This window comes from Magnetofaba australis IT-1, from assembly GCF_002109495.1.
Lineage (GTDB): Bacteria > Pseudomonadota > Magnetococcia > Magnetococcales > Magnetococcaceae > Magnetofaba > Magnetofaba australis.
Genome location: NZ_LVJN01000015.1, coordinates 571,135 through 658,789 on the forward strand (window position 1 = coordinate 571,135; position 87,655 = coordinate 658,789).

Here is an 87,655-nt window from a genome sequence, read left to right on the forward strand (position 1 = left end):
ATTGCGGCTCCAGAACCAGTAAATCCACCGACGCGCCGATGGCGTGGGCCATGCTCAGGGCGCGCCAAGTGGCGGGGACGATGGCGCCGTCGCGGCATTCGGCGACCAGCAGGGTGCGCAGTGGCGGCGTCATGGCAGCGCTCCCGCCTGGCGCAGGGCGGCGTCCAGTTCGGCGATGCTCTGCACAGCCACGCCTGTGGGACGTTGCGGCGGTTCGCGGGTCTCCATCACGCGCCAGGCGGCGTCCGGCGTCACCCCCAACTCCGCCAGGGGAATGCTCTGCAGGGGCTTGCGCTTGGCTTTGACGATATTGGGCAGACTGGCGTAGCGCGGCTCGTTGAGGCGTAGGTCGGTGGTTATGAGAGCGGGCAGGGGCAGGGTGAGGGTCTCAATGCCGCCATCGCACTCCCGCGCCACGCGCAGGCGGTCGTTCTCGTGTTCAATGCGCGAGGCGTAGGCGGCCTGGGGCCAGCCCAGCAGTTCGGCCAGCATCGGCCCCACCAGACCGGCGTCGCCATCCACCCCCTGCTTGCCGCAGATCACCAGATCGAACCCTTCGCGCCGCACCAACTCGGCCAGCGCGCGGGCGATCTCCAGGCTCTCCAGCGGCGCGGCGTCCGCTTCCGTTTCGATCAAACGCGCCTCATCCAACCCCATGGCCAGGGCGGTGCGCAGTGACTCGGCGCAGTCGGCCGCGCCCACGCTGGCGCCCACGCAGAGGCTCGCCAGCCCCGCTTCACGCAGTTGCAGCGCCGCCTCCACCGCGATCTCGTCGAAGGGGTTGACCACCGGCTTGACCCCCGCCAGCGCCATGCCGGAGCCATCCGGCGCGGGCCGCGCGATCACCGCCGGGTCGGGGACCTGTTTGATCAGAACCAGAATACGCATGAGTCGGCGGACTTACTTGTGCGCATCTTTTTGGATCAGCGCTTCGACGATGGCGAACAGTTTGTCAAAGTCGCCGCCAGCATTCTCGCCCGCAGTGAGGCGGTACTTGCCGTTGACCACCAGGGTGGGGGTGCCGCGCACGCCCATCTCTTTGGACTGCGCGCGCCCTTGGGAGATCTTGGCGGTGACGCCAAAGCTCTGCATGTTGCCCTCCAGGGTGGCGAAGTCCACCCCCGCTTCCCGGGCGATTTCGCGCATGTCGGACTCTTTTTCGATGTCCATATCCTGCTCGAAGTGGGCTTCGAAAATCGCCTGCTTCATGCGTTCGCCCTGGCCCATGAACTCCGCCGCATAGTAGGCGCGGGCCGGGTAGTCGGTCTGTTTGCCCCAGAACAGCGGGATCGAACGGGTCTCCACCGCATCGCCCATTTTGCGCGCCCAGGCCGCCATCTTCGGGTGCAACGCAAAGCAGTGCGGGCACTTGAAGTTGAATACCTCCGCCACCACCGGCTTGTTGCTGCCGGTGGGAACCGGCGGCTTGACGACGAAGTAGTGTTTGCCTTCAATCAGTTGGTCCGGCGTGATGGTCTCGGCCTGGGCCGCTTGCGGCAGCCACAGCGCCATCACGATCAGCCACGCCAAAGCGCGCAGTGCAAGGGACTTGTGCATGAATTCACTCCGCAGCGTCGGCGTCGATGATGCTGAAGCTGGTTTCGATCTTGGCGGTCTTGCCCAGCATGATGGAGGCCGAACAGTAGGTTTGCATGGAGAGTTCGATGGCGCGCGCCACCGCCTTTTCCGTCAGCTTGCGCCCGGTGATGGTGAACTCCAGTTTGATCTCGGTGAACACTTTGGGCTCGGTTTCAGCGCGCTTGGCGACCAGTTCGGCCACGCAGTCGGTGACGTCGTGACGCCCTTTGCGCAGGATGTTGAGCACGTCGATGGAGCTGCAGCCGCCCATGCCCATGAGCAGCAGCTCCATGGGACGCACGCCGATATCGCGCCCGCCCACCTCTTCGGCGGCGTCCATCACCACCGCGTGGCCAGAGCCCGATTCGCCGAGCATGGTGATCCCTTCAATCAATTTCACGCGCGCCATGGTGGCCATGGATTGCTCTCCTCATTCGTGCTTTGGACACGGTCTTTGTGGGCGCAACGGCGGCAATGGTTGCGCAACCGATGCGGGTTTGAACGCCACATGATGGGAAAACCGTCGCCATTTGGCAATGGCGGCAGGCAACTTCCGACGCTTTGGCGCGCATTGTGCGGTTGCTGTCCCCACCCTGGGAATTGTGGCATACTGCAACGATCCATTCTGCTCGGGGGGGCAAAGAGTGTGAAATCCAGACTGTTCATAACTGTCGTTATTCTGACCTGTATACTCATCGGCGCGGCGCGTCCCGCGTGCGCCGAGCAGGCCCATGTGCTGCTGCTCAACTCCTATCATCCGGGCCAGGTTTGGGGCGATGGCGAGATGCAGGGCATGCGCGAGGCGCTGTCGCAGAGCCCATTGGATGTCGTGCTGCACACCGAGTATATGGACACCAAGCGCATCGTCGATGACGCGCACTTTGACAACCTGTTGCGACTCTTCATCCACAAGTACGCCCAGCGCCCCATGGCTGCGGTGGTGGCCATGGACAACAACGCCTTTGACTTTATCCGCCGCCATCGGGACCAACTGTTCCCCGGCGCTCCGGTAATCTTTTGTGGGGTGAATTTTTTCCATCCGGGGCAGTTGGCGGGACTGTCCGGCTTCACTGGCGTGGCTGAAGCGTTTGATGGTCGCGGCGCCGTCGAGGCGATTCTGCGCATTCACCCCGACGCCAAGCGGTTGCAAGTCATTGCCGACGACACCAACACAGTTCGCGCAATCCTGGCCGACCTGACGCCGGTGCTGGAGGCGTATGCCGAGCGGATACCGTTCACGCTCCATAGGGGGGTGAGCTTTGATGAGCTGATGGCGCAGGCCGCCTCTTTCAAACCTGGAGATGTGGCGCTGTTGCTGCCCTTCTCCCGTGATCGTCTGGGACGACACATGCCCACCACCACAGTTGCCGAGCATGTTGCGCAAAGCGCATCGGTTCCGGTGTATGGTTCGTGGGACTTCCACTTGGGGCATGGCATCGTTGGCGGGCGCCTGACCAACGCCCAGGCGCAGGGACGCAAGGCGGGCGAGTTGCTGTTGCGGGTGCTCGCTGGCGAAGCGCCGGAGCGGATTCCCGTGGTGCGCACGCTGCCTGGGGCGTTCATGTTCGATGCGCGCCAGCTGGAGCGTTTTGATATCTCCTGGAGCGATCTGCCTGCGGGTAGCCAGATCCTCTATCAGAGCTGGTTGCAACTCAATCGCGGCAATCTGTTGGCGGCGGCGCTGTTTGGCGCGCTACTGCTGCTGGCTTTCTACGGCTGGGGCGCCAATCACAGTCAGAAACTGCTCAGTCAGGCTGCGCTGCGCGACAGTGAGGCGCGCTTTCGCACTCTGTTTGAACTCTCGCCGGACCCGGTGTGGATTTTGGCCGATCAGCGCTGCGTCGACTGCAACCAGGCGGCGGTGCAGATTCTCGGCGCCCCCAGCAAGGCGGCGGTGATGGGCTTGCATCCCGCCGATGTGTCGCCGCCATTGCAACCCAATGGCGAGGACTCCTACGCCATGGCCGATCGCCTGCTGAACAAGACTGTGGCGCAGGGCCCCAGCCATTTTGAGTGGACCCTGCAGCTCATGGATGGGGCGCAGATGGTCACTTCTGTGGCCATGCGCCCGTTCACCCTGGATGGGCGCGCGGTGGTCTACTGCACCGTGCGCGACATCACCGACGCCAAGGCTGCCGAGGAGGCGCTGCAAGCCTCCACCCACGCCGCCGAACTGGCGCGGGAGGAGGCGCAACAGGCCAACCGCGCCAAGAGCGAGTTTTTGGCCAATATGAGCCATGAGATTCGCACCCCCATGAACGTCATCGTCGGCATGGGGGAGATGCTGTTGGAGATGGAGGAGGATCCGCTCAAGCGCAGCTATATCGAATCGGCCCACAGCGCTGGGGAGTCGCTGTTGACGCTGATTGACGATATTCTGGATATCTCCAAGATTGAGTCGGCCAAGTTGGAATTGGCGCAGCGCCCGTTTGAACTGGCCCGCTTGATTGAGAGCATCGAACGAGTGTTTGCCCTCACGGCGCGCAATAAGGGGCTCACATTCTCGGCTCATGTGGATCCGCAACTGCCTGCGTGGTTGCTGGGGGATGAGCAGCGTTTGCGCCAGGTGTCGACCAATCTGTTGGGCAACGCCATCAAATTTACCGAAAGCGGTTGGGTCGCCCTGCGCGTGACAGCGGACCCCGCAGGCGTGCGCTTTACCGTAGCGGATTCCGGGATCGGTATCGCCAAAGAGAAGGTTGAGACCATCTTTCAGCCGTTTGCCCAGGCCGATGGGGGGGTTACGCGCCGCTTTGGCGGCACCGGATTGGGGCTCTCCATCAGTCAGCGCCTGGTGGAGGCTATGGGGGGGCGTATGGGCGTCGACTGTGACGTGGCGGAGGGCGCCCAGGTGTGGTTCTGTGCGCCGCTGACAGCGGCGCAGCCTGAAGCGGCGACGCAGCAACCCTTTCCCTACCGCATGACCCTGGACGGCGCCGCGCAGGAAATGGCGGCTATGCGCATTCTTATCGCCGAGGATTGCGATGAGAATATCAACCTGATGCAAGCCTACCTGCGCGATACCGCGCATCAGATCCACTTCGCCCGCGATGGCGAACAGGCGCTGGAGGCGTTTCGCGATGGCGCGTTTGATCTGGTGCTGATGGATGTGCAGATGCCGCGACTGGATGGCTACAGCGCCACTCGCGCCATGCGCCAGTGGGAGGCCGAGCAGGGCGCCGAGCCGACGCCGATCCATGCGCTCACCGCCCACGCATTCTCAGAAGCGCGGGATCAGAGCCATGCGGCGGGCTGTGATGGTTTTCTCACCAAACCCATTCGTAAACGGGATTTGCTGAGTTTTTTGCATGGCTTGAGCGATGCGCAGGAAGCGGACGCCGAGGCGGCGTCCACAGCAGGGAACAGTGCGTGACAGGGTGGATGATGACGGGAGCTTGGTGGAAGGCGCCGCCCAAGGCGATTGATCAGGGGATGCGGGAGGCGGCGTTTGCGCGCCAGGGGCAGTTGACCAAGCCGCCGGGATCGCTGGGACGGTTGGAGACGGCGGCGGTTGACTTGGCCGGTATGCAAGGCTGCGTCACGCCGGGCATTGAGCGACCCTGGATCGTCATTTTCGCCGCTGATCATGGTGTGGTTGCGGCGGGGGTGTCGGCGTTTCCGCAGTCGGTGACCGGCGAGATGATCCGCAACTTCTCACGCGGCGGCGCGGCCATCTGCGTGTTGGCGCGCGAGAGCGGCGCGCAGCTGGAGGTGGTGGATGTGGGCTCGGTGGAATCGCCTGGAGAGCTGCCAGGGGTGCGCGATGCGCGCATCGCCGCCGGCACGGCGGATCTGAGTCAAACGGCGGCCATGACGGCGGAGCAGTGCCAACAGGCGCTGGCGCAGGGGCGCGCGGCGGCGGCGCGGGCGTTGGACGCGGGCGCCGACCTGTTCATCGGCGGCGAGATGGGCATCGGCAATACCACGGCGGCGGCGGCGTTGATCTGCGCTTACACCGGCCTGGCGCCTGCGCTGGTGTGCGGGCCGGGCACGGGGTTGGACGCCGCAGGCGTATCACGCAAGGCGGCGGTGGTGGCGCAGGCGCTCAAGCGGCAGGGCGCGGCCACCGGCCCGGCGGTGTTGACGTTGGCGCAGTTGGGCGGGTTTGAGATCGCCGCGCTCTGCGGCGCCTACATTGCCTGCGCCCAGGCGGGATTGCCGGTGGTGGTGGATGGGTTTATCGCCAGCGCCGCCGCGCTGGCCGCCGAGCGCATGGCGCCGGGAACGCGGGCGTGGATGCTGTTTGGCCACGCCAGCGCCGAGCCCGGCCACGCCGCTGCGCTCAGTGCGTTGCAGGCGCAACCGTTGCTGGATCTGGGGTTGCGGCTGGGGGAGGGCAGCGGCGCCGCCGCCGCGCTGCCGCTGCTGCGGCTGGCGTGCGCGCTGCACCGCGACATGGCCACCTTCGCCGAGGCGGGAGTGTCGCAGGGGTGACGACAGTCAGTTGATTGCAAAATTGGACATTGGCGATTTTGGCGATAGAGTCGCTAGCATTCAAAAGTGAACAGATGGGCGCTGGAAGATATCGAGGGCTTTGCCCTCGAGCTCCCAACGACCAAAGCGTGATTCGGGCCATCCATGGCCCTCACCCTTCGGGCTCGCTGCGCGAGTCCGATTTGGCATTCCTGCCAAATCGTGGGGCGCCGCCCCACACCCCGCTGGGGTCGCGGACCCCAGACCCCGCCGCCGACCAGTCGGCGGCCAATAGTCAGCGCAAGCTCAGCCTGCGTCACGCAAACATTGGCCGCTCCGTACAGTTTTGGTTTTGACTCACTCTATTGCGTTGTTGCATCGACCGCCGCGCTGGCGGAGGAGAAGCGGAAGCGCGCCGCCGCCTCGCGCAGGGCGGCGGCGTCATCGCGCAGCAGGTGCGACAGGTCGCCCACCGCGCCGGACATCTGATCCAGACTCTCCATGCGCTCGATCATGCAGCCGCTGAGGGATTTGACCTGATCGGAGCTGGTGAAGAAGTCTTCGGTGCGCTCGCGCATCACGCCGGACTGTTCGCGCATGGCGGTGGCGTTTTCCGCCACGCCGTGGGCTTCGGACACCGCGCTCTGCGCCGTGCCGACGATCTCCTGCGCGCCCTCGTTGGCCTGTTGCGCGGAGTTGGCCAGGGTCTTGGCCGCCCCCTCCAACTCCTGCGCCGTCTGCGTCACGCTGTCGGTGGCGGTGTTAACCGCGCGCAGCGACTGCATAATCTGCTCGATGGCGTGTGCTTGAGTATTCATGGCGTCGGTGATGTCATGGTTGGCGGTGGCGACGTTGTCCATGCCGTCGCGCACCTGCGCCATGCTGCGCTCCACCTGGCGGGTCATGCCCTGCATGCGGTCGATGTTGTCGGCGATGGCGTCGGTGGCTTCGGCGGTCTGCCGCGCCAGCGCCTTGACCTCATTGGCCACTACCGCAAAGCCTTTTCCCGACTCCCCGGCGCCCGCCGCTTCAATGGAGGCGTTGAGGGCCAGCATGTTGGTCTGTTCGGCGATTTCGTTGATCAGGTGCACCACGTTGGTGATCTCGCCCGTCGCGCGGAGCAGCGAGCCAGTGGCGTCGGTGGCGCTGGCGACGTGGCTGCGCGCCGTGTCGCTCTCGCTGCTGGCGCGTTGGCACATGGCGCGCACCGATTGTTGCGATTGGTTGAGGTCGCCCACCGATTGCGAGACCTCGCGCATGGCGTGGTTGACCTGCGCCAGATTCGAATTGACGTTGAGCATGCTGTCGGGCATGGCGTTGGCGGCCTCCATCATGCCGCTGACGATGCCGCCAGCATGTTCGGAGGCGTCGGACATGGCGGTGATGATCTGCTGGAACGCCTGCGCGGCGCCCTCAGAGGCGACAGCCTGCTGCTGATTCTTCTCCACCAGTTGGAACACGGTGCGGGTGTTGGCGTCCACTTCGCTTAAGGTGTCGCCCACCTCACGCACCATCTGCGCGCCATCTTTGGCCGCTTGCGAGAGCCCCTGACGCAACTCGGCGATCTGACTGGCGGCCTTCTGGATGTGGCTGACCTTGTCGACGATCAAGGAGAGCAACGCCTCCAGATTGTCGGCCATGGCGTTGGCCCCCTGCATGATGCGACACAGCTCATTCTTGGAGTGGGGGCGGCGCGGAAAGCGGAAGTTCAGATCGCCCTCGGCCAGTTTGGAGAGTCCATCCAGGGTGGTGACCACCTGGCGATTGAACAGACGCTGGTAGAGCCACAAGAGAGAGACCGCCAGCACCACGCCAATGGCGGTCCACACCAGAGCGCTGTTCTGTGCGCTGTTGGCTTGGTTGCGCGCCGCTTCAGCGGCGGCGTCGGCCTGTTTGCTGGCCGATCGCACCCCGGCGCGCACCAATTGCGCAAACTCCGTGGCCTGCGTCTCCATGGCTTTGGAGTTTGTCTCCACGCGCTGGTGGTTGTCGATCAGCTTGGCGAAGGTGGCGCGATAGGTCGCTACGGCGGCGCGAAAATCCTTCTCCAACTCCTTGCCTGCGGCGTCGCGGTCGAATCGGTCGAGCATCACCCGCACCGAATCGGCGCTCTCCTCGTTGCCGTTCATCAAATAGGTCAACTCGGCGACCTGATACTCCCCCAGCGCCTCCTCCAGGTCGGGCGCCTCCAGGTCGTAGACGATCAACTCCACATTCTCGCGGTCGGTCACAAGTTGCGCCCGCGCGGTCAAGCCCGTGGCCATGGCTTGAGCCATGGCGGCGAAGGTGTCGCCGTAGCGGTTGACCGCTTCGCTCAGAGTGGCGCGGGTGGTGGCGGGCAGGCTGCGCAGTTGCTCGCGGATCTCCACCACCAGCGGCGCAATGGTTGCGGCGACTTTGGGGTCTTTGGTGAGCAGGAAGTTCTGCCGCGCCGCTTCGGCGCGGTTCATCGACAGGGCGATCTCATACCACGTCTCTTTGAGCGCCAGCGGCCCGCTATGCAGCTCGTCGTTCAATTGCTGCACGCCGCCAATGGCGCGGTAGTTGAACCCGATCACCACCAGGAAGATGAACAGCGACAGGCCCGAAACCAGCCCGATCAGCCAGCCGCTTTTCCACTTGATGAAGGTCTTTTGAATGATGCCGCTCATGGGCTGGCGCCACCTCAGGCAGAATCAGGCGAGAAAGGGGCGCGGACCGATCCCGGTCCGCGCCGACGTCGACCGATTTACGGCGTAACGAACGCCAGACCCGCATCGGCCCAATCCTGGCTGCCGCCGCGGAAGTAGTAGATCTTGCCTTCATAGCCAAACTCCACCAGCGCGCGAATGCCGGTGGGGCTTTGGCCGCACCACCAACCGTTGCAGAAGGCGATGAGATTCTTGCCTTTAAGCTTTTTGATCTTGGCTTTGGCTTTGGTCTTTTTGCCGGTCAGGTCGGTATAGGGCAGGCTGATGGCGCCGGGCAGGGTGCCTTTGGCGTACCACGCCGGGGTGCGCATATCCACGATGAGGGTTTTTCCCGAATTGATTTCGTCGGCCATTTTGGCGAAGTCATCCACCTCCACGGTGGTGGCGCCGTCAATGCTCTTGGGCTGGACGCAGAAGGGTTTGCACTTGCGGTTTTCCGGCGATTTGAAGGCGTCCAGCATGGCGCGCCCGCGATCCTGCGTCACCTCCACGCCGTTGAGGGTGAAGGGGGCCAGGGTCACGCTCTTGGCGTGTTTTTGTTGCTCACTGGCCACCGCTGCGCCCAGTGGCGCGCCGCCGCTGCCCGCCTCTTCGCTCATGGCTGGCGCCGCCCATCCCAGCGCCAGCGCCATAGCCGCCAGCATCACTCCTGATCGCATCTTTTTCATTACGCATATCCCCCCTGAGGACATTTGAATTGCACGGATAGTCATTAGCGCGTAACGCTATGTGACGGCACCGAGATATTTTGGAGATGAACTCATCATGTTGGAAAAATACGCCCTATGTCTACAGAATAATGTAATGGAGTGACAAAAAAACATCCTGCAAATGTACTAATATGACAAGCTACTGTATTTAAAGGGTGTTAATATTAGTAAAACAGGAGACTCTGATACTTATAGCTGCGATATGGCTATCTGCTTTGGGGAGAAAGAAGGGCGCTGTCGGATTAACCAATGCTGAGGCTAACTGTTAACAGAATGAGGAAAGTGGTCTCGCTTTGGGTTAGGAGCGCCCCAGCGATGTCGCCGGTAAACCCGCCAAAGCGACGCATGAGACGGCGGCGGAGAAGCCACAGAAGGGGCAGGAACAGGATCAGGGCGGCGGCGCTGCGCAGGCCGCCCAGGGCGCCGCAAGCCAGGAGGCCCAGCAGGATGGCCAGCCACACGGCGGCCTTGGGCGCGCGGCGCGCCTGCTCGGCGCCCATGCCGTCGGCGCGCAGATAGGGGGTGGTGACAAACAGCGCCGACAATGCGCAGCGACCGGCCACCGGGGCGCACACAAACAGCCAGGGGTCGCCCCACAGCAGCAGCACTTTGGCGCCGCCGGTCATCAGCAGCAGGGTGAGGACGATGGCGATCACCCCCATGGGGCCGACGTAGGGGTCTTTCATAATCGCCAGGGCGCGCTCCCGATCGCCCATGCCGCCCACGGCGGCGTCGGTGGCGTCGGCTAGCCCGTCCAGATGCAGGCCGCCGCTGAGCCACACCCACAGGGCGACCAACAGCGGCGCGGCCAGATCGTAATGCACGTGGGACAGCGCCATGGCCGCTGCGGCCAGAATCGCGCCGATCACCGCCCCCACCAGGGGGTAGAGCGCCACCGAGCGACCGAGATCGCGCGCATCGGGGGTGACGCTGCGCGGCATGGGCAGGCGGGTGAGCAGGCCAAAGGCGGCGACAAGGGGGGCAAGCATGGCGCGCACTCCAACGGCGGCGAGTTAACGGATGGTGAGAAAGGCGACGCCAAACGCCACCAGGACGCCGCCGCCCACACGACTGCCCCAATAGGAGGCGCCGCGCCAACGGCGCATGGCGGAGACGCTCAACGCCAAACTGCAATACCACAGCGCGGCGATCACGCCCGGCGTGGCGGCCAGAAGCGCCAAATCCTGGTTGGAGGCGTTGGCGGGCGCCAAAGTGCTAAACAGGGCGCCGTAGAACAGCAAGGATTTGGGGTTGGAGAGGTTGGTTAGAGCGCCGTCACGGAACGCCCGCCACAAACCAGTTCTGGTTACGGGATGTGTGGACGTCGCACTCTCGTGCGAAGGGCGCGCGCGCCACAGCGTCACGCCCAGCCACACCAGATAGAGCCCGCCGATCATCTGTGCGGCGCGCATTCCCACCGGGTGGGCGCGCAGCAACTCGCCCAATCCCAGTAGCGCGGCCAGCGCCCAGGTTGCGCTGATCAGCGCCACGCCCAATCCCATGGCCACGGCGGGGCGCGCCCCGCATGCAACGCGCGTTGGCTCACAGCGACAAAGTTGGGGCCGGGGGAGGCGATGGCGGCTGCGGTGATCAGCACCGTCATGCCCCACTCAGCAAGGCTGATCATACGGGGTCCCCGGCGGGATTAGTCCTTTTTGCGGCGCGCGCGCGGCTGGCGCGGCGCGGCGGCGGGCAGGTTGGGCGAGGCGTCCTGTTCAGCGTTGCGCGGCGCGCGCACCCCGTGATGGATCAGGCGGACATAGAATTTGCCATCCAACGGGTCGGCGCGCAGGCGCGTGCGGCAGGCGTAGGGCACCACGATTTTGGACAGATCCTTGGGTGACATGCCCAGCGCCATGGCCACCAGATTGCGCACCACGCCGCCATGGGTCACCACCAGCACATGGCTGTTCTCGTTCTCCAGCAGCAGTTGCGCCCAGGCCGCAGCCACGCGGTTTTGCAGATCGGCGATGCGCTCGCCCTCGGGCGGCGGATTGCTGTCGGGGTCGCGCCAGAACTGGCGCAGCCCTTCACCGTCGGCGGACTCCAGAATCTCGGTGGCGCTGCGCCCCTCCCAGCGGCCAAAACGCAGCTCATGAAAGCGCGGCTCCACCCGCAGCGGCGCGCCGGTGCGGCTCGACAGCTCCTCAGCGAACTGCCGACAGCGTTTGAGCGGCGAGGTGACGATCAGGCTCCACGGCTCCGGCGGTTCGCAGGCGGTGCGCATCTGCTCCCAACCCGCTGCGCTCAGCGGATCGTCAAGAGCGCCGCGAAAGCGCTCGCCGCCGTCCGGTTCGCCATGGCGCAGGAGGTCGATGAAAGTGCCGTGAGGGTCGTTTGGGTTGCGCAATGCCGTCTCCTGCATAATCAGGGCGTGGCGGCGTCAGGCGCACGATGCAATGATTGCCGCTACACGAAATATAAGAGGCATCATGCCGTGTTTTCCCCCCCGGCGTCCAGAGCTGATTCGCGTGTCGTCAGCTATGGACAAATTCAGCGCAACAGGCCAACATTTCCGGTTTGATCCACCCGCCCATAGGCGGATGTCCGCTCAGCAATGGCCCACGCGTCTGTTCGCGCGTCGGGCCGCGACAGTTATGAAGAGGTTCGCCCCATGCGGGACTCCCTGAAAGCCGCCATCGATCACGCCCTGACCGCCCTTGTCGCCCAAGGGGATCTGCCTGAAGGGACCGATTTCTCCAATGTGCGCGTGGAGCGCCCGCGGGAGAAGTCCCATGGCGACTTCTCCACCAATGCGGCCCTGGCGCTGTCCAAAGCGGCGCGCTGCAAGCCGCGCGATCTGGCCGAAAAGCTCATCGCCGCGCTGCCTGCTGACGGCGACGTGGAGAGCTGTGAGATCGCCGGGCCGGGCTTTATTAACTTCCGTATGAGCCCCAACCGCCTGCGCGCGGTGATCAGCGACGTATTCGCCGCCGGGGCCAACTATGGCCGCGGCGACTGGGGCGGCGGCGAGAAGGTTCTGCTTGAATATGTCTCCGCCAACCCCACCGGGCCCATGCATGTGGGCCATGGCCGCGGCGCGGTCACCGGCGATGCGCTGTCGCGTATTTTGGACGCTGCGGGCTACGATGTGACGCGGGAGTATTACATCAACGACGCTGGCGGCCAGATCTATGTGCTGGGCAAATCGGTTCTGTTGCGCTACGCCGAGCTGTTCGGCGACGCCATCACCATCCCCGATGGTTGTTACCCGTCGGAGTACGTCATCGACATCGCCCAGCGCATCCGTGACAAGGATGGCGACAAATGGTTGACGATCGCCCGTGAAAATCCCGACGCCGCGCCGCGCGAATTGCTGGTCCAGGCCATGGACGTGGTGCTGGGTTGGATCCGCCAAGACCTGGAGAAACTGGAGATTCGCTTCGACGAGTGGTTTTCGGAATACGCTTTGCATAGTGAGGGGGCAGTCGCGCACGCCATCGACGTATTAGCGTCTCGCGGATGCCTCTATGAAGGGGTGCTGGAGCCCCCCAAAGGCAAGCAGCCGGAAGATTGGGAGGCGCGTCCTCAGCGCTTGTTCAAAGCCACGGATTTTGGTGACGAAGTGGACCGGCCCATTCAGAAGTCGGATGGGTCCTATACCTATTTTGCCGCCGACATCGCCTATCATTTGAACAAGTTGGAGCGTGGTTACGGGCGTTTGATCAACGTTTGGGGCGCCGATCACGGCGGCTACGTCAAACGGGTGGAGGCGGCCATTGAAGCCCTCACCGGACGCAAGAACGTGTTGGATGTGCGTCTGGTGCAGATGGTCAATCTGACCCGCGGCGGCGAACCGGTAAAAATGTCCAAGCGGGCGGGTAATTTCGTCACCTTGCGTGAGGTGACCGACGAGACCGGCGCCGATGCGGTGCGGTTTTGGTTTTTGACCCGGGCCGGGACCAGTCAGCTCGATTTCGATCTCGATCTGGCGGTTTCCAAGAGCAATGAAAACCCGGTTTACTACGTGCAGTACGCCCATGCCCGGGTCTGTTCGCTGTGGCGGCAGGCTGCGGAAAAAGGGCTGGGAATGGATGAGAGCCGTATCGCCGAAGCCGACTTGTCGGCGCTGGGCGAAGCGGCGGAATTGGATTTGATCCGCTTGATGGATCTGTTCCCCGAGGTGGTGCAAGGCGCGGCGGAAAGTCATGAGCCGCATCGCATCCCCTACTATTTGTTGGAGTTGGCCGCCGCGCTGCACGCCTTCTATAATGGGCATCGCGTTCTCGGCGAAGATGTGGCCCTGCGTGATGCGCGCATGGCTTTGATGACGGCGGTTCGTCAGGTGATCGCCAACGGACTGCAACTGATCGGCGTACAGGCCACGGAGCAGATGTGAACGCCAAGTATCCCACATCAAACAGATATCGGCGCAGGCAGAAGCCCGCATGGCGACGTCCTCCCGTGGTGACGGTAGCGGCCGCTTTGTTGGGCGTGGCGCTGCTGTGGATGAGCCTCGGCGGCGATGATCCCCAGCACGAAGCCCAGGCCCAGGCCGATGGCGTGATGCAGGCTCAGCGCGAGCCTGGCGAAGCCCAGGCGTTGACCAGCCGTCAGGTGACCGTGCCGTTGGATATCGCCGCGCGCAGCGGCGGCGTCGCCAAGCCTGCCGAAGGCGGCCTGACCGCTGGCGTGTCGCGTCCCAATGTCGCCCCCAAGCATGTGCAGAAATCCGCGCCCCGCAGCGAAGCGTCATTGTCGCCGTCGCCCGATAGCGCGCCGTTGGACGGCGTGAGCCAGCGGGAGGAGGAGACGGTCGCGGATCTGCAGCCCGATGTGGAGATGCGCTTCTACACCGAACTGGCCAAGAAGCATGTGGTGATCCCGGTTGAAGCGGTCAATACCCCCTCCATGGGCGCCGCGGTCTCCCGCGTGAGCCATCGCGCCCGTTCGGTGGGCGATAAGCAGGCGGTCTCCTCGGTCTCCGTGGCGAAAGCGCCCAAGCGCGTGTTCCGCACCGATCTGGCCAAGGCCGCGCCCAAACCGGCCAACGCCGCCACCCCGGCCAGCGAGCGGGTGTGGAATCCAAAAAAGGAGCAGGTGGCCAAGCGCGCGCAAGTGGCGCACCGTCCCAATCTGGCCAATTGGAACCCATCGCAGGCCATTGATGCGCTGATGGCCAAGCGCGCCGCGCGGGATGATTCGTTCATTTTGCAGGTCGCCTCTTTAAGCAAGCAGCAGGAGGCCAACGCCCTGGCGTCGCGCCTGCAAGGTCGTGGCGCCCCCGCCCGCGTGGCGGTGGGCCAGATTGATGGTCGTCCCATCTATCGCGTGCGCATCGGTCCCTTCCCTAGTCGCGACGCGGCCATGGCCGCCGCCTCCCGCTATCGCGTCAATGGCGCGAAAGTCTTTGCCAATAAAGGCTAAAACCTCCCTCCCCAAAGCGAGTGGTTGACATTCGCGTCGATTTTGAGGATTAATCTCTCTTTCTGGCTCCATTAAACGAGCCTGCCGCATCGCCCTGGCTCCCATCTGGCCTGTGGGCGTTTCGCTGTTTGTCGCCGGGCGCTGTTTTGCTCTGTCGGTCAGCGGCGCAGCGGCGGCGTTCTTACGCTTGTCTCTTGCTCGGTCTGCGAATCTGTGGCGGTTCGTGGGCCGATTTCGTCATGACACTCATGACATCAAACGTCGCGCGCGGCCCTGCAGTTTGGTGCGGGCGCGCGGCGTGGGTTGTTCGCACAACCGACCCGCCGATTGGCGGCGTGGGCGCGGGCGCTCCATTCACTTTTCAGCCATTGGGAACTCCGAGTATGACGCATCCCGGTCTGCCCAATCAGCAGGGTCTGTACGATCCTCGCTTGGAACATGACGCTTGTGGCGTTGGCTTTGTCGCGCACATCAAAGGCCAGCCCTCCCATGAAGTGGTCTCCATGGGCCTGCAACTGCTTGAGAATCTGACCCACCGCGGCGCGGTGGGGGCGGACCCGCTCACCGGCGACGGCGCGGGCATCCTGATTCAGATGCCCGACACGGTGCTGCGCGACGCCTGCCGCGACCTGCGCATCGACCTGCCGCCGCTGGGCGAGTATGGCGTGGGCATGTTCTTCCTGCCCAAAGACGCCGGCATGCAGATCTCCATCCGCCGCATGGCCGAGCAGATCGTGGTGGAGGAGGGGCAGGTCGCCCTGGGCTGGCGCAAGGTTCCCATCAACCGCACCGCGCGCATCGGCTACGACGCCAAAGAGACCGAGCCGGTCATCGAACAGCTCATCGTCGGCGCCAACAACCGCCCCGATGACGCCGATGACATGTGGTTCGAGCGCCGTCTGTACGTGATCCGCCAGCGGGTGGAGAACGGCGTGCGCGGCTACGCCATGCAGGATCTGGCCTCGTTCGATCTGCCCAGCTTCTCGGCCCGCACCATCTGCTACAAAGGCATGTTCCTGGCCGAGCAGGTTGGCGCGTACTATGAGGACCTGCGCAACGAAGAGCTGGTCTCCTCCTTCGCCATGGTGCACCAGCGCTACTCCACCAACACCTTCCCCACCTGGGGACTGGCGCAGCCGTTCCGCATGATCTGCCACAACGGCGAGATCAACACCCTGCGCGGCAACGTCAACTGGATGCGCGCCCGCGAGCAGGCGCTCTCCTCGCCGCAGTGGGGCGAGGACATCAAAAAACTGTTCCCCATCGTGCCGGAAGGGCTGTCGGACTCCGCCTCCTTCGACCGCGCGCTGGAGTTCCTGGTGCTGTCGGGCCGCAGCCTGACCCAGGCGATGATGATGATGATCCCCGAAGCGTGGGAGAACCATCAGCAGATGGATCCCGATCGCCGCGCCTTCTACGAGTATCACGCCTCCATGATGGAGCCGTGGGACGGCCCGGCGGCGGTCTGCTTCACCGATGGCCGCTCCATCGGCGCCACCCTGGACCGCAACGGTCTGCGCCCGGCGCGCTATCAGGTCACCAAGGGCGACCTGGTGGTGATGGCTTCCGAGGCCGGCACCGTCACCTTCCCGCCGGAAGAGATCGTCTTCAATGGCCGTCTGCAGCCGGGGCGCATGTTCCTCATCGACATGGAGCAGGGCGCCATCATCGGCGATGAAGAGGTCAAGAGCGGCATCGTCGGCGAAAAGCCGTTCCGCACCTGGGTGGAGCAGGGCTTGATCGATCTGGCCGATCTGCCTGAAGCCGACGCCGCGCCCACCGAGGCCGAGCCTCTGAACGCGCTACAGCAAGCCTTCGGTTACACTGAAGAGGATCTGCAGCAGATGCTGCTACCCATGGCGCGCAGTGGCGGCGAGCCCATCAGCTCCATGGGCAACGACGCCGCTCTGGCGGTGCTGTCGGATCGTCCCAAGCTGCTCTATAACTACTTCAAACAGCTGTTCGCCCAGGTCACCAACCCGCCGGTGGATCCCATCCGCGAAGAGTTGGTGATGAGTCTCTACATGCAGTTGGGCCCGGTGGGCAATCTGCTGGATGAGACCCCCGAGCACGTCAATCGCATCCGTCTGCAGCAGCCCATTCTCAGCAGCGCCGAGCTGGCGCGGGTGATGGGGGTGGCGCAGAAGGGGCTCAAGGCCAAGCGCTTCTCCACCCTGATTCCGGCGGAGATCGATCCCAAGTCCATGGACGAGGCGATGACCGCGCTGTTCGACCAGGTCACCGACGCGGTGGACGAAGAGGGGATCAACCTCATCGTGTTGTCGGATCGCGGCGTGTGCGCCGACAAGGCGCCGATTCCGGCGCTGCTGGCCACGGCGGGGGTGCATCATCACCTGATCCGCGCCGGTCTGCGCGGCAAGGCCAGCATCATCGTTGAGTCCGGCGAACCGCGTGAAGTGTTCCACTTCGCCCTGCTGGTGGGCTACGGCGCCAACGCCGTCAACCCCTACATGGTGGAGAGCGTCATCGCCGATCTGGTGGATGGCGAGCATCTGCCTGCGGGTCTGGACGCCGCCGAAGGCTTCAAGAACTTTGTCAAAGCGGTGGACAAGGGGCTGCTCAAGATCTTCTCCAAAATGGGCATCTCCACCCTGCAGAGCTACTGCGGCGCGCAGATTTTCGAGGCCATCGGCCTCAATCGCGCGCTGGTCAAACGCTACTTCACCGGCACCGTGTCGCGCATTGAAGGGTGCGGCATCGATACCGTCACCAATGAGAGCCTGCGACGCCATCAGCGCGCCTATGGCGACAATGTGATCTATCTGAACCAGCTGGATGTGGGCGGCGAATACAAGTGGCGCGCCGATGGCGAACGCCACATGTGGACGCCGGAGACCATCTCCCTGGTGCAGCGCGCCACCCGGGAAAACAGCTACGATACGTACAAGCAGTTTTCGCGCAAAATTGACGAGCAATCCAAAGCCCTGTGCACCCTGCGCGGCATGTTCAAGTTCAAGCCGCCGGGCAAGCCGGTTCCCCTCGACGAGGTGGAGCCCGCCAAGGAGATCGTCAAGCGTTTCGTCACCGGCGCCATGTCTTACGGCTCCATCTCCAAGGAGGCCCACGAGACTCTGGCCATCGCCATGAACCGCATCGGCGGCAAGTCCAACACCGGCGAGGGCGGCGAAGATCCGGAGCGTTACAAGCCGCGCCCCAACGGCGACTTTGCGCGCAGCGCCATCAAGCAGGTGGCCTCGGGTCGCTTCGGCGTGACCAGCCACTATCTGGCCAACTCCGATGAGATGCAGATCAAGATCGCCCAGGGCGCCAAGCCCGGCGAAGGCGGTCAGCTGCCCGGCCACAAGGTCAACGACGTCATCGCCAAAACCCGCGGCACCACGCCGGGGGTGTCGCTGATCAGTCCGCCGCCGCACCATGACATCTACTCCATCGAGGATCTGGCGCAGCTGATCTTCGATCTGAAGAACGTCAATCCCGACGCCCGCGTGTCGGTCAAGCTGGTGGCTGAAGTGGGGGTGGGCACCATCGCCGCCGGGGTCTCCAAGGCCCATGCGGACATGATCCTCATCTCCGGCCACGACGGCGGCACCGGGGCCAGCCCAGTGAGCTCCATCAAGCATGCCGGCGCGCCGTGGGAGCTGGGTCTGGCGGAGACGCAACAGACCCTGGTGCTCAACGACCTGCGCGGCCGCGTGCGGCTGCAGACCGATGGCCAGTTGCGCACCGGTCGCGACGTGGTGATCGCCGCCCTGCTGGGGGCCGAAGAGTTCGGCTTCGCCACCACCCCGCTGGTGGTGGAAGGGTGCATCATGATGCGCAAATGCCACCTGGGCACCTGCCCGGTGGGCGTGGCCACCCAGGATCTGGAGCTGCGCAAGAAGTTCACCGGCAAGCCCGAACACGTCATCAACTACTTCTTCTACGTCGCCAACGAGGCGCGCGAAGTGATGGCGCAACTGGGCTTCCGCAGCATCGACGAGATGATCGGTCGCGTCGACTGCCTGGAGACCAACGAAGCCATCGAACACTGGAAGGCCAGTGGGCTGGATCTGTCGGCGATTCTGACCAAGCCCGACGTGCCGGCGCGCATCGCCACCCGTTGCACCCAGAGCCAGGACCACGGCATCGACGATGTGCTGGATCACAAACTGCTGGAGTTGGCGGAGATCGCCTTCGACACCCAGGAGCCGATCCAGATCCATCTGCCGATCCACAACACCGACCGCACCGTCGGCGCCATGCTCGGCGGCGAGATCTCCAAGCGCTTCGGCGCCAAGGGGCTGCCGCCGGACACCATCCGCTGCTGCTTTAACGGCGTGGCCGGGCAGAGCTTCGGCGCCTTCAACGTCGCCGGGGTCTCTTTGAACCTTACCGGCGCGGGCAATGACTACGTGTGTAAGGGGATGTCCGGCGGCCGGGTGGTAATTCGTCCCAACCCCAAATCGGACATCGTCGCCGAGGAGAATATCATCGCCGGCAACGTGCTGCTCTACGGCGCCACTGGCGGCGAAGCCTACTTCCGCGGCCTGGTTGGCGAACGCTTTGCGGTGCGCAACTCCGGCGCCCAGGCGGTTTGCGAAGGGGTGGGCGACCACGGCTGTGAGTACATGACCGGCGGTGTGGTGGTGGTGCTGGGGAGCACCGGCCGCAACTTCGCCGCAGGCATGAGCGGCGGCGTGGCCTATGTGCTGGATGAGAAAGGCCGCTTCGGCGATCTGTGCAACCGCGCCATGGTGGAGCTGGAGAGCGTCGAGAGCGACGAGGATATCCAGACTCTGCGTCGTCTGATTGAAAATCACGCCAAGCATACGGACAGCACGGTGGCCGCCCGTGTGCTGGATGATTGGAAATCCATGCTCGGCAAGTTCGTCAAAGTGATGCCCGCCGAGTACAAGCGCGTGCTGTTGGAGATGAAACGCAAGCAGCAGGAGAAGGCAGTCAATGGGTAAGATCACCGGCTTCATGGACTACGAGCGGGAGACGCCCGAGCAGCGCTCCGTCTCCGAACGTCTGCAGGACAGCAAGGAGCTCTATAAGCCCTTCCCGCCTGAAAAGCTGAAGCTTCAGGCGGCCCGCTGTATGGACTGCGGCATCCCCTTCTGTCACAGCGGATGCACCCTGTGCAATCTGATCCCGCAGTGGAACGATTGGGCCTACAAAGGGCGCTGGAAAGAGGCGTCCGATACGCTGCACCGCACCAACAACTTCCCTGAGTTCACCGGGCGCATCTGTCCGGCTCTGTGTGAAGCGTCGTGTGTGGTGGGCATTAACCGCGAAGCGGTGTCCATTCGCGAAATCGAAAAGAGCATCGCCGAAGAGGCCTTCGAGCGTGGTCTGTGTGAACCGCAGCCGCCCAAAACCAAAACCGGCAAGTCGGTGGCGGTGGTGGGCTCCGGCCCGGCGGGCATGGCGGCGGCGCAGCAGCTCACCCGCGCTGGGCATGACGTCACCCTGTTCGAAAAGAACGAGGCGGTGGGCGGTCTGTTGCGCTTCGGCATCCCCGACTTCAAGCTGGAGAAGACGGTCATCGATCGGCGTCTCAAGCAGATGACCGCCGAAGGGCTGACCATCAAAACCGGCGTGAAGGTGGGGACCGACATCACGGTGGCGGATCTGCGCAAGCAGTTCGACGCCGTGCTGCTCACCGGCGGCTCCGAACAGCCGCGCGATCTGCCGATTCCCGGGCGCGAACTCCAGGGCATTCACGTGGCCATGCAGTTCCTCACCCAGGAGAACCGCCGCGTGGCGGGGGCGACCTTCTCGGCGGAGGAGACCATCTCCGCCAAAGACAAGCATGTGGTGGTGATTGGCGGCGGCGACACCGGTTCCGACTGCGTGGGCACCTCCAACCGCCATGGCGCGGCCAGCGTGACTCAGCTGGAGCTGCTGCCCAAGCCGCCCAAGGAGCGCGCCGACAGCACGCCGTGGCCGCTGTGGCCGCAGATGCTGCGCACCTCCACCTCCCATGACGAGGGCTGCGAGCGCATGTGGAGCATCCTCACCAAGTCCTTTGAGGGCGAGGATGGTCAGGTTAAGCGCATCAATTGCGTGCGTCTGAAGTGGGTGGAGCGTGAAGATGGCGGCCGCCCGGAGATGGTGGAGATCCCCGGCAGCGAGTTCGTGCTGGAGGCGGATCTGGTGCTGTTGGCCATGGGCTTCCTGCACCCGGTGCACGACGCGTTGATCAAGGATCTGAATGTGGATCTGGACCCGCGCGGCAACGTGCAGGTGGGCGCGGACTTCATGACCAGCGAGGCGGGGGTGTTCGCCGCCGGCGACATGGCCACCGGTCAATCCCTGGTGCTCAAGGCCATTGACGGCGGGCGCAAAGCCGCCGCCAGCGTCGACGCGTGGTTGCGCGGCGGCGTTTCGGTGCTGACCAACTGACGCAAACCGTTCAGGTTTTTGTTTCTGCGCGCCCCGGCTGGGCTTCTGGCCGGGGCGCGCTTTATTTTGCTCCCCGTCGCGCGTGCTTGACGACGGCGACGGGCCACTTTACAATCAACTTAACAGCTAAGAAAAAAGCCGGGCGGGCCAAGGCGTTAGCTCATGAACGTCGATGCTTGCGCGCGCGGATCGCCGCATGATCGGGGAGGGGTTGTGAACCAGGAGTTCGGCGCCGAGGGCGCGTATAGTGACGAGCCTCAAGCTGATGCTTTCCGTCAGGAGGATCTCCCGGCGCAAGAGCAGGCCGAAGAGCCGGTGGTGATGCAAACCGAGGCTCCGCTTGAGGCCATGGGCGAAGCGGCTGATGACGGGTGGGATGACGACGCGTCTACAGACGAAGCCGGGGAGGCTGACGATGGAGCGGAGGTCGAGCCTGTTCAGGCTGAACCTGAGTTGGCTCCGGCGGCGCCGCAACCCGCTGATGCGGCGCCGGTGGCTGAGTCTGCCGTGTTGAGCGACCCCCTGCAGGCGCTGGAGCAGCGTTGGACGCAGGTGGCCGAACGGGTGGAGAAGTTGAAACAGGAGAATCGCGCGCTCAAGGCCTCAGTGGCCGAGCGCGAAGCGCAGTTGGCCAAGTTGGCCGAAGGCTATACGCGGGTGAAGGCGAAGGTGGAGGAGCTGCAGCAGGAGCGTGCGCAGACCCTCGGACGCCTGGAAAATTTGGTTACCCGCGTCAAAGGGTTGGATCGCGATTGAATTTCTGCTCGCCAGAGCGCAAAATGGCGAACAGACGGCGCCCAAGTGAATTGAGTAAGACGAAGTCGGTCGAAATCCTTGGCGCTGGATGGTCAGTGATAACGCACGGCGGTTTGTTTCGCGGCGTGCGATGAGTTGAGATGGTGGAGCGCCATCAAGCGGTTAACGTTGGGATGGAGTCGGCGTGGCGCCGACTCCGTCGCCGACGAGCAGGAGCATCATGTTCCCCTGCGGTGTGCGTCAGGAGCGCAGACTTCCTGAGCCGATACTTTTGAGCCCAAGGAGGGCCGCACTGGTCGTGGAGTGAAAGCCCCTTGTCGGGCTTACCAGAAGCGATCATCCGGTCGTCCGCACTTATGTGACGGGTTCAAGAAGTTGCCCTTCAACGGCATCTGCGGGGGATTAACGCGCAAGCGAGTTGGCACGATGGAGCAAGCCCGCGCCAAACAGCGCTTGCGCGCAACGTTGCGACAGAGCCGCCTGGCTTTGTCGGCGGAACAAAGGGAGGCGGGCAGTCGCGCCATAGCGGCGCATGCCCGCGCCCTGCCTGCCTACGCCTCAGCCCGCTCCGTGGCTCTGTACTGCGCCATTCATGGCGAAGTCGACCTCCTCAGTCTCATCGCTGAAAATGACGACCCTGCGCGGCGATTCTATCTGCCGTGGGTGCAGGCGGACGGTCAGTCCCTGGCGTTTGCGCCTTTTGCATGCGGCGACGCGCTGCGCGCGGGCGCGTTTGGCGTGTCTGAGCCTGTGGAGCGCGCCAATTCGCTCAGTGGCGCAGCGTTGACGCAATTTGACGTGTTGTTTTTGCCGCTCCTAGGGTTTGACGCTTTTGGGGGGCGGTTGGGTTACGGCGGCGGCTACTATGATCGTGCATTGTCGCATATTGTGCGACGCGATCAGGGCGGACCGCTGGTGATAGGCGTGGCGTTTGAACGCCAACGGGTCGAGCGTTTGCCGCTTGAACCGCACGACATCCGCTTGGATGGCGTGGTGACTGAGAGTGGAATCCACTGGGCATCCCCCGCGTCGATTCCGCATACATACTGATATCGTGCGCACGCGCGCGTTGCGAGAGAGACTCCATGGACATAATCAGCCTGATTGTTGGATTGGCCGCAGGGGGCGGCGTCGGCTACTTCCTGCTTGTGAACTATCGTAAACAGCAGGAACAAGCGGTTTGTGAGCGTCAGGCGCGCGCCGATATGGCGCTGAAAACCGCTGAAGAGAAGATGGAGGCCGCCGCGCGCGAAGCGGAGTTGCAGGCCAAGGCCGAGCGCATTCGTCTGCGCGAAGAGTTGGAGGCGCAGTTCCAGGAGCGCAAGGGCGAGTTGGATGATCAGAAGCGCCGCCTGGATAAGCGCGAAGATCAGTTGGATCGCAAATCCGCGCAGTTGGATGATCGCGAATCGCAGCAGGAGTCGCGTCGTCAGCAGGTGGAGCAACAGAGCGCCGAGGCGGCGGCCAGCAAGGAGCGTTTCGAGGCTCTGGCCAAAGAGCGTCAGGCGGAGTTGGAGCGGGTGGCGCAGCTGACCTCGGAAGAGGCGCGGGCGACGTTGATCCAGGAGTTGGAGGATGAAGCGCGGCGCGAAGCCGGGCGCATGCTCAAGTCCATCGAAGAGGACGCCAAGGGCAATGCGCAGAAGAAGGCGCAGGAGGTGATGGCGACGGCCATTCAGCGCTTTGCCGGGGAATTTGTCGCCGACCGCACGGTGTCGGTGGTGCAGATCCCCAATGACGACATCAAAGGGCGCATTATCGGTCGCGAGGGGCGCAACATTCGTGCGCTGGAAGCGGCCACCGGCTGTGATCTGATCATCGACGACACCCCCGAGGCGGTGGTGGTTTCCGGGTTCAATCCGGTGCGCAGGCAGATCGCCAAGCGCGCGTTGGAGGAGCTGGTGGGGGATGGTCGGATTCACCCGGCGCGCATTGAAGAGGTGGTGAAAAAGGCCAAGAAGGCGGTGAATCAGGAGATTAAGGAGGCGGGCGAGCAGGCGGTGATCGACGCCGGTTTGAATGCGCTGCACCCTGAGTTGATCAAGGTGTTGGGCGCGCTCAAATTCCGCACCTCCTACACGCAGAATGTGTTGGCCCACTCGGTGGAGGTGGCGCACTTCGCTGGGGCCATGGCCGACGAGATGGGGTTGGACTCCAAATTGGCGCGGCGTTGTGGTTTGCTGCACGACATCGGCAAGGCGGTGGACCATGACACTCCGGGCTCCCATGCGGTGCTGGGCGGCGAGTTGGCCAAGAAGTTCAAAGAGGATCCCATTGTGGTCAATGCGGTGTGGTCGCACCATTTCGACATTGAGCCCAACTCGGTGTATGGGCCGTTGACCAACGCTGCCGACGCCCTCTCCGCCGCCCGTCCGGGCGCGCGGCGTGAGAACGTAGAGACCTATGTGAAGCGTCTGGAGGATCTGGAGCGCATTGCGACGGGCTTCAAGGGCGTGGACAAGGCGTATGCGATTCAGGCGGGTCGTGAAGTGCGGGTGATGGTCTCGTATGACCGTTTGAACGATGAGGGGTCGTTGTTGTTGGCGCGGGATATCGCCAATGAGATTGAGAACGAGATGACCTATCCGGGGCAGATTAAGGTGACGGTGATTCGCGAGATGCGCGCCACGGAGATTGCGCACTAAGCAGCCTGTCCCCTCGCGAAGCAAAAGTGTTTGTGGGAAAGAGGCCGAGCCCACTGTATCTAATGGGCCGTCGGCTGGCCGACGGCGGGGTCTGGGGGCCGCTGCCCCCAGCGGGTGTGGGCGGCGCCCACGGTTTGGTTTTTGTCCGTAGTCTTTTGCCGTTTCCCCACAGAAGGAAATCCGAGCCAGCACGCAGCGTGAGAAGAAGCGCCGCGCGACGAGTCAGCACGGAGGAAAACGGGGAAACGGCAGTGAGCAGGCCCCGAAGGGGCCGTCGCCCGCAGGGCGGCGAATGCCTTAAGGCTAGCGGCTTGGGAAAGTTGGGGTGTAAAAGGCTTGCTTCCTCGGATGAGTATTTTCCAAACTCTCCTGCTTGTTAAACATCAGAGAAATAAATCGCCTGTCTGAAGTTCTATCATTCCCATAGAAAAAAATTCATTCTATTCTGTTAAAGCAGTCAATAACGTGGCTGTTGATATTTTGTTGTGTTGTCAACCTGAGCCTCTTTTGGGAAGGGGGGTATCCATGGGCGCCAATAACCAATTGTTAAGGTATGAGTTTGAGCAGGGGCGACTGAAGATAATATTGCCCAAAAAATTCAATTTTCAATATTATGGCGAGTTGCAGGAAATCATCAGAAATGAGGTGCGTTCTTGTACAGAATGCATGGTTGATCTTCAGGAGACGGTTTTTCTTGATAGTTCCGCTATTGGAATTCTTTTGATTCTTCATCAAGAGTGTAACGGGAAGCCCCTTGTTTTGGTGGCAAGTTCTGAAGCGTCAAAATATTTGTTCTCAGCAGGTCTTGATAAGATGCTTAAAATTGAGGTGTCCTAGCCCCAGGGAAGTAGACGGTGTTTGTGTGTCGGACGTTCTGTGTTGTCGTTGGGAGGGGCTCTAAAAAGAGCGGGGCGCTTGCGTTGAGCAGAACGCTTAAGCAGGAGGTCTGTCGCTATCGATAGCTGTGGATTTCAGGTGTCTTTGTTAGTGACTCGGCGGCTAAATAGTCAGTGTGAGCCCGAATAATTTCCCGCATACGCTTTTCGGCTTTCCCAAGCCGCAAGTCCCAAAGCATTCGCGATCGGCTACGCCGATTACGGCCCTGCGGGCCTGCTCACCGCCGTTTCCCGTTTTGCCTCCGTGCTGGCTCCCGGTTAGGCGCTTCGTAACACACTCTTGGCTGGCTCCGAGTCCGTGCTATGGGAAACGGCCAAGATAACGGCCACACCGTGGGCTCCGCCCACACCCGCTGGGGGCAGCGGCCCCCAGACCCCGCCGCCGACCAGTCGGCGGCCCATTAGATAACGCTAGCTCGACCTCTTTCCCGCACACACTTTTACCCTGTCGCTTGACCATCGCCCACGCTTGACCCACCATGTTGCGGCCATTTCTCCAGCCTCCATGGACGCCACATGACCGCCATCACCCTCATGGTCCAAGGGACCGCCTCCGACGTCGGCAAAAGCGTCCTCACCGCCGCCCTCTGTCGCGCGCTCAAACGCCGTGGCCTCACCGTCGCCCCGTTCAAACCACAAAACATGGCCCTCAATAGCGCCGTCACCCCCGAAGGCGGCGAAATCGGTCGCGCCCAAGCCACCCAAGCCCAAGCCGCCGGGATTCCCCCCCACGTGGATATGAATCCCATCCTGCTCAAACCCAACTCCGATATCGGCGCCCAGGTCATTGTGCATGGGAAATCCATCGGCAATCGCAACGCAGCGGACTATCACGACTACAAACGCGAAGCCATGGGCTATGTGCTGGAGTCCCACCAACGCTTGGCGTCGCGATATCAAACCATCGTGGTGGAGGGGGCGGGCAGCCCGGCGGAGATCAATCTGCGCGATCGCGATATCGCCAATATGGGCTTTGCCGAAGCGGTGGATTGCCCCGTTATCCTGGTGGCCGATATCGATCGGGGCGGCGTGTTCGCGCAGATCGTGGGGACGCTGGAGCTATTGAGCGAATCCGAACGCAATCGCGTCAAAGGATTCATTATCAATCGGTTCCGGGGCGATGTGGCGCTGTTGGAACCGGGGCTGAAATGGCTCGAAGCCCGCACCGGCAAGCCCGTGTTTGGCGTCATGCCCTATCTGGCCGATTGGCATATGGAGGCGGAGGATTCGTTCTTCGGCGCGCAGTCCGGCGGCGATGCAGAGGGTATGTTCCGCGTGGTCGCGCCCATCTTCCCGCGCATCAGCAACCACACCGATTTCGACCCTCTGCGTTTGCATCCGCAGATTGACTTACGCTTGGTCAAACCCGGCGAAGCGCCGCCGCCGGGCGATCTGGTGATCCTGCCCGGTAGCAAAAGCGTGCGCGCTGACTTGTTGTGGCTACGCCAGCAGGGGTGGGAGTCCTACCTCCAGCGCCATCTGCGCTACGGCGGCAAGATCATCGGCATCTGCGGCGGCTATCAGATGCTTGGACGCGCCATTCACGATCCAGATGGTTTGGAAGGGGAGCCCGGCGGCGTGCGCGGTTTGGGCCTGCTGGATGTGGAGACGCAGATGCAGCCGGAGAAACGCCTGGAAAACGCCGCCGGATGCCTCGCCTTCGACCCCGATGGCGATGTGGCCGGATATGAGATCCACATGGGCAAAACCAGCGGACCCGATCGCCAGCGCCCGGCAATCTGGTTGAAATCCGGTCCCGATGGCGCACTGTCCAAAGAGGGCAACGTGCTGGGCTGCTATCTGCACGGCTTGTTCGACGAGCCCAGTGCGCTGGCGGGGCTGATCACGTGGGCGGGCGGCGGCCAGGTGCAGAGCATCGATCATCGTCAGCGCGCCGAGCAGGATATCGACCGATTGGCCGACGCCCTGACCGCGCATGTCGATCTGGATGCGCTTTTCACCGCGTGTGGCGTTTAATTACACCTCGGCGCGCAATTTCCTCTCCGTTGTCTGTTTCCGCTCTGTTCAGGGCGTCCCCCCTCCAGGCCGGGCGCTTTGCTCAAGTGACGCGTCACCTTCACGTTTACATTACGCTTCAGGTGGCGGCTCCATTTCAAAATTGCCCGTTTAGACAGATTTTATTACTGAATTCCTGCATAAGAAATTGTGATGTGCGTCACAGAATGTTAATATTATCGCAATTTCATAATCAATTATCCTCCGCTGTATCGTCATGCTTTGGACTGGGATGGAGGATCTCCCCATGCTTGCTAATCTCTCGCTTCGGGCCCTGCTTCTGAGCGGATTCCTGGCTGTCGCGCTGTTGCTGGCCTTGCTTGGCTTGGAGAGCGTCAATGGCGTCAACCAAGTTGATCGTTCCGTAGATAAAGTGACGCGCGCTGCGCCCATGATCGACGCCGCCATGGAGATGAAACTCTCCGTGCGCCACGACATGCAGTTGATCATGGAGCTTCTGGCTGCTGGGGATAAGCAGGAGCTGGCGGAGGTGTGGAAAGAGCATGAGGCGGTGGTGGCGCAATATGACGCTTTCTCCAACGCCATTCTGAAAGGGGCCGTGACCGAGGAGGGCGAAATCTACGCCACCGATGATCCGGTCTTGCAGCGTGTGGTGCATGAGGCGGATGTCTTCCACAATGACGAGTTTCTGCCGCTGATAGGGGGCATCCACAAACTGATGCAGGAGTTGTTCGCGCTGCATGAAGCGCGCGAAATGACCATGCAGATGTTCGAGGAGAGTTTCGACAGCTTGGTTAAGCAGATCAAGGCGTTGGAGGAGGCGGTGAAGGAGCGCATTCCACGCCGCATCGCTGAACAGACGCCCATGGAGGAGATCTACAGCCATGAGGTGATGTGGGCGGATATGGTCTCGGAAATTCGCAATAATCTGACCGAATACCGCATCAGCATGGAGGAGATGGCGCAGCAACTCGATGAGGCGCAGATGCGTCGGGTGCGCGATGAGATGGCGCGTTGCGATGGCGAGATGATCGGTTGGTTCAATGCGCTGAAAAAAGGCGCGGCCACGGTGGAGGGCGATGTGGCGCCCATGACCGATCCGGCGCTGCTGGCGCTGCTTGAGCCGATTATGACCGACTATAAATCGGTGTATAAGGATCTGGCGGGGCGCTACGGCAAGCTGTTGCTGGAGGTCAATACCGCCAAAGGCAAAATGTCCGCTCTGGACGCCGACGCCGACGCCGTTGGCGAGAAGATGATGGAGACCTTGGGCGGGGTGGAGGATGGCGCGCGCGGGGTGATCGAGGCCGCCAAGCAGCAGGCGTCCGACACCGCCGGGGCGATCTTCTGGACTGTGCTGATCATGCTGGTGATCGGCGTGGCGCTGGCGGTGACTCTGGGCCAATTGATCACCCGCCGGGTGCTCAATCTGTTGGGCTGCGAACCGACGCAGATGCTACAGGTGGCCGAGCGCGTCGCCAATGGCGATCTGGCGGGCGCGGCGGCATCGGCCAATGGGCAGACGAAAGGCGCTTTCGCCGAGTTGATGCGCATGGTGGAGAATCTGCGCACGGGCTTCCAGACTCTGCGCGAGCATGCGCTCACCCTCTCTCAGGCCGCCTCCGCTTTGAGCAGCGCCTCCAGCCAGCTGGCCAACAGCTCCACCGAGATGAAACAGAGCGCGGTCTCCTCCGCTGCTGCGGTCAAGCAATCCACGGAGAATCTGCAGAGCATCTCCGGCGCGGTGGAGCATCTGAGCGCCAATATGCAGAACATTGCCGGATCGGTGGAGCAGATCAGCGCCAGTATGAATGGGGTCTCCTCCGCTTCCGAGGAGGCCAGCGTCAACTTGAGCAGCGTCTCCCACAGCAGCGCCGAGGTGACCAACAATATGCGCGTGGCGCGGGAGGCGGCGGAGCAGACCGAAACCAGCATCGGCTCGGTGGCGCAGGCGGTGGATGGCATCTCCCAGACCATTGTCGAGGTCAAAGGGCAATGCCAGCAGGCCAGTGATGAGTCTGCGCGCGCCAATCAAATTGCCGCAGGCAGCGTCAGCGTAATGCATGAGCTTTCGCACACCGCCAATGAGATCGGCAACGTCATCGCCGTGATCAGCAATATTGCCGAGCAGACCAATATGTTGGCGCTTAACGCCTCCATCGAGGCGGCGGGGGCGGGAGAGTCGGGCAAGGGGTTCGCGGTGGTGGCCAACGAGGTCAAGGCGCTGGCGTCACAAACCGGCGACGCGACCAAAATGATCGCTGACCAGGTGGAGGCCATTCGCTCCCAGACCCAGCAGGTGGGGGCGGCCAATGAGGAGGTGACTGACGCCATCGGGCGCTTGCGCGAGGCCAATGACGGCATTCTCATGGCCATGCAGGAGCAGACCCACACCATGGGCGGCGTGGCCCGCGAGATGGCCAACATCTCCGATCAGGCGGCGCAGATGAGCCAGCGCGTGCAGGAGTCCTTTGGCGGATTGGAGGAGGCCAATCGCAGCGTGGAGGAGATCAGCATCGGTATTGAGGATGTCTCCCGCAACGTCGCCGAGACCACCTCCGGCGTCACCGAGGTCTCCAGCAACGTCTCCGAGGCCAGCAGCGGCTCCCGCGAGATCTCCGGCAGCGTGACCGAAGCGGCGCAGGCGGCCAATGAGATCGCCAACGGCATGGATGAGTTGCGCGGACACGCCTCACAGGTCTCCGAGGTGAGTCACGACGTGCATGACCAGGCGCAATTGATGAGCCGGGTGGCGGGCGAACTCGACGAGATGTTGGCGCGCTACAAGGTTTGACGCTTTGCTGAAGAGGGCTTGCGGGGGCGCTGTCCGATTCAATCGGGCGCCGCGCCGTACTCGATTCAGTCGGGCAGGGCCAGAGAGCCGTCGGCGTTGACCGGGAAAAACGGATTCCAGGCCACCTCCCACAGGTGACCGTCTGGGTCGGCGAAGTAACCGGAGTATCCGCCCCAGAACACATCCTGAGCCGGGCGCACAATCGTTGCGCCCGCCGCCTTCGCCTGGGCCATGACGCGGTCCACCGCCTCTTTGCTCAGTTCATTGCGCGCCAAAGCCACACTGCGGTAAGGGATCGGTCCGCCCGGGTCGGTCGCATTGGCGTCTTCGGCCAATGCGCGGCGCCCGTAGAGTCCGATCACGCACGCTCCCGCCTGAAAAAACACGATATTCTCATTGCTTTGTCCTGATGCCTCCCAACCGAGACCTGTTTCATAAAAGGCGCGCGCGCGCGCCATATTCTCCACGCCCAGCGTCACCAGACTCAATTTGGCGTCCATACAGACGACTCCTGCCGAAAGGGCGGAAAACGATTCCGATTCCGTTGGTATATGCACAGGCCGGGCCGCGCGCAAGCGGAAATCGCGGTTTTTCATTGCCATTGGCGTCCTGGTCGGGAAAATAGGCGCGACTGGTTTCATTTAAGGAGGCGAAAGATGAGCAGGAAAATGGATCTCCAGCGCTATCGCTTGGAGGGGTTGCAGGAGCCAGTGCGGCTAGCCATGGGTGGGCATATCGAAGGCTCCATGCAGCCCATCATTTTCATCATGATGGGGATTATGAGCGTCGCCTTTGCCGGGGTGATGTGGAGCATGGCGGGGCCGATGATCGGCGTCGTGGGGCTGGTGGTGTTGCTGGCGTCGGATCTGTTCGCCTATCGGATGATTCAACGCAATACGGCCCACGGGCCATTGCGCAGCGTGTTGACGCTGGATCCGCAAAGAGGGCTGGTGTTTGGCAAGCCGCTGTCGGCCACCATTCCGTGGGCGAACGTGGGGCCGAGTTGGGTGCGCCAGAACGCTGATGGCGGTGAGCTGTTTCTGCTGGGATTGAACATGCAGGAGTGCCTGCCCGAGCCGGTGGCGGGGGGCAAGATTCCTCAGGAGTTGGATGGCATTCTGTTTCCGCTGCCGCCGGAGAGCCGAGAGGATGCGGTGAAAACCGCCATGGCCCCGGTGCAGGCGCTCAAACCGTTCCGTGGCGATGATGGGGTGATGGACAAAGTGGGGCTGGAGCAGGCTGCGCGGCGGGCGCCATATCCCATGGTGATCGCCATTCCCGAAGTGGCGGAGATGGCCACCGAGACGTTGATGGAGATCCTCAATCGCGAAACCTTGCGGCGTCGCGGCGGCGGCTCGGATCTGCCGCTATTCCCGCCCAGTGGAGGGGATGACGAGGCAGCGGAGAAGGAGCCTTCATGGCTGGATGATCTGGATAAACCGAGCGACGCCGATAAAGCGGCGCCGGTTTCCGCGCCTGAACCCGCAGCGCCTGAGCGGCCCAAGCCGCCGGTGCGGCCCAATAAGCCGCCTACCGTGACGTGATGGGTCGAGCTGGGAGCGTTAGCGCTCGCCCGTGTGGTCGACTTCGCTTTCGTGATCGGCGTCGCGGTCGCCGTGCACATTGAATTGAATGTATGCGCGGCGCTCCTGAGTCACCAATTGCGCGACAGCCGGAATAATGTGGCTGGCGCCCGGCGGTTCGTCGCCATAGATCCAGCTCTCCTGAGCGGTGTTGAAGGTGAATTTGTCGTAGGGGCCAGTATAAGGACCCTGCATGGGATCTTCGGGCCCCAGAGTATGGGCGAAGATGCGCACGAACTCATTTTTTGGGTGGTAGCCGACGATGATTTCACCCACCGGCAATGAGACTTTTTTGTAGCAGCGATCACGTACGCGGTCTTCAATGATGCGTTGCGTGGCGTTGTCAAACAGACTCAGCACATCCCGCGCCTCCATCTCATAGCGCAGGTGTCGGCACAATCTGTGAATGTCGTTTGCCGGGTAGAGGCCGCGAAACTGACGAAAGCGGCGGCAGGTGCAGGTGAGTTGCTTGATATTGACCTGGTAGGTGCGATTGGAGTCGCCGCGTTTGGAGCTGGTTTGAATCACTTCATCCAGGGCGTCGGGCAGCTCGGGCAACAGGTAGGGTTCACAGAATTCAATGCTGCGTCGGGCGCGTTGACGTTGTCGCCACGGCAGAATCACGAAGCTCAACAGAGCCATGATAATGATCAGACCGGCAACAAGAATGGCCAGGGTAATCCACATGAAAATAATGCTCCATTCCCGCGCGCGCCTCTCTTATGGGCGCCTGTTTTTTGGCGTTTTGCGACGCGCTGCGGAGTGCTTTGCGCTGTTCCAAAGTCCCCAGTATAGCCGCATCGCATTTGTGGACGCCAGGAGCGCATTGTTGCGGATTCTGTGGCTGGCGGTGTTGTTCGCTGGATTGGTTCAGCCTGGCGCGGCGCAAGCGCAGCAGCAAGACTTCGATGTGGATGTGGTGGATCTGCTCAAGCGCATCGACGCCAACCTGTTTCCCGCCTCCGGACAGCTGTTCATTCGCATCCATAATGAGACGCCGCGCGGACCCGGCGTGGAGACCTCGCTCTACGCCGCGCGCGATGGCGGCGAGCGTTGGGCGGCGCTGATCGCTGCGCCCGCCAGCCTCAAAGGGCGCACCCTGATGCGCCAGGGCGATGAGATGCGCGTGCGTCTGCCCGGTGAGTTGGGCTACCGCCACCAGGGCTGGGTCGACTCTTTCGTCGGCGGCAGCTTCGGTAATGTGGATCTGTTCCCTGAACCCTGGAGCGACGCCTTCGATGCGGTGGTTCAAGGGCGCGCCGGGCCGTTGGCCAATCTGGTGTTGACGCCCAAGGACGCCGGACGCTTCCCTTTCAAGCGTCTGACGGCGGTGGTGGACGTGAAACTGGCCGTGCCCATTGAGGTGCGTCAATTTGGTTCGGGCAACCGTTTGATCAAAATTCTGCACTACAAGGATCCTGTGCCGTTCCCTTATGGCCATACGCGTCCGCGCGTGGTGGAGGCGATCAATGGCTTGAACACCGGCTACTCCTCCATTATGGAGTACGGCGACATCGTCGACCGCGCGTTCACAGAGGCGGACTTGGCGTTTGAGAATCTGCCGCGGGTGGGGGTGCTGCTCAAATAGCGGTGGCGTGTTGTTGACTTCTGCGCAAGCGCAGCGCATAATCCCCGTTTTTGTATCCACGGCGCGTATTGCGTAAGCCATCCCTATCTGGAGCGGATCCTTGAGTAAGGAAGATGTCATTGAGATGGAGGGCAAGGTGTTGGAGAACCTGCCCAACGCCATGTTCAAAGTCGAATTGGAAAACGGTCACAGCCTGCTGTGCCATATCTCTGGCCGTATGCGCAAGAACTACATCCGCATTCTGCCCGGCGATAAAGTGACCGTGCAATTGACCCCCTACGATCTGACCAAAGGGCGCATCTCCTACCGCCATAAATGATGCGGCGGCCTGGTTGTTTCGACCCGACTCGGCGACGCTGGCGCGTCGCCGCCCCTGATCCGCGCTACCTCCCTGCGTTGCCATGAGCGACTACTCTGCATCCCATATTGAAGTGCTGGAAGGGCTGGAGGGCATTCGCAAGCGCCCCGGCATGTACATTGGCGGCACCGACTCGCGCGCGCTGCACCATCTGGCCGCCGAGGTGCTCGATAACGCCATGGACGAGGCGGTGGCGGGGTTTGCCGACCGTATCCACCTGACCCTGCATGAAGACGGCTCTCTGGGCATCCGCGATAATGGCCGCGGCGTGCCGGTGGACGAACATCCGCGCTACCCGGGCAAATCGGCGCTGGAGGTGGTGTTCACCATGCTGCACTCGGGCGGCAAGTTCAATAACGCCGTCTACGCCACCTCCGCCGGTCTGCACGGCGTGGGGGTGTGCGCGGTCACCGCGCTGTCGGTGTGGACCGAGGTGCAGGTGGAGCGCGACGGTTTTCGTCATCAGCAACGCTTTGAGCGCGGCAAAGTCGCCGCGCCGCTCACCCAGGGCGACGCCACCCGCCGCAAAGGCACGCAGGTGCGTTTCCTGCCCGATCCCGAAATCTTCCCCAATCCGCGCTTTACCTTCTCTCGCCTGCTGGAGATGTGTCGTTCCCGCGCCTATCTCAACCGTGGGGTGGAGATCCGCGCCCGCGAGGAGAGCAGCGGGACCGAAGAGACCTTCCACTTTCCCAACGGTCTGAAGGATTACATCCGCGCTATCACCGAGAAGAAGGAGTTGGTGATCCCCGAGCCTTTCGAAGGCAGCGCCGAGCGTCTGGGCGACGACGGCAAGGGGCGCATGGAGTGGGCGGTGGCGTGGACGCTGGATGATGACGGCGACGTGCGCTCCTACTGCAACACCGTGCCCACTCACAATGGCGGCGTGCATGAGGCGGGGCTGCGCAGCGCCCTGCTTAAAGGGGTGCGCGAGTTTGCCGAAACCCGCAATCTGCTGCCCAAAGGGCTGACCCTCACCGGCGAGGATGTGCTGGGCGGGGCCATCGTGGTGCTGTCGCTGTTCATCCCCGATCCGCAGTTCGCCGGGCAGACCAAGGATAAGCTCAATAACGCCGGCGTGGCGCGTCTGGTGGAGTCCACCCTCAAAGACAATATGGATCACTGGCTGCACCGTCAGCCGGAGGTGGCGTCCAAGCTGGTGGAGGAGGTGGTGGAGCGCGCGCAGGAGCGTCTGCGCCGTAAAAAAGCCGCCAATCGCGTCAAGCGCAAGACCCCCACCAGTCGCCTCACCCTGCCGGGCAAACTCACCGACTGCATCAGCAGCGATCTGAGCGACACCGAACTGTTTATCGTCGAGGGGGACTCGGCGGGCGGCTCCGCCAAACAGGCGCGCGACCGCCACACTCAGGCGGTGCTGCCGTTGCGCGGTAAAATCCTCAATGTGGAGCAGGCCAACAGCGAGAAGTTCGAAAAGAACGCCGAGGTGCAGAGTCTGGTCACCGCCATCGGCGCGGGCATTGGCAAGCACTACGACGGCGACGATCTGCGCTATGGCAAGATCATCATCATGACCGACGCCGACGTCGACGGCGCCCACATCGCCTCGCTGTTGCTCACCTTCTTCTTCCGCTTTATGCCGCAGCTCATCGCCGACGGCCGTCTCTATCTGGCGCAGCCGCCGCTGTATAAGGTCACCGTGGGCACGGAGAGCCGCTACGCCCTGGATGATCTCGAGCGCGAGCGGGTGGAGGCGGAGATGACCAAGCGCAAACCCAAGGCGAAGGTTGAGATCTCCCGTTTTAAAGGTCTGGGCGAGATGCCGCCCATGCAGCTGCGCGAGACCACCATGAGCGTCTCCTCCCGCCGCCTGCTCAAGGTGGTGGTGGATGATGACAAGCTCACCGAGAGCGCATTCTCTCGCCTGATGGGCAAACGCCCGGCCGAACGCTTCGCCTTTATCCAGGAGAAGGCGCGCTTCGCCCAGGACACCCTGGATATTTAAGGCCTCTTCCCATGTCGCGCCGCTTCGCCAAACCGCCGCCGCCCAAACCCTCCGCCGAGGCGCGGCGTGGGCGTCCAGTGGGGGGACTGAGTGCAGTGCACCGCATTCTGGCCGAGCAGCCCGCGTTTCGTCGCATCTGGGGGCCGCTGTTCTATAGCGGCTTTATCTGGGTCGGCTGGACCCTGTGCGACTTCTTCTACAATGCGCCTGCGGCCACACTGCCGGTGCTGTTGTTGGGGGCGCCCATGTTGCTGTTGGGCGTGTGGGGGTGGGGCATGCTGCTGTTGGGCGTGCTGTCTCCTCAACGCAACGCTCTATTCTCCTCTCCCGATGAACGCGAATTGGCCGCCAAGGCTGACGCCGTTCTGGCCCGTCGCGACGCCAAACGCAACCGTTCTGCCTAGCTCATGACTGCACGCGCGCGTCGCGCGCTTGCCGCGCCGCCCAGGCGATGATATAGAGAGCCATATCTTTTCAACCCGTCTGGAGTATGGCCCATGCCCACCTCTTCGTCCTCCCCGGCGCCCGTTGCGGCTTGGACTACCGAAGATTCCGCTTCCCTCTACAATCTGCCCGGCTGGGGCGTGGGCTATTTCGGCATCAATGATAAGGGTCACGTCACCGTGCGCGCAGGCGGTCCCGACTCGCCTGAGCTGGATATGCTCGATCTGATTGAAAAGGTCCGCGCCTTGGGGCTGGAGTTGCCGGTTCTGGTGCGCTTTTCCGATATCCTTCATGATCGCATTCAGCGCATCAATCGCTCCTTTGCCGAGGCGCGGGACAAATTCAACTATACCTCTGACTACGCTGGTCTCTACCCCATCAAGGTTAACCAGGACCGCAAGGTGGTGGAGGAGATTATCGAGTATGGCCGCCCCTTCCATATGGGGTTGGAGGCGGGCTCCAAACCGGAGCTGGCCATCGCCCTGGCTTACCTGCACGGCGGCAGCGGCGTGGTGGTGTGCAATGGCTATAAGGATGAACCCTATGTGCGGCTGGCGCTGCTGGCCATGGGCATGGGGCTGCCGGTCTATCTGGTGCTGGATCGCCCTGGCGAGCTGGACACCGTATTGCGCGTCGCCGATGCTCTGAAAGTGCGCCCCAATCTGGGCTTCCGCGTCAAGCTGGACGCCGCTGGCGCGGGGCCGTGGTCGGAGTCGGCGGGGGGGTTCTCCAAATTCGGTCTGACCGCCGGTGAAATCCTCGATGTGGTGGGCGCACTCAAGCGGCGCGGCATGCTCGATTGCGTCAAACTGATCCATGCTCACCAGGGCTCGCAAATCACCGCATTGCGCGCCATGGAGGAGAGCGTACGCGAGGCTGCGCGCTACTTTGTGGAGCTGCGCGCCATGGGCTGCGCGGTGGAGCGGGTGGACATGGGCGGGGGACTGGGCGTCGATTATGGCGGCGAGCGTAACGGCGAGGACGATTCGGTCGACTATTCGTTGAGCCAGTACGCCGAGACCTTTGTGAGCGTGATGGCGGAAGCGTGTGAAGAGGCGGACCTGCCGCACCCTATTTTGCACACCGAGAGCGGACGCGCGCTGACTGCGCACCATGCGGTGCTGGTGGTGGATGTGCTCGACGCCGACGTGCCGCGCGATGCGCCCAGTCTGCCGGAGTTTCAGCACGAAAAAGAGGCGGAGGACGCCGATGACGCCGACGAGATGGCCCCGGAGACCGCCTCGTTGATGGCGCTGGTTGACGAGGTGGACGAACACAACGCCGCCGACATCTGGCATGAAGCGTTGGCGCTCAAAGGGGCGTTCCAACGCGCCTTTTTGGCCGGGCGGGTGGGTGTGCGCGATCGCGCTGACGCCGAGAAACACTTGTGGCGCATCGCCGCGCGGGTGCGTGATGTGGCGCCGCAGAGCCTGTTTGCAGCGGAGTCCGAGGAGGAGGAGAATACGGTCAGCGACTATGTGGTGGATCGCTATCTGGCCAACTTCTCCATGTTCCAATCATTGCCCGACGCCTGGGCGGTGGGGCAGCGTTTCCCCATTTTGCCGTTGCAGCGCTTGGGCGAGCGTCCCAGTCGTCTGACCGCCATCAACGATCTGACCTGCGATTCCGATGGCTGCATCAATCAGTTCATCGTCAAGGACGGGCCCAAACCGGCGCTGCCGCTGCATCCGCTCAATGGGGGCGAGCCGTACCGGCTGGGCATCTTCCTGGTGGGCGCCTATCAGGAGATCCTGGGCGATCTGCACAATCTGTTCGGCGACACCCATGTGGCGCACGTGGGTCTGGGCGACAATGGCGAGTGGAGTTACCAGCAGGTTTTGCCGGGTCAGACCACCCGCCAGGTGTTGACTCAGGTATCCTACGATCCGCATCATCTGATGAATCGCGCCCTGGCGCTGACCCATAAAGGGGATCATAATCTGGGCGCGCTTTTTGCAAAAAGCTTCGGCGAAGCGTTGGATGATTATACCTATCTGACCCCCGAGATTTCATAACCGGCGCAATGTGATTGCGCATTCAACTGCAATATCGCGACCTTGCAGGAATCGTGGCGCGCCGGGCCCAAGCCGTAAGGATTCTGACATGTCCGTTTTTGCGCAGATTCGTCCCGCCCATTTGGCCCTGGCTGTCTTCAGTTTGACGCTGACCCCGCTGTGGTCGCCGGTCGCATTCGCCCAGGCCGCCGCCACTGACGCGGCCATGCAGGAGAGCATGGCCAGCGATCCGGCGCCCGAGAGCATGGCTCCCGCCGCCGAGCTGGACGGCAACGCCATGTTCCTGGAGGCGGCGCGTTTGGCCATGGCCAACAACCCGCAGATGCGCAACGCCGACTACACCCTGGAGTCCGCCCGCGAGGCGATCCCCACCGCCCGCGCCAGTCTGCTGCCCACCATTGAAGGTTCGGTGGCTTTTAGCCACAGCTACGCCAAGTATGGCGTCACGCGCACTCAGTCGGACCCCACCGCCCTGACCTTGAGCCTCACCCAGGCGCTGTTCAATCGGCAGGCGTGGATCAGCTATGACCAGTCCAAGCCCAATGTGGCCGCCTATGAGCACGATCACACCAATACCGAACAGGCGGTGATCATGCGGGTGGCGGAGGTCTATCTGGGCTATCTGGAAGCGCAGTCGGTGCGTGATCTGGCGCGCAGCAATCTGGCGGTGATCGAATCCAACCTCAAGGCCACCATCGCGCGCTTTGAGGCGGGCGAGTTGACCCGCACCGACGTCTCCCAGGCGCGGGCGCGTCTGGCCAGCGCCCAAGCCGATCTGGAAAAAGGCATCAACGGCGTTAACGTCAGCGCCGCCCTCTACCGGGAAGTGGTGGGGCAGGCGCCGCCCAAGGTGATGGCCGCGCCCACTATTGGTCACCAGATGGATGACGCCAATCTGGATCAACTGTTCGAAAAGGCCGATATCCGCCCCGACATGATGGCCCAAGGCGAGCGCGTGCACGTGGCCGAAAAGAGTGTGGATTTTGAAAAGGCCGGGCACTGGCCCACCGCCACGCTGTCGGGTTCGCTCAGTCGCACCCTGCACGCCGAGACCGGCGGCAACGATCTGGGCTCCTACGACAGCCACTCCCTCACCGTGACCGTGACCGCGCCCATCTATGAGGGCGGCGCCACCGAGTCCGGCGTGCGCGGCGCCCGCGCCGATCTGGAGGCGCAGCGCGCCACTTATGACCAGTTGAAGCTGCAGGCGCGCCGTGAGGTGGAGCAGGCGCTGCTGGATATGCGCAGCGCCGATGCGGTGGTGGCATCGTTGGAATCCGCCCTCAAAGCGGCCCGCGACGCCCTGGCCGGGGTGCGAGACGAGTTCAATGTGGGCGCGCGCACGGCGCTGGATCTGCTGGATGCGCAGAACGAAGCCTTCAGCGCCGAAACCAATCTGATTCAGGCGCGCTACAACGCCGAACTGGCGCGCTTCAGTCTACTCAGCGCCACCGGACAGCTCACCATGGCGGAACTTGAGGGGCGGTAATCGAGTCTCATATCTGTTAAGATGCGCCGATGTGCGAATCGCCCCGGGCGATGCGGCATCGACTCAAAGATGGATGACGGCGGCGGCGGCGGATTCTCACACCTGTGAGTTGAGCGGTCGTGGCGGTCGAAACTACCCCAAGGACATGATCATGCGTGACAAGGTTGAAGCGGTTTTGGCGGAGATTCGTCCCATGTTGCAGCGCGACGGCGGCGATGTGGAGCTGGTGGAGATCACCGAAGACAACGTGGTGAACGTGCGTTTGCGCGGCGCGTGCGGCTCCTGCCCCGGCGCCATGATGACCCTCAAGGGCGGCATTGAGCGCGCCATGAAAGAGCGGATCCCCGAAGTGCGCTCGGTGGAGAATGTGGGCTGAGCGGGATCGACTTTCGACAGCTTCTCTCCCCCCATTGCGACGAACGCCCCCCGCAGTGTGCGGTCGAGCTGGTGGTGGTGCACGCCATCAGCTTGCCGCCGGGGGCGTTCGGCGGTCCCTACGTCGATCAGCTCTTCACCGGCTCGTTGAATCCTGACGAGCACCCCTTCTTTGCGGAAATCGCTCCTCTGCGCGTGGCCGCGCACTTTCTGGTGAATCGCGCCGGTTTGGTGACGCAATACGTTGCGGTGAGCCGCCGCGCTTGGCACGCTGGCGTCAGCCAGTGGCGCGGACGCCAGCGCTGCAACGACTTCTCGGTTGGCGTCGAACTGGAAGGCGATGAGCGTACGCCGTTTGCACCCATCCAGTATGTGCGTCTGGCGCAGCTGTTCCGCACCCTGCAAACGGGCCTGCCGCAGTTGCGTGACGATGGCTTGGCCGGGCATGAACACATTGCGCCGGGTCGCAAGTGGGATCCTGGACCGATGTTCGATTGGACGCGGTTGCAGCAGGCGTTGTCCTGCGCTGAAACTCGAAATGATTGGCCGATTCTTTGGTGATTCGGCCTTTTTGTTATCGCGCGCTCTCTTACTGCATTGCGCTCGGCCGGGGGAGGCCGACCCTATGAAGCATCTGCATGTCATCGGAATCTGTGGAACCGCCATGGCCGGGCTGGCCGCGCTGGCTCAGGACGGCGGCTGGCGCGTGACCGGCTCTGACGCCGGCATCTATCCGCCCATGAGTGACTTTCTTGCCAAACGCGGCATTCCGGTGCGTGAAGGGTTCGACGCCGCCGCGCTCAACCCCACGCCGGATCTGGTGCTGGTGGGCAACGCCATCTCCCGCGGCAACGCCGAGTTGGAGGCGGTGCTGGACGCCGGGCTGCCCTATGTCTCCGGCGCCCAATGGCTGTATGAAAACGTATTGGCCAAGCGTCATCCGGTGGTGATTGCGGGCACTCACGGCAAAACCACCACCTCCAGCATGACCGCCGCTCTGTTCCGCTCCGTGGGCTGGAAGCCGGGTTTTCTGATTGGCGGCATTCCGCTGGATTTCGGCCATGGCGCGCAGTACCCCGGCGGCCAGTTCGTGGTGGTGGAGGGGGATGAGTACGACACCGCCTTCTTCGATAAGCGGCCCAAGTTCCTGCACTATCGCCCGCGCACGCTGATTCTCAACAATCTGGAGTTTGATCACGCCGATATCTACCCCGATCTGGAGGCGATTCGCGTGCAGTTCCGCTATCTGCTGCGCAGCGTGCCGCGTCGTGGGGTGATTCTGGCCAATGGCGACGATGCGGAGATTGAGGATCTGGTCGCCAACCACGCCTATGGGCCGGTGACGCGCTTTGGCATCGATGGCGACTACCCCTTCCGCGCGCGCCTGGAGAGCCCGGATGGCTCCTCCTGGACGCTGTTGCGCAATGGCGCGCCGCTGTTTACCGTGGAGTGGGCGCACCTGGGGCGGCATAATGTGAGTAACGGTTTGGCCGCCGCCGCTGCGGCGTTGATTCATGGCGCGGCGCCGGATGCGGTGAAAAAGGGGCTGGCGGCGTTCCAGGGGGTGGCGCGGCGACTGCAAGTGCGCGCCAATGCGGGCGGCATTACCTTGTATGACGACTTTGCCCACCACCCTACCGCCATCGCCACCACGTTGGCGGGGTTGCGCGCCAAGGTGGGCGAGAACGGGCGCATCTGGGCGGTTCTGGAGCCGCGCAGCAACACCATGCGTCGGCGCGTGCATCAGGCGCATTTGGCCGAATCGCTGGTTGACGCCGACGGCGTGATCATCGCCCAGCCCGCCGCACGCGGGTTGGCGGCGGACGATATGCTGGACGTGGCCGCGTTATTGCGTCAACTGCAGCAGGATGGCCGGGTGCGCCAAGCCCATGGCGTGGACGACGCCGACGGCGCGCTGGAGATTTTGCGCGCGCAGATGGCGCCGGGCGATCACATCGTGATCATGTCCAACGGCGGCTTTGGCGGCATTCATGCGCGCTTGGCTGAAGCCATCGAAGCGCGGGTTTAACGCGGGGCGTCCATGGGAGTCAATGCAATCAGAGGGAGGGCGAGTCATGGAGAGTGAAGAGTCCATCGTCGGACAGTTTCTTGTCGCTATGCCCACCTTGGAGGACACCAACTTCCACCACTCGGTGGTGTTCATCTGCGCCCACTCCAGCGAGGGGGCCATGGGGCTGGTGGTCAACCACCCCCACAGCGTGGGCATGACCGACGTGATGGAGCAGTTGGGTCTGAATTGGCGTCGACCGGAGAACAATATCGTCTATCAGGGCGGGCCGGTGTCGCCGGAGCGCGGTTTTGTGCTCTATGAGGAGGATTTTGGCGACTCCGGCGCGGTGGAGGTGCAGAGCCACCTCTTTATGGGCGGCAGCCCGGAGATTCTGGAGCGTCTCTCCGACGCCGGGGCGGCGGCGCGTTTTCTCTTTACGCTGGGCTATGCCGGTTGGGGCGATGGTCAGTTGGAAGAGGAGATTCGGCAGAACGCCTGGCTGGTGTGCCGTTTTGATCGCGAGCTGCTGTTCGCCACCCCCCATGAACGGCGCTGGGAGATGGCCATCCGCAGCATGGGCATCGACCCGGCTCTGTTGGTGGATGGGGGCGGCCAGGCCAATTGAGGCGGCTGAGTCCGGGGGATTTTCCGTCCATAGTGGAAAAAATGCATGGGGCGCGAAAAATCCGCTTGACCCAACGGCCCGGTAACGCTAATCTTCGCGTCTCGTCACGCACGAGACACATTGCCCAGGTGGCGGAATTGGTAGACGCGCTAGATTCAGGATCTAGTTCCCGCGAGGGAGTGGAAGTTCGAGTCTTCTCCTGGGCACCATCTGAAAGTTACGAAAAGGGTTGGGTCTTTATGACCTGACCCTTTTTTTATTGGCTGTTTTTTGACCGCGCGCAACGAGGAGAACGGTCGGCTATCATGCACAATAAGCCATTGAAGTTTCTTGTGAGCACCGGGCATAGCGGCACCACCTGGTTCGGCGGCGCGTTTCACGCCCCGGAGGCCGGGATGGTCTGTTTGGTGGATAAGGAGTTTATCCACACCGCGTTGGGCGAGATTACCGAGATGCGCCCCATGGGCGCGCCCGCCATGCGCTGGCGGGCGCTCAGTCTGATGCTGGATGGTTCGGATTATCTTCACATGAGCGCTTGGCGACGTTTTTGGCAAGCCGCCCGCAGTCTGCCCTACGCCGCCATCGGCGTGACCCACTTTTTCCCCCTGCAAATGGCCCGTATGGCCCCTGTTCTGGCGGATCTCAACGCTGAAGCGCTGATGATGCCCCGCAATGGCGTGCAGGTGGTGGACTCCTACTTCCACCACAACGACCGTTCCGACGTCTGGTATCACAACTTCATGACGCGCATGCTCGGCCCGGTCTATCAGCGTGAATTCCACGGCAAGAGCGAGCCGTTGGACCTGTTCTCGGCGCTGTGCCTGTTCTGGGCCTCGCAGCGCCCAGTGGCCGAAGCGGTGGCGGATAACCCCCGCTGTCGCGTGCAGACCTTCGAATCCCTCACCACCGACGTCGATGCGTTCCAACAGACTTGGCGCTGGATGGGCGCCGAGACGGAATTGACGCCTGAACAGGTCGCCGCCAAACAGGGCCGCGATATCAATCGAAAGAGTCGCGGCGACCGCTCTCCAGAGGCGATCTGGGGGCGTTGGAGTCCCGAGCAGCGGGAGATCTTCAATCGCTACTGCGGCGAGGCCATGGGCTATTTCGGTTATGGAGAGCTCGCATGAGCGGCCTTGAGCACGGTGCAGAGGATCTGTGGCAACGCAATCTGGCGGCGCTGCGGCGGGTGGACGCCGCGTTGGCGCAGCAGGTGAGTCAGGCGGGCGCCATAGAGCCTGAAGCGGCGTCGGTGACGCTGTTCCGCGCCCAGCGGCGACAGGATCTGTTTCTGTTGCAGGATTGCGCCGCCCAGCAGCAGGAGCTGCTATTGAGCCTGCTGACGTCGCAAGTGACCTATCATATTCAGCCCAGCGAGGCGCAACGGGCGGAGATCGCCGATGGCGCCAAGTGGTTGGTGGCGACCTCTCCCAATAGCCATATCGGCACATTGGAGCAGAGCGACGAGGGCGGCGGCGCCCTCGGCGTACTCCCATTCGTGTTTGTGCATGAGAGTCGCCCTGAGGGGCTGGCGGCGCTGCTCAAGCGCGTGGATCTGGCCGACTATCTGTTGGATGGCAAGCTCTTTCTTCAGTGCGGCGATGCGGGGTGGGCGCGTCTGGCGCAGTGGGCGGGGGGCTGTGCGCAGGAGTTCAACCACCTCTGTCCGGAGCAGGATGCGCAACCGCTGACGCAGCGCTTCGACGCCCATGGCGGATTGCCCGCGCCGGAGCTTCTGGACAATACGCCCCCCGACGATTGGCGCAGCGGCGCTCCCAGCGCGGCGCCCAAACTGTTTGCCGAGGGGCGCGGCGGGCGCTGGCTGTTCCTGCTGCGGCTGCCGTCGGCGTTCTCACTGTATCGCTACTATCTGGATCAGCGGGATATTCTGCAGCGCCAGGGGGTGGCGGTGGAGAGCATGATGATCCTGCCCGGGACCACCGACCGTGCGGTGGTGGCGCGCATTCGTGCGTCTGGGCCCGATGTTGTGTGCGATCTGTACAGTTGGGGTAAGTATCACGTCAGCGACGATCCCTTTGACGCCGAACTGATCGACTCCCAACGCATCACCCGCCACATTCCCAGCGACATTACCTGGATTTGATCGCTGTCTACGCGGAAGGCTCCACCGATGAGACGCGAGCCAGAGCCAAACAAGACCACTGCTCTGAGGCGGTTCACGAAGGTTCTGTTCCTTCTCTCAGTGACCGGCGGCGCTCTTCTCCTGATCGTTTGGTGGTTGCTGACCGGGGCTCAACGGTTCCGGGATTATCATACGGAGCCTTTGCCTTCCGTCATGATTCAGGAGTTGGTGAGCAATCACGGCAAATCTCTTCCTCTTCAAGGAATGACTCGCTTCGCCTGGGATCATGTCTGCCAAATGACGCCGTATAGTGATCCTCCCCCCATGCTGCGTGGGCTCTATCCGTCTCACTTGTTATCTGATTTGAAATTTCACGAGGGCGCGTTCTGGTGGTTCTTCCTACAGAATAACCACGTTGTTAAAGTCTACCATGGACGGATTGATCGCCCACTCAGACCCCTTACGCTCGAACGCTGTTTGACGCGAGACGAGGCCATTCTGACCTCCTTGCCCAATCTCTATGAATACAAGGGCTCCAAGCTTTGGCGCGTGAGCAGCGGGGAGAAATTAACCCGCCAGGAGTGTCGCCAGAGATATCCAAACGGCGACTTCTGCCCATAAGAACCCCGAATGATCACGCGGCGATTCCGATCACGCCCGCTATCTGCGTCATCTGTTCGGCGGTGAGTTCGAACTCGGTAAACGCCAGATCTTCCGCCATGTGCTGGGGTGAGGTGGTTCCCGTGAGCGGGACCGCGCCGCTCTGGTTGAGCCAGCGGAACAGAATCTGCGCCGGGGCGCAGCCCATCTCCTGGGCCAGGGCGACCACGCTCTTGTGCTGCAGAATGTGCGGGTTGGCGGTGAGGGTCCAGAAGCTCTGGTAGGTCACCCCATGCTCGCGGCAGAAGGCGCGCAACTCGACGTCATAGCCGCTCTTATCATAGAATCGATTCTGCAAAATCGCCGGTTTGACCTGGGCGTTGGCCCACAGCCATTTGAACACGTTCACATCATAGCAGTTGCTGATGCCCAACTGCCGCGCGCCGCCGTCGGCGTGAATCCCCTCCAGCGCCCGCCACACCTCGGTGAACTCCGTCTCGGTGGCCAACGGCGAGTGCAACACCAGCCCGTCCAGTTGCTCAACTCGCAGATTTTTCAATGAAACCGCGAACGACTGTGTGACCTGTTCGGTCAAAGGGGCGTTGGGGTCATAGGGGACGTTGGCCGGATCCTGACCGCGCAGCGGGGTGAATTTGCTCTGGATGTAGAGATCAGAACGCGCGCAGACTCCGGCTTGAATCGCTGCGGCGATGCCGTCGCCGACGCCGGACTCATAGTAGTGTTTGGGCTGGCAGGCGGTGTCGATGCCGCGAAATCCGGCCCGCAGCGCTTGCTCGACCAGGGCGGCGGTGCGCTCCTTTTTCCACGCTGTGCCGTAGACCATGGGCGGCAGGGCGACGTTGGCGTGGGTGGTTTTCCAGTGTGCGGGGGGCGTGGTCATGGCGAGGCTCCGGTGGTTGCTGTCGTGATGACATTACCGGGAAATTGCGCCGTCGTCATGTTGTTGCAGTGGAGGGCGTGCTATCGTGATTCGCCATGCCTTGATGCAATGGAAGGCAGGATTAAGCACAAGGTGGGATGCGCGAGAATAGAGTCGTTCCACTCGGAGCAAAACTCACGAGGGTCCAGGGAAATCATTTCCCTGGCGGGTCACGGGCAGAGCCCGTGCGGGTCCAGGGCGGCGCCCTGGTCGGGGTCTGGGGCGAAGCCCCAGTCTCTTTGATCATCTCATCCAGTGAGCGCCGCAGGAGATTTTTTTTACCCCATTAGGAGCCAGAAGATGAAAATCGGATTTGTCGGATTGGGCAAAATGGGCGGCAACATGGTGACCCGCTTGATGCAGGCGGGTCATGAGATGGTGGTGTTCGCCCATGAGGCCGAGGTGGTGGCGGAGTTCGCCAATAAAGGCGCAGTGGGGGCCGGTTCGCTGGCGGAGTTGGTGGCGAATCTGCCCAGCCCGAGCATCGTCTGGTTGATGGTGCCCTCGGGGGCGCCCACGCAGCAGAATCTGGACGACCTGTCCGGCCTGCTGGACGCGGGCGACATCATCATTGACGGCGGTAACTCCGATTGGCGCGAGACCCAGCAGCGCAGCGCCGCGTTGGCGGAAAAGGGGATCATCCTGCTGGACTGCGGCACCAGCGGCGGCGTGTGGGGGCTGGAGAACGGCTACTGCCTGATGACCGGCGGCGATGCGGCGGCCACCGAGACCCTGACGCCCATCTTCACCGATTTGGCCCCGCAGAACGGCTATCTGCACTGCGGCCCCAGCGGCGCCGGGCACTTTGTGAAGATGGTCCACAACGGCATCGAATACGGCATGATGCAGGCCTACGCCGAGGGCTTCCAGATTATGCAGCAGGCGCCGTTTGATATCGACCTGGCGGCGGTGAGCGGGGTGTGGCGCCACGGCAGCGTGGTACGCTCCTGGCTGCTGGATCTGGCCGAACTGGCGCTGCGAGAAGATCCCAATCTGGACAAGCTGGAGCCCTATGTCTCCGACAGCGGCGAGGGGCGTTGGACAGTGGAGACCGCCATCGACCTGGCTGTGCCCGCGCCGGTGATCACCGCCGCGCTGTTCGCCCGCTTCCAGTCGCGCGACCGGGAGGCGTTCGGGCATAAACTGTTGGCGGCGCTGCGCAATCAATTCGGCGGCCATGCGGTCAAGGCCAAGTCCTGAAGGGGGCGAGCATGAGACAGGCGCAACCGGCCATTCTGGCGCTGTTCGGCGCCACTGGGGATCTGGCCAAACGCAAATTGATCCCCGCGCTGTATGATCTGCATCGCAAAGGGGCGCTGCCGCGTCCGTTCCTGATCCTGGGGTTGGGGCGCAAGCCGGTCAGCGACGCCGATTTCGCCGCCCAGGCGGGGGCGGCGCTGGCGCGCTTTGGCGCAGGGGGCGAAGAGTTGCGCGATGTGGAGCCCTTCACCCGGCTGTTCCGCTATCAGCAACTTGACCCTGCCGATTCCCAAGCTTACGCGGCGCTGGCCGAGCGCATGGCGACCTTGTGGGAGGAGTCCCGCATGGAGACGCGCAATGCGCTGTTCTACCTGGCGCTGCCCCCAAGTCTCTATGCCCCCACGGCGGATGGTCTGCACGCCGTTGGGCTGGCCGACCAGAGCGACGGCTGGCGGCGCATGATCGTGGAGAAGCCGTTTGGCGAGGATCTCGCCTCCGGTGTGGCGCTCAACCGCAACCTGCTGGAGCGCTTTGAGGAGCGGCAGATCTATCGCATCGATCACTATCTGGGCAAGGAGACGGTGCAGAACATCCTCGCCCTGCGCTTTGCCAACGCCATTTTCGAGCCGGTGTGGAATCGCAGCCACATCAGCCATCTGGAGGTGACCGCCGCCGAGACCATCGGCGTGGAGGATCGCGGCGGCTACTTCGACGGCGCGGGCATCCTGCGCGATATGGTGCAGAACCATCTGTTGCAAGTATTGGCTACGGTCACCATGGAGCCGCCGGTGGCGTTTGACGCCGCCGCCGTGCGCAACGAGACCGCCAAGGTGTTGCAGTCGCTGCGTCCGATCACGGCGGAGAACATTCACGAGCATGTGGTGCGGGGGCAGTATCTCTCCGCCAATGTGCGTGGCGACGATCTGGCCGCCTATCGGGATGAGGGCGGCGTGGCCCCGGAGTCGCGCACCGAGACCTTTGTGGCGATCCGCGCCCATATCGACAACTGGCGCTGGGGCGGCATCCCCATCTACATCCGCTCGGGCAAGCGTCTGCCCACCCGCGTCACCGAGGTGGCGGTGCACTTCCGTCAGCCGCCGCACCAGTTCTTTCAACGCGCCGACGGCGCCGCCCCGGGGGCCAATCGGCTGATTATCCGCATCCAGCCTGACGAAGGCATTCTGGTGGAGTTCGGTCTCAAAACCCCGGCGGCGGGCTTCCAGATTCAGAACGTGGGGATGGATTTCCACTACAGCGATCTGGGCGAATCGCCCATCCCCAGCGCCTACGAGCGGCTGTTGCTGGATGGATTGCTGGGCGACGCCACCCTGTTTGCGCGCAGCGATGCGGTGGAGTGGGGCTGGCGCTTTGTGCAGCCGATTCTGGACGCCTGGGCCACTGACCCGGAGATCCCGCTGTATGGCTACCCGGCGGGCACATGGGGGCCGCCGGAAACCAAAACTCTGTTCAAGGAGGGCGGCGAGTTTCGCTATCCGTGCCGCAATCTCACCACCGACGGGGGCTACTGTGCCCTCTGAGGCCCCGAATATCCAAATTTGCGCCGATGCCGACGCCGCCGCTTTGGCGCTGGCGGAAGCGCTGCTGGCGGCGCTGACGGCGCACGATGCGTCCGAACCACTCTCTCTGGTGGTCTCGGGCGGCGGCACGCCGGAACGGCTGTTCCGTCTGCTGGGGGGCGCATGGCGCGCGCGCATTCCCTGGCGCAAGCTCGCCCTCTACTGGGTGGACGAACGTTGCGTCGCCCCGGACGATCCCCAGAGCAACCACGGCATGCTGTTGCGCGCTTTTGGCGGGGCGCTGCCCGCCGACTTAGCGGCGTATCAGCGCATGCGCGGCGAAGATCCCCCGCAGCAGGAGGCGGCGCGCTATGCCGCGCTGTTGCCGCCGCGTTTGGATTGGATCTGGCTGGGCATGGGCGATGACGGCCACACCGCCTCGCTGTTCCCCGGCGAAGCGGCGGGCGGCGGGCGTTGCCATGGGGCGCGCAATCCGCTCTCGGGACAGGCGCGCATCACCTTGAGCGAACAGGAGATCCTGCGCGCAGAGCGGGTGACGTTCCTGGTCACCGGCGCCAGCAAGAGCGCAACGCTGCAGACGGTCCTGTCCGACCTCCAGTGCGACCTGCCCGCCGCGCGCATAGCCCGGGCGCGCAGGGTGGGTTGGCTCCTCGACGCGGATTCCGCCCCGCCTTATCTGCAATAAATTAATCTAAATTCTTAAAAATTCGGCTAACTTCTCACCTGCGTTTACGCTTTCGCTTGGTGCTGTGGCGCTTTTTTTCTTACTCTGATAAATGCGCCAATCATCACCGTTTGGCGTTGACGAGACGATGCGAGCAAACCGATGGCGTGTGCGGCATCGAAACCCCCGTGCTGGAGAGGATATGCGTTCCGAGCAGAGCGAAACGGCCACGGCGAAATCTTTTGACGCGGATCGTTCCAGCCATGCAACTCTGCGCAACCGTGTTACCGCACGGTGGCGTTTGGCGCTCTCATTGGTGTTGGCGGCCGCGCTGTTTCTTGGGGTGGGCGGCTGGATGTGGCGGCAGTGGGACGCTCAGGGCTCCGAACATGTGATGCAGCGCGCGCAAGCCAGCGCGGCGGTGGGCAATGCGGTGTTCCAGTGGTTGCTGGAGCAGGAGGCGCGCGTGTTGGAGGAGGCGTTGCGCCCTCTTCTGATAAACCCAGACCTGCGCGCCGCTTTTGTCGCACGAGAGCGAGACAGGCTGCATGCTCTGGCGCAGCCGCTGTTTGTCAAACTGCGGGCGCGGCGGCGGGTGACGCACTTCTATTTTCACCTGCCCAGCGGGGTGAATTTTTTGCGCGTGCATCACCCCAAACGCTTCGGAGACCAAATCCAACGGGTCACCTTGGAGCAGGCGCGCGCCAGCGGCGAGATCGCCAGCGGCATTGAGTTGGGTCCTCTCGGCACCCTGGCCCTACGCGTGGTGTCGCCGGTGCGCCAGGATGGCCAGATTATCGGCTATCTGGAGCTGGGGGAGGAGATCAATCACGTTGCGCCCATGGTCAAACGCATCAGCGGCGGGGATCTGCTGGTGGGGGTGTTCAAATCCCTCCTTTCGCGCAAAACCTGGATTGAAGGTCAGGCTGCTCTGGGCAACGCGGATTCCGATTGGGATGAGTATCCCAATATGATCATCAGCGATCGCACGGCGCATCTGTGGGCCCCGGACCTGGATCTTCACATTATGACCCAGGGGCATGGGGGGGTGAGTTTTGTCTCCCGAGTGGGATCGCGAAAAATGGTGGTGACCCATTTTGTCTTGCGCGATGCAGGGAAACGGGAGATCGGCGCGCTGTTCTTCCTGCAGGAGTTGGCCGCCCTGAGCGCTGCTGGAGACGCGCAGCAGCAGCGCGTGATGTTTGGCCTGTTGATATTGGCTGCAGGGGTGTTGGCGATCCTGTTGATTTCGCATATGGGGCTGAGCTTGGTCTATGCGGCTGATGTGCGCCGAAGTCAGCGTTTGTTGCAGGAGAGTCTGGACGCACAGAGCGATCTGCAGCGTCAGCGCTTTACGCTGCAAGAGGCGCTGCAGACGCATCAGCGCGCATTGGCCGAAGAGCAGGCGCTCAATACCCTCAAGCGTCTGGCCCTCACGGCGCCGACACAGCAGGCCTTTTTGGAAGGGGCGCTGGACAGTCTGCTCAACGGCATGCCTTGGTTGGGGAGTCTGGAGGAGGGGTGCGTCTTCTTAACCGAAACCGACTCCGCTGGCGCGCAGCGCTTGCGCCTGACCGCCGCCCATCGTCTGTCGCCGAAGCTGCGCACACAATGCGCTGTACTGGAGTTTGGCCAGTGTTTGTGTGGCCGCGCCGCGCAGTCGCGTCAACCGGTGTTTGCGGAACATGTGGATGAGCGGCATGAGATTCTGTTCGATGGCATGGCGGCGCATGGGCACTTCATTTTGCCATTGATTCAGGATAATCAAATGCTGGGGGTGCTCAATCTCTATCTGCCTGATGGCGCGGAGCGCAGCGCCGGCGATGAGGCGTTTTTAACCCGCGCCGCGGAAGCCATGGCGTTGGGGCTGACCACGCGGTCGCTGCGTGGGCGCTCTTGGAAGGCCCATGTGAAAAAGGGGGAGTGAGCATGACTGGAATTCAATGGCGAAACGCCCTACGTTACTGCATGACGTCGCTGATGTTGAGCATTGTCGCCGTGGCGTTGAGCGGGTGTGAGAAGCCGCCGCAAGAGTTGCCGACTCTGCGCATCGCCCATGCCCCCCATGACCATCATGCGCCGCTCTATGTGGCGGCCATGAACCCGGACTATTTCAAACAACACGGCGGCGTTTGGCTGCGGGAGAAGCGATTTCGCCAAGCCTATCAGTTGATGGAGGGCGATCGCGCCATCGCCAATGTGGAGATCGGCTCGCACACTGGCGGTCAGGAGCTGATTCGCCGCCTGTCCGAAGAGCAGTATGACCTCTCCTTTGGCGGCGTGCCGGCGATTTTAAAATATATCGACAAGGGGCGCTCCATCCGCATGTTGGCGCCGGTCATGGCCGAAGGGGCGGGACTGGTGATGGGCGTGGACTCTCCGGCCCGCGATTGGGACTCCTTCCTGGAGCTGGCCAAAACGCGCAAAGAGCCGCTGCGAATCGGTTATAAATCCCAGTTTTCCGTACAGAATCTCATTTTTGAACACGCGTTGAGCGTGAGTAATGTTCCCTTCTCCAGCGATGCCGACGACGCCAAGGCGCGGATTCTCCTGATCAATCTGAACGGGCCGAAAAACCTCATTCCCGCGTTGAAGAATCAGTTGGTTGACGGATTCGTCATCATGCAGCCCTTTCTGGCCAAAGCCGAGGCCCAGGGCGTGGGCAAAACCGTGGCGATGCTGCATGAACTGCCGCCGCAAGGCAAATGGCGTGGCCACCCCTGCTGCGCCCTGGCTGCGCACAACAACTTCCTGGCCAAACATCCAGATTTGAGCCGCAAAATGACCGCGCTGATGTGGCGTGCGCGGGATCTGGTTCGAGAGAAGCCGCTGCAGAGCGCCAAACAGGTGGCCGCCTGGCTGAATGGCTCTGAGGATGTGGAGGCGCTTTCGCTGCCCACCATCGACTTCTCCGTGCAGTTGGATGAGAGCTGGCGACGCGGCGTGCACTACTGGATTGAAGCGATGCAGCATCGCGGCTCACTGGCTGGACAGGTGCGCGCGGCGCGTTCCCCCGCTGAACTGGATGCGCTGCTGTATGACCGCGCGCTCTACCAACAGGCGTGTCAGGAGGCTCCATGAGGAGCGTTACGCTCTCACGCAAGATTCTGCTGGTCTTCTCCTCCATCGCGATCGTGACGTTCCTGGTGGTTGGGGTGGTCTATTTTGGTTTTTATGCGCAGAGCGCCGCCAATGCTCGCATTGGGCAGTTTCACGCGCTCAACTCCCATGTGGAGTCGATGAGCGCCATCTCCCCGGACACCAAAGAGAATGTGAAAGATCGATTCCTGCAGGAGGTGAGCGCCATTCGCGCGCTGTTGCGTGAGATGTCGCTCAAGCCCGTTGCAGGCGCTGTGGATGCAGGCCGACATATCGATGAGTTGATTGTGGAGCTCTCCTATCATCAGAACGCTTGGTTGGAGCTGCAGGAGAAGTTCGCCGCCGATCGGCGCTTTACCGCACAGGCGACGGATCTGAAGTGGCGCGATCGTCCCAAACAGGCGCCCGCTCCAGAAGCGGCGATGCTGCTGCGTGGGCTGTTGGAGGAGTTTGAGAACTATCTGAATGATCGTAATATCGTGCGAATTGGGCAAATGAAACGCGCGCGCGATCAGATGCAGGGGCGCGTTGCGGCGGACTATCTGCATTGGGTGGATCGCATCATCGCCCTGGCCGAAGCGCGCCATGTGAACTGGCTGGCGATTCAGGAGCGCCAGGACTTTCTCAATGGCTCGCGGCGCCACTTCATGCGCAGCAGCGCCACCGTCACCGAGCAGATCTCCCAGTCCATCAAGCGCTTCAGTTGGCGGATGTTTTGGGTTCTCAATAGCCTGCTGTTTGTCTCAGCGAGTTTGACCATCGTGCTGTGGTTGGTTTCCCGGCGTTACTTCATGCGTTTCTTGGCGGCGCAAAACGCGGCAATCGAGTCCATTGAGCAAGGCGAGTATGACTACCCCGCAGCGGAATTGCCCAATGATGAATTGGGGCGGCTGACGCGCTTTACCAAACACATGGCCGACTCCATCAAGGAGAGTCGCGCGCTGTTTGTGGATACCCTCAATGATCTGCCGTTCTTCATCTTTGTGCTGGATCTGCAGGGACAGGTGGTGTTCGCCAATCGTTTTGCGCTGCAGCGCATCGGCGCCGAGTTGGAGGCGATTCGCGGCGCGCCGTTTCATGACTCCTTATGGATCACTCATGGTCAGGGCGGTCGTCACGCCATGGCCGAGCGCATCCGCCGTTGCGCGGAGGGCGAAAAGATCTCCACCCAACTGCAATGGAATGTGGCGGGGCGGTCGCAGATTTGGGTGGAGCTGTCGCTCTATCCCATTTTCGATGAGAGCAGCTGGGTGAAGAATCTGATCGCCGCAGCGGTGGATATCACCGCGCGGCGCAATAAGGAGGAGGAGTTGGCGCAATATCGCGTCAGCCTGGAGGATCAGGTCGCCACCCGCACCAAGGAGCTGCATGCAGCCTTGGAGGAGGCGCAGCGCAGCCAGACGGCGGCGGAGTTGGCCACCCAGGCCAAGAGCGAGTTTCTCGCCAATATGAGCCATGAAGTGCGCACGCCCATGAACGCCATCATCGGCATGACGCACCTGGCTTTGCAGACCAATCTGGATGAGCGGCAGCGCGGCTATATTCTCAAAGTCAACGGCGCCGCCAAATCCCTGCTGGGCATCATCAACGACATCCTGGACTTCTCCAAAATCGAGGCGGGCAAGCTGCGCATGGAGGAGACCCCCTTTTCGCTCAGCGAATCGCTGGACTCCCTGCTCACGCTCACCGCCGAACGGGCGCATGAAAAGCGTCTGGAATATATCCTCTATCAAGACCCAAACATCCCTGCTCTGTTGACGGGCGATCCCCTGCGCTTGGGGCAGGTGTTGTTGAATTTGGTGAGCAACGCCATCAAATTCACTGAGCAAGGCGAGGTGATCTTGCGCGCCGAGCTGGCGGAGCTGGTCGAAGAGCGCGCTCGGGTGCGTTTTTGCGTGCAGGATACCGGTATTGGCGTCAGTCCAGAGCAGAGGGAGAGCCTGTTCGAGTCGTTCAGTCAGGCGGACGCCTCCACTACGCGACGCTTTGGCGGCACCGGCTTGGGATTGGCCATCAGCCAGCAATTGGCGGGGTTGATGGGGGGGACGATTCAGGTGGAGAGCGAACTGGGCGAAGGCAGCCTCTTCACCTTTGAGTTGACTCTCTCCGTTGTTGAGAATCGGCCAGACCCCGGCTGTGCGCCGGATCCGGCCCAGAGCGGCGCGCGACTGCTGATTGTCGAGCCGCTCCACTCAACCCGAAAGATATTGGCGCAAGTGGCGCAGGATCTTGGCTATCAAGCCACCGAAGCGCTGGATGGGGCCGACGCCTGGTCGCATCTGCATCTGGCGCAAGAGCGCGGTGAGTCGTTTGATTTGGCGCTGTTGGCTTGGGGCGCGCCGGGCTTCTCCTGTCCCGAGCTGTTGGCGCGTTTGCGCAATCCGTCTGAATTACACGCCGTGCCTGCGGTGGCGATCATGGGCTTCATGGATGAAACCACCCATGACCATCTGCGCGCGCAGCCCCAAGTGATCACCATTTTGGATAAGCCTGTCGTTGCCTCGAGTCTGCGTTACGCCATGGGGCGGGCGCTGCAGCGCTCCGGACGCATTCCGTTGCCGACCTCAGAGGCCGACACGCAGCAGGGGCCGCCCAGCGATGTGGGATTGCAAGGCGCGCGCGTTCTGTTGGTGGAGGATAATGAACTCAACCAGCAAGTGGCGCTGAACCTGTTGCAGATGGCGGGCGTCGAGACGACCGTGGCCAAAGATGGTCTGATGGGCGTGCAGTTGGCCACGGAACAGAGCTTCGACGCCATTCTTATGGATCTGCAGATGCCGGTGATGGATGGCTACGCCGCCGCGCGTCTGATGCGGCAGACGCCCGCCTGCGCCGCCACGCCGATCATCGCGATGACCGCCAACGCCATGGCTACCGAACAGGAGCGCTGTCTGGTGGCGGGGATGGATGATTTTCTGGCCAAGCCCATCGAGCCGGAGGCGTTGATGGCCGTGCTGTTGCGCTGGATCAAGCGGCAGGAAAATCCGGCGTCGCTGGATGCGGTGATGCAGAGCATAGCCGGGCAGATGGACGAGTCGGCGCCGCCGCAGATTCCCGGTCTGGATGTGGAGATCGGTCTGCGCCGCGTGGGCGGTCGTGTGGAAGGGTATGTGGAGTCGCTCAAGAAGTTTGTCGCCAAGCAGAGCGACGCCATTGGCCAACTCCGCGCGGCGCTCAAGCTCCAGGATCTTGAGGGCGCGATGCGTCTTGCGCATACCCTCAAGGGCGTGGCGGGCTCCATTGGCGCCATGCAACTGGAAGAGGAGGCCCGCGCGCTCAGTCAAGCGCTGGCGCAGAATGATCTGCGCACCGATCAGATTATCTCCCGCGTGGAGCAGAGACTGGCGCAGGATATCAACGCTATTCGCGCCGCTTTGAAGGCGCGCACCAGCTCCTCCGTTACCGTGCAGGATAATCCGGACGATGATTTGCGCACGGTCAGTCAAAAGCTGGGGCGCGCGTTGGAGCTCTTGCAGGAGTACGACACCAGCGCAGAACTCCTGCTGCGTGATCTGCGCGCTACCGTGGGAGATGACAGTGCGCTTTCGGAGACGTTGGATGCGGTCTTGGCGCTGGTGGATGATTACGACTACGAGGCGGCTGCCGAACGTTTGGCCGCCTGTTGCGACAAACAGACGCGCAAGTCAGAGAATTGATCGCTTTGCAATTTGTCAAAAATTGGCGATGGTGATACTCTTCTGAGCGCATAGAAAACCATAATGTCAACATAAGCCGGTCACGCTTCGGGCGGGAGTGGGCTGGCGCCACTCTTCTGTATGGGGGGACGTGAGTATGCGAGCGCGTTATGAATCCTTTTTCCGGCGGTCCCTGGATGAGCGTGAGGCGTTTTGGCGCGAACAGGCGGAGCTGATCCACTGGGAAAAGCCCTTTGATCAGGTGTGTGACGACTCCAAACTGCCCTTTGCCAACTGGTTCGTCGGCGGGACCACCAATCTCTGCTACAACAGCGTCGATCGCCATCTGGCTGAACGCGCTGACCAACCTGCGATCATCTGGGTCTCCACCGAGCAGGAGCGCGAAGAGAAGATCACCTATCGCCAGCTCCACGAGCAGGTCAATGCGCTGGCGGCGGTGCTGCAAGAGCAGGGCGTGGTCAAGGGCGATCGGGTGTTGATCTATATGCCCATGATCCCCGAGGCGCTGGTGGCGATGCTGGCGTGCGTGCGCTTGGGCATCATCCACTCGGTGGTGTTTGGCGGTTTCGCCTCCCACGCGCTGGCCTCGCGCATCGACGACGCCAAACCCAAAATGGTGATCACCGCCGATGCCGGTCTGCGCGGAGGCAAGGCGGTCAACTACAAGCCGCTGCTCAAAAAAGGCATGAATGAAGCCATGGCCGATGCGCCCATGGTGCTGACGGTCAATCGCGGCGTGGCCACTGAGGCGGTGGAGATCCCCGGCGAATTGGACTACGCCACCGAGATGGCCAAGCACGCGGGCGCGGTGGTGGATCCGGTGTGGGTGGAGTCGAGCCACCCCTCCTATATTCTCTACACCTCCGGCACCACCGGCAAACCCAAGGGGGTGCAGCGCGACACCGGTGGCCATGCGGTGGCCATGCGCGCCTCGCTCAAACACATCTACGGGGTGGAGCCCGGCGAGACCATGTTCTCCGGCTCCGATATCGGTTGGGTGGTGGGCCACTCCTATATCGTCTATGCCCCGCTGCTTACTGGGGCGACCACCATCGTCTACGAAGGCTTGCCCATTCGTCCCGATCCAGGCATCTGGTGGCGCATTGTGCAGGACCACAAGGTGAACTGCCTGTTCACCTCGCCCACCGCCATTCGCTTGCTCAAGAAGTCCGGCGAGGAGTGGATTCACAAGTATGATCTGTCCAGCATGCGCTCCCTGTTCCTGGCTGGCGAACCGCTGGACAAGGAGACCCATCGCTGGGTGATGGATGCGCTTAAGTGCCCGGTGGTGGACAACTACTGGCAGACCGAAACCGGTTGGCCCATCCTCACCAACTTCATGGGGCTGGGGCTGATGGAGCTTAAGCACGGTTCGCCGTCGCTGCCCGCCTATGGCTATGACGTGATTCTGGTGGATGAGCAGACCGCCCAGCCGGTGGGGCCCAATCAAAAAGGTTCGTTGATGATTCGTCCGCCGCTGCCGCCGGGCTGCATGACCACCGTTTATGGTGATGACGAGCGTTTCGTCTCCACCTACTTCTCGCGCTTCAAGGAGCCGCTCTACGCCACCTTCGATTACGCCATGTATGACGAAGACGGCTACTACTTCATCATGGGCCGCGATGACGACGTCATCAACGTCGCCGGGCACCGCATGGGCACCCGCGAGGTGGAGGAGGCGCTATGTCTGCATCCGGCGGTGGCCGAGGCCGCTGCGGTGGGCATCAAGGATGAGATCAAGGGACAGGAGATCGAAGCCTTTGTGGTGCTGATGGCCAATGTGGAGCCGCCCACCACCGATGAGCTGCGTCAGTCGGTGGCCAGGGAGTTGGGGCCCATCGCCAAGCCCAAGTATCTGCACATCGTCACCTCTCTGCCCAAGACCCGTTCCGGCAAGGTGATTCGGCGCGCCATTCAGTCTCTGGCCGAGGGCGGCGATCCCGGCGATCTGCCCACCATCGAAGACGCCACGGTGTTGGATCAGATTCGCGGCGCGGTGAAAGATCGCTCGTAAGTTTTTGTGTTGAAATGGAAAAGGCCCGCCGGTTTTTGGCGGGCCTTTTTTTTGGGGAAATGGAAGATATCGAGGGCTTTGCCCTCGAGCTCCCTTAAGATCAAAAGACACACCGTGGGCGCTGCCCACACCCGCTTAAGGGTCACGGACCCTTAAGAATCCCGCCAAATTTTCTTCGAAAATTTGTCCCCTCGTCAGCGCTAGCTCGCGGTTGGTCACGCAAACACTTTTGCTTCGTCACTGGTTAAGCTTGTTCCAACTCAACCAGCACGCCGTTCATCTCCTTGGGGTGGAGAAAGATCACTGGCTTGCCGTGGGCGCCGATCTTCGGCTCGGCGCTGAGAACGCGCACCCCCTCACTCTGCATGCGCTTCATGGCGGCATGGATATCCTCCACCTCGTAGCAGACGTGGTGCATGCCGCCGCCGGGATTGCGCTGCAGGAATTTGGCGATGGGGGAGTTCTCCCCCAACGGATGCAGCAGCTCAATGGTGGTGTTGGGCAGGCGCACGAACACGGTGGTGACGCCGTGTTCGGGCAGGTCCAACGGTTCGCTGACGTCGGCGCCCATGAGATCGCGATACTGGGCGACGGCGGCGGGCAGATCGGCCACGGCGATGGCGACGTGATTCAGCTTTCCAATCATAATCCTCTTCCCAAAGCGCGGCCAACTCGCAAGCGGATGATCGCGCAAAACTCTAGCGAATCAAAACGAAAACTGCACAGAACGACCAATGTTTGCGTGACGCAGGTTAAGCGAGCGCTGACTATGGGCCGCCGACTGGTCGGCGGCGGGGTCTGGGGGCTGCGCCCCCAGCGGGTGTGGGCGGAGCCCACGGTTGGGCTTTTGAATTTGGGAGCTCGAGGGCGAAGCCCTCGATATCTTTCATTATCCCCTTATTTTTTACCAATTTACTCAAACCGCACCAGCACCGCATCGGCCTCCACGGTGTCGCCGGGCTTGACCGCCACCGACTCCACCACGGCGTCCTTCTCCGCCTTCATGATGTTCTCCATCTTCATCGCTTCCAGCACGCACAGGGCGTCGCCCGCAGCGACTTTTTTCCCAGGCTCGGCCATCACTTTCAGCACCAGGCCGGGCATGGGGGCCATGAGCAGTTTGGAGGTGTCGGGTGGAACTTTGACCGGCATCAGACGCGCCAACTCCTGCAGACGCGGGGTGCGCGCGGTGACGCTGACGCAGCGGCCGCCGTGGGTCAGGCGATAGCCGTCGGCCAGCCGGTCCACGCGCAGGGTGTGGGTGAGGCCGTCGACGCTGAAGTTGGCCAGACGCATGCCCGGGGCGTAGTGGGCGCTGACTTCCACTTCATGGCCCTCGGCGAACTGGAACAGATGCGCGCCTTCGCGACGGTTGAAATTGAGCAGAGTCTCCTCGCCATCCACCGTCGCCACCCAGGCTTGTACGTGGTCGGATTCGTAGAGCTGCTGCTCCCAGGAGTCCTCGATAATCACCGCCGCCATGGCGAACAGATTGCGGCTCGCCTCAGTGAGCGGCGCGCCGGAGAAGCCTTCCGGGTACTCCTCAGCCAGGAAGCCGGTGGTGAGATTGCCCGCCACAAAGCGCGGATGCTTGAGCACCGCATTGAGGAAGTCCATGTTGTGGCCGGGGCCGTCGATGAGGTAGTTGTCCAGCGCCGCGCCCATGGCGTCGATGGCGCTTTGGCGATCTTCGCCCCAGGTGATGAGCTTGGCGATCATGGGATCGTAGAACAGCGACACCTCGCCGCCAGCGTAGACGCCGTCATCCACGCGCACGTTCTGCGACGGCGCGGGCGGTTCATAGCGGGAGAGGCGCCCCACCGAGGGCAGAAAGCCGCGATAGGGATCCTCGGCGTAGACGCGGCATTCGATGGCCCAGCCGTTGAGCGGCACCGCGTCCTGAGTGAAGGCCAGTGGCTCGCCCCGCGCCACGCGGATCATCTGCTCCACCAGGTCCAGCCCGGTGGTCATCTCGGTGACCGGATGTTCAACCTGCAGACGAGTGTTCATCTCCAGGAAGTAGAAGCCCTTATCGGCCCCCATGACGAACTCCACCGTGCCCGCGCTCTGGTAGCCCACCGCTTTGGCCAGGGCCACCGCCTGATCGCCCATGGCGCGGCGGGTTTGCGGGTCGAGGAAGGGCGAGGGGGCCTCTTCGATCACCTTCTGGTTGCGGCGCTGAATGGAGCATTCGCGCTCATTGAGCCAGACGCCGTTGCCGTGGGCGTCGCACAGCACTTGGATCTCAATGTGGCGCGGGCTTTCGATGAACTTCTCAATGAACACGCGGCCATCGCCAAAATAGGAGACGCCCTCGTTGGTGGCCGACTGCCACCCCTCGGCGGCTTCGGAGTCGTTGTAGGCGATGCGCATGCCTTTGCCGCCGCCGCCCGCCGAAGCCTTGATCATCACTGGATAGCCGATCTGGCGCGCGGTCTCCACCGCCTGTTCGGCGGATTCGATCACCTCATCGCTGCCGGGGATGGTGTTGACGCCCGCCTTCTTGGCCAGGATTTTGGAGGAGATCTTGTCCCCCATGGCGCGCATGGCGTTGGCGTCGGGGCCGATGAAGGCGATGCCAGCAGCGTCCAGCGTTTCGCGGAAAACGGGGTTCTCGGAGAGGAAGCCGTAGCCCGGATGCACCGCATCGGCGCCGGTCTGTTTGATGGCGGTAAGGATATTGTCCATCACCAGATAGGACTGGTTGCTGGGCGCCGGGCCCACGCACACCGCTTCGTCGGCCATGCGCACGTGCTTGGCGGCGGCGTCGGCCTCGGAGTACACCGCCACCGTGGCGATGCCCATCTGGCGGGCGGTGCGAATGACGCGGCAGGCGATTTCACCGCGGTTGGCGATCAGAATCTTCTTCATGCTGGTCGTCCCCTTACAGCGGCATGTTGTCGTGCTTTTTCCACGGATTGCTGAGCTGCTTGTCGGCCATCAGCCGCAGCGCGCGGATGGCGCGCAGGCGCGTATTATGCGGCAGGATCACCTCGTCGATGAAGCCGCGTTGGGCCGCGATGAAGGGGTTGGCGAATTTTTCCGCGTACTGATCGGTCTTCTCCTTGAGCTTGGCTTCGGGATCCTCGGCGTTCTTGATCTCATGGCGGAAGATGATCTCCGAGGCGCCTTTGGGGCCCATCACCGCGATCTCGGCGTTGGGCCAGGCGAAGTTGACGTCGCCGCGCAGGTGCTTGGAGCTCATCACGTCATAGGCGCCGCCGTAGGCTTTGCGGGTGATGACGGTGATTTTGGGCACGGTGGCCTCGGCGTAGGCGTAGAGCAGCTTGGCCCCGTGTTTGATGATGCCGCCCAACTCCTGTTGCGAACCGGGCAGGAAGCCGGGCACGTCCACGAAGGTGAGCAGGGGGATGTTGAAGCAGTCGCAGAAGCGCACGAAGCGCGCCCCTTTGATGGCGCTGGAGATATCCAGGCAGCCCGCCAGCACCATGGGTTGGTTGGCGACGATGCCCACGGTCTGGCCATCCATGCGCGCAAAGCCGGTGATGATATTCTTGGCGTAGGAGGCTTGGGTCTCCAGGAAGTCGCCGTTGTCCACCACCTTCTCCACCAGCTCTTTCATGTCATAGGGCTTCTGGGCGTCGTCGGGCACCAGGAAGTCCAGCGACTCGTCGGGGCGGTCGTCTACGTCCAGGGTTTCGACGCGAGGCGCTTTCTCACGGTTGTTGCTGGGCAAAAAGCTCATCAGACGCCGTAGCTGTTTGAGCAGCTCCATGTCGTTTTCATAAGCGAAGTCGGCCACGCCGGACTTGGTGGCGTGGGTCACCGCGCCGCCTAACGCTTCGGCGGTGATGATCTCATGGGTCACCGTCTTGACCACGTCGGGGCCGGTGACGAACATGTAGGAGGTGTCCTTGACCATGGCGATGAAGTCGGTCAACGCCGGGCTGTAGACCGCGCCGCCTGCGCACGGACCCATGATGGCGGAGATCTGCGGAATCACCCCTGAGGCCAGCACGTTGCGTTGGAACACCTCGGCGTATCCGGCCAGGGAGGCGACCCCCTCCTGGATGCGCGCGCCGCCGGAGTCGTTGAGTCCGATCACCGGCGCTCCCACCTTCATGGCCATATCCATGATGGCGCAGATCTTCTCGGCGTTGGTCTCCGACAGCGAGCCGCCGAACACGGTGAAGTCCTGGGAGAAGACGAACACCGTGCGCCCATGGATGCGGCCATGGCCGGTGACGCAGCCATCGCCGGGCATCTGCTGTTCGGCCATGCCGAAGTCCACGCAGCGGTGGCCCACGTACATGCCCACCTCTTCGAAGCTGTCGGGGTCCAGCAGCGCCTCGATGCGTTCGCGCGCAGTCAGTTTGCCGCGCGCGTGTTGGGCGTCGATGCGGCGTTGACCGCCGCCCAAACGCGCTTCTTCACGGAGAGATTCCAGTTTTTCAACGATTTCCCGCATGATGCTGGGGCTCCTTTGAAGATCCTTGAAGTGGCGATCTGCAATGGTTGTATTTGTGAAGATGAAAGAGACTGGGGCGTTGCCCCAGACCCCATGAGGGCTCCGCCCTCAACCCGCCAGGGCGCCGCCCTGGACCCGCGCGGGCTCTGCCCGCGACCCGCCAGGAGGATGATCCTCCTGGACCTGCAATAGTTTTCGTCTTGTGCGGGTGGCGCGTTCAGCGTGTTCACTCGGGCTGATTGCGCCATTCCAGATCTATTCAGATTGTGATGAGAACGCATCCAGTAGCGTATCCGCCGCGCTCATGGGCGGCGTGGCTCCCGCCAGCACATCCGTCTCCAACTGGGTCAATTGCCCCGCCACCGCCGGATGCGCCCGCAAGCGCGCCTCCAACCCCGCGCGCACCTGCTCCCACATCCAGTTGAGCGCTTGTCCGCGCCGCTTCTCCGCCAGCGCGCCGCTCTGGCGCATCGACTCATGGCGCTGGGCAATCAGATCGCGCAGCTCGGCCACGCCACGCCCTTCGCGGGCGCTCACCGCACGCACATCCACCGCCTCCGCGTCATGGGTGGCGTGGCCATGCAGCAGTTGCAGCGCCGATTGAATCTGCGCGCAGGCGGCCTCGGCGGCGTGGCGCTGCTCGCCGTCGGCCTTGTTCACCGCCACGATCTCCGCCAGCTCCATCACCCCGCGCTTGATCCCCTGCAGCTCGTCCCCGGCGTTGGGCAGCGCCACCAGCAGGAACAGATCGCTCATGCCCGCCACAATGGTCTCGCTCTGCCCCACGCCCACGGTCTCGACGATGATCCACTCAAATCCCGCCGCCTCCAGCGCCAGCATCGCCTCGCGGGTGGCCCGCGCAACGCCGCCCAGGGTCCCCCCCGAGGGGCTGGGGCGGATGAAGGCGTTGGGGTGGGCGCTCAGTTGCGCCATGCGGGTTTTGTCCCCCAGAATGCTGCCGCCGGCGCCGACAGAGCTGGGGTCCACCGCCAATACGGCAAGCCGCGCGCCGCTCGCCACAATGGCCAGCCCCAGGGCCTCGATCAAGGTGCTTTTGCCCGCGCCGGGCGGCCCGCTGATGCCCACACGAATGGCGTTGCCGGTGTGGGGCATCAGCTGCGTGAGCGCGTCGCGGGCGATGCGCTGATGGTCGGCCCGGCGGCTTTCGAACAGGGTCAGGGTTTTGGCCAGCAGGCGCCGATCCGCGCGCAGGGTCCCCGCCACATACTCCGCCGCCGTCAATGCCGCCAAACCCTCTCTCCTTGTCTCAGTTTGTAGGGGGCTCAGCTATCCGGGTTGAGCAGATCCAGCACCGCCCCCGCCGCTTTGACGATGGAGGAGCCGGGGCCGAAGATCGCCGCTACGCCTGCTTCCTTGAGCGCGGCATGATCCTGCTCCGGCACCACGCCGCCCACCACCACCGCGATGTCGTCGGCGCCCGCCGCGCGCAGCGCCTGCACCAACTGCGGCGCCAGGGTCGAGTGCCCGCCCGCCAGGGTGGAGATCCCCACCACATGGACGTCGTTCTCAATGGCCTGGCGCGCCGCCTCTTCCGGGGTCTGGAACAGCGGTCCCAGATCGACGTCAAAGCCTGCATCGGCGAAGGCCGAGGCGATCACTTTGGCGCCGCGATCGTGACCATCCTGCCCCAACTTCACCACCAGCATGCGTGGACGCCGCCCCGCCTGCTCGGCGAAGGCGTCGGCGCGTCCTTGCAGCTGCTTCCAATCGTCGCTGTCGCTCCACACCTGGGCGTAGACTCCCTTAACGGTTTGCGCCTGATCCTGATGACGGCCATACACTGTCTCCAGGGCGTCGCTGATCTCGCCCACGGTGGCGCGGTTGACGCTGGCTTCAATGGAGAGCGCCAGCAGGTTGCCGCTCTCTTCCCGCGCGGCGGTGGTCAACGCCTCAAGACAGGCGGTCACTTTGGCGTTATCGCGCGTCGCGCGAATCTGTTTGAGACGCGCGATCTGCTTTTCGCGCACGGCGTGGTTGTCCACGATGAGCACGTCCACCGGCCCTTCGTCGGGCGCGGGGTATTTGTTGACGCCGACGATGACGTCCAGACCGCGATCGATGCGCGCCTGTTTGCGTGCGGCGGCCTCTTCAATGCGCCGTTGCGGCGTGCGCGCCTCAATGGCGCGGGTCATGCCGCCCGCCTGCTCGATCTCCTCAATCAGGGCCCAGGCGCGATCCGCCAGATCCTGCGTCAGCGACTCCATCATATACGAGCCGCCCCACGGGTCTACGGTTTTGGTGATCTGGGTTTCCTCTTGCAAAATCAACTGGGTGTTGCGGGCAATCCGAGCTGAGAAGTCACTCGGCAGGGCGATGGCCTCATCCAGCGCGTTGGTGTGCAGGGATTGGGTGCCGCCAAACACCGCCGCCATCGCCTCGATGGTGGTGCGGATGACATTGTTATAGGGATCCTGGCTGGTGAGCGACCAACCCGAGGTCTGGCAGTGGGTGCGCAGCATGCGCGAGCGGGGATCCTTGGGGTTGAACTGTCCCATGATGCGGTCCCACAGCAGACGCGCGGCGCGCAGCTTGGCCACCTCCATATAGAAGTTCATGCCGATGCCGAAGAAGAACGACAGGCGCGGCGCGAAGGCGTCCACATCCAGGCCGCGGCCAATGGCGGTGCGCACGTACTCCAGGCCGTCGGCCAGGGTATAGGCCAGCTCCAGCGCGGCGTCGGCCCCGGCCTCCTGAATGTGGTAGCCGGAGATGGAGATGGTGTTGAAGCGCGGCAGATGCTCGGAGGCGTAACCGATGATGTCGCCGATGATGCGCATGCTGGGCGCGGGAGGATAGATATAGGTGTTGCGGACCATGAACTCCTTGAGGATGTCGTTCTGAATGGTGCCGCTCAGTTGCGTCTCGCTCACCCCCTGTTCCCGTCCGGCGGCCACATAGCCCGCCAGAATCGGCAACACCGCGCCGTTCATGGTCATGGAGACCGAGACTTTATCCAGCGGGATCTGGTCGAAGAGGATCTTCATATCCTCCACGCTGTCCACCGCCACGCCGGCCTTGCCCACGTCGCCGGTGACGCGCGGATGATCGGAGTCATAGCCGCGATGGGTGGCCAGATCAAACGCCACCGACACCCCCTGACCGCCCGCCGCCAGAGCGCGGCGATAGAAGGCGTTGGACTCCTCGGCGGTGGAGAATCCGGCGTATTGACGGATGGTCCACGGGCGTCCGGCGTACATGGTGGGGTAGGGGCCGCGCAAAAACGGCGAGGCGCCGGGAATGGAGTCAGCGGGCCAGTTGGGATCCAGATCCTGCGGCCCGTAGAAGGGCTGCACATCGATCCCTTCGGGGCTGTTCCAGGTCAGGGTTTCGGGGTCGCGGCCCTTGAGGGCCTTACGAGCGGCGTCTTGCCATTGCGCGCGGTTGCTGCGCGGAGAGTCGGACATGGCCAAATCCCGTGTGGTTCGCAACAGAAGTGACGGCGCGGGTGGGGTCCGACTGGGCGTCCCCCCGGCGCCAGTAATGGATTACGCGGAATTATAGGCCAATAAACGTTGCGCGCGCCACCATGTCTGCGATTTTACGGAATTCAATTCCGAATAGGCGTCATTTCCTGTGTGAAGAACGGCTTGGGTGGCGCAGGCGATAGGCGTGTTCATCGCCATAGGGGGCAAAGCCCTCTGTATATTCATGTGCGTCGCGCGGTAGTTTGGCGTGGCGAATGGGGCACCAACGCTGTTCGGTGCGCGCGGCGATTTTGCGCACATAGGCTAGCACGCCGTTGCCATATTCGCAATAGAGGCAGTTGAGCTTCTCCAACCCGCTTAAATAGGGCAGGCGGTAGCGGTCGAGAACCACGTAGTCGCTGCGGCGGACGGGGGTGATCCCATAGATCGGAAAACAGAGGCGCTGATAGAGCGTGGCGGCGATATCCAGCAATGCCAGCGGGATGACCTGGGCGTAGATAATCGGCGCAGTGGCGGCCAGTTTGATCCAATCCCAATCGATCCGTTTGAGAAAGTCGCCGGGCGTTTCTTTTGAGGCCGCGCTCCACTCGACATGAAACCGTCCATGCCCGGGCAGTTCCCATTGTGGCGCGCGCAACTCCAGATGTCGCTGTATCATGCGCAGTCTGCGTCGGGCCTGGCTGCGCCAGCGTTTCCAGGTTTCGTTTACGGCAAACTCAAAGGCGCTCATGGCGTGGCGTCTCCTCTGCTGATTAAGCCAAAGGGCTGGCCCTAGGAGCCGGTTAGGGCCAGCCCATCCGGGCGCCGCTTAAACGGCGCCCGAGCCAAGCACAGCCAAAAGAGGTTAGTGCACTTTCACCTCGATGCTGCGCGGCTTGGCCTCCTCACGCTTGGGCAGTCGCACCTCCAGAACGCCGTTTACGTAACTGGCGTCAATATGCTCCATGTCGGTGACGCCGGGCAGTTGGAAGGTGCGGCTGAAGCGACCGTAGTAACGCTCCACACGGTGGTAGTTCTCTTTGTTTTCCGCATCCTCGAAACGCCGTTCGCCGGAGATGGTCAGGCGGCCATTGTCGACGCGCACATCGATCTGCTCCTGCTTCATGCCTGGCAGATCGGCGCGAATAACAATGGCGTCAGCGTCCTCGCGCACGTCCACCCGCATGGGCCACTGGGCGTGCAGGGCGTTTTCGTCATCCACGGTGCGATCGAACAGGCGGTTGATCTCTTGCTGCAGGGCGCCAAAACCGCGCAGCGGATCATAAGTGGCGAGCATGTTCATGATATCTCCTCCATCTGATGATGTGTTACGCGAGATGCGTGTCTATTTAGGGCGGTTTGCCGCCGTCTTGAGCATCAGATAGGCGCCGGTTTGGCGCTCTGCAAGAGGCAAAACAAAAAAAATCGCAGGGGGAGGCGTTGCGATTTTTGAGGGGAGATACATATAGAAAAGTAGGAGAAAACGCAGAAACCCCAAGCGTGGAGGCAAAGATGACTGTTTGGCGTCGCGCGCTGGATGCGCGCAAGATCGAAGCGGAGTCATGGCGCAATCGGATGCGCAGCGCTGGATTGATCCTGGCGCTGGCGGCGCCGGTGTGGGGACTGGGCTGGTTGTTGGGCGGGGAGTCGGGGGCGTGGTTGGCGCTGCTGACGACGGTGTGGGGCGCGGCGCTGCTGCCAGCGATCCCGGGACCGGTGGTGATGAGCGTGCAAAGAGGGCGTCGTTTGAGCCCCGCGCAGGCGCCGGGACTGCACGCCACGGTGCGGCATCTGAGCCAGCGGGCGGGGTTGGACTCCGTTCCACAGATATACTGGCTGCCGCAGACGGCGCCCAACGCCATGCTGGCGGGGCCGCCTCATGCGCAGGCGCTGGGGGTGACGGAAGGGTTGCTGCGTCTGCTCTCTGAGCGGGAACTGAGCGCTGTGCTGGCCCATGAGATCGGCCACGCACAGCGCCATGACGCACAGTGGATGGGGCTGGCGCATCTGTTCGAAGGGGCGACAACGGTGCTGGCTCTGTTGGGGTGGGGCGTGCTGGCGCTGAGTCTGCCGCTGATCGCCATGGGGGTGGTGGAGCCGCGTTGGGGCGTGCTGGCGCTGTTGGCGGTGGCCCCGTGGGGGGCGCGTCTGCTGGTGATGGCGCTGTCTCGATCCAGGGAGTTCGAGGCGGATTTGCGCGCGGCGGCGTTGACTGGGGATGCGCGCGGATTGGCCAGCGCATTGGTTAAACTGGAGGCGTGGCGGGCGCGGGTTGCGCGTTGGTCGCCTGTGGCGTTGACGGACCCTGGCGCGCCGTGGCTGCGCAGTCACCCGGATGCGCAGGAGCGCGTTTCCCGGCTGTTGGCGTTGGAGAGGGCGTCTGAATTCAGTCTGACCAGACCGCTTGAAATGCACTGTGGCGAGGCGTTGAGACGCCATGGACGCTGGTGGTCTCAGCCCCAGAGGCTGCGCCCATGGTGGGCGTGAACTCTATTGGTCAGAGTCCTCTGCTTCCAGCGCGTCATCATCGGGGAGCAGGTCGCCAGAGCCCAATAGCGGCGCCGCGTCAATATCCTCTGCGCCCATCATATCGGCGATGCGCAGCAAGGTGGTCAACATGGCGGTCTGTTCATAGTCGGGGAGTTGATCGAATTTGCGCACGAACGCCTGTTGCAGCAGCGGCGGCGCATTCTCCAGCAGAGTGCGCGCTTGCGGCGTGGCGGATAACCAAAAGCGCCGCCGATCAGTCTGACTGCGACGCCGCTCCACCAAACCTTTGCTCTCCAGGCGAGCCACGATGCCGCTGATGGTGCCTTTACTCAAATGGACTCGCTTGCCCAACTGCGCGCCGGTGATTTTTTCACAATTGAGAATTTCGCTCAAAATCACCGCTTGCGGCCCGGTGAGGCCATGGTTCGCCACCAGATAGCGGGAGTGCATATCAATGGCGCGGATAATTTTCCGTAGCGTCATCAACACATGGTTGCGCACCTGGTTACGCAGATCTGATTGGCTATCGCTATTGCTCATCAGAGAGTTCCTGAAAATTATACGCTAAGAACCAGGTGCAGATTATCAGGCAAAACTCGGGAATTTCAAAAGGAAAACACGGTTTCTGTCGAAACCATTTGACAGCTTCGGGCAGGACGCATAGGTTGAACGACAACCTGTTGTTTCCACTCTCGCTGTGGCGCGTGGTTTACCTGTTTTCAGCACTGGGGCGTTCGTCCAGGCAGCCTTGTTGTCGCCGCATTGGCGTGTGACGCCTCTTGGAGCGTTTGAATGGTTCTTTGCACCTTTCGTTTGGGCGATCTTTATCTGGGAGTGGATATCCGTCTGATCCAGGAGATCAAACGCGCCGTCAACTGGACCCCTGTGCCCGGCGCGGCGCCGCATGTGCGCGGACTGCTTAACAATCGCGGCCGTGTGACCACCCTCATCGACTTGAAGCGCCGATTGAATTGGATCCCCGAAGCAAGCACTTCCATTAAAGGGAATAAAAAAGAGTACGAGGTGATTCTCAAGACCCGCCACCAAGTGAGTCAAATTGATGAATCACTGGCGCGGGAAAAAGTGTTTTGGGATGATTCAGCGGCGCTGATGGTGGATCAGCTTGGCGAGGTGGTGGAAGTGATCGGCCAACAGATGCAGAGTCCGCCCGCGAATCTTGGAGAGATCTCTTCGGATTTGGTTGAGGCGGTGGTGGAGCAGGAGAAGGCGCTGTTGATCATTCTCAATGTGGCGCGCATTATCGGCGCCAAGGACGAGGAGTCGTAACATCGTCTACGCCGTAGGATGCGGCGGGCATTTGATCCTTATGTTAAGGGTCGCCAATAGCACAGGAGTCTCGAGGCGGGCGAGCATTATGCGCAAATTGATCCAGCTTTTCTTTTTTCTGAGCATCCCCTATCTGGCCATGGGCGGCGTTGCACAGGCCAAAACCAGCAGCAAAATCTACTATGAAAGCGGCGCCTACAGCGTGCGTCAGGTGAAAGTTGACGGCCGTTGGATGTGCAAATTGGAGATCTCCCTGCGCCAAAAAGGCACGGAGACAGCCTATTTGGGCATCTACGCGTCACGCGCCTATTATGGTGAGATCGTCACCGATAAAAACCGCGTCGGTTTTGCCAAAAAAGCGCTCTCCATCCGCTTTGATAAAGAGCGCTCTCGCTCGGTTAAAATTATCTCAGACGCGCCCGGCTCTGATGGCGCTTGGTTGTGGCGCTATGTGGATCTGCCAGCGGACATTCTCACCAAAATCAGTAAATCCCGCACCATGCGCGTATCTCTGCACAATGGCAAGCGCACCATCAACTACGCGTTAAGTCTGAAAGGCAGCGCCAAAGCTGTGCGGAATCTTCGACGGTGTGCGCGGTAATTCAGGGCTCAAAAAGAAACGGGCGTCATGGGAAACCCTGACGCCCGTTATGGGTCAAGCAAAAGCGAAAACCTCAAATATTAGTAAGAGGTTTTGGGCTCCTGTTGGCCGTCCATGTTAGCGTCCTCAAGCGGGGGCTCAGTTTGCAGCGTGTCGGAACTGCCGCGCAGCTCCTCCACACAGTTGCGCAGGTAGTTGGCCATCTCATTCACAGAGACGCCATCTTCTTTGGCAAACTGCTGGCAGGTGCGCTTGAGGTCGGCTTCGAACTCGGGGTCGCCATTTTGGGTGGCGGCGGCGGCGTTACCGGCCATCGCCAGAGTGAACGCGGCGGCGGCGATCAGATTCAGGGCAAAACGCATGGGTGTTCTCCGTTTCATGGTGCAGTGCTTAGGTGATGCGGGAAGAGCCGTTGCCGGAAACACGAGCACGCGCTGAGCCGCGCCTTCTCCAATACGCGCCATTCGAGCGCGACGCAAATGCAAAATTCTGTTCGACACCACGAAAAATAATCATCAAAAAAAATGGATTGGCACGATTCGCAGGAGAGATTACGCTACGCAAGAACACCATCACTTGTCAGTCTGGTTCGAGTCTCTCTTGGCTGTTTCCAGTCTTTTGTTTAATCACGTTTTTTTGAGGGTGTTCCCTTTTGGACGTGGATCTCCTGCGCACCTTTTTGGAAGTTAATCGCACGCGCCACTTTGGGCGCGCCTCCCACCATCTGTTCGTGACGCAATCGGCGGTGAGCGCGCGGATCAAGCTGCTCGAAGAGCAGTTGGGCGCTGCGCTGTTTACGCGTCGGCGCAACGATATTCAGCTCACCGCGGCGGGGCAGCGCTTTGTCAAAACCGCCCAAATGCTGATTAGTATGTGGGAGGAGGCGCGACGCAGCATCCAGCTGGAGCAGGGGGAGACGCCTGCGCTCACTCTTGGCGCGCCACCCAGTTTGTGGGATATTCTGTTGCGGGACTGGGTGTTAACACTGTTCGGGCAAGCTGAGACAGGCGCCGTTCGGTTGGGCTGCCATGCGCAGAGCGCAGAGCGTGTCGAGCAGGGGGTTCTGGATAAAACATTGGATCTGGGAATCGCTTACGCGCCACCTCAGGATGGCGCGCTCATAACACGCCAAGTGGCTGTTATAGAACTGGAAATGGTGGCGTCTCTGCCTGGATTGAGCGCGCAACAGGCCATTGCGGAGAACTATGTGCAGCTCGATTGGGGCGCGGCTTTTATCGCAGCGCATGCGCGTTGGTTCCCGGAGTTGCCGCCACCGACTTTGCAAGTCAACTGGAGCGGTCTGGCGCTGGAGTTTCTGCTGCAGCGGGGGGGGGCCGCTTATCTGCCACAAAGACAGGTGCGCGAGGCGGTGGAGCACGGCGTGTTGCATCGCGTTGCGGACGCGCCGAACTTTACTCGCCCCGTGCACGTTCAGTACCGTCGCGATCACGATTTTCGCGACCGAATCGAAGAGATGATTGACTCTTTAATCCATGCTCCTTCGCAACCAGCGAAGTTGGCGCATGACACTATTCCGCCATCACAGTGAGTTGTTCCATGTCGATTAGAAAGACTGTTCTGTCTGTGCTGAGCATGGTTATTGTGGGCGCGCTCTCCACTGCATTTGCCGAGCCGCCGCCGCCAATTCCGTCCAAGACGTCATCACTCAGTCAGGAGCAGAAGACGGCCTCCAAGCTGAATGATATCCAGGAGGATCTCAAACAGCGCAAGCTGGAGCGCGATAAGCTTGCGGCGGAGATCAAACGCGCCAGCCCCGGGCCAGAGAAAGCTGAATTGGAGGCGCGTTTAGAACAGGTCAACGCGACTTTGGCGGAGCAGAAACACGCCTTTTCCATGATCATTACCGGTGGTCTTGAACTGGAGTTGATCGAAGCAGGGAAGCAAAAGGAAAAGTATGATTGGGAACGCGATCTATTGGAGATTGTGCAGCCCATCATGAGCGAGCTGCGCGCTTTGACGGAGAGCAAACGGCAGCAGCAGAACTTGAAGAACCGGATCGACTTCCACACCGAGCAGTTGCGCATCGGCAAAGAGGCGATGCGCAATATTGAAGCCATTGACCAGAAGTCTCTGGATCGTGTGACGCTCAAACAGTACGAACAGGTTGCCGAACAGTGGCGCGATAAAATTCGCGAACATCAGCATCTGTTGGAGGTGGCGGAACTCCAGTTGGAGGAGTTGACCCGCTCCAAGGAGACCTTGGAACAGTCGTGGAAGGAGCAGTGGGAGGAGTTTATCCAGGGGCGCGGCGCGACGCTGATCCTCTCCTTGCTGGCGGCTTTCGGGGTCTATTTGGCGTTGATGCTGCCTATGCGCATCTATGGCTTCGCCACGCGAAACCGCCAACGGCGTCGTCCATTGTGGGTGCGGATTCTCTCCCTCAGTTACCGTTTTCTGGCATTGCTGGGCGCATTTATCGCGCTGTTCGCCACCGTGCACCACAGCGGCGACCGTATGTTGGAAGGGCTTTTTCTGCTGTTGGCGGTGGCCATTATCTGGTCGCTCAAGAGCACCATTCCGCGCTACATGGATGAGCTCAAGCTGCTGCTGAACGTCAGCTCCGTGCGCGAGGGCGAACGGGTGATTTTTCAGGATGTGCCCTGGCGCGTGGACTCCCTGGACATGTTTGCGCGTTTGAGCAATCCAGCCATGTCGCAGCCGCGCATCCGCGTGCCGCTCAAGGAGATGGCGCAGCTGCACTCCCGTCGTCCCGCGGAAGATGAGAACTGGTTCCCCTGCAATGTGGGCGATTTTGTGATTCTGTCCGATGGTCAGTTCGGTTTGGTCAAGTGGATCAGTCCGGAGACAGTGGCTCTGCGCGTGGGCGGCGGCGCCATCCGCAGCTATACCACGTCGGACTTTCTCGGCGCTTCGCCGCAGAACCTTTCCACCGGATTCGCCATCGCCATCAATTTTGGCATCGACTATAAGTATCAGAAGGATTGCTTGGATGATATCCCGCGTCAAATGGCCCAGGTTGTCTACGATCGTCTGAAAAGCATTGAGTCCACAGGACCACACTTATCCAGCGTGACGGTGGATTTTGCCGAAGCGGCGGCCTCTTCTCTTAACTACAAGGTGGTGGCCCTCTACAGCGGCGCGGCGGCGGAGAACTACTATCCAGCCCAACGCGCGGTGAATCAGAGCGCGGTGGCGGCGTGCAATCAGTTCGGTTGGGAGATTCCGTTCACCCAAGTGACGCTGCACCAGGCATCGGCAAGCTGAATGACTGGCTGAAACGTCTCTCCCGGGGAAGGGAGAGACGTTTTGCATCTTAGTGCGAATGGTTCTTATTTGGTTGTTGCATTTTGATCGGCTTACATTTAGAATTTCACCCGTTCGGCCTGCAACGGGCCGTGTTCTCTGCGCTCACATTAGGAGCGGTCACCATGAAGCTGACGGATTTGAAACAGGGCCAAATCGCCAAAATCACCTCGTTGCAAATGGAGGGGGTGAATCGACAACGCCTCCTGACCATGGGCATTCTGGTTGGCAAGGAGATTCATCTGCGCAACCTGGCGCCGTTTGGCGACCCGCGCATCTACACCGTGATGGATTATGATCTGACCCTCCGCAACGCCGATGCCGAGAAGATTCAGGTCGAGCCGATCTGAGCTTACGCGCCTCCCTTCCAGCAGACGCCCAGCACATGGCCTGCGCCAAGGTGCTGGGCTCACGCCCCAAGACGACTCCCTCTCGCCCACAAAGGCGGTCTCAATGAGCGACAAACCCATTACCCTCGCATTGGTGGGCAACCCCAATTGCGGCAAGACCTCTTTGCTGAATCAGATGACCGGGGGCAAAGACCTGGTCGGCAACTACCCGCACGTAACCGTTCAAGTTGTCGAGCGTCAGCTGACCCATAAGGGGCGCGCGCTCTCGGTGGCTGATCTGCCGGGAATCTATGCGCTGACGTCACAATCTCCAGAAGAGTTGTCGGCGCGGGAGTACATCCTGGCGCAGCACGCCGATGTGGTCATCAACGTCATCGATGCGGGCAATCTGCAGCGCTCGCTCTATCTCACCACGCAATTGGTGGAGATGGGGCGGCCTATCGTGTTCGCGCTGAACATGGTGGATGAGGTGGAGAGTCAGGCCGCGGAGATCGATGTGGCGGCGCTCTCCTCCATGCTGGGGGCGCCTGTGGTGCGCACTTCGGGCAAACGCGGCAAAGGCGTGGCTGAGTTATTGGATGCGGCGTTGGATGTGTTGGATCGCGGGGTGGCGCCGCAACGCAGCTTTGTGCACTACGACGCTCATCTGGAAGAGGCGGTGCAGCGGGTGCAGGCGGTTGTGCAGGAGAATCATACTGACGCCGCTGTGCGCGAGCAGGAGGGCAGTCGCTGGATGGCGATCAAGCTGCTGGAGGGGGATGTGGCGATGCTGCGCGCCGAGGGCGACCACCAGCGTTTGGTGGAGTTGGGCGGGAAGAGTGCGCCACCTTGGCCATCGACCATGGGGTGTCTTGCGAAAGCATGTTTGCCGATGCGCGGTTTGGTCATGTGCATGGAGTGGTGTCAGAAGCGGTGAAATCCCGCTCGGCGTTGAAGGATCGCTATCGCATCACCCGCGCCTTGGATACGCTGTTGATCAATCGCGTGCTGGGCATCCCATTGTTCATCTTTTTCCTTTGGGTGATGTTCCAAGCCACGTTTTCTCTCGGCCAGATGCCCATGGATTGGATCGATCAAGGGGTGACGGCGTTGGGCGAAAGCGTGGCGGCGGCGCTGCCTGATGGACTGTTCAAAGATCTGATGGTGGAGGGGATTATCGCGGGCGTGGGCGGCACCATCGTGTTCCTGCCCAACATTGTGATTCTGTTCTTCTTTATGGCGCTGTTTAGCGAAACGGGCTATCTTGCGCGGGCGGCGTTCCTGATGGATCAGCTCATGCATCACTTCGGTCTGCATGGCAAAGCCTTGATTCCGCTGGTGATGGGGTTTGGCTGCAATGTGCCGGCGGTGATGGCCACGCGCACCATTGAGAGCGAACGCGCGCGTTTGATCACCATTCTGATCAACCCGTTTATGCTGTGCGCGGCGCGCCTGCCGGTGTTCATTCTGTTTGCAGGCGCTTTTTTTGCCGAACATGCGGGCGCCATGGTGTTCGCCATGTACATGATCAGCATCGTCGGCGCGATGATGGCGGCGGTGGTGCTGAGTCGGCTCTTCTTCAAGGAGAAGGATGAAGCGTTTGTGATGGAGTTGCCGCCCTATCGGATTCCCACCTTGCGTGCGGTGTTTATCCATATGTGGGATAAAGCGATGGGCTTTCTGCGCAAGGTGGCGGGGATCATTTTGGCGGGATCCATCATTATCTGGTTCCTGCAGACCTTTCCGCAGAACCCGGAGTGGAGTCGCGACTACGCGCAGGAGACGGCGCAGATCCAGATGCAAGCCGCCACGCCTGAGCGTGACGCTGCGCTGATGAAACTGCGTAACGAGCAAAGCCAGGAGCAGCTCTCCAAAAGCTATTTGGGACAGATCGCGCATACGGTGGCGCCGGTGTTCGAACCGTTGACCTTCAACTGGAAGGATACGGTGGCGATTCTCACCGGTTTTGTGGCCAAAGAGGTGGTGGTGGCCAGCTACGCGGTGCTCTACTCCCAGGATGGCGAATCCACGGCGGAGTCGCTCTCTCTGCGGCAAGCGCTGGCGAGCGCCATGACCACCACAACGGCGTTCGCCTTCATGGTTTTTGCGCTGTTCTATTCGCCCTGCTTGGGCTCCATTGCGGTGATTAAGCGGGAGGCGGGCGGCTGGCGCTGGGCGGCGTTCTCGGTGGCGTTTTCGTTGAGCGTGGCCTATACGCTGGCGTTTTTGGTGGTGCAAATCGGCGGGATGTTGACGTGAGCGCACACACGGCATGGTGGGAGTGGCTGTTGGTGGGAGGTATCGTTGGCGGCGCGTTTGTCTATGCGTTGCGAGGCGTCTACGCGATGTTCCGCCCGGCCAGCGGAAAAGGGTGCGGCTCGGCGTGTGGCGGCTGTGGCGATGGCTTAAAGGGAGGCGGTGGTTCATGCGTCACTTCCATCTCCACGGCAAAGCGGGTGATTCCCATCGCGTCCGCAATATCACAGAGCGCAAAAGGGCGTCCCGGAGCGATCGCGCCACAGAAAGCCAGGGGCGCCAAGTAGGAATATCAAGGTACGCTAAAGGATGTGCTCACAAGGCCGGGTCGACTAGTCGATCCGGCCTTGTGCTTTTGGGGTGGCGTTAGAACGAGAAGCCCGTCATGGAGTTGAACCGATTGCCATGAATCGCCGCTTGCGCCGCCTGCGCATTGAGGTAGGCGGGCAGACTGCTGCTCATGTTTTGCGTGATGGTGTCGCGAGTGGTCTGGGGCACGTACATCGCTTGCGACAGCGCCAGTGAGAGCGAGGGGTCCAGTGGTTGCAGCGCGCCGGGCGTGTTCATTGCGGGCAGCATGGTGAAGGGCGCGTCATTGCCGAAGTTTTGCAACATGTACTGAGTCGCCGCCAGTTTTTGTCCCGCCTCGCCTGCGCCTGCTCGGACATATAACGGGTTGTCTTTCACCAGATTCAGGAAGACGGTGTTGAGCACGCTGCCCAAGTCCTCCTGAGCGGTGGGATAAGCGGGCTGCACATTGGGGTTGAGGAATGGATTGATGGGACGGATCAAATTGGGCAACGCGCCGCCGCCGGTTCCCAAGTCAAACCCGCTGGGCGCAGCGCTGAATTGCGAGAAGTAGGCGGCGGGGTTGTTGCTGACGTAAGCGTTGTGAACCTGTTGCGGATTGACCAAGGCGCCGAAGTTGGGATTGGTGTAGCTGAGGTTTGCCAGCCACTGGGCGTTCTCTGGCGTGGTGGTGTAGGGGTTGGCGCCAAGGCCCAGGTTCAGCACGTCTCGATAAGGGCTGCCAAACGCCGTCGTCGGCGCGCTGCCCAGAGTGTTGTAGGGGATGCCCAGCATCATGGCCAGTTTGTTCTGGGATTTTGTTGTGGCGGCGGATTGTGCGTCGCCAATCCCCCCCAAGAGAGGGGAGCCCACCGTGGCGCCCATGCCAGAGAATAGGCCGGAGTTGGTGCGCAGGAGATCGGTCTCGGCAGTGCTGAATACGCCGTTTGTCGCCCCTGAGTTGACGGTGTTGACCAAGTTGGCAAGCGTATCAAAAAGGCCGCCGCCGCCGCCAACGCCATTGGCTCCGCCATCGCCGCTAATGGTGTTGTTCCCACCAATGCCGGTGAGGCTGGAGAGTGGACCGCCCAAGGCGCCGGACAGCATGGGGCGCGCGGTTGGCGCCGGGCCGATCAGAGCCTCCTGAAGCGCCGCCTGAATAGGGGAGGAGACTTGGCTGAAGGCTTGCGCCTGGGACCAGCCTGCAGGAGGAGAAAATGCGCCGGTAAGCGACGAATTGACAAGACTATTGAGCATGATGCGCTCCTTTGAGAAGAAGGGTGCGCCCTGATTTCAGTGACGCACTCCTTCTAAGATCTTTACGGGGACACGTTGGATAGCGAGAGGCGATGAAGAGTTTATTGCTCGTTGTTAAAATCCGAGTAAATCGCCTACGCTGCTGAAGATATTACCAAACCCTCCTGAACTTTCCTGTTGCGCAACAGGGGTTTGGATGCCTGCGTTTTGCACCATGGCTTGGTAGTACTGCGCCAAATTTGGCGCCATGGGGTTGAACACCGAGGATTGATACTGCAGACCAGGACCAAAAGCGGAGGTGTTGATCTGCTGGCCGTTGATCAGGCCGAACAGTTCGGAGTAGAGCTGCTGGCGCAACTTTAAGCGGTTGTCCAGATCAGCTTGCTGAGTCTGGTTCTGGAAGTTGGCGGTTTGCATGGATTGGTTGAACAGGCGATCCAGGTCGGCGCTCTTTTGGGTGAAATACTGGTTTTGCGCCAAGCGGGATTGATCGAAAGCCTGCGCCTGCGCCTGGTTGGCGAATTGACCCGCTCCCAGTCGTTCGCTGAAGATGTTATTGCGGGCGTTTATCGCTTGGTTGAACAGACGGGATTGTTCATTGCCGCCCATGGCGATGGCGTCCTGCCGCGCTGTGGCCAGGGCGTCGTCATAGCGGCGTTGGAAGCGATTCATCTCACTGGCGTAGGCTTGGCTGCCGATGGTGATGCCCTGTTCGTTTAACTGGCTGGCCAGCGTATTGCGCTCTTCTGCAAACCGGCTATCCAGTCGGCTGCGTTGGCGGTCATACAAGGCGTCTTCCACGCGCTGGCGCTCCGCTCCAAAGTCGTTCAGACCAGGTAGATTCGGCGCGTCGCTTAAGTTGAGGGATTTCTGAATTTGTCCCATGTCCAGGCCTGGCAAGCTATCCATCACCGAGGTCACGGGTTGCAGCTTGTCCGCCTTCCAGGTCGTGGGAAGCTGATTGGGGTCCTGGTACCAGGAGGGAGAGCGGAACAGCAGATTCATCGCCTTGTTGTTGGCGGTCATGCCCATCAGTTTCTGCGTGGCTTGCAGGTTCTTGATGGCGTCATCCTGATCCTTGGGCAGATCGATGACGTGCTTCCACCCGGCATATTGGCCATTGGCGCCGGGGACGCCCTCAAACCAGGATTGCCCCCATGGACTGTCCATGGCCACGGCGCCATATTTCCAGGCGTCGGTCATGGCGGTTTTGTTGAGATTGATTTGATCTTGAGCAATGGCAAGCGGATCTGGAAAGTCGATGCCGCTATGCACTTTTGTTGGCGAGGAGTCTGAACCGCCGAATATATTGGAAACGCTGTCGACAACAGAACCGATGGTATCGAAAAAACCACCCATTGATTTTCTCCTTGTTTACAGCCCAAAGCCGGGTTGATGCATCAGGTCGAAGCCGATGATGCGCACCGGTTGAGCGCGAGTGGATGTTTTGATGCGGATGGAAAAGGTTTCGCCGAGGCCCTGAATCACGTGCCAGTCGGTGAACGCTGTGATGGCGTTGGCCCAGGCCTCTTCATCCCAGATCGCCAGATTCCAGAGGGCGCCAACGACTTCGCCATAGTTGGGCTCAAAGCCGATTTCCGCATTGGAGAAGTCGGTATCGAAGCCCAGGGTGTAGGTGATGGGGCTCTCCGCCGCCAGAATGGGGCGCAGCATTAAAAAGCGTTTGATGCCGCGCTCGCCGATGGGTTGAAAGCTGGTGCGGCATTCAGCTTCAATATTGGAGTCATCGTCCAAATACCCCTCGTCGGCCTGATAGATCCCCCCGGCGCCATCGCCAAAGTAGAGCCCTTCGTCAGAGACGGCCCAACACAGCGCGGGCATGCCCACAAAGCGGCACCAGGCTCCGGAAGCCAGAGAGAGAACATGCTGTTCATACTGATTGCGCATGGAGGGCGCATTGATGATGAGCAGACCGTCACGCGGGTAGAGCACCGCCTGCCAGCCGAAGCTGTAGAGATTATCGCGCGCGTTCTCCATGACGGCGCTGCGGATGATGTCCGAGGGTGACGTCGAGCCGCCGCTGGAGCGCGCCTCTGAAAGCGCCGCCGAGAGGCTGACGTAGCCATCTTCGGTCAGCACGATCAGATCCGGGCCGGTTTTGACCAGACAGCGCCGTCCCAAGGGTCGGCCAATGCGATACACTCCCACCAGCGACCAAGTGGAGGCGCTGGCGGGGTCGGAGCCGGAGTAGACCAGCACGTCGCCGCCGGACATGACAAACACCGCCAGATCATCCGGACCGCTGCCGCCATCACGGCTCCAACTGCCCATGGCCATCAGCTCGCCGCCGGAGGTCGCCAGCGGAGAGAGATCAAAACTGTTCAGCGTGCCGGAGATGGAGCCGGGTCCGGCGTACCAAAAGCGCCCGCTGTCATCCTCGATAAAATAGAGCCGCGCCTGATGCAGGGTCACGCTGGCCAGGGTGGTGGCGTCCAGGCCGGTGCCGCTGAATCCGGCGTCGCTCCAGGTTGAGCCGTCATAGACGGCAGGGGCGTCGGCGCCGTTGACGGCGAACAGGCGATCCTTGAACTGCGCGGTTTGAAAACGGCTGTTGAGATAGCCGCTGGCGATGGGGGCGGAGAGCGTTCCTGCGCTGGTAACGTCATAGATATTGCCGTTGGAGGCCGCCAGCAGGGCGCGGGTGTTATCTGCGGCCACGTGGGGCATGAGCGTTTCCACCGCATCGGGCAGTCCGGTCACATGCTGACAAAGCCTCGGCGCAACTCCAGGCGACCAGGACGGGGGATAAAGTTGATCAATTCAATGGCGTGTTCGGGAGACATGGCGATGATGGAGTCGCGCGCATTCCAACCCTTAATGGGGGCGGGAATACTGGCGAACTGCGCCACCCCGCCGGCCTCCTGGGAGGTCCGGGGACGAAACATGGGCATTCCTCAACAGTTGCTGGAACTCAATCCAGGGGGATGAAACAGATGAAAAGGGCTGTCATCGCGCGGCGGAATGCGCGTGGGGAACTCAGCCGCAGTTTGAGCGCATGTGGGATCAATACTCACGATAACGATTGGCGAAACGCGGGCGCTTTCTGCGTGGGGTTATGGCGGGATCCATTTCCGCCACTTGGCAGTCATCGGAAGCGTACTCATCCTGCCCAGGATGCGGGGCGTCAATGGCAATGATCACCCGCTCTTCCGGTCCGGGCTCCCGAAATTGGCGCTCTTCACGCATCTCCTCATCGGCGCGCTCAGCTGCGCGCTCAGCCAGATGTAGCGCCTCGAAAGGTTCATAGCCGGGGTAGGGTTCGGCGTAGAGAATTTCATGGGCCATCTGCGCCAGAAATCGGCGGCTGCGGGGACGGATGTCCGGTTCGCCGTTTTCGTGTTCGCCAGCGACGCGGGAGGGGTCTTCCTGCAGCAGGTCATAGACCGCCTGCATGGTATAGTCGCGCCCCCTTTTCGGACGACGACCGGCTTGAAGATCGACCTCTTTCAAGTAGGCGGCGTAGACGCGGCGGTCGTGATCCCAGATCGCCTGACGCTTATCGTGGTGGAAGTCCGGGCCATAAACTTCGGCCTGGTGGTTGTCGGTATCAAACATGGAACTCTCCTGATGGGGATGAAATCGCCTGAAAGGCGGCAAAAAAAAGCGCGCCCCGTAAGCAACGGGGCGCGCTGTATAAAGCGATTAAGAATTATTGGCGCTTAGGCGCCAATGATATAATCAGTCGAATTCAAAATTGGACATTGACGATTTTGGCGATGAAAGATATCGAGGGGGTTGCCCTCGAGCTCCCAACGACCAAACCTTGGGGCTCTGCCCCAAACCCCGCTGGGGTCGCGGACTCCAGACCCCGGAAAATCGGGCCAATAAATGTCCTGATTTTCCACATTTTCGTTTCGCGCGAAGTGTCCAGTTTTGGTTTCGATTTACCATAGTGAGGTTAGGGGCGCAGTTGAATCGGCTGTGGTAGGGCGTCCACCTGCTCCAGGACGCTTTCCGAAGTGGCGCCCCAGTAGTCATGGATCGGCAGTTGCGCCGCTTTGAGCGCTTGCTGTGTCCAGGTGTTGCAGGTGCGAAAGAAGGTGTAGGAGCCGTGAGCGCGATAGAATCGCGCATAGCCGTAGAGCCCTGGCCCCAGATAGCGCAGCTCGCCTGCCTCATCTTTGTCAAACATGCCGTCAATAAACGCCAACAGGGCGTCAAACCCCGCTTTGCTCAACGGAACTCGGCGCACGTCGCTGGCGGAGAAGGCGCGCTGCGGCGGGGCGTTGATCCCCACCAGATGCAGCACGCTGGGGGTGGGCAGGAAGATCGCCCGCGCCGCCAACCCCACGGTGATGTCATTATTGGGCGCGCGGTAGAAGCCCTCGTCGCCCCAGCCGATCTCCAGATAGCGGAAATTAGCGAAATCCTGTGCGGCGGCCAGTTGATCGTGACCAACCCGCGCCAGATCCACCACCACGCCGGTGTGCCAGCCGTGCCCCACCACCGTGACCGCTTCACTGTGCGGCGCTTCTGGGGATAAGTTCCTATCCGGGTTCGTCTGAAGTCCGGCGCAACCCGGGAGGGCTACAGACAGGAGCATAAGAAGGATTGTTGTGAGTCGATTGGTCATGGATAACTCATTTGGAGGCTTGCATTTTTCGCGACGTTGACTCTGTGATGTCAGGCGTCGGAGAGTTGCGTAATTCTGTCGCAATAATGGTCGAGTGGTCCACAATTCAAATCAAGATGTTCTCTTGGCGGATGATGTGAAAATTGTTCTGTACGGGAGCGGTAGTGGCATTAACTTTTTTCTTGCCAGAATGGGTTGCCGTGATAGGTTTTAAGCGTGGCTGCCCTGACTAGGAAATAATCGCTGTTGCCGACTCGCACCTTGCCCTGGTAGCAAGACCGGGAATGAGGGGGTGGCGTCTCTCCAGGTCAGCCATTTAACTTTTCTTGCTGATGGGCTGGCGAAAAAATGTCTGCTATGTAGCATCAAAAAACTGCTCAATGTATTCTGTTTTCAGTCGTTGTTAAGGGCACAGGTGGTATGGATTTACAACTATGATTTATGACCGTGTGTGGCTATGCATATCACTATCCGTATTTATTCTGTTAAGTTTACTAGGCGCTTCTTATGCTCAAGGGTTTCTGTCAGAGGATCTCTTTGATTATATTAAAGCTGGTGATTTGGATAAATTATCAAAATGTTTGGAGGAAGATAAGAGCGCTATTGGTGGGGTCAACAAGTTCAACTTATCTCTGATGGATATCGCAGCTTCAGAAGGTCAAATAGAAATTGTTCAGTATTTATTAGAAAATGGAGCAGAGCCGAACCGTCGCACCAGAAAAGGCGCCACGCCACTGCTTGTCGCATCATCCAGAGCGAATACAGACGTTATGGAAACCTTGTTGCAATATGGCGCAAGGGTCGATATGGCAATGCCAATTTTAGAAGAGTGGGATGAGGGCGTTGATGGGTTTTATCCCATCCATATGGCGGCATCCTCAAAAAAAATGGCTCAAAGCGCTCAGGCGATCCAGATTTTGGTTGATGCAGGAGCGGATATCAATCAGGAACGTGTCAAGTTTCATGGAACGCCACTTACCATTGCTATCGATATAGGCAACATCCATGCTGTGAGAAAATTATGGGCGTTGGCGAAAATCCAGAACAAAAAGTTGCGTGCTGGAGGGACGCTGAAATTCTCAAAACGTGGTGAAAATCCTGAAATGGCGATTTTGGGTAGTGGCTCCGTTTAGCTGATTTTGTATAAAACTTGCATGGATTTGGCCATCGTTCTCACATGGATAGTGGAGAAAACAGATGGCCATGATTACCGTGCATTGCCCAGAATGTGGAAGCCAAAACGTTGTAAAGAATGGCAAACAGTCCAATGGGAAGCCGCGCTTCCGCTGCGACAATCCAGACTGTAAACGCCGCTATTTCCAAACGACCTACACCCACAAAGGGCGTCAACCAGAGGTAAAACGTCAAATCCTTGAGATGACTCTTAACGGCGCTGGGATTCGTGACACCTCTCGCGTCCTGGGTGTCGGGCGCAACACCATCACCCGAGAGATAAAAAAACACCGGAATCTCACAGGTGAATCTTCCACTTCTGGCTGAACTGGCTTCCGATACGCCGGTCGACGTGGTTCGGGTTGATCAAGCAGAAGCTGATGAAATGTGGTCCTATGTCGGCAGCAAGGCCAACCCTCGATGGATTTGGCATGCCATCGAACGCCAGTCAGGCCGCGTCCTGGCATATGTCTTCGGAACTCGGAAAGATGCTGTGCTCAAAGAGCTGCGTAAACTGCTGGAGCCTTTTGGCATCGCCAACCTGTTTACCGATGATTGGGGCGCTTACCATCGCGTCCCATTGGCCCCAAATCATTTCGTGGGCAAGCGCAACACTCAGCGTATTGAGCGCAAGCATCTGACTTGGCGCACTCGCATCAAGCGACTGGCCAGAAAGACCATCTGCTTCTCCAAATGCGAGGTGATGCACGACACGGTCATTGGCCTGTTTATCAACCGCTACGAGTTTGGTCTGGAAATATAGTGATCAGCTAAACGGAGCCACTACCCGATTTTGTTAAAGGAAATATTTGGCCAAGGGTGGGAGCAGGCTATCAAAGAAAAACCTTAAAGGGTTGCGTTTTCAATGGTGTGATCTTTGTGATTTCTAATAGATGAAATTGGTCTGAGGAGTTAAGGTGATGTCAAGAATTTCATATTTTCTTATTATTTCCTATGTTTGTTTTATTGTTTTGTTCGGTTATTCAGTGATTAATGCTTCTGATTTATTTGTGTTTTTCACAATGCTTGTTTTGGTTTTTCTTTCTAATGTTGTGGTTGATGGGTGGAATAAGACTGTCTTGGTATTTTCTTTGCTGTTTCATTGTTTTAATGAAAAAGAGTCTGTGCTGTCTTGTGACCTTATCCATCTGAAAGGGGTGTTGAGTAGATCGATTCATTTTGTTTATGTATACGGCGGAATGTATTCCTTGATCAGTCTAGATCAATATATGACTAGCATTGGTGATTCGCCACATGATTTCTCAGTGCTAGCATATTCTGTGTTTGATATTTGGGTCGCTGTGTTCATATCTGAGATAATTCTCCGCCCGGTTTTATTTAGAGTGCGGAGAATAGAGGAGCGTGAAAATGAATAAATCACGCTCCTCTTTTATTCTTAATTTCCTGTAAGCTGTTCCCAAACATTTTGGAACCGTTTTTGTACATTCATTGGCTCGCTACCCTCACCACTCTTTTTGTCGCCTTTGCTCTTATCAGTGTTTGGTAGTGGCTCCGTTTAGCTGATCACTATATTTCCAGACCAAACTCGTAGCGGTTGATAAACAGGCCAATGACCGTGTCGTGCATCACCTCGCATTTGGAGAAGCAGATGGTCTTTCTGGCCAGTCGCTTGATGCGAGTGCGCCAAGTCAGATGCTTGCGCTCAATACGCTGAGTGTTGCGCTTGCCCACGAAATGATTTGGGGCCAATGGGACGCGATGGTAAGCGCCCCAATCATCGGTAAACAGGTTGGCGATGCCAAAAGGCTCCAGCAGTTTACGCAGCTCTTTGAGCACAGCATCTTTCCGAGTTCCGAAGACATATGCCAGGACGCGGCCTGACTGGCGTTCGATGGCATGCCAAATCCATCGAGGGTTGGCCTTGCTGCCGACATAGGACCACATTTCATCAGCTTCTGCTTGATCAACCCGAACCACGTCGACCGGCGTATCGGAAGCCAGTTCAGCCAGAAGTGGAAGATTCACCTGTGAGATTCCGGTGTTTTTTTATCTCTCGGGTGATGGTGTTGCGCCCGACACCCAGGACGCGAGAGGTGTCACGAATCCCAGCGCCGTTAAGAGTCATCTCAAGGATTTGACGTTTTACCTCTGGTTGACGCCCTTTGTGGGTGTAGGTCGTTTGGAAATAGCGGCGTTTACAGTCTGGATTGTCGCAGCGGAAGCGCGGCTTCCCATTGGACTGTTTGCCATTCTTTACAACGTTTTGGCTTCCACATTCTGGGCAATGCACGGTAATCATGGCCATCTGTTTTCTCCACTATCCATGTGAGAACGATGGCCAAATCCATGCAAGTTTTATACAAAATCAGCTAAACGGAGCCACTACCCAGTGTTTTTGTGCCACTGATCAAAGTCCTTAGCATTCAAGCCTTGTGCTTCTCCTCGACGATTGTTGGGCGTCTGACCGTAAGCGCCGCGTGCGGGTTGGCCAGTGCGGGGTCTGTGCTGGTTCAGCGGAAACATGACAACCGCCTAAGCCAAAATATCAGTTAGCCGTTCGCCTTTTCAGCCATTTTTTGGGATGGCTGAAAAGACTGCTTTTGGTACGTCGTCCGACGCCGTTCTCTGGCCGCCTCAAGCTTTTGATCTCGTTCGGCCAGGATCTGCACATGCCGCCCTTCCAGGCGATCCTGTGGGGTGACGTAGTCGATGGCGCTATGGAGCCGCCGGGTGTTGTAATGCTCGACGTACTTTCCCACAACCCGCTGGGCATCTTCCAGCGATAATGGCGTCTGAGGCCGAATGCACTCACGCTTCAAACTACCGTGAAAACGCTCCAGCTTTCCGTTGCTCTGCGGATAGTAAGGCGAAGTCCTCACATGCGTCATGCCGGATTCCCGGATGAACGCCTTAAAATCGTTGGCAACGAACTGCGGCCCATTGTCTGAGATCAGCCGCGGCTTAGCTTCCGGATAGGCCTCCTGAGCTCGGAGCAGGACCACTTCAACCTCATCTTCCTTCATCGACTCACGAATCTCCCCAGTGGAGGATAAAACCTGCTACATCCATCCAGGACACTGCACAGATAGTAGAACGTCCCCTGGATATTCAGATAGGAGATGTCCACATGCCAGTGTTTATGCGGTTCCGAAGGCTGTTTGAACCCTGTGCCCTTCTGCGAGGGCGGTGGGCTCCAACGACGCATCAGCCCGGCAGTTCTGAGCACACGCAGCACTGAAGAGGGGCTGACCGCCACCACGCCTGCATCCAGCATCATGTAGGTCAGGCGCCGATAGCCCTCTGACGGATGTTCATGGAAAAAGGCGACAATCGCTTCCCTTTCCCAATCGTCCAGCCAAAAATCTCGGGGAATACGGCCATTGTGGTCGTTAACCATTCCATAGCGCTTGCGCCATGAATAGAACTTGCCCCTTTGCACGCCTATCCAGTTGATAATTCGGCTCGTGTCGATTTCGCTCTTGTCTGACCAAAACGCCACGAAATCCACCACCGAATCCCGTATGTCCGGCTCCACCCAGCAGCCGTTCAGCTCACCCCAAGTACTTTTTTTAGCGCAACATGCGCCTCAAGAAGCTCGGACATAACTTCATTTTTGGTTGCCAACTTCGCTTCTAGTTCGGCAATCTGTCGGTCACAAGCCTTTTGGCCGCGTTTGTCAGACAAGGCCGCTTCGCCGTTCTCAAACAAAGCCTTTTGCCAGCGATAGTACTGGCTGGGCTGAATGCCCGCCTCGTCGCACAGATCCGAGAGAACCACCTTCTCGACCAGGTGACGGCGCACATAGCCTACCTTCTGCTCAGACCGTAAATCTCCGCTTCT

At 61.3% G+C, this 87,655-nt stretch carries 75 protein-coding genes, 1 tRNA gene and 1 other RNA gene (1 of these 77 cut by a window edge); 45 read left to right on the forward strand and 32 right to left on the reverse strand.

Translation table 11 applies throughout. The features are described from left to right. The 4 genes in view from MAIT1_RS04760 to MAIT1_RS04775 are tightly spaced (at most 12 nt apart) and all read right to left on the reverse strand, a layout consistent with a single transcriptional unit that may run on beyond the window. A protein-coding gene (locus MAIT1_RS04760; RefSeq protein ID WP_085441140.1) for an electron transfer flavoprotein subunit alpha/FixB family protein crosses the window boundary here: on the reverse strand, positions 1-133 show its start. 824 nt of this gene lie to the left of the window's left edge; the window shows 133 of its 957 coding nt (coding positions 1-133); its start codon is at positions 131-133; its stop codon lies beyond the left edge, outside the window. Beyond that, entirely contained in the window at positions 130-888 is a 759-nt protein-coding gene (locus tag MAIT1_RS04765; protein WP_085441141.1) for an electron transfer flavoprotein subunit beta/FixA family protein, read from the reverse strand. Before MAIT1_RS04765 ends, MAIT1_RS04760 begins: the two co-directional genes overlap by 4 nt. A gap of 12 nt (positions 889-900) precedes the next feature. Beyond that, positions 901-1,557: a thiol:disulfide interchange protein DsbA/DsbL gene (locus MAIT1_RS04770; protein WP_085441142.1), complete on the reverse strand. Its 657-nt coding sequence runs from the start codon at positions 1,555-1,557 to the stop codon at positions 901-903. Between the two features lie 4 nt (positions 1,558-1,561). Next, positions 1,562-1,996: an OsmC family protein gene (locus MAIT1_RS04775; protein WP_085441143.1), complete on the reverse strand. Its 435-nt coding sequence runs from the start codon at positions 1,994-1,996 to the stop codon at positions 1,562-1,564. Between the two features lie 228 nt (positions 1,997-2,224). Between MAIT1_RS04775 and MAIT1_RS04780 the strand changes: the two genes are divergently transcribed. Next, a complete protein-coding gene (locus MAIT1_RS04780; RefSeq protein ID WP_158089315.1) occupies positions 2,225-4,951 on the forward strand; it encodes an ATP-binding protein in 2,727 nt (908 codons plus the stop codon). Between the two features lie 11 nt (positions 4,952-4,962). Then, positions 4,963-6,012 (forward strand): nicotinate-nucleotide--dimethylbenzimidazole phosphoribosyltransferase, encoded by a 1,050-nt coding sequence (cobT, locus tag MAIT1_RS04785; RefSeq protein WP_085441231.1) that lies wholly within the window; start codon positions 4,963-4,965, stop codon positions 6,010-6,012. A 341-nt stretch (positions 6,013-6,353) separates the two neighbouring features. Here the strand turns inward: cobT and MAIT1_RS04790 are convergent, their stop codons facing one another. The 6 genes from MAIT1_RS04790 to MAIT1_RS04810 all read right to left on the reverse strand — a co-directional run bounded on the left by MAIT1_RS04790 (position 6,354) and on the right by MAIT1_RS04810 (position 11,741). Then, the gene (locus MAIT1_RS04790) at positions 6,354-8,642 is read right to left on the reverse strand and encodes a methyl-accepting chemotaxis protein (protein WP_085441145.1); all 2,289 of its coding nucleotides are present in this window, start codon (positions 8,640-8,642) and stop codon (positions 6,354-6,356) included. 77 nt (positions 8,643-8,719) lie between these two features. Then, a complete protein-coding gene (locus tag MAIT1_RS04795; protein ID WP_158089316.1) occupies positions 8,720-9,349 on the reverse strand; it encodes a rhodanese-like domain-containing protein in 630 nt (209 codons plus the stop codon). Between the two features lie 284 nt (positions 9,350-9,633). Continuing rightward, a complete protein-coding gene (gene cobS / locus MAIT1_RS04800) occupies positions 9,634-10,380 on the reverse strand; it encodes an adenosylcobinamide-GDP ribazoletransferase (protein WP_085441147.1) in 747 nt (248 codons plus the stop codon). A gap of 24 nt (positions 10,381-10,404) precedes the next feature. Continuing rightward, complete coding sequence (locus MAIT1_RS04805; RefSeq protein ID WP_085441148.1) at positions 10,405-10,893, reverse strand: LysE family translocator; 489 nt, start codon at positions 10,891-10,893, stop codon at positions 10,405-10,407. Continuing rightward, on the reverse strand, positions 10,872-11,018 hold the full coding sequence (locus tag MAIT1_RS21775; protein ID WP_158089317.1) for a hypothetical protein: 147 nt from the start codon (positions 11,016-11,018) through the stop codon (positions 10,872-10,874). Before MAIT1_RS21775 ends, MAIT1_RS04805 begins: the two co-directional genes overlap by 22 nt. A gap of 18 nt (positions 11,019-11,036) precedes the next feature. Then, positions 11,037-11,741 (reverse strand): histidine phosphatase family protein, encoded by a 705-nt coding sequence (locus MAIT1_RS04810; protein WP_198947796.1) that lies wholly within the window; start codon positions 11,739-11,741, stop codon positions 11,037-11,039. Between the two features lie 264 nt (positions 11,742-12,005). On the opposite strand from MAIT1_RS04810, the gene argS reads away from it, so the two are divergent. The 11 genes from argS to MAIT1_RS04865 all read left to right on the forward strand — a co-directional run bounded on the left by argS (position 12,006) and on the right by MAIT1_RS04865 (position 30,195). After that, entirely contained in the window at positions 12,006-13,730 is a 1,725-nt protein-coding gene (gene argS / locus MAIT1_RS04815) for an arginine--tRNA ligase (RefSeq protein WP_085441150.1), read from the forward strand. A gap of 65 nt (positions 13,731-13,795) precedes the next feature. Continuing rightward, positions 13,796-14,758, forward strand: a complete 963-nt coding sequence (locus tag MAIT1_RS04820; protein ID WP_085441151.1) for an SPOR domain-containing protein — start codon at positions 13,796-13,798, stop codon at positions 14,756-14,758. 383 nt (positions 14,759-15,141) lie between these two features. Continuing rightward, entirely contained in the window at positions 15,142-19,689 is a 4,548-nt protein-coding gene (gltB, locus tag MAIT1_RS04825; protein WP_085441152.1) for a glutamate synthase large subunit, read from the forward strand. Next, positions 19,682-21,127, forward strand: a complete 1,446-nt coding sequence (locus tag MAIT1_RS04830) for a glutamate synthase subunit beta (protein ID WP_085441153.1) — start codon at positions 19,682-19,684, stop codon at positions 21,125-21,127. Before gltB ends, MAIT1_RS04830 begins: the two co-directional genes overlap by 8 nt. Before the next feature lie 213 nt (positions 21,128-21,340). Beyond that, a complete protein-coding gene (gene zapB, locus MAIT1_RS04835; RefSeq protein WP_158089318.1) occupies positions 21,341-21,883 on the forward strand; it encodes a cell division protein ZapB in 543 nt (180 codons plus the stop codon). Positions 21,884-22,105: 222 nt separating this feature from the next. After that, a non-coding RNA gene (gene ssrS, locus MAIT1_RS04840) (6S RNA) lies at positions 22,106-22,288 on the forward strand. Positions 22,289-22,309: 21 nt separating this feature from the next. After that, positions 22,310-22,933 carry a 5-formyltetrahydrofolate cyclo-ligase gene (locus tag MAIT1_RS04845; RefSeq protein WP_085441155.1) on the forward strand — a complete coding sequence of 208 codons (624 nt, stop codon included), beginning with the start codon at positions 22,310-22,312 and terminating at the stop codon, positions 22,931-22,933. Between the two features lie 35 nt (positions 22,934-22,968). Then, entirely contained in the window at positions 22,969-24,528 is a 1,560-nt protein-coding gene (rny, locus tag MAIT1_RS04850; protein ID WP_085441156.1) for a ribonuclease Y, read from the forward strand. 465 nt (positions 24,529-24,993) lie between these two features. Beyond that, positions 24,994-25,365, forward strand: coding sequence for an STAS domain-containing protein (locus MAIT1_RS04855; RefSeq protein ID WP_143814657.1), 372 nt, complete (start codon positions 24,994-24,996; stop codon positions 25,363-25,365). Between the two features lie 575 nt (positions 25,366-25,940). Next, positions 25,941-27,401, forward strand: coding sequence for a cobyric acid synthase (locus MAIT1_RS04860; RefSeq protein ID WP_198947797.1), 1,461 nt, complete (start codon positions 25,941-25,943; stop codon positions 27,399-27,401). A 286-nt stretch (positions 27,402-27,687) separates the two neighbouring features. Further along, entirely contained in the window at positions 27,688-30,195 is a 2,508-nt protein-coding gene (locus MAIT1_RS04865; protein WP_143814658.1) for a methyl-accepting chemotaxis protein, read from the forward strand. A gap of 65 nt (positions 30,196-30,260) precedes the next feature. Here MAIT1_RS04865 and MAIT1_RS04870 read toward each other — a convergent pair whose 3' ends face one another. Continuing rightward, positions 30,261-30,695: a VOC family protein gene (locus MAIT1_RS04870; protein WP_085441159.1), complete on the reverse strand. Its 435-nt coding sequence runs from the start codon at positions 30,693-30,695 to the stop codon at positions 30,261-30,263. 156 nt (positions 30,696-30,851) lie between these two features. Between MAIT1_RS04870 and MAIT1_RS04875 the strand changes: the two genes are divergently transcribed. Continuing rightward, on the forward strand, positions 30,852-31,739 hold the full coding sequence (locus tag MAIT1_RS04875) for a hypothetical protein (protein ID WP_143814659.1): 888 nt from the start codon (positions 30,852-30,854) through the stop codon (positions 31,737-31,739). Between the two features lie 18 nt (positions 31,740-31,757). Here the strand turns inward: MAIT1_RS04875 and MAIT1_RS04880 are convergent, their stop codons facing one another. Then, the gene (locus MAIT1_RS04880; protein ID WP_143814660.1) at positions 31,758-32,465 is read right to left on the reverse strand and encodes a hypothetical protein; all 708 of its coding nucleotides are present in this window, start codon (positions 32,463-32,465) and stop codon (positions 31,758-31,760) included. A gap of 142 nt (positions 32,466-32,607) precedes the next feature. Here MAIT1_RS04880 and MAIT1_RS04885 point away from each other — a divergent pair, with 142 nt between their 5' ends. The 13 genes from MAIT1_RS04885 (at position 32,608) to MAIT1_RS04945 (ending at position 44,750) form a co-directional block, all read left to right on the forward strand. Next, positions 32,608-33,366: an outer membrane lipoprotein-sorting protein gene (locus MAIT1_RS04885; RefSeq protein WP_158089319.1), complete on the forward strand. Its 759-nt coding sequence runs from the start codon at positions 32,608-32,610 to the stop codon at positions 33,364-33,366. 100 nt (positions 33,367-33,466) lie between these two features. Further along, on the forward strand, positions 33,467-33,685 hold the full coding sequence (gene infA, locus MAIT1_RS04890; protein WP_085441163.1) for a translation initiation factor IF-1: 219 nt from the start codon (positions 33,467-33,469) through the stop codon (positions 33,683-33,685). A gap of 82 nt (positions 33,686-33,767) precedes the next feature. After that, a complete protein-coding gene (gene parE, locus MAIT1_RS04895) occupies positions 33,768-35,687 on the forward strand; it encodes a DNA topoisomerase IV subunit B (RefSeq protein ID WP_085441164.1) in 1,920 nt (639 codons plus the stop codon). Positions 35,688-35,698: 11 nt separating this feature from the next. Beyond that, on the forward strand, positions 35,699-36,091 hold the full coding sequence (locus tag MAIT1_RS04900) for a hypothetical protein (protein ID WP_085441165.1): 393 nt from the start codon (positions 35,699-35,701) through the stop codon (positions 36,089-36,091). Positions 36,092-36,184: 93 nt separating this feature from the next. Continuing rightward, positions 36,185-38,146 (forward strand): biosynthetic arginine decarboxylase, encoded by a 1,962-nt coding sequence (gene speA / locus MAIT1_RS04905; protein ID WP_085441166.1) that lies wholly within the window; start codon positions 36,185-36,187, stop codon positions 38,144-38,146. 88 nt (positions 38,147-38,234) lie between these two features. Beyond that, positions 38,235-39,635 (forward strand): TolC family outer membrane protein, encoded by a 1,401-nt coding sequence (locus MAIT1_RS04910; RefSeq protein ID WP_085441167.1) that lies wholly within the window; start codon positions 38,235-38,237, stop codon positions 39,633-39,635. A gap of 151 nt (positions 39,636-39,786) precedes the next feature. Beyond that, positions 39,787-40,011 carry a NifU family protein gene (locus MAIT1_RS04915; protein ID WP_085441233.1) on the forward strand — a complete coding sequence of 75 codons (225 nt, stop codon included), beginning with the start codon at positions 39,787-39,789 and terminating at the stop codon, positions 40,009-40,011. Further along, positions 40,008-40,571 carry a 1,6-anhydro-N-acetylmuramyl-L-alanine amidase AmpD gene (gene ampD / locus MAIT1_RS04920; protein ID WP_085441168.1) on the forward strand — a complete coding sequence of 188 codons (564 nt, stop codon included), beginning with the start codon at positions 40,008-40,010 and terminating at the stop codon, positions 40,569-40,571. The genes MAIT1_RS04915 and ampD overlap by 4 nt, the downstream gene beginning before the upstream one ends. A 64-nt stretch (positions 40,572-40,635) precedes the next feature. Next, positions 40,636-42,039 carry a UDP-N-acetylmuramate:L-alanyl-gamma-D-glutamyl-meso-diaminopimelate ligase gene (gene mpl, locus MAIT1_RS04925; RefSeq protein ID WP_085441169.1) on the forward strand — a complete coding sequence of 468 codons (1,404 nt, stop codon included), beginning with the start codon at positions 40,636-40,638 and terminating at the stop codon, positions 42,037-42,039. A 46-nt stretch (positions 42,040-42,085) separates the two neighbouring features. Next, positions 42,086-42,646 carry a YqgE/AlgH family protein gene (locus tag MAIT1_RS04930; protein WP_158089320.1) on the forward strand — a complete coding sequence of 187 codons (561 nt, stop codon included), beginning with the start codon at positions 42,086-42,088 and terminating at the stop codon, positions 42,644-42,646. 122 nt (positions 42,647-42,768) lie between these two features. After that, a tRNA-Leu gene (locus MAIT1_RS04935) sits at positions 42,769-42,855 on the forward strand. A 123-nt stretch (positions 42,856-42,978) separates the two neighbouring features. Next, positions 42,979-43,776: a hypothetical protein gene (locus MAIT1_RS04940; protein ID WP_143814661.1), complete on the forward strand. Its 798-nt coding sequence runs from the start codon at positions 42,979-42,981 to the stop codon at positions 43,774-43,776. Continuing rightward, positions 43,773-44,750, forward strand: a complete 978-nt coding sequence (locus MAIT1_RS04945) for a hypothetical protein (protein ID WP_085441172.1) — start codon at positions 43,773-43,775, stop codon at positions 44,748-44,750. Before MAIT1_RS04940 ends, MAIT1_RS04945 begins: the two co-directional genes overlap by 4 nt. 613 nt (positions 44,751-45,363) lie before the next feature. Here MAIT1_RS04945 and MAIT1_RS04955 read toward each other — a convergent pair. Further along, positions 45,364-46,230, reverse strand: coding sequence for an aldo/keto reductase family protein (locus MAIT1_RS04955; protein ID WP_085441174.1), 867 nt, complete (start codon positions 46,228-46,230; stop codon positions 45,364-45,366). A gap of 339 nt (positions 46,231-46,569) precedes the next feature. Here MAIT1_RS04955 and gnd point away from each other — a divergent pair, with 339 nt between their 5' ends. The 7 genes from gnd (at position 46,570) to MAIT1_RS04990 (ending at position 58,440) form a co-directional block, all read left to right on the forward strand. After that, positions 46,570-47,469: a phosphogluconate dehydrogenase (NAD(+)-dependent, decarboxylating) gene (gene gnd / locus MAIT1_RS04960; RefSeq protein WP_085441175.1), complete on the forward strand. Its 900-nt coding sequence runs from the start codon at positions 46,570-46,572 to the stop codon at positions 47,467-47,469. 11 nt (positions 47,470-47,480) lie between these two features. Beyond that, the gene (gene zwf / locus MAIT1_RS04965; protein ID WP_085441176.1) at positions 47,481-49,007 is read left to right on the forward strand and encodes a glucose-6-phosphate dehydrogenase; all 1,527 of its coding nucleotides are present in this window, start codon (positions 47,481-47,483) and stop codon (positions 49,005-49,007) included. Next, positions 48,997-49,692, forward strand: a complete 696-nt coding sequence (locus MAIT1_RS04970; protein WP_158089321.1) for a 6-phosphogluconolactonase — start codon at positions 48,997-48,999, stop codon at positions 49,690-49,692. Before zwf ends, MAIT1_RS04970 begins: the two co-directional genes overlap by 11 nt. A gap of 181 nt (positions 49,693-49,873) precedes the next feature. After that, the gene (locus tag MAIT1_RS04975; RefSeq protein ID WP_158089322.1) at positions 49,874-51,598 is read left to right on the forward strand and encodes a cache domain-containing protein; all 1,725 of its coding nucleotides are present in this window, start codon (positions 49,874-49,876) and stop codon (positions 51,596-51,598) included. 2 nt (positions 51,599-51,600) lie between these two features. After that, positions 51,601-52,752 (forward strand): ABC transporter substrate-binding protein, encoded by a 1,152-nt coding sequence (locus MAIT1_RS04980; RefSeq protein WP_085441179.1) that lies wholly within the window; start codon positions 51,601-51,603, stop codon positions 52,750-52,752. After that, positions 52,749-56,426: a hybrid sensor histidine kinase/response regulator gene (locus MAIT1_RS04985; protein ID WP_085441180.1), complete on the forward strand. Its 3,678-nt coding sequence runs from the start codon at positions 52,749-52,751 to the stop codon at positions 56,424-56,426. The genes MAIT1_RS04980 and MAIT1_RS04985 overlap by 4 nt, the downstream gene beginning before the upstream one ends. A gap of 136 nt (positions 56,427-56,562) precedes the next feature. After that, positions 56,563-58,440 (forward strand): propionate--CoA ligase, encoded by a 1,878-nt coding sequence (locus MAIT1_RS04990; RefSeq protein ID WP_085441181.1) that lies wholly within the window; start codon positions 56,563-56,565, stop codon positions 58,438-58,440. Positions 58,441-58,684: 244 nt separating this feature from the next. Here the strand turns inward: MAIT1_RS04990 and mce are convergent, their stop codons facing one another. The 7 genes from mce to MAIT1_RS05025 form a co-directional block, all read right to left on the reverse strand. Next, positions 58,685-59,086, reverse strand: a complete 402-nt coding sequence (mce, locus tag MAIT1_RS04995) for a methylmalonyl-CoA epimerase (protein WP_085441182.1) — start codon at positions 59,084-59,086, stop codon at positions 58,685-58,687. Between the two features lie 266 nt (positions 59,087-59,352). Continuing rightward, positions 59,353-61,311, reverse strand: a complete 1,959-nt coding sequence (locus MAIT1_RS05000; RefSeq protein ID WP_085441183.1) for an acetyl-CoA carboxylase biotin carboxylase subunit — start codon at positions 61,309-61,311, stop codon at positions 59,353-59,355. A 13-nt stretch (positions 61,312-61,324) separates the two neighbouring features. Further along, a complete protein-coding gene (locus MAIT1_RS05005) occupies positions 61,325-62,869 on the reverse strand; it encodes an acyl-CoA carboxylase subunit beta (RefSeq protein WP_085441184.1) in 1,545 nt (514 codons plus the stop codon). 255 nt (positions 62,870-63,124) lie between these two features. Then, on the reverse strand, positions 63,125-64,120 hold the full coding sequence (gene meaB, locus MAIT1_RS05010; RefSeq protein ID WP_085441185.1) for a methylmalonyl Co-A mutase-associated GTPase MeaB: 996 nt from the start codon (positions 64,118-64,120) through the stop codon (positions 63,125-63,127). Positions 64,121-64,152: 32 nt separating this feature from the next. Continuing rightward, on the reverse strand, positions 64,153-66,294 hold the full coding sequence (gene scpA / locus MAIT1_RS05015; protein WP_085441186.1) for a methylmalonyl-CoA mutase: 2,142 nt from the start codon (positions 66,292-66,294) through the stop codon (positions 64,153-64,155). A gap of 160 nt (positions 66,295-66,454) precedes the next feature. Further along, positions 66,455-67,045, reverse strand: coding sequence for a hypothetical protein (locus tag MAIT1_RS05020; RefSeq protein WP_085441187.1), 591 nt, complete (start codon positions 67,043-67,045; stop codon positions 66,455-66,457). Positions 67,046-67,159: 114 nt separating this feature from the next. Continuing rightward, entirely contained in the window at positions 67,160-67,597 is a 438-nt protein-coding gene (locus tag MAIT1_RS05025) for an Hsp20/alpha crystallin family protein (RefSeq protein ID WP_085441188.1), read from the reverse strand. 209 nt (positions 67,598-67,806) lie between these two features. Here MAIT1_RS05025 and MAIT1_RS05030 point away from each other — a divergent pair, with 209 nt between their 5' ends. Continuing rightward, positions 67,807-68,781: a M48 family metalloprotease gene (locus MAIT1_RS05030; RefSeq protein ID WP_085441189.1), complete on the forward strand. Its 975-nt coding sequence runs from the start codon at positions 67,807-67,809 to the stop codon at positions 68,779-68,781. A 3-nt stretch (positions 68,782-68,784) separates the two neighbouring features. Here MAIT1_RS05030 and MAIT1_RS05035 read toward each other — a convergent pair whose 3' ends face one another. Beyond that, positions 68,785-69,324, reverse strand: a complete 540-nt coding sequence (locus tag MAIT1_RS05035; RefSeq protein ID WP_085441190.1) for a MarR family winged helix-turn-helix transcriptional regulator — start codon at positions 69,322-69,324, stop codon at positions 68,785-68,787. Between the two features lie 252 nt (positions 69,325-69,576). On the opposite strand from MAIT1_RS05035, the gene MAIT1_RS05040 reads away from it, so the two are divergent. After that, complete coding sequence (locus MAIT1_RS05040) at positions 69,577-70,071, forward strand: chemotaxis protein CheW (protein WP_085441191.1); 495 nt, start codon at positions 69,577-69,579, stop codon at positions 70,069-70,071. Between the two features lie 88 nt (positions 70,072-70,159). Further along, positions 70,160-70,672: a hypothetical protein gene (locus tag MAIT1_RS05045; protein WP_085441192.1), complete on the forward strand. Its 513-nt coding sequence runs from the start codon at positions 70,160-70,162 to the stop codon at positions 70,670-70,672. An 80-nt stretch (positions 70,673-70,752) separates the two neighbouring features. Here the strand turns inward: MAIT1_RS05045 and MAIT1_RS05050 are convergent, their stop codons facing one another. Further along, a complete protein-coding gene (locus MAIT1_RS05050) occupies positions 70,753-71,034 on the reverse strand; it encodes a hypothetical protein (protein WP_085441193.1) in 282 nt (93 codons plus the stop codon). A gap of 296 nt (positions 71,035-71,330) precedes the next feature. Here MAIT1_RS05050 and MAIT1_RS05055 point away from each other — a divergent pair, with 296 nt between their 5' ends. The 5 genes from MAIT1_RS05055 (at position 71,331) to feoB (ending at position 76,545) form a co-directional block, all read left to right on the forward strand. Beyond that, positions 71,331-72,221: a LysR family transcriptional regulator gene (locus MAIT1_RS05055; RefSeq protein ID WP_241893417.1), complete on the forward strand. Its 891-nt coding sequence runs from the start codon at positions 71,331-71,333 to the stop codon at positions 72,219-72,221. Between the two features lie 8 nt (positions 72,222-72,229). After that, entirely contained in the window at positions 72,230-73,918 is a 1,689-nt protein-coding gene (locus tag MAIT1_RS05060) for a mechanosensitive ion channel domain-containing protein (RefSeq protein ID WP_085441195.1), read from the forward strand. 164 nt (positions 73,919-74,082) lie between these two features. After that, positions 74,083-74,307 carry a FeoA family protein gene (locus MAIT1_RS05065; protein WP_085441196.1) on the forward strand — a complete coding sequence of 75 codons (225 nt, stop codon included), beginning with the start codon at positions 74,083-74,085 and terminating at the stop codon, positions 74,305-74,307. Positions 74,308-74,410: 103 nt separating this feature from the next. Beyond that, positions 74,411-75,223, forward strand: coding sequence for a FeoB small GTPase domain-containing protein (locus tag MAIT1_RS21995; protein WP_198947799.1), 813 nt, complete (start codon positions 74,411-74,413; stop codon positions 75,221-75,223). Next, a complete protein-coding gene (gene feoB, locus MAIT1_RS22000) occupies positions 75,169-76,545 on the forward strand; it encodes a ferrous iron transport protein B (RefSeq protein ID WP_198947800.1) in 1,377 nt (458 codons plus the stop codon). Before MAIT1_RS21995 ends, feoB begins: the two co-directional genes overlap by 55 nt. A 363-nt stretch (positions 76,546-76,908) precedes the next feature. Here feoB and MAIT1_RS05075 read toward each other — a convergent pair whose 3' ends face one another. The 6 genes from MAIT1_RS05075 to MAIT1_RS05100 form a co-directional block, all read right to left on the reverse strand. Next, positions 76,909-78,087 (reverse strand): hypothetical protein, encoded by a 1,179-nt coding sequence (locus MAIT1_RS05075; protein ID WP_143814662.1) that lies wholly within the window; start codon positions 78,085-78,087, stop codon positions 76,909-76,911. A 114-nt stretch (positions 78,088-78,201) separates the two neighbouring features. Then, a complete protein-coding gene (locus MAIT1_RS05080; RefSeq protein WP_085441198.1) occupies positions 78,202-79,446 on the reverse strand; it encodes a hypothetical protein in 1,245 nt (414 codons plus the stop codon). A gap of 15 nt (positions 79,447-79,461) precedes the next feature. Beyond that, positions 79,462-80,808, reverse strand: coding sequence for a hypothetical protein (locus tag MAIT1_RS05085; RefSeq protein WP_085441199.1), 1,347 nt, complete (start codon positions 80,806-80,808; stop codon positions 79,462-79,464). Then, positions 80,805-80,993: a hypothetical protein gene (locus MAIT1_RS05090; RefSeq protein WP_085441200.1), complete on the reverse strand. Its 189-nt coding sequence runs from the start codon at positions 80,991-80,993 to the stop codon at positions 80,805-80,807. Before MAIT1_RS05090 ends, MAIT1_RS05085 begins: the two co-directional genes overlap by 4 nt. 118 nt (positions 80,994-81,111) lie before the next feature. After that, the gene (locus tag MAIT1_RS05095; RefSeq protein WP_085441201.1) at positions 81,112-81,663 is read right to left on the reverse strand and encodes a hypothetical protein; all 552 of its coding nucleotides are present in this window, start codon (positions 81,661-81,663) and stop codon (positions 81,112-81,114) included. A 343-nt stretch (positions 81,664-82,006) separates the two neighbouring features. Then, positions 82,007-82,552 carry a DUF2459 domain-containing protein gene (locus MAIT1_RS05100; RefSeq protein ID WP_158089323.1) on the reverse strand — a complete coding sequence of 182 codons (546 nt, stop codon included), beginning with the start codon at positions 82,550-82,552 and terminating at the stop codon, positions 82,007-82,009. A 563-nt stretch (positions 82,553-83,115) separates the two neighbouring features. Between MAIT1_RS05100 and MAIT1_RS05105 the strand changes: the two genes are divergently transcribed. From MAIT1_RS05105 to MAIT1_RS21465, 3 genes are all read left to right on the forward strand, one after another. Next, a complete protein-coding gene (locus tag MAIT1_RS05105; protein WP_085441203.1) occupies positions 83,116-83,814 on the forward strand; it encodes an ankyrin repeat domain-containing protein in 699 nt (232 codons plus the stop codon). 64 nt (positions 83,815-83,878) lie between these two features. After that, positions 83,879-84,617 (forward strand): IS1 family transposase gene (locus tag MAIT1_RS05110; RefSeq protein ID WP_414673634.1). Its coding sequence is split into 2 segments (ribosomal slippage): positions 83,879-84,175 and positions 84,177-84,617, totalling 738 coding nucleotides; the frame shifts between segments, so codons are not numbered across the junction. Between the two features lie 157 nt (positions 84,618-84,774). After that, positions 84,775-85,230, forward strand: coding sequence for a hypothetical protein (locus MAIT1_RS21465; protein ID WP_143814663.1), 456 nt, complete (start codon positions 84,775-84,777; stop codon positions 85,228-85,230). 151 nt (positions 85,231-85,381) lie between these two features. Here MAIT1_RS21465 and MAIT1_RS05115 read toward each other — a convergent pair. From MAIT1_RS05115 to MAIT1_RS05125, 4 genes are all read right to left on the reverse strand, one after another. Continuing rightward, a protein-coding gene (locus MAIT1_RS05115) for an IS1 family transposase (protein ID WP_414673634.1) occupies positions 85,382-86,120 on the reverse strand; the annotation gives its coding sequence in 2 pieces (ribosomal slippage) (positions 85,382-85,822 and positions 85,824-86,120; 738 coding nt in all). A 244-nt stretch (positions 86,121-86,364) separates the two neighbouring features. Continuing rightward, positions 86,365-86,838: an integrase core domain-containing protein gene (locus MAIT1_RS22005; protein ID WP_143814931.1), complete on the reverse strand. Its 474-nt coding sequence runs from the start codon at positions 86,836-86,838 to the stop codon at positions 86,365-86,367. Further along, a complete protein-coding gene (locus MAIT1_RS22010; protein ID WP_198947801.1) occupies positions 86,835-87,350 on the reverse strand; it encodes an IS3 family transposase in 516 nt (171 codons plus the stop codon). The genes MAIT1_RS22005 and MAIT1_RS22010 overlap by 4 nt, the downstream gene beginning before the upstream one ends. An 11-nt stretch (positions 87,351-87,361) precedes the next feature. After that, positions 87,362-87,655, reverse strand: a 294-nt coding sequence (locus tag MAIT1_RS05125; protein WP_085441234.1) for a transposase, incomplete at its 5' end; no start/stop codon positions are given.

Bases quoted from the DNA above. Each gene is read 5' to 3' on its own strand.
- MAIT1_RS04765 (WP_085441141.1), bottom strand. From the start codon at position 888: ATGCGTATTCTGGTTCTGATCAAACAGGTCCCCGACCCGGCGGTGATC.
- MAIT1_RS04770 (WP_085441142.1), bottom strand. From the start codon at position 1,557: ATGCACAAGTCCCTTGCACTGCGCGCTTTGGCGTGGCTGATCGTGATG.
- MAIT1_RS04775 (WP_085441143.1), bottom strand. From the start codon at position 1,996: ATGGCCACCATGGCGCGCGTGAAATTGATTGAAGGGATCACCATGCTC.
- cobT (WP_085441231.1), top strand. From the start codon at position 4,963: ATGACGGGAGCTTGGTGGAAGGCGCCGCCCAAGGCGATTGATCAGGGG.
- MAIT1_RS04790 (WP_085441145.1), bottom strand. From the start codon at position 8,642: ATGAGCGGCATCATTCAAAAGACCTTCATCAAGTGGAAAAGCGGCTGG.
- MAIT1_RS04795 (WP_158089316.1), bottom strand. From the start codon at position 9,349: ATGAAAAAGATGCGATCAGGAGTGATGCTGGCGGCTATGGCGCTGGCG.
- cobS (WP_085441147.1), bottom strand. From the start codon at position 10,380: ATGCTTGCCCCCCTTGTCGCCGCCTTTGGCCTGCTCACCCGCCTGCCC.
- MAIT1_RS04805 (WP_085441148.1), bottom strand. From the start codon at position 10,893: ATGGGATTGGGCGTGGCGCTGATCAGCGCAACCTGGGCGCTGGCCGCG.
- MAIT1_RS21775 (WP_158089317.1), bottom strand. From the start codon at position 11,018: ATGATCAGCCTTGCTGAGTGGGGCATGACGGTGCTGATCACCGCAGCC.
- argS (WP_085441150.1), top strand. From the start codon at position 12,006: ATGCGGGACTCCCTGAAAGCCGCCATCGATCACGCCCTGACCGCCCTT.
- gltB (WP_085441152.1), top strand. From the start codon at position 15,142: ATGACGCATCCCGGTCTGCCCAATCAGCAGGGTCTGTACGATCCTCGC.
- MAIT1_RS04830 (WP_085441153.1), top strand. From the start codon at position 19,682: ATGGGTAAGATCACCGGCTTCATGGACTACGAGCGGGAGACGCCCGAG.
- MAIT1_RS04845 (WP_085441155.1), top strand. From the start codon at position 22,310: ATGGAGCAAGCCCGCGCCAAACAGCGCTTGCGCGCAACGTTGCGACAG.
- rny (WP_085441156.1), top strand. From the start codon at position 22,969: ATGGACATAATCAGCCTGATTGTTGGATTGGCCGCAGGGGGCGGCGTC.
- MAIT1_RS04860 (WP_198947797.1), top strand. From the start codon at position 25,941: ATGACCGCCATCACCCTCATGGTCCAAGGGACCGCCTCCGACGTCGGC.
- MAIT1_RS04865 (WP_143814658.1), top strand. From the start codon at position 27,688: ATGCTTGCTAATCTCTCGCTTCGGGCCCTGCTTCTGAGCGGATTCCTG.
- MAIT1_RS04870 (WP_085441159.1), bottom strand. From the start codon at position 30,695: ATGGACGCCAAATTGAGTCTGGTGACGCTGGGCGTGGAGAATATGGCG.
- MAIT1_RS04875 (WP_143814659.1), top strand. From the start codon at position 30,852: ATGAGCAGGAAAATGGATCTCCAGCGCTATCGCTTGGAGGGGTTGCAG.
- MAIT1_RS04880 (WP_143814660.1), bottom strand. From the start codon at position 32,465: ATGTGGATTACCCTGGCCATTCTTGTTGCCGGTCTGATCATTATCATG.
- parE (WP_085441164.1), top strand. From the start codon at position 33,768: ATGAGCGACTACTCTGCATCCCATATTGAAGTGCTGGAAGGGCTGGAG.
- MAIT1_RS04900 (WP_085441165.1), top strand. From the start codon at position 35,699: ATGTCGCGCCGCTTCGCCAAACCGCCGCCGCCCAAACCCTCCGCCGAG.
- speA (WP_085441166.1), top strand. From the start codon at position 36,185: ATGCCCACCTCTTCGTCCTCCCCGGCGCCCGTTGCGGCTTGGACTACC.
- MAIT1_RS04910 (WP_085441167.1), top strand. From the start codon at position 38,235: ATGTCCGTTTTTGCGCAGATTCGTCCCGCCCATTTGGCCCTGGCTGTC.
- MAIT1_RS04915 (WP_085441233.1), top strand. From the start codon at position 39,787: ATGCGTGACAAGGTTGAAGCGGTTTTGGCGGAGATTCGTCCCATGTTG.
- mpl (WP_085441169.1), top strand. From the start codon at position 40,636: ATGAAGCATCTGCATGTCATCGGAATCTGTGGAACCGCCATGGCCGGG.
- MAIT1_RS04930 (WP_158089320.1), top strand. From the start codon at position 42,086: ATGGAGAGTGAAGAGTCCATCGTCGGACAGTTTCTTGTCGCTATGCCC.
- MAIT1_RS04945 (WP_085441172.1), top strand. From the start codon at position 43,773: ATGAGCGGCCTTGAGCACGGTGCAGAGGATCTGTGGCAACGCAATCTG.
- MAIT1_RS04955 (WP_085441174.1), bottom strand. From the start codon at position 46,230: ATGACCACGCCCCCCGCACACTGGAAAACCACCCACGCCAACGTCGCC.
- gnd (WP_085441175.1), top strand. From the start codon at position 46,570: ATGAAAATCGGATTTGTCGGATTGGGCAAAATGGGCGGCAACATGGTG.
- zwf (WP_085441176.1), top strand. From the start codon at position 47,481: ATGAGACAGGCGCAACCGGCCATTCTGGCGCTGTTCGGCGCCACTGGG.
- MAIT1_RS04975 (WP_158089322.1), top strand. From the start codon at position 49,874: ATGCGTTCCGAGCAGAGCGAAACGGCCACGGCGAAATCTTTTGACGCG.
- MAIT1_RS04980 (WP_085441179.1), top strand. From the start codon at position 51,601: ATGACTGGAATTCAATGGCGAAACGCCCTACGTTACTGCATGACGTCG.
- MAIT1_RS04985 (WP_085441180.1), top strand. From the start codon at position 52,749: ATGAGGAGCGTTACGCTCTCACGCAAGATTCTGCTGGTCTTCTCCTCC.
- MAIT1_RS04990 (WP_085441181.1), top strand. From the start codon at position 56,563: ATGCGAGCGCGTTATGAATCCTTTTTCCGGCGGTCCCTGGATGAGCGT.
- mce (WP_085441182.1), bottom strand. From the start codon at position 59,086: ATGATTGGAAAGCTGAATCACGTCGCCATCGCCGTGGCCGATCTGCCC.
- MAIT1_RS05000 (WP_085441183.1), bottom strand. From the start codon at position 61,311: ATGAAGAAGATTCTGATCGCCAACCGCGGTGAAATCGCCTGCCGCGTC.
- MAIT1_RS05005 (WP_085441184.1), bottom strand. From the start codon at position 62,869: ATGCGGGAAATCGTTGAAAAACTGGAATCTCTCCGTGAAGAAGCGCGT.
- scpA (WP_085441186.1), bottom strand. From the start codon at position 66,294: ATGTCCGACTCTCCGCGCAGCAACCGCGCGCAATGGCAAGACGCCGCT.
- MAIT1_RS05020 (WP_085441187.1), bottom strand. From the start codon at position 67,045: ATGAGCGCCTTTGAGTTTGCCGTAAACGAAACCTGGAAACGCTGGCGC.
- MAIT1_RS05025 (WP_085441188.1), bottom strand. From the start codon at position 67,597: ATGAACATGCTCGCCACTTATGATCCGCTGCGCGGTTTTGGCGCCCTG.
- MAIT1_RS05030 (WP_085441189.1), top strand. From the start codon at position 67,807: ATGACTGTTTGGCGTCGCGCGCTGGATGCGCGCAAGATCGAAGCGGAG.
- MAIT1_RS05035 (WP_085441190.1), bottom strand. From the start codon at position 69,324: ATGAGCAATAGCGATAGCCAATCAGATCTGCGTAACCAGGTGCGCAAC.
- MAIT1_RS05040 (WP_085441191.1), top strand. From the start codon at position 69,577: ATGGTTCTTTGCACCTTTCGTTTGGGCGATCTTTATCTGGGAGTGGAT.
- MAIT1_RS05045 (WP_085441192.1), top strand. From the start codon at position 70,160: ATGCGCAAATTGATCCAGCTTTTCTTTTTTCTGAGCATCCCCTATCTG.
- MAIT1_RS05050 (WP_085441193.1), bottom strand. From the start codon at position 71,034: ATGCGTTTTGCCCTGAATCTGATCGCCGCCGCCGCGTTCACTCTGGCG.
- MAIT1_RS05060 (WP_085441195.1), top strand. From the start codon at position 72,230: ATGTCGATTAGAAAGACTGTTCTGTCTGTGCTGAGCATGGTTATTGTG.
- MAIT1_RS05065 (WP_085441196.1), top strand. From the start codon at position 74,083: ATGAAGCTGACGGATTTGAAACAGGGCCAAATCGCCAAAATCACCTCG.
- MAIT1_RS21995 (WP_198947799.1), top strand. From the start codon at position 74,411: ATGAGCGACAAACCCATTACCCTCGCATTGGTGGGCAACCCCAATTGC.
- feoB (WP_198947800.1), top strand. From the start codon at position 75,169: ATGTTTGCCGATGCGCGGTTTGGTCATGTGCATGGAGTGGTGTCAGAA.
- MAIT1_RS05075 (WP_143814662.1), bottom strand. From the start codon at position 78,087: ATGCTCAATAGTCTTGTCAATTCGTCGCTTACCGGCGCATTTTCTCCT.
- MAIT1_RS05080 (WP_085441198.1), bottom strand. From the start codon at position 79,446: ATGGGTGGTTTTTTCGATACCATCGGTTCTGTTGTCGACAGCGTTTCC.
- MAIT1_RS05090 (WP_085441200.1), bottom strand. From the start codon at position 80,993: ATGTTTCGTCCCCGGACCTCCCAGGAGGCCGGCGGGGTGGCGCAGTTC.
- MAIT1_RS05095 (WP_085441201.1), bottom strand. From the start codon at position 81,663: ATGTTTGATACCGACAACCACCAGGCCGAAGTTTATGGCCCGGACTTC.
- MAIT1_RS05105 (WP_085441203.1), top strand. From the start codon at position 83,116: ATGATTTATGACCGTGTGTGGCTATGCATATCACTATCCGTATTTATT.
- MAIT1_RS21465 (WP_143814663.1), top strand. From the start codon at position 84,775: ATGTCAAGAATTTCATATTTTCTTATTATTTCCTATGTTTGTTTTATT.
- MAIT1_RS22005 (WP_143814931.1), bottom strand. From the start codon at position 86,838: ATGAAGGAAGATGAGGTTGAAGTGGTCCTGCTCCGAGCTCAGGAGGCC.